Origin of the sequence: Paucibacter aquatile (genome assembly GCF_002885975.1) — a bacterium.
Classification (GTDB): Bacteria; Pseudomonadota; Gammaproteobacteria; order Burkholderiales; family Burkholderiaceae_C; genus Paucibacter_A; species Paucibacter_A aquatilis.
In genome coordinates this window covers 2,727,132-2,842,474 of record NZ_POSP01000003.1, presented here as the reverse complement: position 1 = coordinate 2,842,474, position 115,343 = coordinate 2,727,132, and the positions used below count along the sequence as shown (strand labels likewise).

Below are 115,343 nucleotides of genomic sequence, written 5' to 3'. Positions count from 1 at the left end.
AGCCAGGGCTTGCCGAGCACCGAGCTGATCAAGCTGCCGGTGCAGGAGGGCATCAGCACCCAGCTGGCCACCTACGCCTGCAGCCGCACGCCCGAAGGGCGCAAGCAGATCGAGGCCATCGACCAGGCGGTGCGCAAGATGGCAGCCGACCCGCAGCGCGAGGCCTGGATCCAGTCCTGGCGCGGCAGCAGCCTGGACGAGGGTGACCGCCAGCGCCTCAAGCGCTACCTCGACGAACGCGCCCGCGGCGGGCCGCAGATCGACTGAGGCGAGCCCGCCATGAGCCGCCCGCCCAAGCTGGCCCTGCCTTTGCGCGATGGCGTCGGGGCCAGCGTGCTGGCCTGTCCGGCAGGGCGCTGGGCCAGTCTGCTCGATTACCTGGTGGAGCGCCTGCCGCGCCTGAGCCGTGCGGAGTGGTGCGATCGCTTTGCCCAGGGCCTGGTGCTGGACGAGCGGGGTCAGGTCTTGCCCATCGATGCACCTTACCGGCCGGCCACGCGCATCTACTACTGGCGCCAGCTGGAGCGTGAACCGGAGGTGCCCTTCGAGGCGCAGATCCTGTTCCAGGACGAGTTGCTGCTGGTGGCCGACAAGCCGCATTTCCTGCCGGTGCTGCCCAGCGGCCGCTTTGTGCAGCAGACCCTGCTGACCCGGCTGCGCCGCGCCACCGGCCTGGCCGATCTCAGCCCCATCCACCGCATCGACCGCGAGACCGCCGGCCTGGTGGTCTTCAGCCTGCAGCCGGCCACGCGTGGCGCCTACCAGGCCCTGTTCCGCGAGCGCGCCGTGCACAAGGTCTACGAGGCCGTGGCCGGCCTGCCCGAGCCGCTGGGCCTGAGCCTGCCGCTGACCCGCCGCAGCCGCCTGCAGGAGCGCAGCGAGGCCTTCATGCAGATGGAAGAGGTGGCGGGCGAGCCCAATGCCGAGACGCAGGTCGAGCTGCTGCAGCGCCACCCCAGCCTGCCCCTGGCCCGCTACCGCCTGAGCCCCAGCACCGGCCAGAAGCACCAGCTGCGCGCCCATATGAACGCCCTGGGCCTGCCCTTGCTGGGCGATCGCATCTACCCGAGCTTGCTGCCGCCCGAGCCCATCGAGGCGCCGGACTACAGCCAGCCCCTGCAGCTGCTGGCGCGCAGCCTGGCCTTTCGCGACCCGATCAGCGGCGCGCAGCGCGAGTTCGAGAGTCAGCGGCAGTTGCTGGCCTTCTGAGGGCCGGGTGGCCTAGAAATCCAGGAGCAGCTGGGCGCTGAACATGTCGCCGCGCCGGCCGTAGGTGCGGCCCCAGAGGTAGGCGGCGTTGAAGCTCAGGCCCTGCTGGCCCTCGGGCACCCAGTGCAGCATGGGCCCGGCGCGCTGCGACTGCCGGGCGGCGGGCAGCCAGTGGTTCCAGCGCCCCAGCTCGCCAAAACCTTGCAGGCCCAGACGCAGGCCCGGCTGCAGCGGCCGCGATACCTGCCACTGCAGCTTGAGCTGGGTGCCCTCGCGGCGGGCCCAGTCGTGCTCCAGCAGCAGGTTGAGGTTGAGGCGGCTCAGGCCCCAATCGCCTTGCCAGCTCGGGCCGATCTCCAGCGCCGTGCCGGCGTGGCGGCCGCGGTTGTGGATCAGCTGGGTGTGCAGGGCCAGCTCATGCTCGCTGTCGGGGCTGCTGAGCAGCCACTGGTTCATCCAGTTCAGCGAGCTGAGCTTTTGCGAGCGCCAACCGGGGCCGATCCAGCTGAGCAGGATCTCGCTGGTCCAGCGCTCGCTGAAGCCGTGGCGCAGGCCCAGCTCGGGCCAGAGCAAGGCCGCCTCGCCCGGGGCCTGCACGCTCCAGTAGCGCAGGTCCAGCGAGCTCTTGCCGGCGGCGGCGTAGGGGCGCACCAGGTAATAGCCCGGATCGGCTTCAGCGCCAAAGACTGCTGAGGCGAGGCCGATGAGTAGCAGGGCCCGGCGTTTCAGCCCCGGCCAGGTCCGCTGTGGGCGATCAAAGAGGCGTGCCATGGTGAGGCGGGAGCATAGCGGCTTGTTTCCACAGATGGGGGGTGGCGCACGCCCGCTAATATCGGGCCCATGATCACTGCGCTCGACCTGGCCCTCATCTACCTGATTGCTGCCGTGCTGGGCGTGGTCGCTTGCCGCTTGCTGAAGCTGCCGCCCATGCTGGGCTATCTGGCCGTGGGCGTGCTGATCGGCCCCAATGCCCTGGCCCTGGCGGGCGACACGGTGGGCATCCGCTACCTGGCCGAGTTCGGCGTGGTCTTTCTGATGTTTGTGATCGGGCTGGAGTTCAACCTGCCCAAGCTGCGCAGCATGCGCCACCTGGTCTTCGGCCTCGGGCTCTTGCAGGTGCTGATCACCATCGTCGCCACCATCGCCGGCCACTACCTGCTGCGCGCCGGCTTGCAGCTGCTCGGCCTGCCCTGGGATCTGAGCTGGCAAGGCGCCCTGGTGCTGGGCGCGGCCATGGCCATGAGCAGCACGGCCATCGTCGTCAAGCTGATGGCCGAGCGCCTGGAGCTGGAGAGCGAACATGGCCGCCGCGTGGTGGGCGTGCTGCTGTTCCAGGATCTGGCTGTGGTGCCTCTGCTGGTGCTGATTCCGGCGCTCAACAGCGACGGCTCGGCCATGGCCCAGTCCCTGGGCTGGGCCTTGCTCAAGGCGGTTGCCCTGCTGGCCTTGCTGCTGGTGGGCGGCCAGAAGCTGATGCGCTGGTGGCTGACCCTGGTGGCGCGGCGCAAGAGCGACGAGCTTTTCATGCTCAATCTGCTGCTGGTCACCCTGGGCCTGGCCTGGTTGACCGAGCATGCCGGCCTGTCGCTGGCGCTGGGCGCATTTGTCGCCGGCATGCTGATCGCCGAGACCGAATACAAGCACCAGGTGGAGACCGACATCCGGCCCTTCCACGATGTGCTGCTGGGCCTGTTCTTCATCACCATCGGCATGAAGCTGGACTGGAGCACCCTGACCGAGCAATGGCTGCTGGTCATCGTGCTGAGCCTGCTGCCGGTGCTGGCCAAGTTCGCCCTGATTGCCGGCCTGGCCTGGTTGTTCAAGGCGCCCACCGGCGTGGCCTTGCGCACCGGCCTGTACCTGGCCCAAGCGGGTGAGTTTGGCTTTGTGTTGCTGACCCTGGGCGCCCAGCACCAGCTGATCGCGCCGCAGTGGGTCAGCGCGGTGCTGGCGAGCATGGTGCTGTCCATGCTGGCCACGCCGTTCTTGATCATGTACAGCAACCGCATCGTCATGAAGCTGTCCAGCAGCGACTGGATGATGCAGTCCCTGCAGCTGACCACGATTGCCAAGAAGTCCATCAAGGCGCAGGCCCATGTGATCATCTGCGGCTACGGCCGCAGCGGCCAGAACCTGGCCCGCTTGCTCGATGGCGAAAACATCCCCTATATGGCCCTGGACCTGGACCCCGACCGGGTGCGCCAGGCGGCCGCGGCCGGGCAGAGTGTGGTCTTCGGTGATGCCGCCCGCCTGCAAAGCCTGATGGCTGCCGGCCTGGCCCGCGCCAGCGCCGTGGTGGTCAGCTACCCGGACACGCCCTCGGCCCTGAAGATCCTGCATCTGGTGCATTCGCATGCGCCCCAGGTTCCGGTGGTGGTGCGCACCATCGACGACAGCGACCTCGAGCGCCTGCGTGCCGCCGGCGCCACGGAGGTGGTGCCCGAGGCCATCGAGGGCTCGCTGATGCTGGCCAGCCATGCGCTGGCTCTGGTGGGCGTGCCCATGCGCCGGGTGATCCGCCTGACCCGTGACGCGCGCGATGCGCGTTATGGGCTCTTGCGCGGCTATTTCCACGGCGCCGATGACGACACCGGCGAAGAACGCCAGCATGCCCGCCTGCGCTCCGTCACCCTGCCCACCGCCAGCCCCTATATGCACACGGCGCTGGGCCTGCTGGCCCTGCATGCGACCGGGGTGTCGGTGGTGTCGGTGCGGCGGGTCAACGGCGCGGTGGTGCCGGCCGATGAGCAGCTGCTGCTGCAGGGCGGAGACACCCTGGTGCTCTCGGGCGTGCCCGAGGCCCTGGCCCTGGCCGAGGAAAAGCTGCTGCGCAGCGATTGAAGCGACGGGCGGCTTGGCGGCTCAGCCGCGCAGCAGGGCCGCCAGGGCCTGCGCATCCAGCACGGTGGCCTCGTCCTGGCCTTCCAGAATGCCATCGGCCAGGCCGCGTTTGTCGCGGTGCAGGTCGATGATTCGTTCCTCCACCGAGCCGGCTGTCACCAGGCGGTAGACCGTGACCGGCCGCTGCTGGCCCATGCGGTGGGCGCGGCCGGTGGCCTGGTCCTCGGCGGCCGGGTTCCACCAGGGGTCGACGATCAGCACATAGTCGGCCATGGTCAGGTTGAGGCCGAAGCCGCCGGCCTTGAGGCTGATCAGGAACACCTCGCCCTCGCCGCGCTGGAAGGCGGCCACGCGCTGGCTGCGCTCGGCCGCCGGCGTGCTGCCATCGAGGTACTGGAAGGGCACGCCCATGGCCCGCAGTCGCTCGGACAGCAGGGCCAGGTAGTCGGTGAACTGGCTGAACACCAGGGCTTTGTGCGAGCCCTCGACCAGCTCGCGCACGATGCGTTCAAACTCACCGAGTTTGGCGCCGATCAGGCCCAGCTCCGGCGCCACCAGGCGCGGGTCGCAGGCGGCGCGGCGCAAACGCATCAGCTCGGCCAGCACCTGCATGGGCGCGGGCTGGCCGGCCTTGGCGGCGGCGGACACGGCCTCTTGCGCGTTGCGGCGCAGGGCTTCCAGAAAGGCTTTCTCCTCAGCGCTGGGCTGCACCAGATGGACAATCTCGGTGCGGGGCGGCAGGTCTTGCAGCACCTGCTGCTTGGTCCGGCGCAGCAGGAAGGGCGAGACCAGGCGGCGCAGGCGCTGGCGGGCGGCGCCGTCTTTCTGCTTCTCGATCGGCGTGGCGAAGCGTTCGTTGAACTGGCGCGTGCTGCCGAGCAGGCCGGGGTTGATCAGGTTCATGATGGACCAGAGATCGGTCAGGCGGTTCTCGACCGGCGTGCCCGAGAGCGCCAGGCGGAAGCCGGCCTGGAACTCAGCCACCGACTGCGCTCGCTTGGTGGCCGCGTTCTTGAGTGCCTGCGCCTCGTCCATCACCAGGGTGGCCCAGGGCTTGGCAGCCAGCAGCTCGCCATCGATCTGGGCCAGGGCATAACTGACAATCAGCACGTCACCGGCCGCGGCATCGCTGATCAGGCCGGCGCGGTCAGCGTCTTCGCCGTAGATGCTGCAGCGCAGGCTGGGCGCGAATTGGGCGGCCTCGGCCAGCCAGTTGCCGCAGACCGAGGTGGGCGCCAGCACCAGGGCCGGGCCGAGTGAGGCGCGTTCCAGCAGCAGGGCCAGGGTCTGCACCGTCTTGCCCAGGCCCATGTCATCGGCCAGGCAGGCGCCCAGACCGGCTGCGGCCAGGCGGCTCATCCACTGGAAGCCCTCCAGCTGGTAGCCACGCAGCTCGGCGCGCAAGGCCTTGGGCAGGGCCGGTGTTTGCTGTGCGGCCTGGGACAAGGCGTCCATGCGCGCGCGCCAGGGCGCGTCACCGGCCACGGCCATGCCGTCCAGCGTGTCCTCCAGCCAGGAGGCGGCCGCGGGCGGCAGCTGCAGCTGGTCTTTCTTGCTCTGCAGCACGGCATCGAGCTCGCGCAGCTGCTGGCGCAGCTGTTCGCTCAAGGCCAGATACTCGCCCTCGGCCAGGCGCACAAAGCGGCTGCGCGATTCGCGCGCCAGCTTCATCAGCTCTTGCAGGCCGAGCACGCGCGATTCATCGAGCTGGGCGCTGCCGCTCAAGCCCAGCCAATCGCGGCCGCTGCTCACCGAGACGCTCATCGCCGGGCTGGCCAGGGGCGTGACGCGCAGTGGCTTGCCTTTGGGCCAGTCGAGCGCGGCGATGCCGGGCAGGCTGGGCAGGCGCTCGACGGCGCGCAGCGCGTCCTCGGCATCGAGCAGCTGCCAGGGGGACTCGGGCGCCTGTTCGGGGTCGAGGAAGGGCAGAGCCTCCAGCACGGCCGCGCGCGCCTCGGCCTCGGCCTGCAGGTCGCGCTCGGTGGCCAGGCTCAGGCCTTCGTGCATGCACATCAGGCGCGCCCGGCCCTGGCCCGGCGTGACCGCCGGCCCGAAGTGGCCGAAGGGCTGGGCCACCAGCTGCAGCTGCAAGCCCTCGCCCAGGGGCTGAAGCCGGGCCCGCAAGCGGCTGTTGCCCGGCACCAGCTGGCCGGCGGCGGCATCGCTGTGCAGCTGGAAATGGGCGCTCAGCACCTGCAGCGCGGCGCCCAGCTCGGCGGTGGCGCTGACCGGCACGGTCCAGCCCTGGGCGACCAGCTCGGCGACGCGGCGCTGGGCATTGCTGATGCGGATCAGGCGCGCATGCTGCGGCCCGTCGCGCAACACGCGCAAGGCGTCGCGCTTGGCCAGCTCGGTGTCGTGGCTGTTGCCCAGCCAGCCGAACAGGCGCGGTGGCTCGCTGGCGATCAAGGGTGGGTGGATGTGGAACTCAAAGTGCTCGGCGCCGCTGGCCGCATCCCGGCGCCGGCGCACCTCCAGCTCGGGCTGCGCTTCGACCAGCTCCACCCATTGACCCGGCGCGTCGGCAAACATCAGGGCGGGGTGGCCGATCAGGGCGACCGCGGCTTGCGACACATCGAGCTGCCAGCTGTTGGCGCCGCCGTAGAGGCTGCGTTCGATGTGGCGCAGCACGGCGTTGTCACGCGCATGGGCGGCGCCGTTCTTTTTCAGCTTGCCCAGACTGATCTCCTTCAGCTTGAGCGCGGCGCGCGCGCCGATGCTGCGTTCGAAGGGCTCGACATCCTGCACACGGCCGTGGGCGTCCAGGCTCAGGGCCCAGGCCAGCTCGGGGCCGTCGGCGCTGGTCTTGCCACCCTTCTTCTCGTCACCCAGGGTGGCGATGGCGGCCAGGGCGTCTCGCCAGGGCTCGCGCGGGGCGCCGAGAAAACTCTGCGGCGGCGCCTGGCTTTGCAGGTCCAGTGCGATAGGCCCCAGCTCCAGGCGCTCGGCCGCGGCGGCCACCCAGGCCGCCAGCCAGAGCTGGCCGCTGCCGGCCAGGCGCTGCACCAGGGCCTGGGCCGCTGCCGGCGCCCATCCCGGGGCTTCGGTCTGCGCCCAGGCGGCCAGCAGCAGGCGGTCGGCCGCCTGGCCCAGGCTGTGCTCGCGCGCCTCCAGCGCGGGCAGATAGGCCAGGCAGCTGGGGTCCAGGCTGTCGGCCCCGAGGCGGCTGCCGATGACATGGGCCCAGCGGCCCCAGCCCTCGTGGGCTGAGGGCTTGCGCGAGCCCGATTCGGCGATGCAGAACTTGTGCGCCAGGGTCCAGGCCCCGGCATCGGCCTGGGCCAGCAAGCACATCACATAGACCCGCGACAGCTCGGGCGACAGGGCCTCGCGGCGTGCGCCGCTGGCCTTGCGCACGTCTCTCATGGTCTGTTCAAACAGCGCGGCGGCCTCGGCCCAGCGGCCCTGGGCTGCGGATTCGGCCGCATCGAAGCCGGGCCGGCTGGGGCCGTGCACGCCCTCCAGCAGGCTGCGCATGCCGCTGAAATCGAGCGCTTGGGCGCGGGCCTCGGCCAGCTGGCTGCGCAGCTCGGGCGTCAGCTCCCGGCTGCGCGAACTTCCCCCGTGGCCGTGGCTGTCGAGCAGCCAGGCTTGCATCTGCCGGGCGCGCGGGTCGGCGGCGGGCAGCAGGTCCAGGCAGAGGGCCAGCAGCTCGCTGCGCAGCGCGCTGTCCATGCGCGCCATGGCCTCGGGCAGCCAGGGTTCGCTGAGGACTTTGCAGATCAGCAGGGGCTGGTCGAGCAGCTCCAGGCTGCCTTGCAAGCCCTGGCGGAATGCCGCCTGGCTGAGGCCGGCGTGCAGGTAGAGGCGCAGCAGCACGGCTGCTTCTTCGTCGGTGCGCAGGGTCAGCCAGCTGATGGGGCGGGTCACCTCGCCGTAGGCGCCGCTGAGCATCCAGGCCAGACGCTGCCAGTAGGGCGGCTGGGCGGCGGGCGGGTGCCGCAGCAGCTCTTGCAGGCGCGCGGCATGCTGCTGCAGATCGGCACGGTAGCCCTGGCCGGGGCGCTGTTCGATCAGGCCTCGGGCCTTGAGCAGCTTCAAGGCTTCGCCGATTTCGACGGCATGCAGATCGGCCCCGCCCGCGGCCAGCCACTGCGCCAGCCCGGCCGCACCGCGCGTGCCACCGCTGAGCAGCAGCGCATCGAGCACGGCCTGCTCGATCTCGCCCAGGCCCGGCGTGGCAGTGGCGTCAAGGGGCAGGGCAGCGTTGGAGGTCATGGGGTGGGCCGGAGGGAGACATGCGAACAGCACGAGGGGCGCGCGAGGGGCGCGAGCGTGCAGCAGCACAGTATGCCAAGCGGCCCCAGTCACGCCTCGATGCCGCAGACCGGCCTATCGGTCCCGTGCAGCAAATCACGGCGCCGCGCTGCCCGGCAAGGGCCGGAGCACTTTCTCAGTCGCAAGCCGGTAATGCTCCCTTGTTTCGATGCCGGGGCTCAGTACATTGGAGGGCCCTGTCAACGGCACCGGTTTTTTCCCCTCCGGGATCGGCGCCAAGACGGCTTTCCCGCCCACTGATGCTCCCCATGAAAATTCGCGTCCTCGGCTGCTCGGGTGCCATTGCAGCCGGCTTCAAGACCACCGCTTTCTTGCTCGACGACGATGTGCTCATCGACGCCGGCACGGGCGTGGGCGACCTGGCGCTCGACGAGCTGGCGCGCATCGACCACATCCTGGTCACCCATTCCCATCTGGACCATGTGCTGTCCATCCCGCTGCTGGCCGATTCGGTGCTGCGCCTGCGCGCCGAGGCGGGCCGGCCGCCGATCCAGGTGCATGGCCTGCCTCAAACCCTGCAGGCGCTGCGCCAACACATCTTCAACGGCGTGATCTGGCCCGATTTCACCCGGCTGCCCAGCGCCGAGCGGCCGGTGCTGAGCCTGCATGCTTTTGAAGTGGGCGAGGTGCTGGAGCTGGGTGGCCGCCGCGTCGAAGTGCTGAGTGCCGCTCACACCGTGCCGGCCTGCGGTTTTGCCATTGCCGGCCTGCGCGGCCATTGGGTCTTCACCGGCGACACCGGCCCCAATCCGGCGCTCTGGGCCCGCCTGGCCCAGTTGCAGGTCAGCCATCTGGTGATCGAAACCGCCTTCAGCAACGACGAGCAAAGCCTGGCCGACCTCAGCCGCCACCTCAGCCCCGCCCGCCTGGGCGTGGAACTGGCCCAGCTCGCCGGCAGCGTGGCCGTGCAGATCACCCACATCAAACCCGGCGAAGGCCTGGCCGTCATGGAAGAAATCGCCGCTCTGGCCAGCCGCCACCGAATCGAGGCATTGGTGGCTGGGATGGTGATGGATCTGGATTGAGTGGAGTGCCCGCCGGCGTTCGCCGAGCGTGATCTCGGCGCCACTCCTTGGCCAAGCCTCAGCCAAACACGGCAACCTCCGGGTTGCCGTTTGCTTTGGCACTTCGTCTTCTGACCGACTGCGGGCAGTCAGCACAGGCCTGACAAAAATTGTCAGCTCACCTTTTGCGTCACCGGCCATCAGGTCTCAACTGACCAAAATTGTCAGTCGCACCGCTCGCCGGCCCTCTGTTCGTGCCAAATTTCACGCCAAGTCGCTCTGAGCATGCTGGCACGACCCCTGCATTCAGGGGGTGCGTTCCCTCTTCTTTGTTTCTTTCATTCGTTCCCTGTCCCGTTCAACCCCGTAGGAGTACCCATCATGAAGCGCGTTCAACAAGGTTTCACACTGATCGAACTGATGATCGTCGTGGCGATCGTTGGTATCTTGGCTGCGGTCGCTCTGCCCGCGTATCAAGACTACACAACCAAGGGCAAGGTGGCTGAAGCCCCGTCGCTGGCTGCGACGGCCATTCGAAATGCTCAAGTCCTGTTCAATGAAGGTACGTTGTCCAGCTCTGCGACGAATGCAACCTTCGGCTTGTCTGCCACGGCAACCGATATCAATGGCAAATACGTTGAAAAAGTCGAAGCGGCTGGTGTTTCTGCTACCCAGGCAACGGTCACCGTTACTTTCAGAGCTGGTGTGACCGGCAATTCGGACGTGGATGGAAAGACCGTGGTCTACACCATCAATTGCACGGCAGGCGGATCGTGCAAGACGACGGTTGGTGGTACGGTCGCAACCAAGTTCTTGCCGAAGACTTGATTGACCGAATAGTGAATGCCGAGCAACGGCAATAAAAAAGGGCGACCTCAGGGTCGCCCTTTTTTTGTGCATTTCTAGCTGCAGTTCGAATGTAATTTCTTGGTCTTTGCCCTACACTGCACCTAGTTTTTTCGAGTAAGGGTGGATATTGTGAGAGCTTCTTCAGACGGATTTACTCTGGTTGAGTTGCTGATTGGTATTTTGATAATTGGAGTGCTTGCAGCGGTTGCAGTGCCAATATATCGTGACTATGTGGATAGAGCGCGAATCAGTGAGGCAGTCACGATGGTGCAGCCGGTGTTTTTAGCTGCTTCAGAGATGTGCGTGATCAATGCGCTTGGCAGTGCGACGTCTGCCCAATTGGGCACAGATGCTCCAGCAGTCTTCGCGACGGAAAAGGTTGTTGCTTCGATTTCAACCACGGATGTCAGCAATGATGGCCTGCTTGTAACTGTAGTATTCAAGAGTTTTGGTGGAGTTTCTGCTGGGAGTACATTGGTTTACAAGGGTGTTTGCACCAATCGCTCAATGAATTGGTCTGTGGATCCGACGAGTACTTTGCCGACCAAGTTGCTGCCTAAGCAGGCGTGATTTTGGAAGCTGATGCTTTGATGCTTCTGATACCCGCTCGATAGTCATGCAGGCTCTGCAAGTACCTGTGCCAGAACGAAGGCACGCTCCGAATCTCTCCATACTTATGAGTATGGTGTGCGCCTGTGCGATTCCGCCCCTGATTGCATACAACCCAGTTTCAACGTCATCGGTTTTTTGTCAGCTACTCGCTATCGCAGGTTGGGGTCTGGTGATGATCTCCATGGGTGCGAGACCTTTGCGCTGGTCGGGGGAGGCCATGAACTGGGCCCTGCTCATTCTTGCGCTGGCCCCATGGGCATCTGTTGTGAACGCGGGATTCCCCGTTTCTCTTGCCTTGTCGAGCAGCGGGATTCTTGTCTTGGCACTGTTGATTTACCAGCTGGGACACGGCTTGGAGGTAAGAGCTGGCGCCTCCTTTTCACGGGCAGTGTGGTTTGAAGCTGTGAGTTGGGCTTTCTTCGTGGCGGCGTTCTTCTGCTCGCTGGTCGCCCTGATTCAAGTTTTTCTGCCTGCCTTGGCCGATGGTGATTTGATCGCCCGAACGAGTATTCCGGGTCGAGCCATCGGCAATATGCGGCAGCCCAATCATCTCGCCCTGTTTTTGATTTTGGGTGTCTCCGGCGGCGTTTACCTCGCCGATCGTGGGCGATTCCAATTTGTATTCGGGCGCGAACTTTTTGGTTTGCTGCAATTCGGATTCGTGCTTGGAGTGGCCTTGACAGCGTCTCGCGCTGCGCTTGCCTGCCTTTTGATGCTGAGCGCTTGGGGGTGGATAGACAAGCGTTTGGGGCGAAATACCCGCTGGGTCCTGAAGACCATACCCGTCGCGCTCTTTCTGTCCTGGGTCTTGATTGCGATTTGGGCTCAGAACAGCCAGGTGCAGTTTCACGCTGCGAGTCGCTTGAATGAAGGTTTGGGGTCTCCAAAGCGTTGGCTGGTTTTGAGTGATGCGTGGAGTCTTTTAAAGCAACATCCATGGGCGGGCATAGGTTGGGGCGAGTTTAATTTCGCCTGGACTATGGTTGAAAATAGCAGTCGCGTCACGCCAGTATTTGATCATACTCACAATTTGCTGATGCAATTGTTGTTGGAGCTGGGCTGGCCAGTGGGCGGGCTGGTTCTGTTTTTGGTGTTCAGAACGCTTTTTCAACTGTTCAAATCTTCAGTGAATGAATCAACTGAAGATGCCAGCTTGTATCGTTGCGCGCTTTTGATGGTCGGCTCGGCCTTGATATTTAGCATGGTGGAATTCCCACTTTGGTACGCGTATTTCTTGTTTCCGATGGTTTTTGTTCTCGGCATGACAGCGAGCGGCGCGCGCTGCGTTCGCCTTCGTGACCAAGCTTATGCTGTCATCCCGACAAAGTATCTGGGTGCTTTGGCCCTGGTCATCTCAGTTACTGCTTATTTGGACTATCTGCGCATCGTTGTCATTCGAGATGAATCGGGTCTCGATATACCGATTTGGGAGAACGTGGTCGAAGCGCAGCAGCGCTCGGTGCTATTTCCCGTGTACGCGGATCGATACGCGGCGCTGATGTTGTCACCAGGGCGAGACGCCTTGGTCGCCGCGCGCCGTGCCGCTCACCTGATTTGCGATGAGCCTCTTTTGATGTCGTGGTCCAGATCCCTGGCCGCAGAGGGTGATCTGGACCGGGCCCGTTATGTCGCTCAAAGACTGCGAGAGTTCAAGACCCCGCAAGTCAACGATTGGTTTGAGGTCTGCAACAAGCCACCGGGTACGGCGCAGGTCTTGCCATACCAATGCCAAGCTCCGGAGCGTCGCTACGACTTACATGAGATGCGCTGATCTGTAGCGTGGCTGTGTCTCAGTTCAGGCTGTCCACAAACCTCCACCCATCCCTCGTGAATGGATGCCGGATAAACCCCCTCACCCCTGCCTGACATAGATCCACCCGCAAGGGATGGTTGTGGGGCTGATAGGGCATGTAGCTGAGCAGCAGGCGGTTGAGTTGCTGGAGCAGTGCCCAGCGTTCAGGGCTGTTGGCCAGCAGGCGTTGGCGGGCGTAGAGCGCGTCGTAGGCGGGCAGGCGGAACTGGGCGTCGTTGCTTTGGCCGGCGTTGGGGCCGTAGCCCATGCCGAGGATGAAGTCGCCGTCAGGGTCGCCCACGCTCCAGATGTAGCCCCAGATCATCAACTGCTTGGCCAGCGCTTTCTTGATCAGTTCACCGAAAGTGGCGGATTCGAACTCGATGCGCAGGCCCAGCGCGTCCATCTGCTTCTTCCAGAGCTCGTCGATCATGCGCTGGCGTGAACTGCCCGCGGTACCGGCGCGGCGCAGGGTCAGGCGGCTGCCGTCCGGTTGCAGGCGGTAGCCTTCGGCATCGCGCTGGTCGTAGCCGTACAGATCCAGCAGGGCGCGCGCTCGCGCCATATCGTGGTGCCCGGCCTCGCTGCGCAGGGCCGGGTCGTGGCCATAGGCCATTTGCGGCAGCATCGTTTGCGCTGGCACCGCCTGGCCCTTGTAGACGATGCGGATCTCGGCCTCGTTGTCATAGCCCAGCACGATGGCGCGGCGCAGGGCCACGCGTTCCGGCGACAGGCCCCCGACCACCGGGTCTTCCATATTGAAGAAGCTGAAACCGATGTCGGCGCCATAGCTGGTGAAGGCCTGCACGCCGCGCTTGCGCAGATTGGGTGCCAGCTGCCCGCCCGGCAGGGCCAAAGGGGCCACCTCTGTGGGCATCTCCAGCAGGTCGAGCTCGCCGCCGTTGAAGGCCAGCCAGCGCGGCTGGGTCTCCACGATGATGCTGATCTGCACCTCGTCCAGGAGCGGCAGGCGCCGCCCTTTCAGCGCCTGGGCGATGGCCTGGCTCTGGGCATCGGGCGGTACCTCGCCGGGCGCGAAAATTTCCTCACGGAAGCCGGGGTTGCGTTCCAGCACGATCTGCGAGCTGCGCCGCCAGTGCTTGAGTCGGAAAGGGCCGGTGCCCACCGGATGCGCCAGAAGGTCCTCGGCATAGGCCTCCACCACCTCGCGCGCCACGGCGCCGGTGTAGCCGGCATTGGCAAACAGGTACACAAAGCGCGGGTCCGGCTCGGCCAGGCGCACCTCGAAGCGGTAGCGGTCCAGCGCCCGCAGGCCAGTCACTTCGCGGTCGTAGTCGAAGGCGGTCTTGCGCTCGATGGCGTGTTGGCGCAGCTCGCTCAAACCCAGGATCTTGGCGTTCTCGAACTGGTAGAGATGTTCGGTCTTGAGCCGCGGGTCGTAGAAGCGTTTGACGGTGTAGACGTAATCCTGCGCCACCAGCTCACGCCGCCGACCCTGGAACACCGGGTCGTCGGCGAAGAAGATGCCGGGCCGGATGGTGAAGACAAAACGCTTGAAATCGGCGGATACCTCGGGCAGGCCGGCCGCCGTCTGCGGCCGCAGCTGCACCGGCCGGGCCAGCAGGTCGTAAGTCAGTGGAGATTCAAAGATATGGGCGTTCACCGCGACCGAGGTGCGGTCGGAAACTTGGGGCGGGTCAAAGCCCACTTCGGCGGAGTTGAAGGCGGTGCGCAAAACCTTGCGCTTGGGTTTCGCCGCGCTGTCGGGCAGGGCCTGGGTCCAGGGGCTGGCCGCCAGCAGGCCGGCGGCGGCCATCAGCTCACGTCTTTGCATGGTCCTCGCTCCCTGGTTCCGGTTGCCTCAGCGTGCGGCCGGCTGGCGCGCCGTGTCAATGTCCAGGTACTGCCAGAAGTCGTAGCGGAACAGGGGCCGGCGATAGCCGATCAGCCAGGGCTGCGAGATGTCGGACACCAGGCGGTGGACATGCGTCTTCATGGGCATCAGGGCCGCCTGGATGCGCTTGGCCTGCAGGAACAAGGCTTCGCGTTCGGGGCCGTCGGGCATCAGCTGCAGCCGATCGTAGAGGGCATCGAATTCCTCATGCTTGAAGCGCGCCAGGTTCTGGTTGCCGGACTGCGGTCCGTAAAGCCGCTGCAGCGCGGGCAGGCCATCGGGGGCGGCGGCCACGGTGCCCAGGTACCAGAGCATGAGCTTGCCGGCCCGCGCCATCTTCAGCTGCTCGGGCCATTTGCCATGCATGAAGCGGGCCTTGATGCGCACGGCATTGAGGTTGCGCTGCCAGAGCTCGTCATACTGGCGCGACAAGGCATCGGGCTGATTGGCCACCTCGATCACCAGCGGGCTGCCATCGGGCATGTCGCGCCAGCCATCGCCATCGCGGTCGACATAGCCGTACAGATCCAGCAGGGCGTTGGCCCGCGCCGGGCTGTAGTCGCCCATGCTGCTCTTGTAGCTGGCCGAGTAGCCGCTGGTGTGCGGCAGCATCAGGGATTGGGCGATGATGGCTTGGCCCCGGCGCACGCGGCGGATCTCGCCCTCCACATCGATGGCCAGCGAGAGTGCGCGCCGCAGCGCCACCTTCTCGGCGCTGTAGCCGCCCACCGTGGGGTCTTCCATATTGAAGAAGGTGAAGGCGCTGTCGGCCGCCAGCACGCGGCTCAGCTGCATGCCCTGCTTGGCCAGGTTGGGGGCCAGCTTGCCATGGGGAATGGCCACGTTGACAAAATCCGGTGGCAGCCGCTCCAGGAAATCATGCTCGCGGTTCAGGAAGGACAACCAGCGCGGCTGGCTCTCCTCGATGATGGCGATCTCCACCCGGTCGATCATGGGAATGCGCCGCCCCTTGAAGCGGGCGGCCAGGGCCTGGCCCTCGGCGTCATCGGCATTCGGTTCGGCGTCGTAAAAACGTTCGCGGTAGCCGGGATTTTTCTCGAACACCATGCGCGAGCTGCGCCGCCATTCCTTCAGCACAAAAGGACCGGTGCCCACCGGGTGCTCCATGGTGTCGCGGCCGTACATCTCGGCCACTTCCCAGGCCACGGCACCGAACAGGTCGCTTCGCGCCAGCTGCTCCAGCAGGCGCGGGCGCGGCTGGTCCAGCTTGATCTGCAAGGTGTAGCGGTCCAACGCCCGCAGGCCCTCGATCGGCTGCTTGGCATTGAAGGCCCGCTTGCCATTGAGAGCGCTCAGGCGCAGGGCGGCCAGGCCGCTGACGCCCCACTCGTCCACGGTGTTCCACATCGGGCTCTTCAGCGCCGGGTCGGCAAAGCGCTTGAAGCTGTAGATGTAGTCGGCGGCCACCAGCTCCCGCTTCTGGCCCTTGAAGGCGGGGTGTTCGGTGAAGTAGATGCCGGGCTGGATCTTGATCGTCCAGGTCTTGAAGTCGGCCGACACCTCGGGCATGGCGGCCGCCGTCAGCGGTTTGGCCTTGACCGGGCGGGCCAGGTAGTCGTAGCTGTAGAGCGCCTCAAAAATGTGTGGCGTCACCGTCAGCGAATAGGTGTCGCTGATCTGCGCCGGGTCAAAGCCTGTTTCGGCCACCAGGAAGGCGTAGCGAAAGACCTTGCGCGCCGCCGGTTCCTCAGGAGCGGCTGTCGCAGCCGCACTCATGGCGCTGATGTGCAAGAAACCGAGGCACAGCAGGCTGCCAGCGGCACGCAGGAACTTCTGAATCGGGGTCATGGCGTCAAGGGCTCGGGGTCGAAAGGGGGCGACGTTCTGCGGCCGAAGGATCGATGTCCACATACTCCCACCAGTTCAGCCAGAACGGTGGGCGGCGATAGCCGATCAGCTGCGGCTGAGCCAGGTCGGTCAGCAGGCGGTGGCCGCGCGCGCGGTAGGGGGCATAGGCTGTCGCCACGCGTTTCGCCTCTGCGAACACCGCGCTGCGCTCGGGGCCGTCGGGCAGGCTGTTGGCCTTCTCGTACAGACGGTCCATCTCGGGCAGGCGGAAGCGCGCGTAGTTGCTGCCGCCGATGCGGGGGCTGTAGTACAGGCCCAATGAATCCTGACCGTCCGGCGAAGCGGCCGACATGGCCAGCGACCAGATCTGGAAGCGACCGGCCCGCATGGCCTTGAGGTTCTCCGGCCATTTGCCGGTCTTGAACTCGACGCGGATGCCGATCTGCGCCATGGCCTTCTGCCAGATCTCGTCGATCTGGCGCTGGAAGCTCTCCGGCGTGCTCAGGCTGACCAGCTGCAGCGGGCTGCCATCGGGCTGCTCGCGGAAGCCGTCGCCGTCGCGGTCGCGGTAGCCGTACAAGTCCAGCAGCGCGCGGGCGCGCGCCGGGTCGTGGTCGCCGCCCTCGCTCTTGAAACGCGGGTCGTAGCCGGTGGTGTGCGGCATCAGCAGCGATTGCGCGGCAATCGCCTGGCCGCGCCGCACCACGCGGATCTCGCGCTCGGAATCGGTGCCCAGGGCCATGGCGCGGCGCAGGGCGATGCGTTCGGGTTGGTTGCCGCCGATCACCGGGTCTTCGTGGTTGAAGACGGTGAACAGCACATCGGCCGTCAGCACCTGGTAGCCCTGGATGCCGCGTTTGGCCAAGCCTGGCGCCAGGCGGCCGCCCGGCATGGCCTGGTTGATGAAGTCCTCGGGCACGCGGTCGATCAGATCGAACTGGCCGTTCAGGAAGGACAGCCAGCGCGGCTGGTTCTCCTCGATGATGGAAATCTCCACCCGGTCGATCATGGGGATGCGCCGGCCCTTGAAGCGATTGAGCAAGGCCTGACCCTCGCTGTCATCGATGCGCGGCTGGGCGTCGTAGTAACGCTCCCGGTAAGCGGGGTTGCGCTCCAGCACGATCAGGGAGCTGCGCCGCCAGGCCGCCAGGCGGAAGGGCCCGGTGCCGACCGGGTGCTCCATGCTGCGATCCGGGTAGGCCTCGATCACCTCGCGCGCCACCGCGCCGAACAGGCTGCCATCGGCCAGGGTCTGGTCGAAGCGCGGGCGCGAACGCGCCAGGCGGATCTGCAAGGTGTAGCGGTCCAGGGCGCGCAGGCCCTCGATCGGGCGTTCGTAATCGAAAGGTTTCTTGCTGCGCTCCAGCTCGGCGCGGTACTCGTTCAGACCCAGCACATGGTTTTCTTCCAGCGTGTCCCAGGCGGGGCTGTTGGTCTGCGGGTCGGCAAAGCGCTTGAAGCTGTAGACATAGTCGGCCGCCACCAGCTCACGGCGCTGGCCTTTGAAGGCCGGGTCGTCGGCGAAGTAGATGCCGGGCTGCAGGCGAATGGTCCAGGTCTTGAAGTCCGCACTGACTTCGGGCAGCGCCGCCGCCGTCAGCGGCTTGAGCCGTACCGGGCGGGCCAGATGGTCGTAGGTGAAGAGCGACTCGAAGATGTGCTGGGTGATGGTGCGCGAATAGATGTCCTGCACCTTGGCCGGATCGAAGCCGGTCTCGGCGATGCGGAAGGCGTAGCGCAACACACGAGGCGGCTCTTCGCTCGGCGCGTCTGTTGCAGCCCGCAGCGGCCCGGCCGCAGCCAGAAGCAAGCTGGCGCCGAGCAGCCGCGCGGCCCAACGCCCAGCTACAGCGGCCAGGGCCTGCCGCCGCGTCGAGAGGCGATTCACGGTGCCCACCACCGTTTCAGGACTTCTTGCCGGCCGGCGGCTGGCTGTCCAGGAAGCGCCAGAAGCCTTGCAGGAAAGGATGGGGCAGATAGCCCTTCAGCCAGGGCTGGGCCAGGCGAAGGCGGATGCGGTGTACATGGGCCTTCATCGGCATGTAGGCGGTCAGCAGGCGCTCGGCTTCCTGGATGACCGCCTGGCGCTCCGGGCCGTCGGCCATGCTCTGGCTGCGCTGCACCAGGCGGTCGTACTCGGGCAGGCTGAAGCGGCTGAGGTTGTCTTCGCCCTTGGCCGGGCCGTAGGCGGTGGCCAGCAGGGAGTCGGCGTCCGGCATATCGGCCGTCCAGCTCAACATCCAGATCATGAGGCGGCCGGCCCGGGCGGCTTTCATATGGTCGGGCCAGTTGGCGACCTTGAACTCGATCTGGATCTGCAGCGCGGCCATGTGCTTGCGCCAGAGCTCGTTGAATGCGCGCGAGTTGCTGTCGGGCTGGGTGTGGTACTCCAGGCGCAGCGGGCTGCCGTCGGGCAGGTCGCGCCAGCCGTCGCCGTCCTTGTCGGTGTAGCCGTAGAGATCGAGCAGGGCCCGGGCCTTGGCCAGCTTGTACTCGCTCATCTCGGTCTTGAACTGCGCCTGGTAGCCGAAGGTGTTGGGCGTGACGATGCTCTGCGCCGGAATCGCCTGGCCGCGCCGCACCGAGCGGATTTCCTCTTCGTTGTCGTAGCCCAGGCCGATGGCGCGGCGCAGCGCCACTTTCTCCGGCGTGTAGCCGCCCACGACCGGATCCTCCATATTGAAGTAACTGAAGATCACATCGGAGAGCAGATTGCGGTGCAGGCGCATGCCCCGCTTGGCCAGGTGCGGGGCCAGTTGGCCTCCCGGAGCGGCCAAGGCTGCGTACTCATTCGGCACGACCAGGAAGTCGAAATCGCCCCCCAGGTAGGCCAGCCAGCGTGGCTGGTTCTCGGTGACGATGGACAGCTCGACCCGGTCCACCAGGGGCAGGCGCCGGCCCTTGAGCTCACGCGCCACGGCCTGGGCGGCGGCGTCATCGGGCGCCGGGCTCTCGTCGAAATAGGCCTCGCGGAAGCCCGGGTTGCGCTCCAGCACCAGGCGCGAGGCGCGCCGCCAGTCCTTGAGCACAAAGGGCCCGGTGCCCACCGGGTGCTCACCGATGTTGTCGCCGTAGGCTTCCACCACCTCGCGCGCCAGGGCCAGGCTCATGGGCTGGGCCAGGCGGTGGGCGAAGCGCGGGCTGGGCCGGCCCAGCTTGATGACCAGGGTGTAGCGGTCCGGTGTTTGCAGGCCCTCGACCGGGGCGTCGTAGTCGAAGGGCTTGCCGCTCTTGACGCTGCGCTCGCGCAGGGCCGCCAGACCCAGGATTTGCTCACTTTCCAGGTTGGCGAAATGCGGGCTGCGCAGGCGTGGGTCGAAATGGCGCTTCAGGGCATAGGCATAGTCGGCCGCCACCAGTTCGCGCTTTTCACCCGGTTTCAGGCCTTTGAAAGCCGGGTCGGCCGCGAAATGGATGCCGGGCTTGATGCGCAGGGTGAACTGCTTGAAATCGGCGCTGACCTCGGGCAGGGCGGCGGCCGTCAGCGGCTTGAGTTGAACCGGCCGGGCCAGGTAGTCGTAGACCAGGGGCGACTCGAAGATGTTGGAGACGATCTCGCTGGAGTACTCGTCGTTGATCTGGGCCGGGTCCAGGCTGGTCTCGGCGATCGGGAAGGCCATGCGCAGCACATGGGCCGGTCCCGTCTCGGGCGCGGCCAGTGCGGCACTGCATCCGAGCAGGCCGGCGGCCAGGGCCTGCACAAGCCGCCGCGTACTCGCGGGCAGGCGTTTCCACAACATTCGCGTCTCCTCAGTCCTCGCCGGTGTCGTCTCTTGGAATCGACCGCCTGCGGCGACGCGCGGGTCTCGGGGCTGGCCGGTCTCAACCGGTGTGCCCAGAATCCCGCATATGTCACCCAGCGCGGCGCGATGCGAACGCGTCTTCGGCAAACAAACGCGCCGGCAAGCTTGTGGCCGCGGCGCGTTCGGTGGGGTGAACGATGAAGCGAAACAGCAAGTCGCTTCATCGTCCTGGTCTGGGCGGGAGTCTAGTGCCAATAGCTGGGGGCGACCATGCAGTCGAACCCCAAGGCGGCGGGCCGGGCCTCGGTCCCGGGCGCATTCCCTGGCTTACTTGTTCTCGCGCTGGAAACGATCCAGATCGATGTCCACATAGTTCCAGAAGGTGCGGACGAAGACATTGCGTTCGTAGCCGATTACCCAGGGTTGGGCCAGGTCGGTGAAGATGCGGTGGATGTCCATCTTGTAGGGCATGTAGGCGATCAGCAGGCGCTGGGCCTCGCGCATCACGGCCTGGCGCTCGGGGCCGTCCGGCAGGGCCTTCTGCTTCTGGTAGAGCTCGTTGAAGGCTGGCAGATCGAAGCGCGCCTTGTTGGCCTTGCCCTTGGCGCGGCCGTCGCCGAGCGCCAGGAAGGTGTCGTTGTCCGGGGTCGAGGCGACCCAGCTGACGCCCCACATCTGCAGCTTGGCCGAGTTGGCCGATTTGAGGTTCTCGGGCCATTTGGCGGTCTTGAACGTCATCTTGATGTGCAGCGCGTCCATGCCCTTGTTCCAGAGCTCGACCAGCTGGCGGCTGGTGCCGTCGGGCTGGGTGGCGTACTCGATGCGCAGGGGCGAGCCATCGGGCATGTCGCGCCAGCCGTCGCCGTCCTTGTCGGTGTAGCCGTAGAGGTCGAGCAAGGCCTTGGCCTTGGCCAGGTTGTACTCGCTCATCTCGGACTTGAAGCTCGGGTCATAGCCGAACACGCCCGGGATGGACGGGCCCTGGGCCGGAATGCCCTGGCCGCGGCGCGCGATGCGGATCTGCTTGTTGACATCCATGCCCAGGGAGATGGCGCGGCGCAGCGCGATCTTCTCGGGCGTGTAGCCACCCACCACCGGGTCTTCCATATTGAAATAGGAAAACGCGATCTCGGGGTAGACGAAGCGCGTCATCTGCACGCCCTTCTTGGCCAGATTGGGCGCGAGCTTGTTGTTGGGGATGGCGATGCCTGCGAACTCGAAGGGCAGCTCGGGCAGGAGCTCGGCCTCATTGCCGAGGAAGGACAACCAGCGCGGCTGGTTCTCTTCGATGATGGCGATCTCCACCCGGTCGATCATGGGCAGGCGTCGGCCCTGCAAGGCACGCACTTGCGCGGCCAGCTCGGGCTTGTCGGCCGGCGGCTGCTCCTGGTAGAACTCTTCGCGGTAGTTGGGGTTCTTCTCGAGCACGATGCGCGAGCTGCGGCGCCACTCGGCCAGGCGCCAGGCGCCCGTGCCCACCGGGTGCTCCATGATCTTGTCTGCATAGGCCTCGACCACCTCTCGCGCCACGGCGCCGAGGAAGCCGCTGTCAGCGAACTGGTTGATGAAGCGCGGGTCGCCCACGCCCAGCTTGATCTGGAACTTGTAGCGGCTGAGCTGCTGCAGGCCTTCGACCGGGCGCTCGTAGTCAAAGGGCTTCTTGGCCGCCATCAGCTCCTTGCGAAGCTCCGAGAGGCCGAGGATCTTGACGTTCTCCAGCAAGTAGAGATTGGGGCTCTTCCACTGCGGGTCGTAGTGGCGCTTGATGGAGTAGATGTAGTCGGCCGCGGTCAGCTCGCGCTTGGCCCCCTTGAAGGCCGGGTCATCGTTGAAGTAGATGCCGGGCTTCACTTCAAAAGTCAGGGTCTTGAAGTCGGCCGAGATCTCGGGCATGGCCACCACGGTGTTGGGCACCAGCTTGGCCGGTTTGGCCAGGTACTCGAACTTCAGGGGCGCATCGAAGATGCCGGCGGCCACGGTCTTGGAATAGGTGTCGCTGATCTGGGCCGGATCGAAGCCGGTTTCGGCGATGCGGAAGGCGTAGCGCAGCACCTTGGGTGTGGCTGCCGCTTTGCCTTCAGCGGCGCCGGCATCTGGGGCGGCCCAGACGGGCAGGCCGGTGGCACCGGCCATGGCCAGGCTCAGGCCGATCAGGGCGCGACGGACGGCGGCGGGGCGGGCCAGGGGCGAGAAGGTCGGGCGTGGCAGGTGGCTCATGGTCATGCTCAGTAAAGGTCTCGGGGCGCCAGGGGATCACCCAGAGCGCCCAGGGGGCATCGTCGGGCGCGTCGCATGCCGGGATCGGGCAGGGTGACAGACGAGGGCGCGCGCAAAGTTGCGGAGTCTAGGGCCTGTGGGCGATCCGGCGTCACAGCGGGGTCATGCAGATCGTGCATCAGTTGCTGCAATTTTCGCCCAGCTCCCGCGGGCGCTGTGCGCGCGCGCCCTGAGACGGCTGACCAGCAAAAGCCCCAATCCATGGGGCGCTCAGGGCAAATGCCGTGAAAACCGGCCCTGGCTTCGCTTAGACTCGCGCAACTTTTCCCGCAAACCCCGTCCGCCACCCGCGTGCGGGGTTTCTTTTGTCCAACCGACGACGCGTTAACTGGAGCCCGACAGCAATGGCGGCATACCTGCTCAGGCGCTTGTGGCAAATGATTCCGACTCTGCTCGGCGTCGTGCTGCTGGTGTTCTTTCTCTTCAAGTACTTTGGCGGCGATCCCGCTGAAATCATGGGTGGCCTCAACGCCAGCCCCGAGCAGATCGACGCGATCCGCGAACAGCTGGGCCTGAACAAGCCGGTCTGGGAGCAGCTCTGGATCTTCATCAAGCAGATCGTCACCTTCGACTGGGGCAAGAGCTGGGCGACCAATGAATCGGTGGCCAATCTCTTCAGCAGCCGCCTGCCGGCCACGCTGACGGTGATGCTGCCCATCCTGATCCTGGAAGTCTCGCTGGCCATTCCCTTCGCCCTGGCCGTGGCCGCCGTGCGCGGCAGCCTGACCGACCGCACGGTCATGATCCTGAGCACGGTGGCGGTGTCGATCTCGCTGCTGGTTTACGTGATCGTGGGCCAGTATGTGTTCGCCTTCCGCCTGGGCTGGTTCCCGGTGCAGGGCTGGACCGACAGCGTCTGGACCAACCTCACCACCTACGCGCCCCTGCCCATCATGGTGGCCGTGGCGGTGGCGATTGCGCCCTACACCCGCCTCTATCGCACCTTCTTCCTCGACGAGATCGGCCATGACTATGTGCGCACCGCGCGCGCCAAGGGCATGACCGAGCGCACCATCCTGCTCAAGCATGTGCTGCGCAACGCCATGATCCCCATCATGACCAACATCTCGGTGGCCCTGCCGGGCGTGTTCGTCGGCAGCTTCCTGCTCGAGGTGTTCTTCTCCATCCCGGGGCTGGGCCGCGAGATCCTGCTGGCCGTGAACCGCAGCGACTACCCGGTCATCCAGGCCTTTGCCATCTACATCGCCTTCCTGACCATGGTGGTGAACCTGATCACCGACGTGCTGTACAAGCTGGTCGACCCGCGCGTGGTGCTGAAATGAGTGCAGTGATGTCTTCTCCGACCCCCGCCGCATCCGGCAACAACAAGGCGCAGAAATCTGAAGGCGTGTGGGCCGCTTCCTGGCGCCGCCTGAAGGCTGACAAGGTGGGCATGGTCTCCATGGCCATCGTCGCGGTCTTCCTCTTGATGGTGATCGCCTCGGCCAGCGGCTTGCTGGCCAAGAACTGGCAGAAGGAAGTGGGCGTGCCCAATGCGCCGCCGACCTTCATGGGCCCGGCCCCGGCCGAAGCCACTGGCGTGATCGCCCAGCCCAAGGGCCCCAATGTCGACCTCAGCGACATCGACCCCCTGGCGCCCAAGTACAAGGAATGGGAAGAGCGCGCCAGCCAGTTCAAGACCGAAGAGGTGGTCAAGGCCGAGACCCTGCCCCTGGGCGGCGACCGCCTGGGCCGCGATGTGCTGGCCAAGGTGATCAAGGGCGCGGAAGTGTCCATCCTGGTGGGCGTGCTGGCGGCCGTGGTGGCCACCATCATTGGCACCGTGCTGGGCGCGATCTCGGGCTTCTTCGGCGGCAAGATCGGCGACTTCCTCGAGTGGCTCTACAACGTCTTCACCGCCATCCCCAGCATCCTGCTGATCTTTGCCTTCGCCGTGATCTTCGGCAAGGGCGTGATGTCGGTGGTGATGATTCTGGGCCTGGCCGGCTGGCCCGGCATCTACCGCCTGATCCGCGCCGAGTTCATGAAGCACTCGGTGCGCGAGTACGTGCGCTCGGCCGAGGCCATCGGCGCCTCGCGCTACTCGCGCATGTTCAAGCACATCCTGCCCAATGTCTCGCACGTGGCCCTGGTGCAGCTGAGCCTGCATGTGGTGAGCTTCATCAAGAGCGAGGTCATCCTGTCCTATCTGGGCCTGGGTGTGGGCGTGGACCAGGTCTCCTGGGGCACCATGCTGAGCGAATCGCAGAGCGAGCTGATCCTCGGCTACTGGTGGCAGCTGGCGGCGGTGACCGCCCTGATGGCGGTGTTCGTGACGGCCTTCGCGCTGTTCACCGATGCCTTGCGCGATGCGCTGGATCCGAAGTTGCGAGGGCTAGAGTAATTGTGGGTTGGACCTTGCCGTACTCGGCAAGCTCCGACCCCAAGTGACTGTAGCTGTTAGGTATTTGTCGGTCGGTGTGAACGAAGTGAACACCGATCCTCCATGAAAGCATTTATGTTGCTGAGCATTCAAGACCTCAAGGTCGCCTTCCGCATGGGCAAGGTGAACGGCCAGATGCAACGCGCGCTGGCCGTCAAGGGCATCAGCTTCGACATTCCCGAGAACTCGACCGTGGCCCTGGTGGGCGAGTCGGGCTCGGGCAAGTCGGTGACGGCCATGTCCATCCTCAACCTGCTGCCCAGCAATGCCGAGCGTCAGGGCAAGATCCTGTTCCAGGGCCGTGACCTGCTGCAGACCTCGCTGCCCGAGCTGCAAGCCATCCGCGGCCGCGACATCGCCTGCGTGTTCCAGGACCCCATGACCTCGCTGAACCCGGTTTTCACCGTGGCCGACCAGATCATGGAGCCCCTGATCAAGCACATGGGCATGAGCAAGAAGCAGGCCCTGGCACGCGCCGAGGAGCTGCTCAATGAAGTGGGCATCCCCGAGCCCAAGCGCCGCCTGAAGGCCTACCCGCACGAGATGTCCGGCGGCCAGCAGCAGCGCGTGATGATTGCCGTGGCCCTGGCCTGCAGCCCCAAGCTCTTGATCGCCGACGAGCCGACCACGGCCCTGGACGTGACCATCCAGCGCCAGGTCATGGAGCTGATGGCCAAGCTCAAAGAGACGCACAAGATGAGCCTCTTGTTCATCTCGCACGATCTGGGCGTGGTGGGCGAAATCTCCGATCAGGTGGTGGTGATGCGCCATGGCGAGATCCGCGAGAAGGCCTCGGTGGCCGAGATCTTCAACGCCCCGCAAGACAGCTACACCAAGGCCTTGCTGGCCTGCCGCCCCTCGCTGAGCGAGAACCCGGCGCGCCTGATGGTCATCGACGACCACATCGCCGCGCAAAAGGGCGAGGTCCGCGCCCAGGCCGTGGGCAAGGCCAAGGACCCGAACGCCCCGGTCATCCTGGAAGCGCGCGGCCTGCAGAAGAGCTTCTATTTCAAGGCCGGCCTGTTCAGCAAGAAGGAGTTCAAGGCCGTCAAGCAGGTCAGCTTCAAGCTGCGCAAGGGTTACACCCTGGGCGTGGTGGGCGAGTCCGGCTCCGGCAAGACCACCATGGGCCTGACCCTGCTGCGCTTGCACGAGCCCACCGGCGGCGAGGTGCTGTTCGAGGGCAAGGATCTGCTCAAGATGAGCGGCAACGACTGGCAGAAGATGCGCCGCCGCATCCAGGTGGTGTTCCAGAACCCGTATGCCTCGCTGAACCCGCGCTTCACCATCGGCCAGACCCTGGTCGAACCGATGGAGATCCACAAGATCGGCAAGGACCACGAGGATCGCCTGGCCCGCGCCAGCGCCCTGCTCAAGAAGGTGGGCCTGGACGACACCGTGCTGAACAAGTACCCGCACGAGTTCTCGGGCGGCCAGCGTCAGCGCATTGCCATCGCCCGCTGCCTGACCCTCAACCCCGAGGTGCTGGTGCTGGACGAAGCCGTGTCGGCGCTGGACGTGTCGGTGCAGGCCCAGGTGCTCAATCTGCTCAAGGATCTGCAGGACGAGTTCGGTCTCAGCTATGTCTTCATCAGCCATGACCTGGCGGTGGTGAAGTTCATCTCCGACGAGGTGCTGGTGATGCAGAACGGCGATGTGGTCGAGCAGAATGAGACCCAGGCCCTGCTCGATGCGCCGCAGCAGGAGTACACCCGCCGCCTGCTCGGCGCGGTGCCGCGCGGCTACCAGGGCGAGGCCCCGGTCTCGGCCGCTGCCGCCGCCTGAGGAGGCGATGCAGCCCGGCACCGCCCCTTCGGCCGAGGCCGGCCCGGGGGCGGCCGCCAGCGATGCCCGCCCGCTCACCCGCTGCCGCAACTGCGGCGCCGAGGTCAGCGGGCTTTTTTGCGCCCAATGCGGCCAGGAGACCCGGGTCGAGCTGCCCACGCTGCGGGAGTTTGTCGGCGAAGCCACCGGCCGCCTGCTGGCCGTGGATGGCCGGCTCTGGCGCAGCTTGTTCCTGCTGGTGTTTCGCCCGGGCCAGCTGACGGTCGAGTACTTGAACGGCCGGCGCAAACACTATGTGCGCCCGGGCCGATTGTTTTTCGCGCTTTCGGTGCTGATGTTCGCGGCCCTGAAGTTCGGCTCGGAGCCGGTCTTGCTCCAGAGCCCTGCGGCCCGCTCGGCGCCGCAGACCCAGCCCCAGGCCGCCGGCAGCTCCGGGACGCACGATTGGACCCTCAGCCTGGTCGATCACCTCCAGCCCTGGCTGCTGCGTCACGCGGACCATCCGGTCCAGGCGCGGGCGCTGCAGCGGCTGGCGCATTTCCGCACCTTGCCCCAGGCCCAGCGTGCTCGCGTGCTGAGCGAGGGTTTGCTGCGTTATGGCTCCTACGCCCTGGTGGCCATGCTGCCGCTGTATGCCGCCCTCTTGCAGCTGGCGCATCGCCACTATCGGGTGCCCATGCCAGGACGGCCGCAGCGCTATATCGCCCATCTGGTCTATGCCACCCATGTGCACTGCATTGTTTTCTTGCTGGTGCCCCTGGCCTTGCTGATGCCCAGTGGCGGTGGTTCGCTCCTGGTGCTGCTGCCGCTGGCGTGGCACGGTGTGCAGGCCGAGCGCCGGGTTTACGGTGGCGCATTCTGGTCGCGCGCCTTGCGCAGTGCTTTCGTGGGCCTGGGCTACACCACCTGCCTGATCGGCGCGCTCGTCTTGATGTTGTACGGCTCCATGCTCACGGCGGCGTGAGCCTGCGACGCTCGACGCAGCACGGACCAGTCGCTGTCCGTGTTTGATGTCATGAGCGCATCGCCTCGGTCTGTGAAGCTGGGTTCAACCGTGCTTCGCCAGGCGATCCGCCGTGCCGGCCTTGGCAAAGCGCCGCACTGTGAACGTGACCAGGGGCCGGTACAGCCAGCGCAGAAGCCAGCCGGGCAGCCAGCGTCCGCGTTCTTCATGCGCCACCCGTGCGCGTGGATGGTCCATGAAGCGCCAGGCGCTGCTTCGGTAGCGGCTCAGGTCGCGGCAGAACTCCAGGCGCTCCAGATGTTTGACGCTTTTGTAGCCGTAGTGAGCCGGCGCCACCAGGCGCAGCGGTGCCCCATGGTCCAGGCCCAGGGCCTGCCCGTTCAGCTGGTCGGCGAGCAGCACATCTTCGGCCAGCAGATCGGCCAGCGGCAGGCAGGCACGAGCGCCATCGCTGCCCCTCATGAGGACGTAGGCGACCTGATCGTCCGGCTCAGCCTGCGCTTGGATCAGGGCTTGGTACACATCGCGCATGCGCACCCCGCTCCAGCTCAGCCCTGCGCTGGACCAGCCGGTGACGCAGTGGAAGTCGCATTGCAGCGTCACGCGCTGCAGGCCGGCCCAGGCGGCCGCGTCGAGCCACAGTTCTTTCCTGACGAGGCCGCAGACCCGCAGCCGCAGCGGCGGTGCCTGGGCAGGCATGCGCTGCGCGAAACGCAGCAGGCCGAAGCGGGGGAAGTCGAGCCGCCGATGCTGGCCCGGTGGCAAGGTCTGGGTCATCCGTGGATCCATGGGTTGCCGGTGCGCACCCGCGCGCCCAGCTGGCGCAGCAGTTGCAGCAGGCCCAGGTAGGCGCGGTCGAAGAAAGGCAGCTCGGGGGCCATCTGCCGCAGATAGCTCATGGCGATGCGCTGGTGCTCGGCGCTGGGTCGCGGTGGTGGCGGGTGCTGGCCGAAATCGAACTCGGCGTCACGGAAGGGCCTGACCTGCCAGTTCAGGACGGGCGCCAAGGCCGGCAGCAGCCGAGTGCCGAAATCGGCGGCATTCAGGCCCGGTGTGATCAAGCCCAGCGTCTCGTAGGCCCTCTGCAGGGCCGGCTTGTCACACGGTTGGCTCAGCAGGGCACACCAGGCGGCGGCCAGCGACACACTGAACTGCGGTCGCAGCTCCCGGGTGCAACCGAAGTCCAGCAAACCCAGGCGTCCGTCGGGCATGAAGAGATAGTTGCCGGCATGAGCGTCGGCCTGCAGCCTGTGCAGGCGGAAGCTGCTGTGCATGAACAGGTCGAACAAGGTCTGGCCGTGGCGATTGCGCTCCGCCTGGCTGGGCCCGGTGGCCAGCCATTCCTTCAAATGCAAGCCAGGCAGGCGTTCCATGCTCAGCACGCGGGCGCTGCACAAGGCGTTGATGGTTTGCGGCAGCACCAGGTCCGGCAGGTCTTGCAAGCGATCGCGGAACCACTCCAGCTGCTGGGCCTCGCGCCGGTAGTCGAGCTCCTCAATCAGGGTCTGCTCGATGCTGCCCAGCACCGTGTCCAAGACCTCGGGCCGAGGCGCCGTGACTGAGCCCATCCCGCCCACGCTGCGCAGCAGCAGGCGCAGCAGTGCCAGATCGCTGTGGACCGAGGCCGCCATGCCTGGGTATTGCAGTTTGACCGCCAGCGCCCGCCCGTCCTGCAGCGTGGCGCCATGCACCTGGCCCAGGCTGGCCGCAGCAAAAGCCTGCGCCTCGAAGCTGGCGAACAAGGACTCCGGCCCGGCACCGAACTCCTGGCGCAAGAGCTTGATCACCAGCGCCCGGTTCAAGGGCGAGACCTGGTACTGCGCGCGGCTCAACTCCTGGCGCAGCGCCTCGGGCAGCAAGTCCAGTTCCATGCTGAGCAACTGAGCGGCTTTCAGTGCCGTGCCCTTGAGCTGATTCAGCGCCCCGAACAGGATGCGGCCGAGCTCCGCCTCATGCGTCTGCTGTGCCAACTGGGCACGAGGGTCCGCGGCGCTGGTCGCTGGGACTCGAGGCTTCAGTTTGTGGCTCAGGTGGGCCACCCCTGCGCGCGCCACGGCGGTGCCGGCGATGGCGCTTCGGGCCAGCCGGCTGGTGCGAGGGGCTTTGGCCATCACGGCAGCTGATCCCAGACCTGGCGCAAGCCGATCAGGTGCACCACACCATACGCCAGACAGATGAGCGAGCTCCAAACCAGGAAGGGCGTGCTGTGCTCTGGGGCAAAGATGCGCAGGGGAATGATGGCGATCCCGCGCAGGCAGTAGATGGCGGTGATCAAGCTCAGTGCCAGCTTTGGCCACGGCAGCTGGAGGCTCAGCAGCCCACTGGCCGCCAGGGCGTAGAGCGCCCACAAACCCAGCACCATGGCAATGCCGCAGGTCAGGAGTGCCGGCCACCAACTCCCCGCTGCGCTCATGCGAGCCAGGTCTTCGCCGGCGCCGAAAAAGCGATACCAGGACGGGCCGCCCAACACGATCAGCACATGCAAAGCTGCGGCGATCGCGCTCAACAGGCCACCCAGCAGCAGCCAGCCGTTGCTGAGCCCGCTCATCGCGCTGCCACCCCGGCACTCAGGCCGCGCTTGGTCAGGGCCAGCAGTTCCAGCAATCCCCCCCCCGGCCCGTGTTGCAACAGCCTGGCCAACTGGCTGCGCAGCACAAAGCCGCCCAGATCGAGCAGCTTGTTGATCAGGCCGCTTTGCAAAGCCAGGACCAGCACGCCCAGGCTCAGGTCGACCAGCTGGTGGGTGTTGCCGAACTCCTCGGAGTCGTCGCGCAGCCAGTAGGCCACCAGGCCGTAGACGGCATCGGCCATCAAGCCAGCCAGGCTGTTCTTGAAGCCGCAGGGCGCGATCTCAGCGGAGACCTCCGCCTGCTCCAGCATCTCCACAAAGGCCTGGCGAAGCTTGGCCTTGCCGGGCAAGTCCTGGCTGAGCAGCAACAGCGGCGCGCCCTGGATCAGGCGGTGAGCGATGGCGACGAACTCGCGGTCGGCCAGCAACAGCTCCAACAGGCTGTCCAGCAGCAGCTGCAGGCGCTCCTGCAGGCTGAAGTCCTGCTGTCCCCGGGTCTTCTGCATCAGGGCAATCGCGTCGCCTGCCTGCTGTTCGAAGTACGCCAGCACCAGCTTTTCTTTGCTGGGGAAGTACTTGTAGATGGTGGCGTCACCGAGCTCGGCGGCACGGGCGATCTCTTTCATGGTCGTGCCATCAAAGCCCTGGCGACTCATCAGGTCCACGGCCACGCGCAGCAGCAGGCGCCGGGTTTTGTCTTGCTGGGTTTTGCTGGTTCGCATGTTTAATAAATACTGACTATCTTTTGATATGGAATTTACAGGAGTTTATTGTGTAGTACAAAACTTTAATCGGCTGAGAACGGGGGCTTGCGTCCGCGACCAGGCATGCCTGACGCGGACCTGTGCCGGTGGTCATGGGTGATTTGGCTGCTCAGCCCGAGGTCTGCGCCGTCGCGGTGCGTGGGCCTGCGCTTCGCCGAGTTCGGTGGCGGTGACGGCGACAAGTACGCACAGTGCGCCCTGCCGGTCGGCCAGCCCCAATGGGGCAGCGGTCCGGCACCGATCAACCCGAGCGAAGCTTCCGCCCACCATGAACCCAGTCAAGAACCATCATCTCAACCTCAAGGCCACGCTGGCCCTCGCCGTGCTGGCCTTGTCCGGCCTCGGCGCGCAGGCCGCCGAGTCGTCGTCGCCCAGCGAGGGCTTGCATGGCCTGATCGGCATCGGCGCCGTCTACAGCCCCACGTACGTCGGCGCCAAGGAAAGCCGCAGCCATGCCGTGCTGCTGCCCGATCTGCGCTATCGCAAGGGCGCCTTCGAAGCCTCCACCCTCGGTGGCCTGCGCTACTGGGCGGTGGAGAAGCCTGACTTTCAATTTGCGCTGACCCTGGGTGTCGACGCCGGCCGTGAGGACCACAAGGTCAAGGGCTTTCTGGGCCAGAGCGGCAGTGACCGCCTGCGCGGCATGGGCAAGATCAAGGCCAGTGGCGAGCTGGGCGTGGCTGGCAGCTGGAGCGGCCTGGGCCTGCCTTTGAACTTCGAGCTCAAGACGGCGCTGGGCAAGCAAGGCCATGGCGGCACCCTGGCCAGCATTGGCAGCAGCCTGCCCTTGCTGGCCAGCGGCCCGCTGGAGCTGGGCGCCGAGGTGTCGCTCGGTTTTGCCGACAAGCGCTATCTGCAGTCCTACTACGGCGTGAGCGCCGCCCAGGCGGCAGCCACCTCGTTCAAGGAGTTCCACCCCAAGGCCGGCCTCTACGGCGCCGACCTCGGCCTTTCGGCCCGCTACAAGCTCAGCGATTCCATGAGCCTGATGGCCAATGCCAGCTACCACCGCGTGCTCGCCGATGCGGCCAAGAGCCCGTTGGTCGAGCGCAAAGGCGCACCGACCGTGCTGGTCGGCCTGGGCTACACCTTCTGATGAGATGGGGCGTCAGCGATGGCCGCGCAGCAGGGCGCGTGTGGTCTGCTCCTGCTCGTTGTAACGCTGCTGGGCGCTCAGCGGCTTGATCTTGCCGGCCTGCAGGGCGGCCTGGTCGAGGTTGGCACCCCAGCTGCTGCCGGTGCGCAGGGCCAGCGGTGCGCCCAGGCCATCGGCGAAATCGGCCGGCAGCCAGGGCATGATCTCGGCCAGCACCAGCTTGAGCCGTGGTCGGATGGCCGCCTCACCGATGCGGCCACGCTGGCCCCAGGCGACGGTCAAATCAGCACTGTTTGCGCCGGATTGCAGTTTGTCCGTGATGGCGAAATCGCGCCAAACGTTGAAGCGCCGCTGCATCAGCGCTTCCTCGATCAGCATGGCCGTGTCCTCGCGTGAGAAGCTGGCGCCGCTGGCCACGGAGTAGCTGTAGTCGTCATTGACCCGGTCCTGGCTGAAGAAGCGCACCACGTCGAGCGGCTGGTAGGCGATCTGGGTGGCGGTGGGCGCATCGCCGTAGGACAGCACGCGCGCCAGGCCGCGCATCTCCAGCGAGAAGAAGGGGTAGCGCTGGTTCAACTGCTCCGAGGCAGTCAGCGCCGGGATGGCTTCGTAGACCCGGCTGCTGCTGCCCAGCAGGCTGGCATGCACGCGCGGCGGCAGGAAATCGCCGGCATGGCTGAGCTCGTGGTACAGCAGCGAGCCGAGCGCGTTCTGCACATCCTCCAGGCTGCGTGAGGCGCGCTTGGCCACGGCCAAGCTGGTGATGGCGTGGCGGTTGTCCTTCACATAACGCCAGGGGCTGGCGTAGTTGAGCAAGACACCGTTGTCGCTGCGCGGGTCCGGTGTCTCGCTGACCGTGTCGCGCTGCTCGGGTGTCAGCCAGAGGTTGGCGGCGTCCAGGTAGATGGCGCCGGTGGCACTCCAGTAGAACGCCGGGCGGACCCGGCCGCCGATCACCACGGCCGTCACCGAGGCCAGCATGCGGCGGAAATCGCCATGCACATCCTGCTCGCGCAGAAAGCGCTCGAAGTTGGCACCCATCCAGTCGTTGGAGACCAGCACGCGGTCCATGATCTCGTCCACGGTCGGCGTGCCGTTGCTGCTGGCACTGCCCAGCAGGGGCAGCTTGCTCAGGGTGCAGAGGTTGTTGGGGTTGCTGGAGCTGAGGCCCGGGTGGTAGATGCACTCGCTCAAGGCAGCGGCCCGGGGGCTGCTGGCTTTGTAGGGGTAGACGCGGCTGGGGGTCTCGTCGCTGCCGAACAGGGGGTTGGCCGGCAGCGGTGGCAGGGCCTGCACCAGCAGGCTGAACTCGCCGCTGGCGCTGCGGCCGTCGCCGAGATCGGCACTGGCGCGCAGGCGCAGCAGCGTGTCGCTGCCGGCGGCTGGCGCCGAGGCCACCAAGCGCGCGCCGCTGGCGCCGCTGAGGTTCAGTGTCGGCCCTTCCAGCTGTTCCCAGCGCCAGCTGGCGGCGGCCAGCTCTGTTTCACTCAAGCCGGGCAGCCAGGCGCGCAGCGAGAACTTGCCGCCGGCGTAAACGCTGGGCTCGCCGCGCAGCACCGCGCGCAAGGCCGCCGGGTTGGCGTCGGCCGCCACGGTCAGCGGCAGGCTGGCGCTGTGGCTGCGGCCCAGCTCATCCTGGTAGCTGAGATCGAAACGGTGGCTGCCGGCGGCGCCGGGTTCGAGCGTTAGCGCCTGCGAGCGCGCGGACAGGGTGGCCAGGGCCGCGCCCTCCTTTTGTTCCCAGCGCAGCTGGCTCAGGCGGTGGCCGGGGCAGGCCAGGAGGCTCAGCTCCTGGTTGCGCCCGGCCTGCAGCGTGGCCGGCTGGGCCAGGCGGGCGACCGAGTTGCTCTGGCACTGGCTGCTCAGCGGCGGCACCTCGGCCACCGGCGGCACCGGCTGCACTGGGGTAGGCGGGCTGTCACCGCCGCCGCCACCGCCGCCGCAGCCCGCCAGCAGGGCGGCCAGCGCCAGGGCCATGCCGCCCGTGGCGGCGAAGAAAGCGCGGCGGTGCGAATCCGTGTGAATCGGGCGTTGGGGCATGGCGTGGCGTGGTCCAAGTTGGCGGCCTCGGGGTCACGGCCGCGCCGGCCCCGCGTGTCAAACTGGCGCGATGTTACAAGCGACCGCCCGACGCCTGGCTGCCTTCAGCGGGCCCTTCCGCCTCTTGCTGATCAGCGACTCCCTGATGTTGTTGTCGCTGATGGTCGGGCGCGTGGCCACACCCTGGTGGGTGGCGCATGAGGGCGGTGCCGCGCACCTGGCCCTGTTTGCCGGCGGCCTGGCGTTGGGCTCTTGCCTGGCCCTGCCTTTGCTGTCACCGCTGGGCGACCGGCTGGACAAAAAGCTCCTGATCTCGGCAGGCCTTGCCTTGATGGCGCTCGAAGCCCTGCTGCTGGCCTCGCTGGCCCAAGCCGGGTTCTATCGGCTGCACTGGGTCATGGCGCTGGAATTGCTGTCGGTGGTGGCGATGGCGGCCATCATGCCGGCCTCCTTCAGCATCGTTGCGGAGCTGCTGCCGCCCAGCCAGCTGACCGAAGGCCTGGGCCTGCAGAAGAGCGCGCAGGCGATCGGCCGCTTGCTGGGCCCGGCCCTTGGTGGCGCGGTGTTGGCCCTGGCCGGCACGGCGGCAGCACTGTGGTTGCACGCCGTGCTGCTGGCGCTGGCTGCGGCCCTGGCCTGGCGCGTGCAGACACCGGCCCTGCGCCCTCAAGCGCACGCCCGCCACTGGCTGCGCGAGCTGCGCGCCGGCCTGGCGGCCAAATGGAAGATGCCGCTGGAGCGCGGCTGGACCACCGTGTCGTTTCTGGTGATGGTGTTCTTCGGCCCGGCCATCGGCATGCTGGTGCCTTTGAAGGTGCAGTCCCTGGGCTTGTCCGGGGCCTGGCTGGGCGCCTGCGAGGCGGGCCTGTCGGCCGGCATGTTGTTGGGCTCGCTTGGTGGGGCGGTTTGGCTGGCTGAGCGCATGGGTCGTTTCAGGGCCAGCCTAACGGCCATCTTGGTCGAGGGCTTGTGCATGGCCGTCATTGGAGTGAGCCACCAGGGGCTGGTGATCGTGCTCTGCTTTGCCGTGCTTGGGGCCTGCATTTCTACCGTGCAGTTGGTGGGTCACACCCACCGCATGTTGGCCATTCCACAGGCGTATCGATCACGGCTGATGGCGGTGAATCTCATGGTCATGCACATCGCTGGGGTGCTGGGGCCAGGTCTTGCCGGCCTGGGCTTGCTGCGCCTGGGCGTGGACTGGATCTACCTGCTGTTCGGCCTGGGCCTGTTCCTGGTCGGTCTGGCCTATCGCTGGGTGCCGGGCTACCGCGATTTCCTCAACCTGCCGCATGAGCAGGCCGAGGGCTGGTACGCGCGTCAGCACCCGCAGCTGTTTCGCTGAGATCAGCTCTTGGTCACGGGCAGCAGGCTCTGGCTGAGCTCGACGCTGCCGCTGACACGCAGCGACGGCTGACCTTGCTCTTGCTGCGCGGCCGGTTCGGCCTGGCTCAGGGCCAGCACCGCGGAGGCGGCGACGGCGCCCAGGGCGGTCAACAAGGTGGTCAGAAGGCTGGTGTTGCGGGTGTCCATGATGCAGATCTCCTTGGTGAGGGTGGGTCCTCTCAAGCACGTGAAGGGCCGCTCCCGAACTTGCTTGACCGCCCCCTCGGGGGGGGCTGACACGCAGTGGCAGCTTGGGGGCGCTGTGTATCGATGGTTGAAGTGTCGGCAATCTCGCCGGGCCTTTCCAGGCTCGGGCGACGAGCTGCAGGCCGGAGCGCGCGAATCGCCATCCAGGGCGACGAAAAGCGGGCTTGAACCCACCTCAGCCGGCCGCGAATCCCTAGAAATCCCGAGGACAGAACGGCGGCCAGCCACTATGGTCGGCGGCGCACCTCGGCCGTGGCTGTCATCACGCCGTCGTGTGCTGCGGGGACGCTGTGCCTCGCGACATATTCACCGAGGGAGCTTTCCAATATGCCAGCCAGCCGCCAAGACACCCAGTTGCAGGGCATCACCGATCTGTGCCTGCTCACGCCCATCAAGCCCGGTTTCGTCAACGCCTTCGAGACCATCACCCACCTAGAGCGCCTGCGCCGTGTGCTCAAGACGCTGAACGCCTTGCGCCAGTCGGCGCGCGAATCGAGCGAGACGCCCGAGCTGTTCACCGACGTGGTCAGCCGCTTCCGCATCGTCCATTCCTTCCGCTGGGCCATCGTCGAGCCGCGCCCGGGCATCGATGCCGAGGGCACGCCGCACAAATTCCTGCTCAATGTCTGTTTCGACGGCGGCTGGGAGCCGTATATGCGCGTCATCTGGGATGACTTGGGCAGCATGCTGGACCTGATGCTCTGCCACTGCGAGGGCTACCGCCTCTCGCGCGAGACTTCGTTCGAGCGCTATATCGAGTGGGTGCGCGCCAACGAGTTCTCGGCCGATTTCCTCTACCTGGAATCGGGCCGCAGCTGCGGCGACCACGACTACCTGGCCGAGCTGGAGCGCCAAAGCCGCCTGCATCCCGAGGGTGGCGATCTGGCCGTGACCCGGCTGCGCCGGCCGCTGCCAGGCGAGAGCAAGCCCCTGCCCAGCGAGCCGCGTGCGGCCTTCGACATGGCGGTGCGCGGCCTGCCGGCGCTGGCGGCGCTGTATTCGCTGGAGCGCTACTTCCTGCCCAGCGCGCCGGATGGCTATTGCCTGCTGCGTGCCACCCGCGATGTGCTGTTCGAACTGCGCGGCCTGGACACCCTCAAGCGCTTCCCCCTGCTGCCGCCCACGCCCGAGCAGGCGCAGGCCAACCCTCTGCTGGCCGCCGGCTATGCCCTGCGTGCCACGCATTACAAGATGCTGGCCTGGTTCGAGACCGTGCCGCCCCAGCCCGAGGTCAAGCCGCGCGCCCTGGCCTACCGTGATGCCGACATCCAGGGCGGCATGCTCAGCGCCTACCCCGATCTGGTCGGCGGCGCCCTGGTGCTGCTGCGCGTGGCCAATCGCAGCCAGGCCGTGGCCTGGCTCAGCCAGCAGTTCAAGCCCAGCAGCGAGGCCCAGACCCTGCTCGGTGACGCCCCGACCGATGGCTTCTACCGCAATGTCGCCCTGAGCCTGGCCGGCCTGCGTGCCCTGGGCGTGCCGGCCTCGCGCTTGGCGCGCTTTCCGCAGGCCTTCCAAGAGGGCATGGAGGCGCGTGCCGGCGTGCTCGGCGATCTGCGCCACAACCACCCGCGTTACTGGAAGTTGCCCGAGCGCAACTGGCCGCGCGGCGCGGCCGAGCGCAGCAGCCCGGCGGCGCGTGTGGACCTCAATGCCGTGCACCTGGTGGTGCAGCTGCGCTTCGGTGCCGGTGTGAACGCAGCCACGGTGGATGCCGAAATCGCCAGCCTGGAGCGCGACAGCGGCCTGCAGGTGCTGGCCGTGCAGGACATGCGCCGCAATATCGACCCGAGCAGCGGCGCCACGCGCGAGAACTTCGGCTTCATCGACGGCATCAGCCAACCCCAGGTGGACCCGCAGCGCGCCGGCGGCCCGCTGGCCAACCCGCCCACGGCCCCGGGCAAGCCCTGGTCCGACGCGGTGCCGCGCGGCGAGGTGGTGCTGGGCTTCCCAACCTCGCGCGACCGCCATGCCGTGCCCGAGAAGGCCGATGCCCTGCTCGACCTGGGCAGCTTCCTGGTCGTTCGCAAGCTGCGCCAGCATGTCGGCCGCCTGCAGCGCCGCGTGCAGGAGCAGGCCCAGATCCACGCCCTGGACCCGCAGCGCGTGTTGGCCAAGATGATGGGCCGCAGCCTGGATGGCGAGCCCCTGGCCGCGCCCGGCAGCGGCCCCAGCAATGCCTTCACCTACCAGCAGGATTCAGCGGGCAGTGCCTGCCCCTTCCACGCCCACATCCGCCGCGTCAACCCGCGTGAGGGGGCGGTGCCGCGCGTGCTGCGCCGGGGCATGTCCTACGGCCCGGCCTATACCGGCAGCCTGGCGCAGCCGGCCCGCGAGGACGATGAGAAGGACCAGGACCGCGGTCTGATCTTCATGGCCTACAACGCCCATCTGGCCGAGCAGTTCGAAACCCTGCAGCGCTGGATCGCCGGCGGCAATGCCAGCGGCGGCCTGGCCGAGCAGGCCGACCCCTTCCTGGCCGTGGCCACCCAGGGCAAGCCGCGCGTCTACCGCTTTGAGGAGCAGATCGAAGCCGGCCCGCGCAGCGTCCACCTGGACCTGGGCGACCAGCCTTTTGTCGAGCTGCAATGGGGCGCCTATTTCTTCGTGCCCTCCCTGCCCGCCTTGCGTCATCTGCCGGCCCTGGTCGAGCAGCCCTTGCCGGCCGCCGCGCCGGCGCCGCAGCGTGCGCCAGCCCTGGACAACGCTGCCGCCTGGCAGCAATGGTTGGAAGATTCCAGCAGCCGCGATGCTGCCTGGGCCTATGTGCGCGCCCAACCCGGTGGCGTGCTGCGCACGGCCTACGGCGTGCTGGTCGGGGAGGCCGCGGCCGTGCTCGAAGTCTTCCGCGACACGCAGCAACGCTACTCGGTGCGAGGCTACGGCGAGCGCATGCAGCGCTCCATCGGTCTGGGCTACCTCGGCATGGACGAGGACAGCGGCCACCGCGAGCAGGCGCCGGCCATCAACACGGCCATCGAAAGCATCAGCGAGCCCGAGGCCTTTGCCGCCAGCTACCGCGTGGCGCGCGCCTACCTGGCGGCGCTGAAAGAAGGCAACCAGAAGCTGGGCCAGCGCGAAGCCTTGCTGGACATCGAGAAGCTCTCCGAAGTGGTGCTGGACAAGCTCTGCACCGTCTGGTTCGGCCTGCCCAACGATCAGCAGATGCTGGGCACCGGCTATGTGCCCGGTGCGGCCAACAGCGCGCCGCGCTGCCCGCGCGACTTCTTCGCCGTGTCGCGCTACGTCTTCGGCCCGCAGCCCGGCCCGGTGGTTGAGCAGGTGGCCAGCGCCAAGGGCCAGGGTCTGCAGCGCGCCGTGCGCGAATGGCTGGAGACCAACCCCACTCTGCCGGCCATCAGCCAGGCCATCAAGGACTCGCTGAGCGAAGCCGCCAAGCTGGACCCCGACATCATCCCGCGCACCCTGGCCGGCATCATGCTCGGCTTCCCGCCCACCGTGCATGGCAACCAGGTCTCCAGCCTGGCCGCCTGGGTGGTCACCAAAAAACTCTGGGATCTGCAGCAGGATTGGCTGGGCGGCGCGCCAGCGGCCGCCGATCAGGCCTACGCCCGCGCCGTGGCCAATCTGCGGCCCACCCTGCTCGCCACCATGATGCGCCAGCCGGTGCCGGCCGCCGTCTGGCGCCGCGCCCGCGTGACGCACCGTCTGCGCGGTGTTGAGGTGCAGGAGGGCGACAAGATCATCGTCGGCATCGTCTCCTGCGCCGCCCAGAACCCCGGCGATCACACCATCATGTTCGGCGGCGACCGCTATGACGCCATCGACCCCGCGCCCCTGCACGCCTGCCCCGGCTACGCCATGGCCGTGGGCGTGATGCTGGGCGTGGCCGCCGGCCTGCTGGAAGCCGGCGTGCTGCGGGCGACGCCGTCACCGACGGTGTTGGCGGTGCAGTTGCGGTGAGGTGGGAGAAATGAGCTTGGCAGCTGCGGGGGCGTCAAGTCTGATGACCGGCGGCGCCGGCATGACTTGCGGATAAGTCATGCCAACACCTTCGCACTGCCGCGTAAATCCTCAGCTCTGGACGAGCACGGGCTGATTGGTCAATTGCTACTTTGTATTTTGGGTATGGTCGGCCCTACGTTCAGATAGGAGCTTGAACCGCACTTGCCATAGCACCCGGGCGCTGGAGAAACAGAGCCTCCTTGCCAACTGGAACTTGTGCCAACGGAACTGGCCCCCCCCACGTCTCCTGGTCCGCCTGAAATGGGTGGGGCTTTGTCGCATGAGTTGGATACGGCCTTGCGATTTGGGTCGGCTTCGTAAACGGTCGTGGCGTAATCGTGCCCGCCTTTTATTCGATCAGCATCTCCGGGGTTGTCGCCCAAGCCAGTTCTTGCTGCGTACAGAATTCCGCCGGTCATCGCTATGGCGTCGTTATGAGCTGGGTGATTTGGATTGGTGTAATTTTGGTATTGCTGAACTACGGCTCCAGCTTTTACCGCTTGTGATTGTGTGTAGCCGATTTGAGCCGCAGCTGCCCCGAAGAACCAGTTCCCGAACTGTTCTCCGGACAACATGCTCGGATTGTTATTCTTTTTTAGGTCGTATTTTTGACCCGGAGCGAAGAGTTTCGTCATAATCATGGCTCTAGTCGACTCCCGGAGTGAAGGTGGAAGGCGATCAATTGCCAGCCTACCAGTTTTGAATTTATCCAAGTGTGCATTTATGTCAAAATTTGGATTCTTGTCGCTCGGTGGGGCAGTGGAAGCAGAGCAATTGACCAAGGGCGACCTGTCAAGCTTGGGCAATGGCGATAACCTATCGCACTGTTTGCGTGGGTTGGTACATTCCTTTGGGGGCGGTACATTGCTGCCAACGACGTCCTCGATTCCAAAGTGGATGACTTGAAGGCCTTCATGTATGCCGGCAATGACGGAAACATTCTTCGATAAGCGATCATTGTTCGAGGGCCTGACTGAAAAGAAGACTCTCCCACTGTTAACTACTTCACTGACGACTATCGCGCTCGCATCGGACCAATTCTCCTTGACTGGAACGAGCTGCCCGTCAGCACTCATTGTCAGTTCGCGAAGATTGAACGCCGATAAATTGTAGGACTGTGCCACCACATGGCGGGCGGAAGCATTCGAAGGGATGTCGACGTAAAAGCAATTTAGAAATCCATTCTGCGGTTTTATTTGAACTTCCTTGATGGAGCCATTTTGCACATCAATACAGTCGGCGGAATTTGCTGATGCACTATTTATGGTGAGTTAGATAAATGACATCCCAACAATGAAACGTTGTAGGTGGCTTTTTAGTTTCATTTCAAGATCTCCTCAATGGTCACAGCAACAGCCGTTTTTCCTTCCAAAGTTTCTGCACTTATGTTAGCTTTGTAGTATGATCCATTTGCTTTAATCGGCTGGATAGCAAAGAATGTACTTTTCGCTCCTCTGATGGTATTGGAGGCGGTATTCCCGTCGCTGTCGGTCAGCATTTCATGTTCTATCTCGAGAACCCCGGGTTTGGTTTTTCTTAGAATTTGAAGTCTTAAGCCTGGCGGTGGCGACTGAGTTAGAAAATTCAGGATGACGTAATTGATGGTCTTCGGTGGTGTCTTGAAAATTACTTCAAAACAGTTTGTGGCTGTAGTTTCAGCTTTGATGATGACATGGTGGATGGCGCCCGATTTGATGGGCTGACAAGTGGCCGCTGGGGTGGACCAAGCTTGCGTGATTGCGAAGAGCAATGATGCAGTGGTGATGGATTTGAAGATGCTTTGGATTCGCATGAGGGATAGCCTGATCTTTACGGCGTGAGCCTTTTGAAATGAGCCAGGGGGGGGCTGCACGGCGGACTGTATGGGCCGCACGACTTGAGAGTTAGGCACTTTTCCCCGCCGGGGCGATCTGCGTTCGCTGCAAATCACGCGTCATGCCTATGCCAGAGCGGTCGGCCGCATCTGACCGATGCGCGGCCCGAGTTCGGCCCGCTACAGCAGTTCGATCAGAGCAGCTGCCGCAAGCCCCGCGCCTTCGCCAAATGCCAATCCATGCCCATGGCGAAGAAGGCGGCCTCCGCCTCGTCCAGCAGACCTCGGGCCGGCCCAGTTTCCCCGCGCTGCAGGGCCAGCTCGGCGGCGCAGAGTTCGGTGACGGCGCGTTCGTGCATGGAGCCGCGGCGCTGCGCCACGGCCTGGGCGGCGGCCAGGTAACGCATCACCCGCTCGGGCTGCCCCTGGCTTTGCGCCAGGCGGGCGGCGGCGCGGTAGGCCATGGCGACGCCGATCCAGTCGCTTTGCCGGGCGCGGCGCAGGGCCAGGGCCATGTGCTTGCGGGCCCGATCCGCCTCGCCTTGCTGCACCAGGATTTCGGCCAGCCAGCCATGGTTGAGTGAGCTGAACAGGCCACCGCCGCGCGGGGCCAGCCAGGCCACGGCTTCTTCCAGGGCCTGGCGCGCCAGCGGGCAGCCGCCGCCCATCCAGGCGCCGTAGGCCCCGGCCGCATGGCCCATGGCAAAGGTGAAGAGACTGCGCACCTGGGCGCCAACGCGGTGGGTCTCGGCCGCGCAGACCTGCGCCTCGGCCCAGCGCCCCTGCCAGAGCAGCACGGCCGCGCGCCAGCCCTGGATGGAGGCTTCGACGGCATGGTTGCTGCCTTGGACCAGGCTCAGCGCTTCTTCAAACGCGGCATCGGCCGCACCGAAATGGCCTTGGTCGCCCAGCACATAGGCCCGGCAGGCCAGGGAATACGCCAGGCCAATCGGTGGGCGGCGTGCACTGGAGGATGAGGCGCCGGCTTGCGGGCGCAGCTGGGCGATGGCCTGGTCGAGCAGCTGCAGGGCGGGCGTGTACTCGGCGGTGGCGGCGCGGATCTGGCCCAGGGTGCCGGGCATCTGGGCGAGCAGGGTCTGGTCCTGGGCGATCAGGGCTTGTTCCTGGCTGCGCAGGCACAGCTGCAGACCGGCCCGGGCCTCGCCCAGTGCGTAGCGCACATAGCCGAGCCAGTACTGGGCGCGTGCCATGGCCGTGGCGTCGCCGCTGAGGGCGGCCAGGCCGGTGGCATGCTGCAGCACGCGCAAATCGGCGCGCGAGGCGTCGAACACGCAGGCCATGCCGAAGCGGTGGGCGATGGCGATCCAGCGCCGGTGCACCTCTTCGCTGGGCGGCAGATGCTCGAGGGCGGCCAGGGCCGCGCGGTACTGCTTCTTGGCGCGGTCCAGGGCCGAGCTGGCCAGGGCCTGGTCACCAGCCTGCTCGGCATGGTGGGCGGCTTCCTGCCATTGACCGGCGGCGCCGCCGTGGTAGGCCAGCAGCTCGTGTGCGGGCTCCTGGCCACCCAGGGCCAGCTGGGCGCGCAGCTCGGCGGTGATGTGGCGGTGCAGGGCCTGGCGTTCGTGCAGGCCGGTGCTTTCGTAGATGACATCGCGGGTGATGCCGTGCTTGAACCGCAGCAGGCCCGGCTGCCCGGCCGGGAAGATGAAGTCCAGCTCGGACAGCTCCAGCACCACCGGGTCCTTCTCGCAACAGCCGCTGATGCGCTCGAACAGCCAGGTCGGGATGACCGCGCCGATCACCGCGGCCACGCGCAGCAGCTGGGCCTGGGCAGGCGGCAGGCGCGCCACCCGCGACTCGATCAGCGCGGCCAGCCAGGCATGGCCGCCGCTGGCCGGGTTCAGGGCGGGCGGCGCCTCCTCGGCGGCACGCAGCCCACCACTGCCGCGCTGGTGGGCCAAGGCGTGGCAGAGCTCTTCAATGAACAGCGGGTTGCCGCCGGCATGGCGCTGCACCTCGGCGCTGATGAAGGGATCGGTGCCCGGCAGCAGCTGGACGATGGCCTGGCGTGCCTCCTCTTCGCTGAGCGGCAGCAGCTCGTGGTGGTGCAGGGCCTCGTCGGCCTCGTGGCCGTGGTGGATGGGCAGCAGCAGGGCCGGGGTCTCGGTCACCACCGCAGGCCGGGTGGCGCTCAGCAGCATCAAGGGCAGGGCCCGGCGCTCGGCCTCGGCGCGCAGGCGGTGCAGCAAGGCCAGGCTGGCGTCATCGGCCCATTGCAGATCGTCGATCAGCAGCAGCAGCGGCCCCTGGCCGGCCAGTTGCAGCAGCAGCTGCAGCACGGCCTCCTGCCGCGCCTTGGCCGGGCCGCGCAGCACCGCATCGGCCTCGGCCGAGCCCTGGCGCTGCAGGGTGCGCAGCATCTGCAGATAGGGCTGCAGGGGTTCGGCACTGAGGTAGCTTTCGCAATAGCCGCGCAGCACGCGGCAGTCGCGGTCGGCGGCGCGGCGCAGGAACTCTTCGGTCAGCCGGGTCTTGCCCACGCCGGCGCTGGCGCGCAGGCTCAGCCACTGCGGCTGGCCGGCGCAGGCCTGATCGAGGCGCTGCTCCATCAGGGCCAGCTCGGCGACGCGGCCGACAAAAGGCGCCAGGCCGCGGCGCTTGCTGGCCTCAAAGCGCCGGCCGATGCTGACCTGGCCCAGGATGCTGTAGACCGCCAGCGGCGTTTGCCGGCCCTTGAGCGGGACCATCCGGCGTTCGCTGGTCTGGAAGAAGGGGTGCAGCGGGCCCAGGGTCTCGGCGCTGACCAGGATCTCGTCGGCACAGGCTTCGGCGGCCAGGCGAGCCGCGACATTGGGTGTGTTGCCGAGCAGCTCGAAGCGGCCGCGCATGGCGTCGCCCTCTTCGATCAGCACCATGCCGGCATGGATGCCGGTGTGCAGGCTCAGGCCCTGGCCGGCCGGCCAGGCGGCCGCGGCGGTCTGTGGCTTCATGCGCCGCACGGCCTGGTGCAGCTCCAGCGCAGCCTCGGTGGCGCGGCGGCCGTCGTCCTCACGGGCTTGCGGGTGGCCGAAGATGGCCAGCACGCCATCACCCTGGATGCGCACCACCGTGCCGCCGTGTTTGGCGATCAGGTTTTGGTAGAGGCCGCGCACCTCGGCCAGCATGGCGGCGTAATGCTCCGCCTCCATGGCATCGGACAGCCGGGTGGATTCCGACAGGTCTGAAAACAGGATGGTGAGATGGCGTCGCTGCCCGACGGCTTGTGGCACTGGGGCGCGATCGTGAGGGTCGGGCATGGCCTGGGCGCTTTGCGACTTCGCGTTGTCCGGCCATCCTACCGCTTGGGGATGGTTCGCAGTTAACAAACCGTAACAGGTGCAGGGAAAGCGGGCAGGTCTTCTTCGCGCAGACCCAGGTAGATCGGCTCCCCGGCACGCCGGTGGATGTTGATCTTGGCGTTGTAGACGCGGTGGGCGCGGCCGTGCTTGTCGAGGATCTCGAACTCGCTGATGCCGAACTCGCCCTGACCGTTCGGGCGGCCGGTCAGGTAGCAGGCGATCTCGTCGATCTCTGCGCCGGCCAGGCTCAGGCCGTTCAAGGCCTTGAGCGGGCGGCGGGTGCGCTCGACAAAATCGATGCTGGCCATGCGCTGCACCTCGCCGCTGTGCTCGTCGCGCATCAAGGTGTTGAACTTGCCCAGCAGGATCTGGCCCGGCAGGGCGCGTTCGATCATGCGCGCCAGCTCGATCGTGACCTGGCCGACCAAGTAGCTGAAGGAGGTCGGGTTCAGGCCCTCGGATTGGTAGAACTCGTAGTGCGAGCCGACATGGAAGGCTGCGCGCAGCAGGGGCACCGAGTTGGGCTGGCTGGCGCGTTCGCGGGCCAGGGCGTTGTCGGCCAGGATGAACTGCAGCAGCTGGTAGAGCTCGACATTGGCCTCGATGCCGCGCATGCGGTTCCAGATGTAGAAGCCATCGCCGGTGGTGGTGCGGGCGAAATTGATGTTGATCTCGCGATCCAGCAGCTTGGCATAAGCGGCATTGACGGAGCAGGACAGGCTGTTCAGCTGCACCACCTGCTGCAGCGGGCTGAGCAGGGAGAAGCCCACCGCGTCGAACAGGATCACCGCCCGGTCTTCCACCAGGCGGATGCCGTAGCGCGCAATGATGGCGGCCACCAGGTCCAGGCCCAGGCCGGCGTCGGGCGCGAAGGGCAGCTGGATGGTGTGCGGGCGCAGGCCCAGCTCGGCCGCGGTGCGCTCGAACTGATCGGCACTGAGATGGCTTTGGTGGGCCAGTAGCTCATCGAGCAGTTGGGCGCGGCGGCGCACTTCCTCGGGCGCCAGGCCCGGTGCCTGGGTGAACTCGGTCAGCAAGGGATGGGGGGCGACCAGCAGGTTCAGGCCCTGCGGCAGCGGGGTCCAGGCGAACACCAGGTTCTCGCCCAGGTTCCACAAGGCGTAGAGCAGCTGGTCCAGCACCACGATGTTGTGACGCACCTGGGCCTCGGCCAGCCCGGTGGGCAAGGCATAGGCCATGAAGCCGTCAAGCCATGATCTGCGCTTGCGGGATTCTTCCGTCACTCCAGCACCTCCAACGATTGTTGGCGGCATTGTCGGAGATGTGGCTCGCAAAATGGCCGAGCCGAGGCAGAGAAACACGGGGGTGCCTACGTCCATTCAGGGGGGACGGCAGCACCGGCCATGCGTCTATGGCTCGGCTCGGCAGGGTTCAGAGCGGTCGGTGGGGCAGCTGCCTCTGGCGGGGCATCGCTTCTGCATCACGTGGTCCCGTCTCAGCCGTTGCGACGTGCAGCCTTGGCATCGCTCTTGGCGGCAGCCAGCATCAGCTGCTGCATCTGGGTGTTGACGCTCAGGCCCGAGACCACGACGCGCGGCAGCTGCTGAACGACCGGGGCGGGGCCGGCGGACTTACCGGTTACGACGACGCGCGGCAGCTCGGTCTTGGTGGCGCTGCTGTCGGCGGCAGAGGCTGCCGTGGCGGCGAACATCAGGCTGGTGGCCAGGGCGGCGCTGGCGATGCGGATCAGGGTGGTGGTGGTCTTCATGATGAGTCCTGCTTTCTTTCTTGCGGTTGGCGAAGCGGCCCAGTGCTGCTTCGATGGACTCAGTATCGAAAACCCTAGGTCGCGCAGCCATGCCTGTGCGACGAACTGCGGCGGCAGGCGATTGAATCGCCGCCGGCGCCGACAAGGGGTTAACCCTAGGCGTGAACAACTGCCGTTCTGGCGCGATTTCCGGCCTGGAGCGGCCCGCCCAGGCCGCGGTGGGGCGCTGGGCGGCCGCCCGACCTATGATGGTGGGTTTTCCCGTACTGCGATTTGATTGCCGCCCACCATGACCCACGCACACGACCCTGCCGAGACCTTACGCCCCGCTGCCGAGGCCGGTGGCGTGCTGGACGGGCCGCTGATCCGCGTGCGCGGCGCCCGCACCCACAACCTCAAGAACATCGATGTCGACCTGCCGCGCAACAAGCTGGTGGTCATCACCGGCTTGAGCGGCTCGGGCAAGTCCAGCCTGGCTTTTGACACCCTGTACGCCGAAGGCCAGCGCCGCTATGTGGAAAGCCTGTCGGCCTATGCCCGGCAGTTCCTGCAGCTGATGGACAAGCCCGATGTCGATGTCATCGAAGGCCTGTCGCCGGCGATCTCCATCGAACAGAAGGCCACCAGCCACAACCCGCGCTCGACCGTGGGCACGGTGACCGAAATCCACGATTACCTGCGACTGCTCTACGCCCGCGCCGGCACTCCCTTCTGCCCCGACCATGATCTGCCGCTGGAAGCGCAAAGCATCGGCCAGATGGTGGACGCGGTGCTGGCCATGCCGGAAGACAGCAAGCTGATGCTGCTGGCACCGGTGGTGCGCGACCGCAAGGGCGAGTTCCTCGACCTCTTCGAGGCCATGCAGGCCCAGGGCTATATCCGCTTCCGTGTCGACGGTGTGACGGTCGACGCGCCCGACTTCCCGGCGCTGAAGAAGGCCGAGAAGCACGACATCGATGTGGTGATCGACCGCATCAAGATCCGCGCCGACAACGCCGACCAGCTGCGCCAGCGCCTGGCCGAGAGCTTCGAGGCCGCCCTGCGCCTGGCCGAGGGCCGCGCCCTGGTTGTGAACATGGACAGCGGTGCCGAGCAGATCTTCTCCAGCAAGTTCGCCTGCCCGATCTGCAGCTACTCCCTGCCCGAGCTGGAGCCGCGCCTGTTCTCTTTCAACTCGCCCGTGGGTGCCTGCCCGTCTTGCGAGGGCCTGGGCCAGATGACGGTGTTCGACCCCGAGCGCGTGGTCGCCTTCCCGACGCTGAGCCTGGCCAGCGGCGCCGTCAAGGGCTGGGACCGGCGCAATGCCTACACCTTCTCCATGCTGGAGGCGGTGGCGGCGCACTACAAGTTTGATATCGACCTGCCCTTTGAGGAACTGCCCGAGACGGCGCGTCAGGTGCTGCTGCATGGTTCGGGCACGGAAGAGATCCAGTTCGTCTACCAGGCCGAAAGTGCCTCGGCCGCCGGTGGCACGAAGAAGCGTTCGGTCAAGCGCTCGCATCCCTTTGAAGGCATCCTGCCCAATCTGCAGCGCCGCTTCAAGGAGACCGATTCCAGCGCGGTGCGCGAGGACCTGGCCCGTTACATGGCGCCCAAATGCTGCCCGCATTGCGAGGGCTCGCGCCTGCGCCGCGAGGCACGCCATGTGGTGCTGCAGCCGCACGACGCCGCGCCCGGTGCCAAGGGCCGACCGATTTACGAGGTGGAGCACTCCACCCTGCGCGACTGCCTGGACTACTTCGAAGGCCTCAAGCTCAAGGGCGCCAAGGCCGAGATCGGCGACAAGGTGATCCGTGAGATCAGCTCGCGCCTGCGCTTCCTCAACGATGTGGGCCTCAACTACCTGAGCCTGGATCGCAGCGCCGACACGCTTTCGGGCGGCGAGGCCCAGCGCATCCGCCTGGCCAGCCAGATCGGCTCGGGCCTGACCGGCGTGATGTATGTGCTGGACGAGCCCAGCATTGGCTTGCACCAGCGCGACAACGACCGCCTGATCGCCACCCTGCGCCGCCTGCGCGACCTGGGCAATACGGTGATCGTGGTCGAGCATGACGAAGACGCCATCCGCGCCGCCGACTATGTGCTGGACCTGGGCCCCGGCGCCGGCGTGCATGGCGGCCGCATCATGTCCCAGGGCACGCCCAACCAGGTGGCGGCCGATCCGGCCTCGCTGACGGGGCGCTATCTCTCGGGCGCCGCCTGCATCGAAGTGCCGCGCGAGCGCCACCGTGTGCCGGCGACGGCAGTTCATAAGAGCCTCAAGATAGTCAATGCGCGGGGCAACAACCTCAAGGGTGTGACGGTGGAGATCCCGGTCGGCCTCTTGACCTGCGTGACCGGTGTGTCCGGCTCGGGCAAGAGCACCTTGGTCAACGACACGCTGTACACAGCCGTGGCGAAGAAGCTGTACCAAAGCCATGCCGACCCGGCGCCGCATGACGAGATCGAGGGCCTCGACGCCTTCGACAAGGTCATCAATGTGGACCAGTCGCCGATCGGCCGCACGCCGCGCTCCAACCCGGCCACCTACACCGGCTTGTTCACGCCCATCCGCGAGCTCTTCGCCGAGATGAACACCGCCAAGGAACGCGGTTACGGCCCGGGCCGCTTCAGCTTCAATGTGGCCGGCGGCCGCTGCGAGGCCTGCCAGGGCGACGGCGTGCTCAAGGTCGAGATGCACTTTCTGCCGGACGTCTACGTGCCTTGCGACACCTGCCAGGGCAAGCGCTACAACCGCGAAACCCTGGATGTGCTCTACAAGGGCAAGAACATCACCGAAGTGCTGGCCATGACGGTGGAGGACGCCCATCCCTTCTTCAGCGCCGTGCCCTCCCTGGCGCGCAAGCTGCAGACCCTGCTCGATGTGGGCCTGGGCTACGTCAAGCTGGGCCAGAGCGCCACCACGCTCTCGGGCGGCGAGGCGCAGCGGGTCAAGCTGGCGCTGGAGCTGAGCAAGCGCGACACCGGCCGCACGCTCTACATCCTGGATGAGCCGACCACCGGCCTGCACTTTGCCGACATTGCGTTGCTGCTCAAGGTGCTGCACCAGCTGCGCGACGCGGGCAATACCATCGTCGTCATCGAGCACAACCTCGACGTCATCAAGACGGCCGACTGGCTGGTGGACATGGGCCCCGAGGGCGGCTCCGGCGGTGGGCAGCTGCTGCTGGCGGGCACGCCCGAGGAACTGGCTGCGCACGAGGGCAGCCACACCGGGCGCTATCTGAAAGCCTTGTTGCCCAAGAAGCGCGCCTGAGCGTGGTGTTGGCGCTGCCGGCTGACGGCGGCGCCGACGGATGAACTCAGGATCAGCGCTGGCGGCGCTTGGCCAGGAAGGCCAGGGCCAGCAGTCCGCCGGCAAACAGGGCCCAGCTTTCGGGCTCCGGCACGGCTGGGGTGGTCACCACGATGCTGGGCGGCAGCGAGGGCACGTTGAAGCCTCCCACCGACGGGCCGGGGTTGTTGCCACTGAAGGTCGGCGGATTGCTGGGCACCAGGGCACCGGGCGTGGCGCCACTGCCGCCATCGAAGCCGGTGTTGGCGCCGCTGGCCAGCTGGGCAAAGCTGTTGCGGCCGCTGTCCGGCGCGCCGCCCCCGAGGGCACCGGCCGCTGGCGGGTCCATCTCCAACTGGCTTTGCGGGTCATCGATCTCCTGCGCGGCCGAGGCGACATTGGTGGCCGCCGCCGGCGCCGAGGCACGCGGTGTCATGCGCTGGATGCGGCTGACATTGCGGCAGACCGTGGGCACCAGAATGCACTGGCCCTCTTCGCAATAGACCAGGCCACGTTCTTCGTACTTCTGCGTCCACTTGGCGCGGCTGACCGTCTTGCAGACGTTGTTGGCGCCGAAGTGCATCTCGCTGATGGTGCTGCCGTAGATGGCCTTGCTGCCCTTGATTTCGTCGCGCTGGATGCTGACGATCTCGTCGTAATCGCGCTGGGCCATGCGCGCCTTGAGTTTGGCGCGCACCGGGGCGGGGATGTCCCGGTAGCGGTCCACGGCCGCGACCACATCACCCATGAAGGGGTTCACGCCGGGCCGATCCCACGAGCAGTGGGGCAGCGTGGCGCCGGATGCAGCAAGAGCGAGCGTGGCAAGCAAGGGCATGGAGAAAGGTCCGTTGAGCGGGGCTGGGCCGGGGTCAAGCGTGAAAAAATGCCGCGGAGGTCGCGACTGCGATTCACTGTCAAGAGTGTAGTAACCCTAGGTTGCCCGAGCGGGCGGGGAACCCCCTTGACTGGTGGGTGCCGCTGCCGCGGATTTCACGAATCCATGCCACTTGTGGGCTGCGCTCCACGTTGAGCTGCCCTGGCCCCGGTTTTTTCACCGGGCTGCAGGGCGCTGGCGGGTCAGGGCCGGTTTCGCTGCTATCGTTCGTGGCGCAACGCTGTTTCTTGCATTCCCAGCTTTCCTGCCATGTCTCCAGCCGCCAGCCTCCAGGTGCTTTACGTCGAGGACGATCGCATCAACATCGTCCTGATGGAAGAGGTGTTCCGGCGCCTGCCTGGTTGGAATCTGCACTGTGCCGAGGACGGTGAGCAAGCCCTGGCCCTGCTGGCCGAGCGTGCACCCGAGGCCTTGCCCGATCTGCTGTTGATCGACATGAACCTGCCCGATATGAGCGGCCTGAGCCTGATCGAGGCCTTGCGGGCTGACCAGCGCCTGGCGCCCCTGCCCTGCGTGGCCCTGTCGGCCGATGACCATGCCAGCCAGGTCGAGGCCGCGCGTGCCGCTGGCTTCAGCGATTACTGGGTCAAGCCCATCGATGTGCTGCGCCTGAGCGAGGCCTTGCAGGCCACGGCAGCGCGCCTGTCTCGCTGAAGCAAGCGTTCGGCGCACAGACGCCAGCGCCCCTCGGTCGGCCAGACGAAAAAAAGCCCGGCATGCCGGGCTTGTTCATGTCTGCAGCATCGAGGTGGTGGCCGCTTGAGCCGGCCGCCACCGCAGGCGCATCACTTCAGGTGGCTGTTGATCAGCTTGGTCATCTCGAACATATCGGCCTTGGCCTTGCCGAAGATTTCCTTCAGCTTGGCATCGGCGACGATGATGCGCTTCTGCACTTCGTCCTGCAGCTTGTTGGCCTTGATGTATTCCCAGACCTTCTTGGTCACATCGGTGCGCGGCAGCGGAGCTGCGCCGACGATGGCGGCCAGGGCGGCGCTGGGGGTCAGGGCTTTCATGAAGGCTGCATTCGGAGTGCGCTTCTTGGCGGGCGCGGCTGCCTTCTTGGCAGCAGGCGCCTTCTTGGCCGGAGCAGCTTTCTTTGCAGGAGCTGCCTTCTTCGCCGGCGCAGCAGCCTTTTTGGCGGCGGGCGCCGCGGCTGCTTTCTTTGCCGGAGCGGCCTTGGTTGCCGGAGCCGCCTTCTTTGCGGGTGCGGCCTTCTTCGCAGTTGCCATTTCAATTCTCTCCATCAAAAGTTGTTGATGTGCCGGGTCCGGGTGAAGGCCGCATAAGCCTTCATTTCTCTCTAGCACCGAGCAAGGATGATGGTACTGCGCACCTATGGCATTGAGAAGGCTTTGCCAGGGGGAGAAGTGCTGATCTCACGCGGAAAAGACGCTTGTTTACCCTCGGTGTCGCGGGCTTGCGTCATTCAGGGCCCGCCACTGCGCGTAAACCCGGCGTCTGCATCGGCGCGCCAGAGCTGCGAAGGGCCGATGTCATCGAGGGTCTTGCAGCCGCACAAGGCCATCGCGATCTCGAATTCATCGCGCAGCAAACGCAGCGCGCGGGCCACGCCGAGCGCGCCCGCGGTGGCCAGGGCATGGATGTAAGGCCGGCCTAGCAGCACGGCATCCGCCCCCAGGGCCAGTGCTTTCAGCACATCGCTGCCGCGGCGGATGCCGCCGTCGACCAGCAGCGGCAGCTCAGGGCCAACGGCCGCACGCACGCGTGGCAGCAGCGCGGCGGTGGGCGGCAGCGTGTCCAGCGTGCGGCCGCCGTGGTTGGAGACGATCAGGCCGGCCACGCCGCGCGCCACCGCTTCTCGCGCATCCTCGGGGTGGTTGGCGCCCTTGAGCAGCAGGGGCAGATGGCTGTGCGCGCGCAGCCAGTCGATCTCGGCCCAGGTGGCGGCGCGTGGCATCAGGCCGTCGAACAGCTCGCTCTGGCCCGGCTGCAGGTTCAAGGGCTTCTTGATACCGCCGAGATTGACCGCTCGGATGTCGGCCGGCAGCGCGAAGCCGGCACGCCGCTCGCGGTCGCGTGCGCCATGCACGGGCGCATCGACGGTCAGCACCAGGGCCTGGAAGCCCGCCGCTTCGACCCGGCGCAGCAGCTGCAGCATGAAGTCGCGGTCGTCGCGCCAGTAGAGCTGGAACCAAAGCGGGCCGCTGCTCGGTTCGTCGTGAAAGGCTTGGGCAATCGCCTCCATCGGCATGCTGGACTGGGCGCTCAGCACCATGCCCGCTTGCTGCGCGGCCGCGGCGTAGGCGCTGGCCAGCTCGCCATCGGCATGGGCCAGGCGCTGGTAGGCGATGGGGGCCAGCAGGATGGGGTGGGCCAGCGTGCGGCCCAGCAGCTCGCTGCGCGTGTGGCCACCGGCCAGATCGCGCAGCACGCGCGGCTGCAGCTGGAGGGCGTCCCAGGCGCTGCGGTTGCCGCGCAGCGTGATCTCGTCGCCGGCGCCGCCGTTCAGATAGGCCCAATGCTCGGGCGCGACGGCGGCCTGGCCATGGGCTTCGAAGTCGGCGAGGTTGGCGATGCCGGCCGGGATTTCTTGCAGCGGCGAGAGCTTCGGCTTGGCGTCGCTCCTCATGTGTCGGCCCACATGCGCAAGAGGTTGTGGTACGTGCCAGTCAGCTGGACGGCGGCGTCACTCTCGCCATGCTCGCCGCGCAGCTGCATCAAGGCCTGGTCCATCTCGAACAGCAGGCGGCGCTGCTCGTCGCTGCGCACCATGCTCTCGATCCAAAAGAAGCTGGCCAGGCGGGCGCCGCGCGTGACCGGCTCGACGCGGTGCACGCTGGTGCCGGGGTAGAGCACGGCATCACCCGCGGCCAGCTTGACGCGCTGTTCGCCGTAGGTGTCGGCAATCACCAGCTCGCCGCCCTCGTACTCCTCGGGTTCGCTGAGGAACACCGTGCAGGAGATGTCGGTGCGCACCCGCTGGCCCGTGCCGGGCACATAGCGGATGGCCTGGTCGATGTGTTTGCCGTAGGTGTTGGCCTCGCCGGCATAGCGGTTGAACATGGGCGGCAGCAGGCGCTTGGGCAGGGCGGCAGAGAAGAAGGTCGCGTGGCCCTCCAGCGCCTTCAGCAGCAGGGTTTGCAGCGCACGCGCCGATTCGCTGCCGACCGGCAGCTGCTGGTTGTTCTTGACCTGTGCGGCCTGCGCGCCGGCGGTGAGGCGGCCGTCTTGCCAGTCGGCCTGGTCCAGCAGATCGCGGGCCTGCTTCAAGTCAGCAGGGCTGAGGAGCGCGGCGATTTTCAACAGCATGGTGATCGGGGTGAAAAAGAAAAGGCCCGAGCGAACCCGGGCCTGTCAGATCAGACACTGACCATGGGTCAGAACTTGTAGCTGCCGGTCAGGGCAAACGTGCGGCCCTTGCCCGGCACATAGTGTCCGGTGTAAACCGTTTCGGCGTAGAGCTTGTCGGTGACATTGTTGACGTTGGCGCGCAGCGTCAGTTTGTCCTTGAGCAACTCGTACTCAGCCAGCAGACCCAAAGTGGCGAACTTCGGCACATAGAAGCCCGGGTTGCGGTTGGGCTGGTAGCCGCTGCGTGCGGTCACACCACCGCCGACACGGATCTGAGGGGTGATCTTGTAGGTCGTGAACACGGTGCCCGAGTGGCGCGGCGTCATCGAAGGACGGGTGCCCTGGCCTTCGGCGCCGGGTGCGCCGATGTCGATGTTGGCGTTCGGGATGTAGGTGTAGGACGCGAAGATCTCCCAATCGTTGTTGATGCGGCCCATCACGTCGTACTCAAAACCTGAGGCATGGCGCTTGCCCGACAGCGTGACCAGATTGGTCAGCGGGTCGGTGTTGCGCTCATGGGTCTTGGTGCTGCGGAACAGGGCGAAGCGATGGCTGAGCTTGCCGTCGTTGGTTTCGATCTTGGCACCCAGTTCGATGTTGACGGCCTTCTCCGGCGGGATGCTCGCGTTCTGTGCGCTCAGCGAGTAGGTGTCACCCGAGGTGTTGAAGGAGGTGGCTCCGCCGAAGTGGAAGGACATGGTCTCGGTGGGTTGGAACAGCACGGCCGCACGCTTGCTCCACTGGCTGATGTTCATGCGGTAGCTGCTCACCGTCTCCGGGCCGGCCGCCTGGCCGGGGATGGCGAAGGTTTCGTAGTCGCCACGCACCTTGTCGTAGCGCAGGCCGGTCAGGAGCTTCCATTGCGGGGTCAGCGCCAGCAGGTCCTGGGCGTACACACCGTAGGCACGCGAGGTGTACTCACTGGCCTTGCGCATGACGCGCTGGGATTCATCGATCCAGGCGCCGTCGTTGGGGCGGCCGATGGTGGTGGTGGGCTTGCTCAGATTGACGCCGCCCTGCGCAGCGCTGCGCGCGGCAAAGACCTGCTTCTTCTCTTCCGAAGCGTCGGCACCTGCTTGCACCTTGTGCTCCAGGCCCAGCCATTTGAACTTGCTGTCCAGATCGCTCTGCACGCTCAGGGTTTGCATGTCCTGGGTCTTGAGGTGAGTGCCGCGGCTCAAGACGGTGTTGGGGCCAAAGGTTTCCAGTGTGACGGCCTTGCCGCCGGGTTGCAGGCTGGCGCCAGCAAAGCGCACCGTGCCCGAGCGTTGGTCGCGGGTGTAGTCGGCCTTGCGCACGGTGGTCACCAGCTCGGTGTTCTGGTCGAAGCGATGGATGTGCTTGAGCACGGCCCAGCCGGCGCTGCCCTTGTTCTTGTCGCTGGCCATGCCGTAGTGGTTGCTGGGGTCGATGGGCAGCAAGGTGATGTCGGCGGTCGGCGACGTGGCCGTCGGGCGGATCCAGGGCATGCCGTAGTTCATGCCGTTCTCGTTGTTCAGGTAATAGGCGCTGAAGGAGAACTCGTCGCGTTCGCCGATGCCCATGCGGTAGTTGCCGGCAATGCCTTGCTTGTCGATCTTGGCACCGGCGCCGTCGTTGTCGGCGGCGTTGAACATCACGCCGACACGCGCGGCCGAGGAGTCTCCGAGGCGCACATTGAAATCACCCACCGTGCGCACCATGCTGTCGCTGCCGACGCTGGCGCTGATTTCGTTGGCGTCGATCAGGCGTGCTTCCTTGCTGACTTGATTGACCGCACCGCCGGTGGAACCACGGCCGAACAGGAGCGAAGCCGAGCCGCGCAGCAGCTCCACGCGGTCTTGGAAGAACACGTCGCGCTCGTAGAAGGCCGGATCGCGCATGCCGTCGATGAACACATCGCCGCTGGCCTGCAGCGAGAAGCCGCGCAGCTTGATGTCCTCTTCGCCACCTTCGGCGGCCATGAAGGTGATGCCCGCGGTGTTCTTCAGCACGTCCTTCAGATTGTCCAGATTGCGGTCGTTCATCAGCTTCTCGGTCACCACGGTGACGGATTGCGGAATGTCACGCAGCTCCTGTTTGCCTTTGCCGATGCGGCTGTCAGTGGCTTGGTAGGCGTCCTTGCCGGTCGGCTCGGCGCTGGCCTTGGTGCGCACGATGGGCAGGGCGTTCTCGGTCTTGGCCGCTTCGGCTGCGGGCGCGGGGGTCTGGGCCAGGCTGGCGCTGGCCAGGCCGAAGCCGGCGGCCAGGGCGCCCAGGGGCAGCAGGGCTTGACGGTGCGCGGGGCGCGACTTGGTGCGGGACATGAATGAACTCCTGACGAACTAAGGATGGATGTGGAACATGGCGCAGCCCGACCCGGGGCCAGGTGGGCCTCGGGAGCGCTGCGAATCTGTGTTGCGTGGCGGGCTGGCTCGCGGCTGCGAGCTGGCTGGCTGGAGGATGAGGAAACGATGGGTGAGCCATGGCCCGCAGCCTGCGGCTTGGAGCTCAGGGCAGGTGCAGGCGGCTAACGCTCCAGCTCATAGGACAGCAGGGCGGTGGTTTCCCACTCGACCGGCTGGCCCTGCAGCAGATAGGGCGAGAAGCGGGCGCTACGGATGTCTTCCAGCGCGGCCCGATCAAGGCGCTCGAAGCCGGAACTCTTCTTCACCGCGGCTTCCTTCAAGCGGCCCTGGGCATCGACCAGGATGCGCAGGTGCACGATGCCTTGCTCGCCCGCACGGCGCGACAGCAGCGGCATGTTCAGACGCGGTTCGGCCAGATAGCGCACGGCATTGGGCGGAATCTGGTGCACGGCAGGCGGCGCCGGTGGTGTCACCACGGCCTGTGCAGGCGCGGGGTTGGGTGCGGCGGCAGGCGCTTGGGCCGGAGCGCGGGCGGCCGGCGGCTCGCTGCTGATGACCTGGGCGGCCATGGGGGCCGGGGCGGTGATGGGTGGCGTCACTAGCGGCGGGATCACCGGGGCCGGCATGGGCGCCAGCTTGGGCAGCTGGGGGGCTGGCGGCGTCGGCAGCGGCGTTGGCGCCGAGTGCTTGGGGGTGATCAGGCTGACCTGGATCGGCGCGGGCTTCTCTTGCACAGGCAAGGTTCGACGCACCATCAGCCCGGCGCCGAACAGCACATGCAGGCCCAGCACCGCCAGCAAAAAGCCGCGCTTGCGGCGCGCGGCTTGCGGGTCCACCGGCAAGCCACCGGACCCGGGCGCGAAGGCCCGCCTCGAGTTCTCGTTCAGAGTCTCGGCCGCTGGGCTGATGGCCGAGGCCGCCGCCTTGTGGCCCGCCACAAAGCCGGCCTGACCGGCCGACGCGGAGGCGCCGAGGGAGATGGGGCTGAGGAGTGCGGAGGTCACGGGGCGGTGAGGCTGAACGAAAACAGTGAAGAGCGAACTGGTGACGGGGTGTCCGTCGATCTGGCAAGAATCTTAACACTAATGAGAACAATTCTTATTTGATTCGAAGGCTATGAGCCATACGGCGGCCCGCGAGTGTTGGGAAATGGGCACGCGCTGTGGCCAGGGCGAACGCGCCTCGGGTCGGGCGTTCGGCCATAAAAAGACCCCGGGCGCGGGCAGCGGCCGGGGTTTCGGGGGGAGGCGCCGCCTGCGTGGCAGCGGCGCCCTTGCGCCGGTGGCGCTTCTGGGTTTACTCGGTCTTGGTTTCGATCCGCGGTGCGGTCCGCAGGCTCAAGACCATGGTCACGGCCAGGATGGCCACCACCACACCCAGGGAGACCAAGACCGGGATCTTGAACACATCGATCAGCATCATCTTGGTGCCGATGAAGGCCAGCACCACGGCCAAGCCGTAGCTCAGCAGGTGGAACTTGGTCGCCATCGCTGCCAGCAGGAAGTACATCGCACGCAGACCGAGGATGGCGAAGATGTTGGAGGTCAGGACGATGAAGGGGTCGCTGGTGATGGCGAAGATGGCCGGGATCGAGTCCACCGCAAAGATCACGTCCGTCATGCCGACCAGGGCGATCACCAGCAGCAGGGGCGTGGCCAGGCGTTTGCCGTTCTGCACGGTGAAGAAGCGTTCGCCATCAAAGTTGGCGCTGACCGGCATGGTGCGACGCAGCAGCTTGAGGGCGGGGTTGGCTTCCAGGTCCGGCTCCTGGCCGGCGGCCCACCACATCTTGATGCCGGTGATCAGCAGGAAGGCACCGAAGACATAGAGCACCCAGTGGAACTCGGCGATCAGCCAGCCACCGACCAGAATCATGACTGTGCGCAACACGATGGCGCCGATGATGCCGTACATCAGCACCCGCTTCTGGTAAGCCGGCGGCACCGAGAAGTAGGTGAAGATCATCAGGAAGACAAAGATGTTGTCGACCGCCAGTGATTTCTCGATCAGGTAACCGGTCAGGAATTCCAGGGCCTTGGTGTTGGCCAGCGCGACATCACCGGAGGTGTCTTTGACGGCCCACCAGAACAAGCCGTTGAAAGCCATGCTCAAGGCCACCCAGACCAGGGACCAGTTGATGGCTTCCTTGACCGAGACCTCATGGGCGCCCTGCTTGCGCAGCACCACAAAGTCGACGAAAAGGGCGACCAGGACGGACCCGCCGAAAAAGATCCACAGCCACAGGGGCGCAATCGTGCTCATGAAGAAGAGACTCCCGCAAGAAGTGTTGAACTCAGCCGAACACCGCTCCAGACCGACCCAAGAATAGGGCCAAACCAGGGCAGGAACAGCGCGTGTTGCACCGAAAGGTCTTGCGGGACGGGAGGTGTTGTCGGACCCGGACGGTCTCACCTTCCAGCTGCGGGGCCCGGGTGTGTGTTTTCAACTTCCGCTGAAAGACACACCGTATTGACGGACCGTCGCCACGGCATGGCGCCGTGTAGCTACTCCCCTTTCGGATGGCCGCGATTCTGCCCGAGTTTGGCAAGACCTGACACATCACTCGGATTCTCCGGTGCACAAAGTCATGATTCCTGCGCGCCATTGGGTTTAATCTCGCCCCGAGTCCGCCGTCTCGCGGCGGGCCACCTGCGACGAGCCCACCCACCACCTTCGACCATGTTCAAAACCCTGATCCGCTGGCTTTTGCTTGCCGCCGCCTTGCTGCTGGTGGCTCACCTCTACCCCGGCGTCACCGTCACCAGCTTCACCTCGGCCTTGATCGCGGCTTTTGTGCTGGGCCTGTTCAACACGCTCTTGCGGCCCATCCTGGTGCTGCTGACCCTGCCGGTCACCGTGATCAGCCTGGGCCTCTTCCTCTTCGTCATCAACGCCCTGATGTTCTGGGCCGCCGCGCGCCTGCTCGAAGGCTTTGCGGTGGATGGCTTTTTCGCCGCCCTGGTGGGTTCGCTGATCTACAGCCTTTGCGGTATGGGTGTGGATGTGCTGATGGAGCGCATCTTCCCGCCGCAGGATTGAGAGCTTGTGAATTTTTTGCTGCGCGACTGCCATGCGTCGTTGGTCCGGTGCTCGGAATCCTAACGTACAGAGGGTACGTTCCGGTTCCTGCGCTCCGTCCGCCTAGCCTGACAGCCGCTCGCTACAAAAATTCTCAATCTCTTCGGCGCTCAGGGCAGCTCGGCCCCCGGCGGAATGCCGCGCGGGTACATGTCCGACAGGCGCTGGCGGCGCTCGTAGAGCATGGTGCGCAGGCGCGCATCGATGACCGAGGCCTCGACCGGATCGGCATCACGCTCGCGCGACTGGCGCAGGCCCGAGCGCATGCGGTCGATGGCGCCGCGCAGATCGCCCATGGCATAGCGCGCTTCGCCCTGGGCACGCACAGCGCGCAGGGGCTGGGCCAACTTCTCCCACAGCAAGCCCAGCTGGGTCCAGGCCAGCACATCCTTGGGGTTGAGGCTGACCCAGGTTTGCAGCTCATCGGCCACTTCGCGGGCCGAAGCCGGCCCGCTCTTGTCCACCAGGGCCAGTTGCGAGCGCTCCATCAGCTGCGGCCTGCTTTTCTCCTTGGCGCTGGCCAGCACGGCAAAGCCGTCGGCCGATTGACCTTGGGCCTGCGCCAGCTCGGCACGCAGGAAGCGCAGCAGGCGCGCGGCCTTGGGGTCGTTGCCCAACACTTGCAGCTGTTGTTCGGCGCTGGCGAGTGCGCGCGCGGCGCGCGGGAAATCGCGCATCTTGATCGAGGCCAGGCAGCTGGCATAGCGCGCGCTCAGCTGCTCAAAGCCGCGCCCGACGGTGGGGCCGCGCGGCTCGCGGGCACCGGCATCGAGGTTCTGCAGCTGGGTCCAGATTTCGGCGCGCGGGTCCATCAGCACGCGTGAGCGTGCGGCCATCAGCGCATGCTCGGCCTGGTTGATTGGGCGCTGGAACTCGCCCGTGCCCAGGCGGGTGCGGGCGTCGCCAATGCGTTCGCTGGTCAAGGGGTGGGTGCGCAGATAAGGGTAGCTGCCCGAATCCATCAGGTGGTGGGCCTGCTCCATCTTCTCGAACATGCTGAACATGCCCGAGGGCGCAAAGCCCGCTTCGCTGAGCACGTTGAAGCCCACCCGATCGGCCTCGCGCTCCATATCGCGCGAGAAATTGAGCGAGGCCTGTGCGGCCAGGGCCTGCGGGCCGACGATGGCGGCATTGGCCGCGTCGATGCTGCCGCTGCGCGAGGCTGCGATCAGGCCGGCCAGCATGGCCGCCATGGCCAGCATGCTGTTGCGCGAATCGCCGGCGATGCGGCGGGCGATGTGGCGCTGAGTCACATGTGAAAGCTCATGCGCCAGCACCGAGGCCAGCTCGTCGCGCGAGTGGGTCATGGCAATCAAACCCAAGTGCACACCGACAAAACCACCGGGCAGGGCGAAGGCATTGACCGAGCGGTCGCGCACCAGAAAGATCTCCCAGGCGAAGCGGTCCACCGTCTCGTCGCTGATATGGCCCAGCAGTTTGGCCGTGGTCACCAGCGGGTTCCAGATGCCGAGCAAGTACTCCTGCAGCAGCGGGTCGTCGAGGTAATCGGGGTCGGGGCGGATCTGGCCCATGACCTGGTCGCCCAGATTGCGCTCCGCCCCCACATCGAGATCCTGCGACACCGAATCGCCCAGCGCCGGCAGCGCCACCTGGGCCTGCCCGGCCGGGCTGCTGGCCAGCAGGCAGCAGGCCGCCAGTGCCAGCAGGCTGCGGCGCCAACGCGGGGCAGCGCCCGGGCGAGACAGGGAAGCAAGCGACAGTTTGTTCTTCAGGATCATCATCGGGACAGCAATCTCCGGGGCCACCACCGTGCAGCGCGCGGCTCACTATGATGCCGCTTTATCGATGCCCCGCATTGCCCGATTGTTTCCGGTGCTGCGAGCTGCGCCCACTGGGGCCATCCTTCATGCCCTGCTTTTCGGTTTCTTCTCGACTGCGACCGCCCCTGCCATGAACTCTCCACTGACCCATTTCGACGCCCAAGGCCAGGCCCATATGGTGGATGTGGCGGCCAAGGATGTGACGCACCGCATTGCCCGCGCCCGCGGCCGCATCGTCATGCAGCCCGCCACCCTGGCCTTGATCACCAGCGGCAGCGCCAAGAAAGGTGATGTGCTGGGCATCGCCCGCATCGCCGCCATCCAGGCCGCCAAGCGCACGGCCGACCTGATCCCCCTGTGCCACCCCCTGCCCCTGACCCGCGTGGCCGTGGAGTTCGAGATCGACACCGCCGAGAACGCCGTCCACTGCAGCGCGCAGGTCGAAACCCTGGGCCGCACCGGTGTGGAGATGGAAGCCTTGACCGCCGTGCAAATCGGCCTGCTCACCATCTACGACATGTGCAAGGCCGCCGACCGCGGCATGGTCATGGGCCAGATCCGCGTGCTGGAGAAGCAGGGCGGCAAGAGTGGCGACTGGGTGGCGGCCTGAGCCCGATGCCAGGCCCAAGCTTGATCAAAGCCTTGAACGCACGCCACTGATTCAGGCGGCTCAGCCGTCATGTGAACGCAAAAAGCAGCGCGGCACGCTGCACCTCAGCGCATCTCCCGCCAATCGATGACGCGGCTCGGAGGGCTGCACTGGAAGGGCGCTTCGGCCGGGTCGAAGCCGGGCTGATCGCATTCGCCCAGCCAGTCGTCGGCGGCGCTGTTGCGGAACTCGCGCAGGCGCTGCACCACATGGCGGGCACGCTCATCGTCGCCGACGGCGTGCAGGGACTTGGCCCAGGCCATCATCAGGCGCACATCGATCAGGTTGTGGGCCGTCTGCCGGGCGGCGGCCAGGGCGGCGGCGCTGGGCGGGGCGCTGGTGGCGGCGGCGTAATCAGCCTGCGTGGCGAAGAAGACCGAGGCGCGGCCGTCCTCGATGCGCTGGCTCAGCGGTTTGGCATCGGCCGGCGGCACATAGATGGCCACCACGCGCAGATAGTCCCAGACCGCGAACAGGCTGCCCGCCAGCAACAGGGCGCCGATCAGGCCGACGCCGCGCAGGCGCGGGGCGGTGTCCCTCGCATCGGCACGGTCCGCCGCCTCTGGCGCATCGCGGCCCACGGCCAGGCCCAGCATGAAGGCCGTGGGCAGCAGGAAGTAGGCGTACCAGAGCGGGTACTCGAGCAGGCTGTGCAGGCCGATCATCAGCACGCCCATGAAGGCGCAGCGGCGCGCCACACCCTCGGCGCCCAGGCGCTGCCAGCTCAGGGCCAGGGCGCGCCACAGCGCCCAAGCGAGCAGGCCCAGGATCAGGGTTGCCGCCGGCAGGCCCAGGTCCACGGCCAGCTGCATGGCGATGTTGTGCGTGTGGTCGAAGAAGGCCACCGGGCGCTTGGGGAACTCGCTCATGCTCCAGGCCAGGTTGAACTCGCCCCAGCCCACGCCCGTCAGCGGGTTGAGCTTGAGCAGCTCCCAGGCATTGAGCAGGATGGCGATGCGCGAGGGCGAGCCCGCGCCCTCGGCCAGCCGTGACTCGGCGCCGAAGGCATGGGCGCCGTGGCTGGCCCAGACCGACATCAGCCACCAGCTCAGGCCCAGCATCAGCGGCGTGGCCAGCAGGCTGAGCTTGCTGGCGCGGCTGAGCTTGCGGTCCAGCGCGCCCCACAGGGCCAGGATCAGCACGCCGATCATGCCGGTGCGCGAGGCCGTCAAGACCACGGCGAACACAAAGGCAAACAGCAGCACCGGCAGCACGGCGCGGCGCGCCGCCGTGTTGCGGAACAGAAAGCTGAAGCGATCCTGGTTGCCCAGGTAGACGGCCGCCACGCAGGCCCACATCAAGAGGCTGGCCAGATGGTTGGGCTGGCGCATATTGCCCACCGCGCGGCCGGGGATGCCCGAGCGCGCGATCACATGGCCATCGGCCAGCTGGGGCGCAAACACCTGCACCAGGCTGACCCCCAGGCTCAGCAGACCGGCGGCCAGCAGGCCCCAGCACAAGGCTTCAAACCAATCGGCGCGCTGCCCATCGCGCAGGCCTTGCGCCACCCAGACCAGGCCCAGCGCCGCGGCCAGCATGCCGCTGTTGGCCAGGGTCAGTGAGAGTGGCAGGCCGGCCCAGGCCCAGCTCACCCAGGGCGCTGCCACCAGCAACAGCAGGGCCCAGACGGCCGGCCCCTGCTGCCGGCTCAAAGCGCCTGCGCCCAGCTCGGCCCGCAGGGCCAGCAGCACCAGGCCCCAGCCGCCCAGGGCAGCCAGCTGGTTGAACAAGGTGGCCGAGGGCGTGAGGCTGTAGGCCAGCAGGGGCGGCAGTGCATTGGCCAGCAGCAAGGCCAGCACGCTGTAGGGGCCGATCAAGGCGGTGGGCGTTGCGCTCGGCACAGCGTGGCTGGCGGAGGTGTGGGCAGAGGCGGTCGACATGGGGCCGAATCATCACATGAGTGCGCGTGGCCGCAAGCCGGGCCGCCCCCAAGGAGCTACTAAGATCCAAAGACGCTGGCGCTGCCAGCCCCCCGCTGGAGCGCAACTCGCCTCTCCTTGGTTTCTGGCTACTCTTTGCTTGCCCTCATGCAGATCGCCTGGTCTCAGTTCACCCCGCTCCATGCCTTGATCGGCGGCCTGCTGATCGGCCTGGCCGCGGCCTTGTTCCTGCTCGGCAATGGGCGCATCGCCGGCATTGCCGGCATCGTCGCCAGCCCCTGGCGGGCGCTGCGGCAGCGCGGCTGGGCGGGCCTGAGCGGCGCGCCGGAGCGCTCGCGGCTGATGTTTCTGGCTGGCCTGCTGCTGGCGCCCTGGGCCTGGCGCGTGTTCGCGCCTTGGCCGGGCCTGACGGTCGATGTGGGCCCGCTGGGCCTGGTGGCGGCCGGCCTGCTGGTGGGGGTGGGCGTGCGCATGGCCAATGGCTGCACCAGCGGGCATGGGGTTTGCGGGCTGAGCCGGCTCTCGCTGCGCTCTTTGCTCAATGTGCTGGTCTTCATGGCCGCCGGCTTCGCCACGGTGTGGCTGATGCGCCATGGCCTGGCTTGATTTATCGATGGATCGGCTGTTCTCGGAGCGACGCGTATGTCTGCATTGATTCGCCACCTCCTGGCTTTGGCCAGCGGCCTGCTCTTCGGCCTGGGCCTGATCGTCGGCGGCATGAGCGACCCGGCCAAGGTCAAAGGCTTTCTCGATCTGTTCGGCGCCTGGGACCCCAGCCTGGCCCTGGTCATGGGCGGGGCGGTGGCCGTGGGCCTCATCCCTTTTGCCTGCGCGGCCCGGCGCGAGCGCGCCTGGACGGGCGAAGCCATGGAGCTGCCGCCGCCCGGCCGCATCGATGGCCGGCTGCTGCTGGGCGGCCTACTCTTCGGCGTGGGCTGGGGCATCGCGGGCTTTTGCCCGGGGCCGGCCCTGGTCGCCCTGGGAGCTTTTGGCTCAGGCAGTGAAGCCGCCTTGATCTTTGTCGCCTCGATGCTTGCCGGCATGTGGTTTCATGATCGCTTTCTTGCGAGAGCAGCCTGAGCGATCGGCCGATTCCTCGCTGCATTCTCTTGAATCGCGCTTTCCACCAAGCCACACCTGGGGGTGTTTCCATGCTTGTCTTCCGTCAGCTTTTTGACCCTGTCTCGTCCACCTACACCTACCTGCTCGGCGATGCCGAGGCCGGCGAGGCGGTCTTGATCGACCCGGTGTTCGAGCACCACCGCCGCGACAGCGCCCTGCTGCGCGAGCTGGGCCTCCGCCTGCTGGCCACGCTGGACACGCATGTCCATGCCGACCATGTCACCGGCGCCTGGTTGATGAAGCAGAGCTGCGGCAGCCAGATCCTGTTGTCCGAGCATGCCGGCGCCAGCCCGGTGGACCGGCCGCTGCGCCATGGCGACCGCGTTGCCTTTGGCCGCCGCTACCTGGAAGTGCGCGCCACGCCCGGCCACACCAATGGTTGCCTGAGCTATGTGCTGGACGACTTGAGCATGGCCTTCACCGGCGACAGCCTTTTGATCCGCGGCTGCGGCCGCACGGATTTCCAACAAGGCAGCCCCGGCCAGCTGTTCCGCTCGGTACGAGAGCAGATCTTGAGCCTGCCCCAGACCTGCCTGCTCTACCCCGGCCATGACTACCGCGGTCTCACCGTCACCAGCGTGGCCGAAGAGCTGCGCTACAACCCGCGCCTGGGTGGCGACGCCAACGAGGGCGATTTCGCCGGGTACATGAACCACCTGGGCCTGCCCCACCCCAAGCAGATGGACATCGCCGTGCCGGCGAACTTGCGCTGCGGCCAGCCCGGCGCGCATGGCGCCGAAGGCCAGGACAGCAGCTGGGCACCACTGACCTTCAGTTTCAGCGGCATCTGGGAGATCCAGGCCGCCAGCCTGGCCGAGCGCCTGGCCGAGGCCCGCAGCGGCGCGTTGCAGCTGATTGATGTGCGCGAAGCCCCCGAGTTCACCGATGCCCTGGGCCACATCCCCGGCGCCCGCCTGCTTCCCTTGTCCGAACTCAGCGCCCGCATGGCCGCCGAGATCGACCCCGCGCGCCCCGTCGTCGCCGTCTGCCGCTCCGGCACCCGCTCGGCCCAGGCCACGGTGCTGCTGCAGAAATCGGGCTGCAAGCGTGTGGCCAATCTGGCGGGGGGGATGCTGCGCTGGCGGGCGGAGCGGCTGCCGGTGGAGGGTGGGGTGGATTGAGTTGCGGCAGTTAAGGTGGGGGCGACCTTTAAGTGACCCTCTGCCGCTTCGCACAAAGACGAGCACAGAACCTCAGCAGGCCCAACGACGGCACCTGATGCCGAGGAGGATCAGGAGCGAAACTTCTTTCTGCCCAGCATCACTGCAGCGGTGGCGCCAAGCATGCACGCAAGTGCGAGCAATGCGGCCATCGACGGCTGCCGACAGCGCGGGTTCTCAGCAAACAAGCCGTAGGCCCCCGCGCATTCCGAGAACGCCATGCTCCAAGACGAAACCACCCAGAGCAGGCACCATATCGAGCACGCCGCCATCAAGATGGCAAATAAGTAGCAGGCGTAGCGGAGGGGCGTTCGGTATCGCATTTGGCTGTGTGGAGCTTCAAATCAGCTCGGCTGTAGCGCTCACGCATCGCACTCATATTGAGACTGCTCCACCACAGGCGCACCGAGCTTGCCCAAAGGGATGCTTCCGCCACAAGTCGAGCGCGCAGCAAAAGCAGCGATTGCCCACGCAATGATCAGCAGGTAGCCAAGCGTGAAACGAACCGGCAAATAGCGCTCGGGAAGGCTGAGCAGCCAGATTGAAAGGCCTGTTGATGCGACAAACGCGGCTGAACTGAGGTCCTGGTAGGTCGAGACCTCCATTGTGTCCGCAAAGTGGCCGCCCAGACTTGTCACCAGGCTCAGCAGCCAAAACGGCAGCGTGAGCGAGAGCGCGAGGAAAACCCACCACGCAGCCAGGCGGACGACAGCCTGCATGCGCCGCATGACGAAAGACCTCGACGGATGAACATCCCTGCTCTGTGATTGGCTCATGGCTACCCTTCAAGCCCTTTCGCCGGCTCCGTCCGAAAAAAGACGGCGACAGGGGGCGGTCTCGAGTCCTAAGGGCTTTCAATCGGACGGCGCTTGCTCTCAAGCGCATCAGCGAACCCCTCAGAACGCCCCTCGCTCCGGCGCCTTCCCCCACGCCTCCGGCCTCGGCGACCACGATGCATCCGGCTCCCGCTCCAGAATCGCGCACACCGCCGCCCCCAGATCGATGCCGAGGTGAAGTTGAGCGGCTGCCGCGCCACCATCCGCCACGTCAGCGGCCAGCGCGAACTGGCGGAAGGTTTGCCAATCGGCGGCGAACTGCGACACCAGCACTTTGGCCAGGTCGTAGGACAGCTCGTTCCCCTCGTCGTTCCGGAGGAAGGACTTGCCGGACCAGAACTCTTGAATCTCCGCAGCCCCCCAGAACTTCAGATGGCGGGCATGCAAGTCCCAAGGGTTGCTTGGGGCTTGTGGTGGTGGGCACAGCCGCAGTTCCGTGTTGACGGCCAGGCCTTCGTTCAGCCACGCGGGGATGGACAAGTGGCTCAGGCAGGCGTGGGTCAGCTCATGTGCGATGACCGGCTCCACCGCGCGAAGGTCAGCTTTCACCGTCACAAAGTGGCCGCAGCCTCCGTCGATGTACATGCCGCTGCTGGCCGCAAACTCTCCGGCCTCGGGGTAGTAGTGCGCGACATAACGGTAGTAGCTGTCGTCATCATCGAAGACGATCAGGATGTCATGACCCCACTCTGGCGCTGCAGCCAGCCCCTGCAGCAGATGGACGATGCGCTGCACGGTCTTGTTCACGAAGCTCAGCGTCGCTGCCGCCACATGCTCGGGCAGGGTGGAGATCAGCAGGGCCGAGCCTTTTGATCGCAAGCGGTAGGCCGGCCCCAGGGCGCGGCAGAGGTTCTGCAGCCAAGCCTGTTCGCAAGCGGCCCATGCCTGCGCCTTGGCGGCCTCGGTGGGCACGTTGGCAATCCAGCGATTCACCGCGTCCCAATCCGTGAGCGGGAAGCCCCCAGCATCGATCAGCGCTGCCGACAGATCGAAAGGTTCAGCGCCCGGTGCGTGGATCACAGCTGGCGGCGGCGCCTGCGCATCTGTCTCCGCATCGGAGACAGCTCGCACTGCAGCTTTGTCTTTCGTGGTGCCGATCAGGGATTTCAGAAGTTTGAGCATGGGTGCGAAAGCGCTGAGTGCCTCGGGCGCGGATCTTGCCTGCTTCGGAGCCTGCCCATCGCCGCTCTTTCTTTCTTCACACCCTCGCCGCCGGCCTCGTCCGATAGAAGGTCATGGGCTCGGCCTTCAGCTGCTTGAGCACGTTCTTGCGCATGGCGCCGACCACGTGCATCTCGCAGGGCTTGCAGTCGAAGCGCAGAGTGAGGCGGTCGTCGCCATGCTGCAGCACCAGGGGCTCGGCGCGCACCGTGCCTTGCACGCCGGTCACGCCCTTGGCCTGCTTGGGGCAGAGGCTCAGGCTCCAGCGCACGCAGTGCTTGGTGATCATGAGGCTGACTTCGCCCAGTTCCTCGTGGCTCTCGTAGGCCGCGCCAACGAGCTTGACGCCATGCTTGGCGTAGAAGGCGGCGGCCTGGCCGTTGTAGACATTGGCCAGGTAGCTGAGCGTGTCCTCGGGGTAGGGCACGGGCGGCTCCACCGGCCTGGCGCGGGGCAGGCGCTCGAAGGCTTGGGCGCGGGCTTCTTCGAGCGCGCTGACGGCCTCGCGGCGCAGCTGATTGACCAGGGAGGCGGGCAAGAAGCAAGTGCTCTCGCGCCAGGCCAGGCGCACGCGCCGGGCTTCGAAGATGGTGGTGCCCAGTTTGCCCAGCTGGTCCTTGAGCGTGGCGTCGGCCTGCTTGGCATCGCGCGCGGGTTCGTGGGCATGCTGGACGCGGGCCACGCCGCGGTGACCGTCTTCGTCCTTGAGGCTGAGCTCGAAGCCGGGCTGGCCGTCCACCCAGGTCTGGGCCAGGCTCAGATCCACGGCGATGCGGCGTTCGGCCGAGGGCTTGGCGAGCAGGCGCTCCCAGGCCATGTCGCGGTTGCGGCTGAGGGCCAGGTCGCGGCGCAGATCCTTGAGGTCCGCCACGCTTTGGGCCTCCTGGTTGCCGTGCAGATTGGGCGTCACGCGCCAGCGGGTGCCACCCAGCGGCTCCACCGTGTTGATGGGCACGCCTTGCAGCTCGCCCTGGCGGTCCCACCAGGTGAGGGCATCGCCGTTGTTGAGCGCAAGGGTGGCGTCGCCGGTGTCCACATCGAAATGCTGCTCGGCCACGGCCACCACATGGCCCACCGGCAGGCCGGCGTGCTTGGGGCTGTCGAAGGCGCCGATGTCGATCTTGCGGCCGTTGACGAAGTAATCAGTGCCGCCGCGGTTGAAGCCCTGCTCGGGCTGCGGCGTGAAGGTGAAGCGGCAGCGCCCGCTGCTGCTGCGGCGGTAGTCGCTGCGGCGCTCCATCAGCCCGTCCAGCAGCAGGCGGTAGTGGGCGGTGACGTTCTTGACCGTGGCCATGTCCTTGTAGCGGCCTTCGATCTTGAAGCTGCGGATGCCGGCATCGGCCAGCAGCTCCAAGTTGGCGCTCTGGTCGTTGTCCTTGAGGCTGAGCACATGCTTGTCGTGCGCGATCACGCGGCCTTGCGCATCGGTCACGGTGTAGGGCAGGCGGCACTCTTGCGAGCAGTTGCCGCGGTTGGCGCTGCGGCCGCTGTGGGCATGGCTGATGAAGCACTGGCCGCTGTAGGCCACGCAGAGCGCGCCGTGGATGAAGAACTCCAGCGTGGCCTCTTGCACCTGGGCGCGGATGGCGCGGATCTGGCCCAGGTCCAGCTCGCGCGCCAGCACCATCTGCGAGAAGCCCACGTCTTGCAGAAAGCGCGCCTTCTCGGGCGTGCGGATGTCGGTCTGGGTGCTGGCGTGCAGCTGCAGCGGCGGCAGGTCCAGCTGCAGCAGGCCCATGTCCTGCACGATCAGCGCATCCACGCCGGCCTCATACAGCTGCCAGGCCTGGCGGCGCGCGCCTTCTAGCTCATCGTCGCGCAGGATGGTGTTCATGGTCACGAAGATGCGCGCGCCGAAGCGGTGGGCATGGCGACACAGGCGCTCGATGTCGGCCACGCTGTTGGGCGCCTTGTCGCGCGCGCCGAAACCGGGGCCGCCGATGTAGATGGCGTCGGCGCCATGGTTGATCGCTTCGATGCCGATGTCGGCATCACGGGCCGGAGCCAGGAGTTCGAGTGGGTGGCATTGCATGATGGGCGCGATTTTAGAGAGTCGGCTGCGGCTAAGCTGCGGGCTCAAACCCTGGCTGCCGCGACGAGAATGGCCTCATGACCCAGCACCCGAACCCCCCGCCCCGCGCCGAGCCTGGGTGCCCTGATGAGGTGAGCGTGCGCGAGCCCAGCCCTGGTTCGGGCCGGCTGCGCCTGTGGGTCTGGGAGCTCTGGGGCTTTGTGAGCAAGGAGGCGCAGGCCTGTCTGTTCGCCGGCCTGTTTTTCGCGGCGGTTTTTTGCGTCCCGCGGGCGGGCTTGTGGAGTCTGCCTCGCTATGACCTGCTCTTGCTGATTGCCTTGCTGATCCAGGCCGGCATGGTGATCAGCGGGCGCGAGTCACGCGATGAGCTCAAGGCCATCGGCCTGTTCCATGTGCTCGGCTTTGCGCTCGAGGTCTTCAAGACCTCGGCGGCGGTGAAGTCCTGGTCGTATCCCGACTTCGCCTACACCAAGCTCTTGGGCGTGCCCTTGTTCGCAGGCTTCATGTATGCAGCGGTGGGCAGCTACATCATCCAGGCCTGGCGTCTGTTGCAGCTGCGGGTGCTGCATCACCCGCCTTACTGGATGGCGGGTTTGATGGCCTTGGCGATTTACCTGAACTTCTTCACCCAGCATTTCTGGGTGGATGTGCGTTGGTACCTGGCCGCCGGTGCCCTGGGTTTGTATGCGCGCAGCCAGATCCTGTTCCGGCCGCAGCAGCGAGAGTTGCGCATGCCGCTGTGGCTGGGCCTGGTGCTGGTGGCATTTTTCATCTGGCTGGCCGAGAACCTGGGCACCTTCTTTGGGCTGTGGTCCTATCCGCACCAGCTCGGGGCTTGGGCGCGGGTGCATATGAGCAAGTGGAGCTCCTGGAGCCTGCTGGTCTTGATCAGCTTCACCTTGGTGGTGCAGCTCAAGCACATCCGTCAGCGGGTGCAGGTGCCCGACTGATTGGAGGCGGCGCTCCACCGCCGCGCGCCGCCAGCGCCGACAATCGCGGGCTTCGCCAGCGCGCGGTGGCTTGGGTATGCCCTGGCGCCGCGTGTCTCGGCCTGATCGATGTGTGCCTGTTTGTCTTTTTTGATTGATGTCTTCGTCGTCCCCGTATCTGATCCGCCCCATGCAGCCCGCCGACCTGGCCGAGGTGCTGCGCATCCAGGCCGCTTGTTTCACCGAGCTGGTGCCCGAGTCCGAGGCCTCTCTGGCGGCCAAGCTGCAGGCCGCGCCTGAGCATTGCTGGGTGGCGGAAGGCACCTCGACCGCAGGCTTGGTGGCCTATCTGTTCGCGCTGCCGTGGCGGGCCGAATCGCCGCCGCCGCTGGATGCCCTGGAGTGCGTGCTGCCCGAGCAGCCGGACTGCCTGTATCTGCATGACCTGTCGGTCGACCCCAGGGCGCGCGGCACCGGCCTGGCGCAAGCCTTGGTGCAACGATTCCTGGCGCGCCTGGAAGCCAGCGGCCTGGACCGCGCCTGCTTGATCGCGGTGCAGAACTCGGCGGCCTTCTGGGGGCGTTGGGGTTTTCTGCCCTCACCGCTGGGGCCGGATCTCGCGGCCAAGCTACGCAGCTACGGTCCGAATGTGGACTATCTCGAGCGCCGCATGGGCGTGGCGCTTTCCATTTGAGATTCCGCGGGGTGCAGATGTAACCGGGCGTTAGCCCGGCCTGCCGCGCCCGGCTCGCATGGCACACTTTGCCCGCCTCTTTGTGGAGGCGCTGCGGCGCTTGGCTGCGGCCTTTGCCCTGCAGCCATGGAGGAGGCAATCTTGGCTTCGAACCACCCCAAGCTGGCGCCACCGGCCACGCTCACGGATCCTGCCGAAGGCATGATGGATCTGACCACCCGCATCAATCAGATTGCGGCCAATGACCGCCAGGCCAACAGCTACGAGATTCGCAATGCGATCGTGCTGGCGGAGAACAAGCAGCGGGTGCGCTACCAGAATGGCGTGACCGAGCTGCCCATCTCCGCCCAGCAGTTGCTGGCCCATGCGCGGCGCACCGACTACAACCACCGCCGCCGCCTGGCGAGCAATCTGGTGACGCAGTCCGGCAGCCCGCGGCCGGCGCAGGCCTGCGCCCACCACATCGTCGCCCTGCGCGATGAGCAGGCCGAGCCCTCGCGCAAAAAGCTGTTCGATTGGTTCATCGCCATCAACGACGCCGACAACGGCGTGTTCCTGCCGCGCCGCGCGGGCCAGAGCTTGGCCGGCCATCCGGCCGCGCCGCAGCACGGCCCGATCCACACCGCGCTCTATCATGCGTCGGTGTATGCGCGGCTGCGCCTGGTGCCCAAGACCGAGGCCCAGACCGGCCGGTCGCGCCTGCGCGGCATCAAGGCCGATTTGCTGGCCGGTGTCTTTCCTTGGTGAGTTGGGGGCGCTGAGATGGCGATTTGGGAACTGCGTTGTGCCGCCGTGAATGAGTTCGCCGTGCTGGTCTCGCGCGATTACGACAACATCGAAGAACAGCTGTTCGACACCGACGGCACGGCCAAGGATTGGCAGGACCGGCCCCGGGTTGGCTATGTGGTCGAGCCGCGCAAGAAGCAGCAGAAGCCGCGCGCCGATGTGGGCCTGCTGGTGCCCGGGGCCTTGGTGCTCAATGCCCGCGCGCGTGAGGCCCTGGGGCCATTTCTGAGCCCCTTCGGGCAGATGCTCGAGCTCGATTGCGAGGGCGAGCCCCGCTGGTTCTTCAATGTGACGCAGCGCCTGGACTGCGTCGATCTGCAGCGTTCGCAGCGCTTTGACGATGGCGGCCTCCGGCTGGAGGCCTTCGACGAGAGCCGCCTGCCGGACACCGCCCTGGTGTTCAAGGACCCGTTGACCGCGCCGGTTCGCATCTACGTCAACGAGGCCGGCAAGCAGGCCCTGGAGGCCTTGGTGCGCGAGGCCGGCCTGAGCGGCCTCGAGTGCGGGGCACCGCGGCCCTTGTAAGTCTCTCTTCGGCTTCGGGTTTCTTCGCGGCTCCGACGCGGCGCCCCCGGCTGGTGAGCTGGCTGCATCGATGGCACTTGCACAAGTCCGCCTAGGTGTACTACGATACTAGTACACGCTGACAGCGAAACCTGCTGCGGCGTGTGTTCGACACGCCGGAGGTTCCTTGTCGCCCCCTGATCCCCACGATCCCGACCACAGCCCGTTCGCCTTCCGCATCAACACCGGATCGACCGAGCCCATTTACCGCCAGATGGTCGAGCAGCTGCGCCGTTGCGTGGCCAGCGGTCAGCTGGTGGCCGGGCAGGAGATGCCCTCGGTGCGCGAGGTGGCCTCGCAGCTGGCCGTGCATCCGATGACGGTGTCCAAGGCCTACAGCCTGCTGGAGGCCGAGGGCTTGCTGGAGCGCCGCCGCGGCCTGGCCATGCGGGTGGCGGCCCAGCACCAGAAAGCCCAGCCGCGGGCCGAGCGCATCGAGCTCTTGCGCCCGGTGCTGAGCGAAGCCGCGGCCCAGGCCCGCCAGCTGGAGCTGCCCGCCGCGGCCGCCCTGAAGTTGTTTGAATCCATTCTTCTCCAAGAGGGAGCGTCCTCATGAGCGCAGTTCTTGTGTCTACTTCTTCTTCCTCGTCGGCCTCGGCGCCTGTTTTGGCGGCGACCGATTCGCTGGATGGCTCCGCCAGCCTGACGGCCGATGTGCGCGACATCTCGCTGAGCTACGGCTCGAAGGCGGTGTTGCAGCAGCTGAGCTGGCAGCTGCAGCCCGGCCAGGTGGTGGGTCTGCTGGGCCGCAACGGCGCCGGCAAGACCAGCTTGCTGGAGGCGCTGCTGGGCCTGCGTGAAACCCAGTCTGGCCAGGTGCAGCTGTTCGGCCAAGCCGCCACCGCGCTGGACGATGCTGCCCGCGCCCGCATCGGCTATGTGCCGCAGCACAGCGATCTGTTCGAGGGCTTCACCGCGCGCCAGCTGCTGGCCTACTTCAAGAGCTTTTACCCGCGCTGGAACGAGACCAAGGTCGAGGGCCTGCTCTCGCGCTGGGACATTCCGCGCGACCAGATGATCTCGCGCCTCTCGGGTGGCCAGCAGCAGCGCCTGTCCATCATCCGCGCCTTGGCCCATGAGCCCGATCTGCTGGTGCTGGATGAGCCCGTGGCCAGCCTGGACCCGGTGGGCCGGCGCGACTTCCTGCGCGAGCTGGTCGATCAGGTGCTGGACCGCGGCACGACGGTGGTGTTCTCCACCCACATCCTGTCGGACCTGGAGCGCGTCGCCTTCAACCTGGCCTTTTTGCAGCAAGGCCGCATCGCGGTGCAGGCGCCGCTGGACAGCTTGCTGGAAGAGGTGCGCCTGGTGCTCGGCTCCAGCACGGCGATCCAGGCTGTGCTGGCCGGCGGCAGCGCCGAGTTGCTGCGCCGCCAGACCCAGGCCGATGGCCGCGAGCGCTGCCTGCTGCGCTTTGCGCCGGGCCAGGCGCCGCAGGACGGGCCGGGTTTGAGCGTGCAGGCCCTGAACCTCGAAGACCTGTTTGTGGAGCTGACCTGATCATGGGCGCGCTCTGGTCGCAATACCGTCCGCTGCTGCTGGCGCCGTGGCAGATGCAGCGCAATGCCTCGCTGCTGGCGTTCTACATCGGCTGGGGTTTGAGCGTGCTGGGTTTTGGCCTCGCCCTGGGCATCAGCTTCTGGCTGACACGCCCCGAGCTGGCCTGGCGTGTGGCCGTGGTGGTCGCGGCCTGCGTGGTGGCCGTGCCTTGGTATGTCGTTTTCAACGGCTTGCTGGTGCAGAACCACCCACATGCGGCGCGCCTCGTGCCCGGTCATGTGCGGCGGCTGAAATCCGTGGCCGTACTCAGTTACCTGCTCACCACAGCGATCTGCGCGGCCTTGTTGGCGAGTCAGTTTCCCGGCGGCGCGATTTGGCTCGCGGGGATGGCCTTGCTGCTCTTTCTGTTGGCTCTGTGTTCACGTTGGGTGCAACTCTGGTTCTGGGGCACTTTGGTGCTGTTTCTCATGCCTTGGTGGGGGAAGTTCATGCCCGTGATGATTGTTTGGAGCACGCTGCTGGACTGGCAACAGCAGGCGCCCTGGAGCTTGAACCTGCTCGCGCTCTTGCTGCTCCCCCTGGGCCTGGCCAGCCTGTTCCAGAGTGGTGGCTCGCAGCACAGCCGGCAATTCCAGGCGCGCCAGAAGTGGCGCCGCCTGTTCGAGTCGCAGTCCCTGGGCGTGGCCTCGCATGCCGAGATCAATGCGCCCCTTGACCACCTGGGTCAGGTCTTCCGCTGGATGCAGCCGCTGTGGACGCGCCGCTTGATGCGGCAGGCCCGGCCCACGCCGGCCAGCGTGATGGCGCGCATCGATCTGGTCAGCCTGGGTCAGGCGCACTGGACCTGCCAGCTCAGTTCGATCACGGTGATGCTGGGCTTGCTGATGCTGGTGTTTGCCACCATGGGCTGGGGTCAACCGGAGTTCTGGCAGGGGCTGACCCAGCACGGCACCATGGGCCTGTCCTTCGGTTTTGCCAGCATGTGCCTGGGCGTGCTGCTGACGGTGCCGGCCAATCTGCACCGCAGCCGGCGCGAGCAGGCCTTGTTGATTCTGCTGCCCGGCGCACCGCGTGGCCAGGTCTTGAACCGCATGTTGGCACGTCGCCTGCTGAGCCAGCTGATGTGGGCGGTGGGCATTGCCCTGCTGCTGTGCGCGGCCTTGCAGCAGTTCCCAGGGCCGCAGTCCTTGAGCTGGTTGGGTGTGCACCTGTGTTTGGCGTATCTGGTGTTTGGCTGCACCGTGGTGCTGCGCGATTGGTCGCGCGAGCGCCCGCCCAACAGTCACCGCGCCCTTCTGCCCTTCGGCGCGGCTTCCGTGATGGTGCTGGCGCTGCAGGGCCTGCAATGGCTGGGCCTGCCCATCCTGGCGCAGATTGGCCTGGTGCTGCTGCTGGTGCTGGCTCTTGCGCGCTACCGCTGGCAGCGCCTGGTGCTGGCTTCTGCGCCGGCCATGCCGGTGGGCCGTTGGGCCTGAGGGCCCCGGGAATGTGATTCAGCCGCGCTGCTGAATCCAGCCCAGGATCTGCGCGGCCGAGAGTGCGCCGCTGATGCGCTGCAGCTCCTGCCCGCCCTGCAGCTGGATCAGGGTGGGGATGCTGCGGATGCCAAAGCGCTGCGAGAGCTGGGGTGCCTCGTCGCTGTTGACCTTGACGAGCAAGGCCTGACCCTTGAGCTGGCGCGCGGCGGTGGCGAACTGCGGCGCCATCTGCCGGCAGGGGCCGCACCATGGCGCCCAGAAATCGACCAGCACCGGCAGCTCGCTGCCGCTGACGACGCGGTCGAAATTGGCCTCGCTCAGCGCCAGCACCTCGCCGCTGAGCAGGGCTTGGCCGCAGCGGCCGCAGACCGGGTCTTGGGCCGCGCGCTCGTCGGGCACGCGGTTCTTGCTCAGGCAGTGGGGGCAGGTGATCAGCATGATGCTCAGTGACGTGAGGCTGTGCGGGCTCATTTCAAGCCCCGCACAAGACGGTGTAAGAAATCCTGCCGACCGGGGACTGCCTGAATCGAAGGCGCTGGCGCGCCTCGTGTTCAACGCCCGAGCCTGGACCCTTGCATGAAGAACAACAACCCCGAGCCGCCGCCGCCCCTTCCGCCGTCCCTCCCGCTGCCACCCGCCAGCGCCGAGCTGCAGGCCGAGCGCTACCGCCAGGCCCTGGCCCTGCACGGCGCCGAGCTGGCCCGCTTCATGGTGGGCTACGAGCGTGACGAGGCCAAACGCCAGGAGCTGAACCAGGAGCTGCAGCTGGCCCTCTGGCAAAGCCTGGCGGCCTTTCAAGGCAACTGCAGCCTGCGCACCTGGGTTTACCGGGTGGCGCACAACGTCGGTGCCAGCCATGTGCAGGCCAGCCTGCGCCGCTTCGAGCGCCAGGGTCTGTGCCTGGATCTGGAGCAGCTGCAGGAGGCCGAATCCCAGATGCTCAGCGACCAGGGCGCCGCCGTGCACAACACCGATCGCCGCCTGGACCTGGACCGCATCCTGGCCTGGATCCACCGCCTGCGCATGCCCGACCGGCAGCTGATGCTGCTCTACCTCGAAGGCCTGGACGCCGCCGCCATCGGCGAGGTCACCGGACTCAGCGCACGCCATGTCGCCACCAAGATCCACCGCATCAAGGCCTTGCTTGCCGCCAAGCACCAGGCCGGGAGGACTGCTCCATGAACCATCCGCACAAGCCTGACGCCTTGCCCGCCTCGGGCGAGCCCTGGCAGCAGCTCTGGCACGCCCAGGCGCTGTCGCCCCTGGACTTGAGCGCCGACGAGTTGCGTCGCCGCTCCAGCGCCCTGCAGAGCCGCGTGGCACGGCGCAACCGTGTCGAGTACCTGGCCGGAGGCCTGTTCGTGATCCCCGTCTACGCCTTCTACATCTGGCTCTTCCCCTTCTGGCTGACCAAGCTGGGCGCCTTGCTGGTGGTGCTGGGCACCCTGGTCGTGCTGCAACAACTGCAACGCCGCGCCTCCTGCCGCGCGCTGCCGCCCGAGGCCCTGGGCCAGGACTGGGCTGCATTTCACCGCGCAGAGCTGCTGCGCCAGCGCGATGCGGTGCGCTCGGTCTGGCTCTGGTACATCGGCCCGCTGCTGCCCGGCTTCTGGCTGTTCCTTTGGGGCCGCGAAACCGAGCTGGCCGGCCGCGGCATGGAGACGATGTTCACGCTGACGCATGCCGCCGCCCTCTTGCTGTTCATCGCCATCGTGGCGTTGAACTTGCGTGCAGCGCGGCGCTACCAGCGCGAGATTGATGCCCTGGACCGGCAGTTCGCGCCGGCCCCTGCAGATGAAGCACCTCATCCCAAGGAGATGTCATGACTCAGGGTCCTTGGGCCACGCTGGCCCTTTCCAGCCTGCTGAGCCTCTTCCCTGGCCTGGCTCAGGCCGACAGCGGCGTTGCCGCGCCGCAGGATTTGCAAGCGCTGCTGGCGCAGCGTTTCACGCAAGACCGTACCGGCGTCTGCGTGGTGGCCGCCCGGGTCGAGAAGACACAGGTGCAGCGCGCCCGCTTGTGCGCCCAGCCACGCCGCGAGGGCATGGAGCCCGGTTTCGACAGCCGCTTCGAAATCGGCTCCATCAGCAAGACCATGGCAGCAGTGCTGGCCGCAGATCTGATCCGCAAGGGTCGCTGGAGCCTTGATGATCCGATCGCCAAGCATCTGCCCGCGGGTACCAAGCTACCGCGCCAAGGCGAGCGCCAGATTCTGCTGCGCGATTTGCTGACGCACAGCTCCGGCCTGCCGGCGCTGCCTCCCGGTTTCGCGCCGAGCCAGCCGGCCAATCCCTATGCCGATCTGAGCGAGGCGCAGCTGCTTACAGCGCTGGGCCGGGTGGAGCTGACGGTGCCCATCGGCAGCCGGGTCGAGTACTCGAATTTCGCCATGATGCTGCTGTCCCTGGCGCTGGCGCGCAGCCACGGGGGCGATTTTGAGCGCGCCCTGGCAGGCGGTTTGTTCGAACCCTTGCAGATGCACAGCGCCAGCATCAGCCGGCCTGGCCGACAGGAGGCGCCAGAAGCCCGCGGTCATCTGCCCTCGGGGGCTCAGACTGCGGCCTGGACCATCACTCCCAATCTAGCCGGGGTCGGCATGGTGCGAGCCAGCCTCGACGATATGGTGCGATATGCCCAGGCGCAGCTCGGGCTGCTCGCAGACGTGGCGCCCGAGCTGCAGGACAGCATGCGCCTGAGCCAGCAATCGCTGACGCCGCAGTTCGCCATGAGCTGGATGCGGATGCCAGTGCCGGGCCGGCCGATGCTGGTCCATGAGGGCGGCACCGGCGGCTTTTCCTCTTTGATCGCCCTGGAGCCCGAGGCGGGGCGCGCCGTGGTGCTGCTGGCGGACACCGCGCTCTCGGATCTCGGCGGCCTGGGCGATGTGGCGCAGGTCGCGCTGGGTTTGAGCGATCGCCCACTGCTGCCGCGCCGCGTGCAGGTTGCCGCCCCGGCGCTGCTCCAGGCCCTGGTCGGGGACTATGTGCTTGGCGGGCTGCCTTTGCGCATCTGGCGAGAGGGCACGCAGCTGATGGCACAGGCCCAGGGCCAAGCGGCGTTTGCGCTGGACCAAGACAGCCGGGGCGACTTTTTCCCGCGCACCTTTGGTGCCCTGCTGACCCCGGTGTGGGAAGCCGGCCGTGTGGACCGGGCTATCTGGCGGCAGGGAGGCGGAGCCATGGAGCTACACCGTCAGCCACGGGCCGTGCCGTAAAAGGTGCCGCTGCCGGCGGCTGTATCGCTGAGGGCACTGATACAGCGCAGCGCGGGTGGGCGCAGCTGTGTCTTGGCCGCGAGTGGCTCGCCCCCTACGCTGGCGCCAGGCCGTTGAGCCTGGCCCGAAACGTAAGAAAGCGAAGCCCCCGCCATGCTGTTGTCCCCCACCGAGCTGCTGCCCCTGGCCAGCTACTGCCTCCTCATGTCCAGCACACCCGGGCCCAACAATGTGATGCTGGCCACCGCAGCGGCCAATGCGGGCTACCGCCGTACCTTGCCGCAGATTCTGGGCAGCAACAGCGGTGTGGCCTTGCAGACCTGGCTGACTTGCATGGGACTGGGCAGCTTGTTCGCAGCCTACCCGGTGCTGCACCAGCTGCTGCGCGTGCTGGGCACGCTCTACCTGGTCTATCTCGCCTGGCAGCTCAGCGGCTTGCGCATCGGCGCGGCGCAGCAGGACGCGCGGCCCTTGAGCTTTGCCCAGGCCGCGCTGTTCCAGGCCGTCAATCCCAAGAGCTGGGTCAAGGCCATCACCCTGGCCACGGTGTTCATGCCCAGCGGCTTGGACACCTGGGCCGGCGCCAGCCTGGTGGCGGTGGTCGGCGTGCTGGTCGGACTGCCCAGCTCGACGATGTGGGCCTTGTTCGGCGTGGCGATCCGCCAGCTCTTGCAGGACCCGGCCAAACGCCGCGTGTTCAATCTCTTCATGGCGGGCTCTTTGGTCGTTCTGGCCTTGAGTCTGCTGCGCTAAGCTCGGCCGATGTTGATTCCTCTGGACCGGAACTCTCCCATCGCTCTGGGTGATCAGATCGAGCTGCGACTGCGCGAGCTGATCGCCGGGCGCCAGCTGCCGCCCGGTGCCCGTCTGATGTCCATCCGGCAGTTGGCCAGCAGCCTGGCCGTCAGCCCCAACACCGTGGTCGGTGCCTACGACCGTCTGGTCGCTTCGGGCCTGATCGATGCGCGTGGCACGTCCGGCTATTTCGTCTGCGAGCCGCGCGGCGGTATGAGCCAGCTGCCCGATGCGGCGGCCTTGGAGGCCGGCGAGGAGCAGGAAGGCGTCTGGCTGGCCCAGCAGGCCAATGACCAGCGCAGCGGCGTGCTGCTGGCCAGCAGCGGCGCCCTGCCGCCGAGCTGGCTGGCCGATGCCATGCCGGCCAGCGTGGTGCAGCGCGCCCTGGCCCGCAGCACGGCCGGCCTGGCCTCGCGCTGCCCGCCCCAGGGCCTGCCCGAGCTGCGCGAACAGATCGCCCTTTTGATGCGCGGCCAGGGCCTGGCCGTGGATGCCGGCCGCATCCTCACCACCTACGGTGGCACCCACGCCATCGACCTGATCTGCCGTGCCTTTTTGCGCCCGGGCGACACGGTGCTGGTCGAGGACCCGGGCTACTTTCTGATGTTCGAACGCCTGCGGCAAGAGGGCTTGCGGGTGGTACCGATCGCGCGCCGGCCCGATGGGCTGGACCTGGCCGAGCTGGAGGCGGCCTGCCGCCTGCACCGGCCCCGCCTGCTCTTCATCCAGACCGTGCTGCACAACCCGACCGGCTGGAGCAGCAGCGCCGCCAATCTGCACCAGGTGCTGGTGATCGCGCGCCAGCATGGGCTCTTGATCGCCGAGGACGATGTGCAAGGCCATTTCCACCCGGGCCATGCCACCCGCCTGGCGGCCCTCTCGGGCCTGGATGGCGTCATCTACTACTCGAGCTTCTGCAAGGCCTTGAGCCCCGCTTTGCGAACCGGTTATGTGGCGGCCGACCCGGCCCTGCTGAAAGCCCTGCTGCGCGAGAAGATCTACGCCGTGCTGACCGGCGCCGCGCTCAACGAGTGGGTGCTGCTGGAGATCCTGCTGGCCGGCCGCTTGCGCAAGCATCTGGAGCGTTTGCAGGCCCGCCTGCTCCAGGCCCGCACGCTGAGCGCACGCCAGTTGGGCGAGGCCGGCATCGCCATGGACCACCCCGGCGAGGGCGGCCTCTTCCTCTGGGGCCAGGTGCCCGAGGGTGTGGACATGAATCTGCTGCTGCAGGACGCCTACCGCAACAAGATCCTGCTGGTCGGCGGCCCCACCTTCTCCAGCACCGGCCAGGCGCCGCGCCATCTGCGCTTCAATGTGGTGTTCAGCCAGCAGCCGCGGCTGGCGGACTATTTGCGCGAACGCCTGCAGGCCGTGGCCGAAAGCAGCGCCCTCCTGCGGCGCTTGCCAGGCGGCTCAGCCAGCCCGGCTCAGAGCGGCAACTCGGTGTAATAGCGGCCGCCGTGGAAGATCAGCGGCTGGGCGCCTTCGCGCCAGCTGCAGCTTTCGACCTCGCCGACGAAGATGACGTGGTCGCCTTCCTCGTACTGGCTGCGGTTGGCGCACTCGAACACGGCGGCCACACCGTCCAGCACTGGCGCGCCGCCGGCGCCTTCGCGCCAGGCGACACCGGCAAAGCGGTCGATGTCACGGGTGGCGAAGCGCTGCGACAGCTCTTTCTGGTCAGCCGCCAGGATGTTGATGGCGTAATGTGAGCCGCGGCTGAACACCGGCATGGAGCCGGCCTTCTGGCCCAGGCTCCAGAGCACCAGGGGCGGGCTCAAGGAGACGGAATTGAAGGAGTTGGCGGTCAGGCCGACCAGGCTGCCGTCGGGCGCACGGGCAGTGACGATGGTCACGCCGGTGGCGAACATGCCCAGGGCGGAGCGAAATTGCTGGCTGTCAAAGCCCGGACCGGGCGGGACGACAAGAGGAGAAGTGGGGGTCGCGGGCATGCGGCATTGTCGGCCATCCCTGCTTGTGCCTTCTTGCACGGGGGCATTTGTCGCCGGACGGCCTCAGAATGGCGCCTGCCCTGCTTGTTTTTGCCAACTTTGGCCGCATTGTCCTGAGCACCATGTCCCACCTCACCGATCCTGGTTTTTTCGATCCCGCGGCCGATCCGCATCTGCCCAGCGCGCCGGCCTATGGCTTCGGCCGCTGCCCCGATTGCGCGGCTGGCCGCTGCAGGCCCGAAAAGGGCTCGCGCCGCCTGTTCACCGGCCTGCTGGGCGCTGCCGCCCTGTCGCCCGCCCTGAGCGGCACGGCCTGGGCGCGTGAAGGCGTGGAGGTGGGGGGCCCCAGCAAGCTGACCAAGCTGGTGCCGGCCGAGCAGGTGGAGCAGGCCGGTGCGCAGCAGTACCAGCAGATGATGCGCGAGGCAGCCAACCAGCGCGCCTTGCTGCCCAACAACCATCCGCAGCTGATCCGCCTGCGCGAGATTGCCAAGCGCATCATTCCCCAGTCCGAGCCCTGGAACGCCCGCGCCAAGCAGTGGCGCTGGGAGGTCAATGCCATCGTCAGCCCGCAGCTCAATGCCTTCTGCATGCCAGGCGGCAAGATCGCCTTCTATTACGGCATCCTGGAAAAGCTCAAGCTCTCGGACGACGAGGTGGCGGCCATCATGGGCCACGAGGTCGCCCATGCCTTGCGCGAGCATGCGCGCGAGCGCATGGCCAAGACGGCCGCCACGCGGCTGGGTGCCAATGTCCTGTCCAGCCTGCTGGGCTTGGGCAATGTCGGCGACACCTTGCTCAATATGGGCAGCCAGCTGCTGACCCTGACCTTCAGCCGCGAGGATGAGAGCGAGGCCGATCTGGTCGGCCTGGAGCTGGCCGCGCGCGCCGGCTATGACCCGAGCGCCGGTATCAGCCTGTGGGAAAAGATGGGCAAGGTCTCCAAGGGCGCACCGCCGCAGTGGCTGTCCACCCACCCGGCCGGCCCGACCCGCATCCGTGACATTCAGGCCAATCTGCCCAAGGTCGAGGGCTTGTACGCCCGGGCCGACAAGCCCGCGCAGCGCTTCGAGGTGGCGCCGCCGCTGCAGATGCGACCGGCCTCTTGAAGCAGCGCCCGCGGCGGCTTACCAACGCGCCGGCAGGGTCTTGAGGCGGCGGTAGCGGCCGTTGGCCACGCGTTCGAGATAACCGCCCAGTTCCAGATCCTTGACCAGCTTGGACACCATCTCGCGTGAGCAGCCCAGGCGTTGGGCCATGGCCTGGTGGGTCAGCAGGATCTCGTCGCTGGTGGCGGTGGTGGTCTCCAGCAAGGCCTTGAGCCGGCCGTAGACATCGTTGAGCGCCAGCTGCTTGGTCGACAGCGTGGCGGCGCGGGCGCGCCGGATCACCTTGGTCAGCAGCTCGAAGGCGAACTCGGGGTGCTCGGCGATATGGGCTTGCAGGCTGGCGCGGGTGAGCAGCACACAGCGCGAGGCCTGCTCGGTGATGACGCTGGCCGAGCGCGGTCCGCCGTCCAAACTCATTTCGCCCACGTACTCGCCGGGGCCGTAGATGCCGTAGGTGACCTCGCGGCCGCGCGCATCGCAGCCGTAGGCGCGCAGGCTGCCGCTGAGGATGAGGTAGAGGCTGTCGCCTTGCGAGCCTTCCTCGATCAGCACGGTGCCGCGCCGGTAGCTGCGTGCCATGCCACGGGCGGCCAGCAGGCGAAGGCTGGGCGGAAGGTCGGCGGTGACCGATTCAAGGGTGGGCGTGTCGATGCTGTCCATGCGGGCTTGCTCGTGGGCGACGGCCGCCAAGGCCGCCAGCAAGGCCGGATGTTACGAGAGACACTGCGCAGAACAGTGGCGTTCGAGCGACGCCCCTTTTAGGGGCTTGCCCCACTGAGATTTTTGTAGATCGTGCCTTGCAGGCGGGTGCGCCTCAGCGCAAAGGCGTGGCGATCAATTGATCTTGTCCATGCGCAGGGCCGAGACCAGGGGCGGCAGCACCGCCAGCTGGCGCAGCAGCTCGCCAATGCTGTCGGCGCCCGATTTGGCGCGGATGCTCTGGATCTGGGTGCGCACGGTGGAGATGGCCACACCCTGGCGCTCGGCCACCGAGCCGGGGCGTGCGCCTTGGCTCAAGGCTTTCAGCACTTCGGTTTCGGTGGGCGTCAGGCCGTAGCGCAGGGCGAACCACTGCGTGGCCAGCTCGCCGCAGAGCTGGCGCCGCTCCAGCACCAGCAGCACGGCGGCCTGCGTGACGTTGCGGTTCAGCGGCACCACCACCACATTGCTGCTCAGTTCGCCCTCGCCCAGGCGCAGCAGGCAGCGCCGGCCTTCGTTTTCCGCCGCCAGCAGGGCGTCGTTGAAGGGCGTGCTGTCCTTGGCGTCGCGGCAGCGCAGCTGGTTGCCGCTGAGCAGCAGCGGGTGTTCCTCATCGAGGCTGCGGCGCGCGGCCAAGTTGCAATGCAGCACACGGCCGGAGGCGTTGAGCAGCACCACGCCGTAGTCCAGCTCTTCCAGCACCAAGCTCAGCCAATGGCTGCTCAGCGATTCGGCCTGGCGCCGTTCGGTGCCGGGGTGGCGGCTTGGCGTGATCGCGGATGCGAGCGAGGCCATGGCTGCTGCTGAAGAAGAAGAGTCTGTCGACCACATGCCGATCTCCTGGCTTGGCTGCGTGCGCAGGGCTCGGAGGGGCCGCCACACGCCGGGCTTCCAGCTTAGGCAGAGTGCGGGCTTGCGGAGGGTGAATGGTGATCTGTGCCGATGTGAAAGATTCACGCATCGGGGTCACAAGTTCTTGAAAAACCAAAGAAAAAGGCCCCGCAATGCGGGGCCTTGAGCCGGGACCTCCCGGATGTCGAGGGGCGGGCTCAGTGCACGCCGTGCATCTTCTTCTTCATCCAGGGCGACAGCGCCATCAGCACCAGGCCGGCGGCGGCCGGGATCACGGTGAAGATCAGGAAGAAGGTGGACATCGAGTAGGTCGAGGAGATGTAGTCGATGTAGGCACCGGTCTTGCCGGCGATGAAGTTGGCGATGGCCGTGTTCAGGAACCAGACGCCGAACATCAGGCCCAGCAAGCGCGCGGGGGCCAGCTTGGAGATGTAGGACAGGCCCACGGGCGACACGCACAGCTCACCCATGGTGTGCAGCAAATAGGCCAGGCACAGGAAAAGCATGCTGACCTGGGCCGTCTTGGCGCCCGAGGGGATGCCTGACGCGCCAAATGCCAGGGCCGCAAAGCCCAGACCCAGCAGCACCAGACCGACGCCGAACTTGACCGGGCCGCTCGGGTTCCAGTGCTTTTCCCACATCTTGGAGAACGCGGGCGCCAGGATCACCAGGAAGAAGGAGTTCAGCACGCCGAACCAGGTGGCGGGCACTTCGCTCTGGTCCATGGCGAACTCGCGGCCCAGCATCCAGATCACCAGGCCCCAGATCACGGCAAAGGCCAGGACCAGCAGCAGATTGCCCAGCCACTGGCTCTTGCCCGTGGCACGGTGCAGCTGGAACAGCAGCCAGGTCAGGATGGCCGCCGGGATCACCGTCATCAGTGAGTTGATGACCTTGAAGACCAGGCCGCTGGTGCCGACCAGGGTGCGGTCGGTGTAGTCGGCCGCGAAGATGGTCATGGAGCCGCCGGCCTGCTCGAAAGCGAACCAGAAGAAGATGGTGAAGAAGGCGAACACGAAGATGGCCTTCAGGCGATCGGCCACCACATGGGCGGGCGTGTCATCGGCTGCCTTGGCGGCGGCGGTCTTTTCCTTGCTCGGCGCGGTGCCGATGTCACCAAAGATGGCCTGGCTGAAGAAGAACTGCAGGGCGCCCAGGATCATGAACACGCCGGCCAGACCGAAGCCCAGGTTCCAGGACACTTTTTCGCCGATGTAGCCACACAGCGAGATGCCGAAGAAGGCACCGGCGTTGACGCCCATATAGAACAGGGTGTAGCCACCGTCGCGGCTGCCTTCGTTGTCCTTGTTGTAGAGCTGGCCGACGATGGCCGAGATGTTCGGTTTGAACAGGCCTGTGCCCGCAATCACCAGGCCCAGGCCCAGGTAGAAGGAAGGGATGGTCTCGAAGAACAGCGAGACGTGACCGGCGGCGATGATGAAGCCGCCCAGCACCACGGCGCGGCGGGTGCCCAGGTAACGGTCGGCCAGATAGCCGCCCAGGATGGGGGTGAAGTACACCAGCATGGTGTACCAGCCATAGAGCGAGGTGGCGTCGGCGCGGCTCCAGCCCCAGCCGCCCTTGGCGGTTTCCGAGATCAGGAACAGCACCAGCAAGGCGCGCATGCCGTAGTAGGAGAAGCGTTCCCACATTTCTGTGAAGAACAGGACAAACAGGCTGTTGGGGTGGCCGAGGATGGTGTTGGGCCCCGCAGTTTGAATTTTGGTGTTCAAACGACTCTCCGTTCTTGGTCTTGATGGATGACGTGCCTCGTGCCGACCCATGTCCCTCAGGGGCCCACAAAAGGCAAACCGCCTGGAGGGTCTCTCCTGGCGGCTTGGGCCGCTATTGTCGCTGTGGCCTGTTGCCTGGCTTGTTCGGGTTCCCACCAGGGGGCAACGAACCGGGGGGTGTCTTTTGGCAGGGGCGGCAGGACATAGCCTGGAGTAGCTCCAGACAATCAGCGCTATGCTTGCTCTTTCAGCTCAGACCGCCCGAATCACGGGCCTGCGACCTCATGCGCATCGGCGAACTCAGCAAGGCCACCGGCGTGGACATCGAAACCATCCGCTTCTACGAAAAAAGCGGCCTGCTGCCCGGCCCGGCGCGCAGCGACAATGGCTACCGCGACTACGCCCATGCGCATCTGGAGCGGCTGGCCTTCATCCGCCACTGCCGGGCGCTGGACATGTCCCTGGCCGATGTGGCCCAGCTGCTGGCCAGCCTGGACACCGAGGACGCCGAGCAGCTGGCCCAGGTCGACGGCCTGGTCGAGGCACAGCTGGCACGGGTGCGCGCGCGCCTGGCTTCCATGCTGGCGCTGGAGCAGCAGTTGGTGGCCTTGAAGGCGCGCTGCGACGGGCGCCACCATCTGCATCCACACGCGGCGGGAAGCCAGGCCTGCGGCGTGCTGCAGGAGCTGGTGGCCGCGGCGCACGGCGAGGCCTGCGCCTGTCACGAGGCGTTGATGAAGCCATGACGAAGAAGAAGACCTTGCGCGGCCTGGCCCTGGTTCTGTCTGTTCTGGCAGGCGTTTCTCAGGCGGGCGAGATCTGGAAATGCCAGCAGGACGGCCAGGTCCGCTACTCCGACCGCCCCTGCCCGGCCCAGGGCGACACCTTGTCGCCGCGTGTGCTGCAGCCCAATGTGGTGGCGGCCGAGCGGGCGGCATCGGGCGCCGCTGCGCCACGCCTGGTAGGCAATGTCTGCCCGGATGACATCGAGATCGCCGCCATGGAAACCCGCGCCACGACCAGCAGCCTGGGGCCGGCCGAGCAGCGCTTTCTAAAGGATGAGATCGGCCGCGCCCGCCAGTGTCGCCAGGGCAGCGCCCGCTACTCGGCGGCCGACTGGGCACTCAGTCGCCAGGCTCAGAGTGATCAGTTTCGCCCTGGCGCTGAGCCCGCTGCACGCCAACGGGCCGAAGCCATGCATCAGGCTGCGGCGCGGGTTGGCGGGCTGCGCCCGGAGCCACCCATGGCCGGCGCCTCGGCCCCGAGGCGCTCCAGTCCTTGAGGCCCCACCCTCGCCTTGTCAAAGGCAGGGCCTGACGCGCCGCGTCCGAGATGAGCGTATCGCGCCACTGCAAGAGCGATGGTTTTCCCGAGTTTGATTATAAATATATCAAACATATACTCGGTCTCAATGCCGATCGAAGCCGGCTCCTGAGGTTCTTTCGAAGTGGCATTGCATCGGGCCCGGCCTCTGCAATGGAATCCGCTTCATCGGTTCTTGACCCTGGTGATGGCCAGCCATGCCTTGAGTTCAATGGTGAAGTCGCCATGCAAAACAATGCCCTTCGCCTGTGCGAGCTGAGCCTGGTCGAAGCCTTGTTCGACCCGCTGCCCGACGTGGTGTTCTTCGTCAAGGACCGCGATGGCCGCTATCTGCGCGTCAACCAGACCTTGGTGCGGCGCAGTGCACAACGCTCCAAGCAAGCCTTGCTGGGCCGCACCTCCAAAGAGATCTTTCCCGGCGCCATGGGCGAGGCCTTCTGGGTGCAAGACCGCAGCGTCATCAGCAGCGGCGCGGCCATGCAGCGCCATCTGGAGCTGCACCTCTATGCCGATGGCGGCGCCGGCTGGTGCCTGACCCACAAGCTGCCGCTGCGCGACGAGCCTTGTGGCGAGCGAGCCGGCGCGGTGCTGGGCGTGGTGGGCATCTCACGTGATCTGGGGCGGCCCGACCAAAGCCATCCGGTCTATGGCCAGATTGCCGAGCTGGCACAGCAGATTCGCAGCCATTACGACCAACCCCTGCATCTGGGAGACTGGGCGCGTGCTGCGGGGCTGACGCTGGACCGGGTGGAGCATCTGTTCCAGCGCATCTTTCACCTCAGCCCGCGCGAGATGCTGCTGCAAGCGCGCCTCGATGCCGCACGGCGCCTCTTGGTCGAAGCGCCCGATCTGAGTGTGGCGGCCATCGCCATGCAATGCGGCTACAGCGACCAAAGCGCCTTCACCCGCCAATTCAAGGCCACCACCAGCCTGACGCCTTCGCAGTACCGGCGCCTCCAACAAGGGCAACAGCCCAGCGGCGCGCCTTGGCGCGCCGCGGCCTGATGCCAGAAGCCCTAACTTTGTTTTTACGGTGATGCTGGGCCGGGCTTGGGGCCCATCAGCTGCTCACGCAAGAAGCCATAGCTGAGCGCCCAGAGCTGGGCTTGCTGCGCCGGCGTCGATGCGCCCGCATGGCCGCCTTCGCGGTTCTCCCAGTACAGCACCGGCTGGCCCAGCTCCTGCAGCCGCGCCACCATCTTGCGGGCATGGCCGGGGTGCACCCGGTCGTCCAGGGTGGAGCTGGTGTAGAGCACCTTGGGATAGGGCTTGGCGGCGCTGGCGTTCTGATAGGGTGAATAGCGCGAGATGGTGGCCCATTGCTCGGGGATGTCGGGGTTGCCGTACTCCTCGATCCAGGATGCGCCCGCCAGCATGCGGTGATAGCGCCGCATATCGGTCAGCGGCACCTGGCTGACCACCGCGCCAAACAGCTCGGGCCGCTGCACCATGGCCACCGAGGTCAGCAAGCCGCCCAGGCTGCCACCCATGATGCCCAGGCGCGCCGGGCGGGTGATGCCGCGCTGAATCAGGTCTTCGGCCACCGCGATGAAGTCATCGAAGCTGCGCTGGCGATGTTCGCGCTGGGCCGACTGATGCCAGCGTGGGCCGAACTCACCGCCGCCGCGCAGATTGGCCAGCACATAGACCCCGCCGTGCGACAACCAGGCACGACCCAGGATGCCGCTGTAGCTGGGCTTCATCGAGATCTCGAAGCCGCCGTAGCCGTAGAGCAGGGTGGGCGCGCCGTCCTTGGGCATGTCACCGCGCGGCTTGACGATGAAGTAGGGCACGGCGGTGCCGTCCTTCGAGCGCGCCTGCAGCTGCTGCACCTCGTGTGTGCCGGCATCAAAGAACTCGGGCAGGGCCTGCAAGAGCTGGCGCTCGGCGCGCCCCACTTCGCCCAACTCCAGCCGGGCCGGGGTGAGGAAATCGCTGCGGGTCAGCAGGTAGTGATCCGCCTGCTGGCCCGCCAAGGCGCTGACACTCAAGCTGCCCAGATCACCCGCCGGCAGCAGCGCTTCTTGCCACTGGCCCTTCTGGTAGCGCCACTGCACCAGCTGCTGGCGCGCGTCCTCCATGCGCACGCCCAGCACTGCGCTGCGGGTGGCCACATGGCTTTGCAGCGAGCTGCGCGGCGTGGGCTTGAACAAGGTGTGGAACTGCCGCTTGCCGGCCGCCCAGTCGGCCCGCGCAATCGCCAGCAAGGAGCCGGCGGCATGGGTCTTGTCACCTAACTTCCAATCGGAGCGCAGCTCGATCAGCCACTGGTCGGCAAAAGGGCTCATGCTGGCATCGGCCGGCTTGCTCAAGGCCTGCAGGCGACCGTCTTTTTGCAGGACATGCTGCTCGCCGGCAAAGAAGCTGGTGCGACGCTCGATCACATGCACCCGCTCCTGGCCGATTTGCTCGGCCCAGGTCCAAACGCTGACGTCCTGCGGTGCCGCTTCGAACAAGAGTCGGGCCTGCGCCAAGGGCTGGCCCCGCTTCCAGAGCTTGACCTGGCGCGGGTAGCCCGAATCCGTCATGCTGCCAGCACCGAAATCGGTGGCCACACTGAGGGTGTTGCGGTCCACCCAGCTGGCCGAGCCTTTGGCTTCAGGCAGGGCGAAGCCGCCTGAGGCCGGCGCAACAAAGCGACGCGTGCCGAGGTCAAACTCGCGCAGCACATGGGCGTCGCCACCGCCCCGGCTCAGGGTGAGCAGGCAGCGCTGGGTCTGGGGAAGCAGGCAGTTGGCCCCTCCCCAGACCCAGGGCGCACCCTCCTCCTGGCTCAAACGGTCCACATCCAGCACGGTTTCCCACTGCGGCGCCGCGCTGCGATACGAGGCCAGCGTGGTGCGCCGCCACAAGCCGCGGGGGTGGGCCGCATCGCGCCAGAAGTTGTAGAGGTAGCCGCCCATCTGCTGCGCATGGGCGAGGCGCTTGGGTGAGGCCAAGACCTCGGCCAGGCTCTGGCTCAGCGCTGAATGCTTCGAGGCTTGCGGGCCGCCCTGCAGCGCCGCCAAAGTCGCCTCGTTCTGGCCCTGCACCCAACTGAGCGCCCGCTCGCCCTGCACCTCTTCCAGCCAGAGGTAGGGGTCTTCCCCGTTCGCCTGCGCAGAGCACAGACCCGACAGCTGCAGCAGCAAGGCCGCAGCAAGCGCGCGCAGCGCGGGTTTGGTGTCGTTCATCAGAAACGCGCCTCCAGATTGACCTTCAAGACCCGGCCGCCCAGCGGCAATGAAGAGCCGGGACGCAGTTCCACCAAGGGCTTCTGATTCAAAGCGTTCAGCACATTGGCGGACAGGGTGAAGTTCTTGAAGCCGCTGTACTGCAGCCACAGATCGGTGCTCAGCCAGGGCTTGATGCGGCAATCGGCCTCGGCCACGTCGCGCTCGGCGCAGCCTTCGATGCTGTTGTCCGTGTCCCAGTCCGCGGCGCTCAAGCGGGTGCCGGAGTACTGGTGGAGTCGGGCACCCAGCTTCCAGTCGGACAGGCCCCAGTTGATCTTGTAGATCGCATGCAGTCGCGGCGTGCCGCGGTAGCCGACACGGTTCTCGGTGTAGTCCTGGGCGCTGTGGTCCCAGTAGCGCACATCGAGCTGGTAGTTGGCTTCAATGCCCGCATCCAGCTGGCCCCAAGCGCCCAGCTTCCAGCGGCTGCGCAGGTCCAGATCCAGGCCCGAGACTTGGGTCTTGTTCATGTTCTGGTACTGCAGGCCCAGCGAGCGCACCGAGCCAACGGCGAAGCCGATGTCCTTGCCTGAGAGCTCCTTGACCCGCATGGCCAGGTCCTTGTCACGCGCCGAGACCGGGTCGCGCGGCAGCAAGCCGGCATTGGCGTCTTCATTGGCCAGCACCTCGTTGACATCGCGCACGCCGATCTCGTCCTTGCGCTGGATCTTGTAGTAGTCCAGCGTGAAGCTGATGTTGTCGGTCGGTTGGGTCACGATGCCGAAGGAGACATTGTTCGAGGACTCCGGCTTCAAGTTTCCATTGGGCGTGATGGCTGAAGGGAAGCTGGCCGAGCAACCCGAGTTGTAGGCCTCGGTGGCATCGAGCTGGTCGCTGGCATTGCCGGTCTTGAGCACCGCCTGCATTTGCTTGGCGGTGTCGCAGCGTTTCGGGTCTAGATAGCCGTTGTTGAACCAAGAGGCGCCGCCATTGCCGGTCTCGGGCAGGCTGGGTGCACGGAAGCCTTGGGTGACGGTGCCGCGCAGCATCAGCTCGCGCATCGGTCGCCAGGCCAGCTGCATCTTGGGCGTGACCGCGCCAAAGCCCTTGAAGACCTTGTCGCCGCGCAGGGCCAGCGTGGCCTCGATCTGCTTGGTGAAGGGCAGGTTCACTTCGCCGAACAAGGCGCCCACATTGCGCTTGCCCGAGATGTCCACACCCGAGAAGCTGACGATGCGCGCCTGCAAGATGTTGTCCATGCTGCGGTGCTCGAATTTCTCACGGCGCAGCTCAGCCCCGAGCGCCAGCATGATGGGTCCGCCGGGCAGGCGGCCGATCTCGCGCGAGCCCTTGGCATCGGCGAACTGCTGGGTGTAGGTGCCCGAAGAGCCCATCTCGGGGAACATCTTCTCCAGCAGCTCGCGCGGGTTGGTCTGGCCGAACTTGTAGGTGCCGCTGGTGATGGCCTCTGCGTAGCCGAAGCGGTCTTTGTAGAGGTGCTGACGCTGGGTGGCTTTGGACTGCATCATGCCCAGCGCGCCATCAAAATCCCAGCCCCAGGCCGAGCCTTCCACACCAGCCAACAGGCGGAAGTCGCGCGAGGCGCCGATGTTCTTGAACATGTCCGGGTGGTCCACAAAGCGGTAGTTCAAACCGATGGGGAAGCCGTAGGGGTTGTTCGGATGGTCGGCCGGCAGACGCGGGTCGGTGAAGCTTTGCAGCTCGCCCTTGATGCTGTCGTACCAGGTGCTGACGCTGCCCGGATTGCTGCGCGGAATGTTGGTGTGATAGTCGGCCTGGATGTCGGCGCCTTGGAACTCGGCAAAGGCGCTCAGGTCCTTGTTGATCGTCATGCGCGCGCCGGCCAGCAAGGTGACGCGCCGGGTGGCCGGGCGGGCGTCGCTGTCCTTCCAGTAGTCGTACTGGCAGACGCCGCCCATCAGGTCTGCTGCAGCGCAGCCCGGGGCCGGGGTGTTGATGCGGGTACCGGCCAGGGCCGGGTCCTTGTAGTCGGCTGGATAGCTGCCGGTGTAGTTGCCGGGGAAGGCGCCGGCCGAACGCTGGCCGCGCGCGGGGTTCTGCTCCAGATACCAATCGGGCAGTAGATCACGCACCGCGCTGTCTTTGTAGCTGCCGCGCTTGTAGACCTCCAAATGCGCGTAGGCGTTGAAGCCCTGCGTGGCCAGATTGCCGTGGCCCACGGTGACCGAGGCCTGCTGGTCGGCATCCAGGAAGCTTTTCTTCAAGTTGCGCTGCGCGCTCAGCTGCAGACCCACTCCGCTGAAGTCCTTGACGGTGATGACGTTGATCACGCCACCAATCGCGTCCGAGCCATAAATGGCCGAGGCGCCGTCCTTGAGCACCTCGACGCGCTCAATGATGTTGGCGGGAATGGCGTCGATATTGGTGAAGTTCAGCTGCAAGCCATCGGCAAAGCCGTAGCTGGCCAGGCGGCGCCCATTCAGCAGCGTCAAGGTGCCGCCGGTGCCCAGATTGCGCAGCGACACGCCCGAGGCCCCGCTGGCCCAGGAATTGGCGCCGCCCAGGTCGCTGATGGCGCTGCGGTCGTTGTTGCTCAGATTGGCCAGCACATCGCCCACCGTCAGCGCACCCGAGGCCTGGATCTCGTCCTTGCGCAAGACCAGCAGAGGCTGCGAGCTTTCTTGATCGGTGCGCTTGATGTTGGAGCCGGTGACCGTCACGCGATTCAGGGTCTGCGGCTCGGCCGCTGCATCCTTGCCTTGGGCATGGGCGGCAGGGCTGTGGCTCAAGGCCCAGCAGGCCATGGCCGAGGCCAGGGCGATGGACTGGAGTTGGGGGCAGGCCTTCTTGTTCATGCGTCTCCTCATGGTTCTTTTGGGGATCCGCTCAGAATAGAAAAACCGCCCTCCCTCGTCTTGATGGCAAACGGCAGCGGGCCGACCGAATTCGGCACAAAGTACCTGGGCTGGGCTAGCCCCGATTCATGCGCCCGGCCTTGTCCAGTTCGGGCCAAGGAAAAAAAAGGGCAGGTGCCTTGCGGCCCTGCCCATCTGTCCCGTGCTGAAGCAGCGCTGCGGTGATCAGCGGCTGACTTTGAACTCGCCGAATGCCTTCAGCTGTTCGGCCACTGCGCTCGGGTCGCCGACCACGATCAGGCTTTGCGTTTCGGGCGAGAAGTACTTCTTGCCAATCTCGCGCACCTGCTCGGCCGTGACCTTCTGGATCAGCGGCACATACTCGCCCAGGTACTCGGCCGGGCGACCGACCAGCCAGTTGTTGGCCAGGGTCTGGGCCACCGCGCCCTGCAGCTGGGTGGTCAGCAGGTAGGTGCCGGCCACATAGCGCTTGCTCATTTCCATCTCGTCCGCGGGCACCAGATCGCTGCCGATGCGGCGGTACTCCTTGATGAACTCCTGCAGCGCAGCGCCGGTCACTTCGTTGCGCACATCGGCACCGCCGGTGATGGCACCGCCGACGCGGAAGGAGCGGCCACCGGCACTGGCGCCGTAGGTGTAGCCCTTCTCCTCGCGCAGGTTTTGGTTCACGCGGCTGGAAAAACCGCTGCCCAGGATGGTGCTGGTCAGGCGCAGCGGCACCTGTTCGGCGCTGGTGGCGGCGATGCCGGGGCGGCCCAGGCGGACCGTGCTCTGCACGCTGCCCGGGCGCTCCAGCAGCAGGCGTTGCGGCGCGGCGCTGGTGGGCGCAGCGGCGATCTCGGCCGGCGCCGGGCCCTGGGCTTGCCAGTCACCAAAGGCCGCTTGGGCCTGCTTCAGTGCCTCGGCCGCGCTGATCTGGCCGGTGATGACCAGCAGGGCACGATCGGGGCGGAAGCGTCGCGCATGCTCGGCACGCAGGGCTTCGGCCGTGGCCGCGTTGATGCTCTCGGCGGTTTCCTGGCTGCGGCCGTAGGGGTGCTCGCCATAGATGGCCTGGCTCAGCGCCTTCTCTGCGCGGAAGCCGGGCTGGGCGCTCGCCACTTTCAGGGCTTGCAGGGCATTGGCCTTGGCCAGGGCCACCTCGCCCTCGGGGAAGGAGGGCTGGCGAGCCACTTCGGCCAGCAGGCGCAGCATGTCGCTGGCGTGTGATTTCAGCGCATAGGCATTGAGGGTGATGCCGTCGTTCGAGGCGCCGGCACCGACACCGCCGCCCATGCCCTGGGCGGCCTCGGCGATGGCGCGCGAGTCGCGCTTGGCCGTGCCTTCGTTGAGCAGGCCGGCCAGCAGCTTGGCGCGGCCTGGGGCATCGGCAGCGTCGGCGCCATAGCCGGCACCGCGCAGGGCCAGCACGAAGTCCACGCGGGGCAGGCCCTGGCGCGGCAGCACCCAGACCTCCAGGCCGTTGGCCAGGGTCTTCTTGCTGATGTGGGGCACGGGGATGGGCTTGTCCTGGCCGTACTTGGGCAGGTCGGCCGGCATCTTGACAGCTTCGGCGGCGCTGGCAGCCAGGGGCGCGACAGCCAGCACGGCGGCGAGCATCAGGGGAGTGAGCTTGAGTTGTTTCATGATGATGAAGGGCTCCGGTCTCGCATTCAGGGCTTGGCGCTGCTGGCGGCATCGGCCGCAGCGGCCGGGGCGGCCAGCATGGCGGCCGGCTTGCGGTCAATCACCGAGCGGTTGGCCACGGTCAGGTAGGTCTTGGCCGCGCGTTGCACGTCGGCGGACTTGACGCCCTCGATCCAGCCGGGGATCTTGTTGACCACCTGGGCATCGCCCCACAGAGTCTGCAGCTTGGCCAGGGTGTCGGCGCGGCTCAGGAAGCTTTCCAGGCCGTTGTACCAATCGGCCAGCAGACGGGTCTTGACGCGCTTGAGCGTGGCCTCATCGACGCCGTCCTTGACCACCTTGGCGATCTCCTCGTCCATGGCGCTCAGCAAGGCATCGGCGCTGCTGTCGGGCTTGTAGAGGGCGAACACGGTGAAGATGGTCGGGCCGTCGTACTCCCAGATGCTGGTCAGGCCGTACAGCGATTCCAGGTTCAGCGCCAGCTCGCGGCCCTTGACCAGGCTTTGGTAGAAGCGCGAGGCATCGCCGCCGGCCAGCAGCTCGCCGAGCACGGCCATGGCCGGCTGGTCCTTGCTGCCGCGTTCGGGCATCTTCCAGGCCGCAGCAATCGCCGGCACCTGGGCCAGCTTGTCGCTCTGCACCAGGCGGCGCTCGGCGGTGTTCAGGCCTTCGCTGAAATTGCTGGGCGCCGGGGTCGGGCGCTTGGGAATGGCGGCGAAATACTTCTCCGCCAGGGCGAAGGCCTTGGCCGGGGTGATGTCGCCGGCGATCGACAGCACGGCATTGTTGGGGCCGTAGTAATCGCGGTGGAAGGCGCGCACATCGTCGAGGCTGGCGTTTTCCAGGTCCTTGAAGCTGCCGTAGCCGTCGTGGTTGTTCTCCCACTTGTCAAAGGCCAGGCCGCCGATGTCGATCCACATGAAGCCGCCGTAAGGCTGGTTCTGCACATTGACGCGGATCTCTTCCTTGACCACGTCCTGCTGGTTCTTCAGCGTGGCCGGGTTGAAGTCCAGGGTCTTCATGCGGTCGGCTTCCAGCCAGAGGATGGATTCCAGGGCCGAGACCGGGGCGGTTTCGATGTAGTTGGTGAAGTCGGGGCGGGTGGAGCCGTTGTTGTTGCCGCCGCCGCCGGTGATCACCTTGTCGAACACGCCCTTGGGCGCGTTCGGTGTGCCCTGGAACATCAGGTGTTCGAACAGGTGAGCAAAGCCGGTGCGGTTCTTGGGTTCCAGCCGCATGCCCACGTGATAGACGACGCTGACGCCGACCGTGGGGGAGCTGTGGTCGGGCGAGACCAGCACGGTCAGGCCATTGGCCAGCTTCTTGCTGGCGACTGGCACCTGCCAGCGGTCGGCGGCTTGCGCCGCCAACGACAGGGCCAGCCCTGCGAACAGGGCAATCAGGGAATGCTTGCGCATGGGCACCTCGTTGAAATCAGGGGTTAGGGTGGGTTCCGCGCTGAAGGCTCAGGGCAGAGGCATGTTGAAGGTGTGGGCGAAGAAGGCCAGCATGTCGGCACGCTCCTCGATGATCTTGGAGGTGGGCTTGCCGGCGCCATGGCCAGCCTGCGTCTCGATGCGGATCAGCTTGGGTGCCGGGCCGGTGTCGGCCGCCTGCAGGGCGGCGGTGTACTTGAAGCTGTGCGCTGGCACGACGCGGTCGTCGTGGTCGCCGGTGGTCACCATGATGGCCGGATACTTCACGCCCGACTTGATCGTGTGCAGGGGCGAGTAGGCCAGCAAGGCCTTGAACTCCTCGGGGTTCTCGGACGAACCGTAGTCCGGCACCCAGGCCCAGCCGATGGTGAACTTGTGGAAGCGCAGCATGTCCATCACGCCGACCGCCGGAACGGCCGCGCCGAACAGCTCGGGCCGCTGGTTGACCACCGCGCCGACCAGCAGGCCGCCGTTGGAGCCGCCGTTGATCGCCAGCTTGGCCGGCTGCGTGTACTTCTGCGCCACCAGCCATTCGCCGGCGGCGATGAAGTCGTCGAACACATTCTGCTTCTTCAGCTTGGTGCCGGCTTCATGCCAGGCCGCGCCGTACTCGCCGCCGCCGCGGATGGAGGCCAGCACGTAGACGCCGCCCATCTTCATCCATGCCGCCGAGGTGATGCCATAGCCCGGCGTCATCGAGGCATTGAAGCCGCCGTAGCCGTAGAGCAGGGTCGGGTTCGTGCCGTCCAGCTTCAGGCCCTTCTTGTGGGCGATGAAGATGGGGAAGCGCGTGCCGTCCTTGCTGGTGACGAACTCGCGGCGGGTTTCATACTGCTCGGCGTCGAAGGCGGTTTGCGGGCGCTTGAACAGGCTGAGCTTGTTGCTGGCCACGTCGTAGCGGTAGATGGAGCTGGGCGTCGTCAGGCTGGTGTAGCTGAAGAAGGTCTCGCGGTCCTGCACGCGGCCGCCAAAGCCGCTGGCGGTGCCCACGCCGGGCAGCTGCACCTCGCCCTGCGGCTTGCCGTCCAGGCCGTGGCGGCGCACCAGGGTGGAGGCGTCGCGCAGATAGCTCAGCAGCAGGCGGCCGCCCACGGCGGAGGCGCCGGTCATGGCGTCGGGGCCTTCGGCGACCAGGGTCTTCCAGGCTTCCTTGCCCGTGCCCTGCAGGTCGATGGCCACCAGGCGGCCGCGCGGCGCGTCCTTGTTGGTCTTGACGATCAGCTGTTGGCCGTTCACGCCGACCGCCTCGTAGGCCGCGTCGAAGGCCAGACTGATGGCCTTGGGCTCACCGCCGGCAAAGCCACCCTTGACCAGGGGCAGCACCATCAGGCCGTTCTTGGAGCCGCCCTTCCAGACATTGATCACCAGCAGCTTGCCGTCATCGGTGACGCTGCTGTTGAAGCCCCATTCTTTCTCCTGCGGGTTGGCGGCCACCAGCACATCGGCCGATTGCGGCGTGCCCAGGCGGTGGTAAAAGAGCTTCTGGAAGTAGTTGGCGCCGGTCAGCGCCGCGCCTTCAGCCGGGGCGTCGTAGCGCGAGTAGAAGAAGCCCTTGCCGTCCGGCGTCCAGGTGGCGCTGGAGAACTTCACCCATTCGATGGCATCGGGCAGGTCGCGGCCGGTGGCGAGGTCACGCACCTTCCAGGTCTGCCAGTCGGAGCCGGCCTTGGAGCTGCCGTAGGCCAGCAGTTTGCCGTTGGGCGAGGGGGCATAACCGCTCAGCGCCACGGTGCCGTCCTGGCTCAGGGTGTTGGGATCCAGGGCGATGCTGGGCTGGTCTTTCAGCGACTTGGCGGTGTAGAGCACCGATTGCTGCTGCAGGCCGTTGTTGCGGGTCCAGAAATAGCGGCCGCCTTCCTTGAAGGGCACGCCGAACTTCTCGAAGTTGTAGAGCTCGGTGTAGAGCTTGCGCACCGGCAGGCGCTGCGGCATGGCCGCGAGGTAGGCATCGGTGACCTGGTTCTGGGCCTTGACCCAGTCCTTGGTCTGGGCGCTGTTGTCGTCTTCCAGCCAGCGGTAGGGGTCGGCCACGGTGGTGCCGTGGTAGTTGTCGGTCTGCTCGACCCTGGCGGTCGCGGGGTAGCTCGGTGTGCTTGTTTGCGCGAAGCTGGCGCTGCTGCTCAGCAGGGCCAGGCAGGCGATCACCAGGGCCTTGCTCGCGGGTAGACGGGCGGGCCGGATCTTGTTCGTCATGGCGGGTATCTCTTTCCAGAACTCAGGGCTCGGCGCGGTCGGCGCGAGGCTGCGGCATTCTGGCAAGGATTGAAAACCATGACGAAAGGCATTCCCCGATTTGCTCTGCGGGGAAACCCGGGGGGGTGAACAGGCCTCAGCGCGCTTTCTGGCTCCAGAGCACGCCAGCGGCGATCAGTCCCATGCCGATCAAGGTCACGCCATCGGGCTGCTCGCCGAACAGCGGGATGGCCAGCAGCGTGGCCAGCACCGGGGTCAGGGCGCCCGCGGTGGCGCTGCGCTGCGCGCCCAGGCGGGCGACCGCCAGGCTGTAGCTCAGGGTCGAGATCAGGCCCACGCCGATGCTTTGCAGGCCCAGCTGCAGCAGAAGTTGCGAGCCGCTCAAGCTCGGCAAGGCCAGGCCGCCGCTCTGGGCCCAGTGCCAGGCCAGCAGGGGCAGCAGCAGGCCGAGCGACACGGTGGAGATCAGCGTGGCCGCCTCCAGCGGCGCCAGCTTCGCCTCACGCAGGGCCAGGGTGTAGGCCGACCACATCAGGCTGCCCAGCAGAAAGAAGGCATAGCCTTGCGCCAGATCGGCATGGCCGGCCTTCAGGGCCAGCAGGGTGGCCACGCCGGCGGCGATGCACAGCAGGGCCGGCCAGCGCGACAGCGCCGCGCGGCCGTGCAGGGCGGCGGCCAGCAGGGCGGTGAACAGGGGCAGGGTGCCGGGGATCAGGGTGGCACCGTCGGCTACCGGCGCATGGCGCATGCCCCAGCCGGCGATCAAGAAGTAAGGCAGGCCGGCGCCGGCCACGATCAGCAGCCACAGCCGCGCCGGTACGGCGGCAAAGCGGGCGCGGCGCTGCCAGAGCAGGGGCGCGAACAGCAGGCCGGCCGGGCCGAAGCGCAGCAGGGCCAGCTCCACCGGCGGCAGGGCCACGCGCGCGCCGGCACGCAGCGAGATGAAAAAGCCGGCCCAGATCACCAGGGTCAGCGCCAGCGCGGCCCAGCCCAAGGCTTCGCCCTGATACCAGGCTTGCGTCGGCCGGCGTGCACCGAAGGATTGCGAGGGCAGGCCGGCGGCGGCGAGATGGGGGCGGGGCGTGGGATTCATGGCGGGCGGCGAGCGGGATCGGTACTGCGAGGCCGTAAATTTTCGAGCGCCGACCGGGGTGACTTGGCGCCTTGCAAGCGACGGTTTTGATGGATTGAGCCGATTTCAGCCAATAATTCATTGAACTTTGATGGAAAAAAGCCATGGACAGAATCGACATCCAATTGCTGGAGCTGCTGCAGCGCGACGGTCGCCTCAGCATTGCCGAGCTGGCCGAGCGGGTGGCCTTGTCGGCCAGCCCCTGCGCGCGGCGGCTCAAGCGCCTGGAGGAAGAGGGCTTCATCGCCGGCTACCGCGCCGTGCTGGACCGCAAGGCGGTGCAGCTGGCGACCACGGTCTTCGTCAATGTGCGGCTGATGCACCACCGCGAGGATGCGGTGCAGCAGTTCGAGGCGGCCATGGAGGCCATGGCCGAGGTGGTGGCCTGCCATGTGGTCAGCGGCGCTCATGACTATCTGCTCGAGGTGGTGGTCGGCGAGCTCAGCGCCTACGAGCAGATCGTGCGCCGCCTGCAGGCCCTGCCCATGGTGCAGGACATCACCAGCAATTTCGCCATCCGCTGCGTCAAGAGCGGCGCGCCGCTGCCGCTGAAAAGCGTCTGAGCTGCGACCGAGGCTGCCGCCTCAGCCCCTGCCACAGCTTTGTCATGGCGGCGCCATCGCCCTGCCATGAAGTCTCCGGACACTTGGAACCCAAGTGGCCCGACCGGTTCTGTCGCCTGCGCCCGGCCCTGTGCCGCCGCCGGTTCAGCACCCTCGGGCCTTGTGCTTGCCTGATCGATCGATTGTGTTCCCGCTGTTTCGGAGAGTTCACCGCCATGCGCGTTCGCCTGCTTCCCCTCCTGCCCTTCGTGCTGCTGGCCGGTCTGGCCCAGCCGGCCTCGGCCCTCAACATCGTCCTGAGCAATGACGACGGCCTGACCAGCAATGTCAAAGCCCTGTACGAGGCGCTCAAGGCCAAGGGCCACGATGTGATCGTCTCGGTGCCCTGCACCGGCCAGAGCGGCATGGGCGGCGCGGTCAAGTTCCTGACCCCGCTGACGCCGCTGACAGCGCCCTGCCTGAACGGCGCTGCCGCTGCGGGCGCACCCGGCGCCGGCCCCATGAGCAAGGCCGGCTTCACCAACGGCGACTACCACTACGTCAACGGCACACCCATCATGGCCCTGCTCTACGGCCTCGATGTGCAGGCGCAAGCCCGCTGGGGCAAGGCGCCGGATCTGGTGCTGTCCGGCCCCAACGAAGGCCAGAACGTCGGCCACATCGTCAACAGCTCGGGCACCATCGGCAATGCCCAGAACGCGGCCTCGCGCGGCATTCCCTCGATCGCCTTGAGCGCCGATGCCGACACCACCGACAACGTCAACCTGGCCGCGCCCAAGTCGGCCACGGTGGCCAAGCTCAGCGTGGACCTGATCGCCGCCCTGCAGGCCAAGGCCGGCACCGGCCCGCTGCTGCCGGCCGGTCTGGCGCTGAATGTCAACTTCCCGCAGGTGCTGGACGGCGCCAAATGGAAGTTCGCCCGCATCGGCAGCTACAACGCCTACAAGGTCAAGTTCGTCAAGGACCTGGGCGCCGACCCGGTGGCCGCCAGCTACGGCCTGAGCCAGGTGCACCTGCCCGGCGTGACCCTGGAGATGAACACCGCCCCGGCCACCGAGGCGCAGGCCGAGGACGAATCCATCGTCTACAAAAAGGACATCGCCGTCACGGCCATGCAGGTGGCCTATGACCACCGCGCCGCCGGCCAGCAATGGCTGCGCCTGCGCCTGCGTGACCTGCTGAGCCAGTGAGGGCGGTCACCATGCAAGCCTCTCTCTTGTTGCGCGCCCGTCTCCTGTCCTTGCTGGCCACGCTGGCCTTGGCCGCCTGCAAGGGCGGCGGCGACGACACCCCCGTGGTCCAGGTGCCCGAGCTCTCGCCCGGGACCTATCTCGTCAACGCCGGCACGACCGAGGCCCCGGTGCTGGGCCGCTACTTCTCGGGCAGCGATGGCAGCCGCCTGCTGGTCTTGCACAACAGTGCCGAGCAGGCCGAGCGCCTCTACCGCCGCAGCGCGGCCGATGCCGCCTGGACGGCGGTGCCGGCCGCCACCGCCGATGTCAGCATCGCCCTGCAGTCCAGCTTCAAGCAGGCCCAAGCTTCGGCCGCGCCGACCCTGGCCGGCCTGGCCGGCCGCTATGTGGCCCAACTGGCCCCGGGCATCTGGGCCCAGTTCAGCATCGCCGCCGACGGCAGCCTCAGCGCCGGCAGCGCCAGCCCCTGCAAGCTCAGCGGTCGCCTGGATGCCAAGGCCGGCGCCGGTGGCCTGGCCGTGAGCCTGAACGCGAGCGGCTGCGGCAGCAGCGTGCCGGCCAGCAGCCAGGGCTTTGTGCTGTTGGATGCCGAGGAGCAGCCGGCCCGCTTCCGCCTGCTGGCCGACGACGGCCGCAGCCTGTTGGACCTGCGCGCATTTACCGAGTGAGCCGAGCGAGCCGACTGAGCTAAGGCCGGCCGCACGTCGCCGGTCGAAGCTGCCGAGCAGTTCAGTCGCTTCTTTCGGCACCTGGTCGCACGCCGGGCGTGTGCCCACAATGCCCCTGCTACATTCGCCACCGCCTCTAACACTACATTTTGGCGGGGAAGATTCCTGTGCAGAGCAACAAGAGCAGCAAGACCTCGGCGGCGCGTGGGCGCTGGTTGAAATCCTGGCGCGTGCGCGTGGCCGTGCTGGTGTTGATCGGCGGCGCCTATGCCGCCTACCGCCATTTCACACCGCCGCCGCCGCCGCCGGCGCCGCCCAGCGGCGAGGTCAGCCTGGCCGACATCACTCAGACGGTGCAGGCGGCCGGTGTGCTGCAGCCGCGGCTCAAGGTCGATGTCGGCGCCCAGGTCAGCGGCCAGGTGCGCCAGCTTCATGTGCAGCTGGGCCAGCAGGTCAAGAAGGGCGAGCTGCTGGTCAGCCTGGACCCCGAGCTGGCCCGCAGCGAAGTGGCCCAGGCCGAAGCCGCGGTGGCCCAGCAGGCCGCGCAGATCGAGGTGCGCCAGGCCGATCTGAAGATTGCCCGCCGCGAGGTGGAGCGCCAACGCCGCCTGCTGGCCGGCGAAGCCACGGCCGCCACCGAGGCCGAGCGCGCTGACACGGAGCTGGCCAAGCTGGACGCCGACCTGCGCGGCCAGAGCGCCAACCTCAAGCGCCTGCAGGCCGAGCTGGACAAACGCAAGCTCTCCCTGGGCTACACCTCCATCACCGCGCCCATGGACGGCACCGTGGTCAACCTGCCGGTGCAGGAGGGCCAGACCGTGATCGCCGCCCAGATCACGCCGGTGATGGTGACCCTGGCCAATCTGGACGAAATCACCGTGCGCGCCCGCGTGCCCGAGGCCGACATTGCCCAGATCAAGGTCGGCCAGCAGGCCCGCTTCATCACCCTGGCCGGTGAGGCGCAGCGTTACGAGGGCAAGGTGCGGGTGATCCAGCCGGTGCCCGAGCGGGCCGGCAATGCGGTCTTCTACAACGTGCTGTTCGAGGTGGACAACAAGGCGCGCAAGCTGCTGCCCGAGATGACGGTGCAGGTCAATGTCGAGACCGGCTCGGCCAAGAAGGTGCTCAGCGTGCCCATGGTGGCCCTGGGTGAGCGCAGCGAGGACGGCCGCTTTGCCGTGCAAGTGCTCGATGCGCAGAACAAGCAGCACCCGCGCCAGGTGCGCACCGGCCTGCAGGACGGCGCCCGCGTCCAGGTGCTCGATGGCCTGAAGGCCGGCGAGAAGGTGTTGCTGGCGCCGCCCTCGGCGGCCGAGCAGGCCGCCTCAGCGGCATCAGCCGCCTCGGCGCCGGCCTCGAAGTAAGCGGGCCGCAACGCCATGCATCCCCTGATTGAACTGCGCGGCGTCGGCCGCCACTACCGCCTGGGCGCCATCGACGTGCCGGCGCTCGATGAGGTCAACCTGAGCATCCAGGCCGGCGAGTTTGTGGCCGTGATCGGCCAGTCGGGCTCGGGCAAGAGCACGCTGATGAATGTGCTGGGCTGCCTGGACAACCCGACCGTCGGCCAGTTTCTGATCGATGGACAGGACGCCAGCCAGCTGGGGCCCGACGAACTGGCCGGCCTGCGGCGCGAGCGTTTTGGCTTCATCTTCCAGCGCTACCACCTGCTGCCGCATATGGATGCGCGCGCCAATGCCGCCCTGCCGGCCGTGTACGCCGGTGCCAGCGGCAGCGCGCGACGCGAGCGCGCCGAGGCCTTGCTGACGCGCCTGGGCCTGGGCGAGCGCATGCATCACAAGCCCAATGAGCTGTCGGGCGGCCAGCAGCAGCGCGTGTCTATCGCCCGCTCGCTGATGAACGGCGGCCAGATCATCCTGGCCGACGAGCCCACTGGCGCGCTCGACTCACAAAGCGGCACCGAAATGCTGGCCCTGCTGCGCGAGCTCAACGAGCGCGGCCACACCATCATCCTGGTCACCCACGACGCTCATGTCGCCAGCCATGCGCGCCGCATCATCGAGCTCAAAGACGGCAAGGTCTTGAAGGACAGCGGCACGCCGGCCGACCACCGCCTGCCCGGGCCCCTGGCTGGCGAAACGGCGGGCCTGGCGCGCGGCAGCTGGTGGGGTCGGCAGCAGATGCAGTGGCGCGAGGCGCTGCAGTCGGCCGTGCAGTCGCTGCAAGGCAACCGCCTGCGCACGGCGCTGTCCATGCTGGGCATCAGCATCGGCATTGCCGCGGTGGTGTCCATCCTGGCCCTGACCAGCGCAGCGCGCGGCAGCATCGAGAAAGACGTGGGCAGCTTCCTGTCCGGCCGCATCCCGGTGTTCCGCGGCAATGCCAATCTGCCGCCCGGCACCCAGGCCCAGGCCTTCCGGCCCAGCGAGATCGAAGCCATCCGTGCCCTGCCCGGCGTCAAGGCGGTGACGGTGGAGCGCGAGACCCAGCTGACCGCGCGCCATGGCTCGCGCGACGCCATGGTCAGCGTGCTCGGCGCCGAAGCGCAGACCCTGGCTTCGCGCAAGCTCAAGCTGGTCGAGGGCCGCTACCTCAATGCCATGGATTTCGCCGGTTCCGCCCAGGTGGCGGTGATCGACGAGAAGGCGCGCAAGTCCCTGTTCAAGCCCGGCGAGTCCGCGCTGGGTCGCACCCTGCTGGTGGCGCCGCAAGGCATGCCGTCTGACGGCGGCGCGGGCGGTGGCGGCATGGGTGGCGGGGCTGCGGCGGTGCCGGTGGGCGTGGCCCTGCCTCTGACCATCGTCGGCGTGGTCGCGCCCGACACCGGCGGCGCGGTCAACTTCGGCTCCTGGCTGGGCCAGGTGCTCATGCCCCACACCACCTTCGGCCGCAAGCTCGATGTGCGTGTCGATGCCGATCAGTTCAATGTGCTGCTGGATTTCACCGTGCCGCCGGCCGAGGTGCGCAAGCAGCTGACCTACCGGCTCAAGGCCTTGCACGGCATCGAGGATTTCGACTCCTGGAACGCCGACGAAGAGTTCCGCAAGTTCCAGCAGGTGACCGGGGCCATGGCCCTGCTGTTCGCCGGGGTCGGGGCGATCTCGCTGCTGGTCGGCGGGGTGGGCGTGATGAACATCATGCTGGTCTCGGTCAGCGAACGCACCCGCGAGATCGGCATCCGCATGGCGGTGGGCGCCCGCCAGGGCGATGTGCGCCTGCAGTTCCTGGTCGAGGCGGTGGTGCTGTGCTGTCTGGGCGGCACGGTCGGTGTGTTCCTGAGCTGGCTGGGCGCGCAAGGCATCAATGCCGCGCAGGATTCGCTGAAGGTGGAGGTCAGCTGGGCCGCCCTGGGCGTGGCCTTTGCCGTGTCCAGCTTTGTCGGCCTGGTCTTCGGCACCTTGCCGGCGCGGCGTGCGGCGGCCCTGAGCCCCGTTGATGCCCTGGCCCGCGAGTGACGGCCTCCCCAAGAACACCGCATGAAGAAGACAAAGAAAGAAGCAGACGCCATGACGCTGATGCGACGCTTGAACCCTCTGAAATCTGGCACCCAGCCCGCGCTGGCCCTGGGCCTGCTGGCCCTGCTGCTGACGGGTTGTGCCCACGGCCCCGACGGTACGGCCCCGCCGAACCTGGCGCGCCCGCACGCCTTGCCGGCGCAGTGGCAGCAGCTCGAATCGCGCGGCCCGGCCGAGGGCGTCGCCCCGGCCGATGCACAGCTGATCGCGCTGCAGGAGCAGGCCTTGCGGGCCAACCGCGACATCGCCCTGGCGCTCAAGCGCTGGGAGCGCGCTCAGCAGCAGCTGGGCCAGAGCCAGCTGGAGCGCGGCCTCAAGCCCAGCCTGAGCGGCAGCGCCTCGGGCAGCCGCGCGCTGGAGCAGGGGCCGCTGACGCGCAGCTATTCGCTCAACGCCAGCGTCAGCTACGAGGTCGATCTGTGGCAGCGCCTGGCCCATGGCGAGGCGGCGCAAGCCGCGCAGGTGGCCGGTCAACGGGCCGACTGGGCCGCGGCCCAGCTCTTGATCCGCAACCGTGTGGCCGAGAGCTACTGGAGCCTGGCCGCGCTGGCGCTGGAAGAACCCCTGATCCGCGAGCAGCTGCAAGGCGCCGAGGCGGTGCTGGCCCTGACCCGGTTGCGCGTGCGCGAAGGCAAGCTCTTGCCCATCGAGGTGGACAAGGCGGCCAGCAGCCTGCAAGGCCTGCACTCGCGCCTGGCCCAGCTGCAGCGCGAGCGGGTGCAGCAAGGCCTGAGCCTGGGCGTGCTGCTCGACGAACTGGCGCCGGCCCTGCCCGCGCAGCCTCAGCTGCCGGCCGGCCAGCCGGGCGACTGGCAGCCCGGCGCACCGGCCGAGGTGCTGGAACGCCGCCCCGATGTGCAGCGCGCCCGCGCCCAGGTGGACAGCGCCCTGTCGCAGTGGCGATCCAGTGAAGCGGCGCGTTATCCCAGCCTGAGCCTCAGCCTGGGCGTGGGCACGGGCGGCAGCCAGTGGCGCGATTGGCTGGAGCGGCCCCTGGCCACGCTCTCATCGAGCCTGATCGTGCCCCTGGTCGATTGGCGCCGGTTGGATCTCCAGCGCGCGCAGTCGGTCAACGAGGTGGAAAGCGCGGCCCTGAGCCTGCGCGACACGGTGCACAAGGCCCTGGTCGAGGTGGAACAGCTGGCGGCCGAACGCCGCGAGCTGCGCCAGCAGGCCCTGGCCAATGCCGCCCGCCTGGCCGAGGCCCAGCAAACCGAGAAGCTGGCCGCCCTGCGCTACGAGGTGGGCGTGATCGCCCGCGCCGACTGGCTGCAAGCCCGCAACGCCCGCCTGTCCGCCGAGCAGGAGGCCATCCAGCTGCGCCTGCGCCAATGGCTCAACCAGGCGGCCTTGCAGAAGGCGCTGGCCAGCGCCTGAATGTGCTGCATGGCATTTGTTGGCGCGGGGCGATTGGCGCACCTCGCTGAGCCGGTGAAGGCTCAAGTTAGGCTTTGAGCGGGTCGATACAGGGATTCGGGCCGGGGCTGTGCCGAGGTGTGGCAGGGCTGCGCCTCCGGCAGAACCGGCATGGTTCTCGCCTCCAGCCAGCCTTGTTACCTCTGCCGCCACTCCGCTCATGCGCGTTTGCTCCCTCGCTTCCGTCAAGAATCGCATCGTCCTGGGTGAACCCCTGGCGTTCAGCGTGCGCGACGAAGGCCAGCTGCTGCTTCTGGCGCGCGGCCAGGTGATTGCCGACGAGGCGCAGCTGGAAGAGCTGTTCCGGCGCGGTGCCCGGGTCGAGATTGCCGAGCTGGCGCAATCGGTGGCGCCACCGCGGCGCCGCGAGAGCGCCGAGCGCTCCCTGGAGCAGTTGGCGGAGGACTGGGAGCAGTCGCCCCATGCCTTGCGCCGCGCGCTCAGCGCGGCCCCGGAGCATCTGGCAGCGGCGGTGCATGCCGCGTCGGATCAGCTGCTGGGCCTGATCCAGCGCGCCCCCAATCTGGCCCTGGCCCAGGTGGTGCGGCATCCGAGCGCTGGTGCCGGACACTACGGCGTCAACCACTCCATCCACGCCGCCACCGCCTGCCGGGCCGCGGCCAATTTCCTGGGCTGGAGCGAGGCCGAGCAGCGCCGCGCCTTCCAGGCGGCGCTGACCATGAATCTGTCCATGGTCGAGCTGCAAGGCAAACTGGCCGATCAGGTCTCGCCCCTGACCAGCTTGCAGCGCGAGGCCATCCAGGACCATCCGCGGCGCAGCGCCGAGATGCTGGCCGCGGCCGGCATCGAGGACGGCGACTGGCTCGCTGCCGTGGCCCAACACCACGAGGTGCCCGATGGCTCGGGTTACCCGCAAGGCCTGACCGACATCGCCGAGCTGGCCCAGCTCTTGCGCTACGCCGATGTCTACACCGCGCGCTTGAGCAGCCGCGCCAACCGCCCGGCCATGAGCGCCCAGCAGGCCGGCCGCGAGCTGCACCAGATGGCGGCCGAGAGCCCGCTGGCCGGGGCGCTGATCAAGGCCTTTGGCATCTTCCCGCCGGGCAGCCTGGTGCGCCTGTCCTCGGGCGAGATGGGCCTGGTGGTGCGCAATGGCGACAAGGCCTACCACCCGCTGGTCTCGGCCTTGACCCATACCGATGGCGAGCCGCGCCGCAAGCCCCTGCTGCGCGACAGCGCCCGTGCCGACCACAGCGTGGTGGCCCTGCTCTCGGCCCAGAACCTGCCCATGCGCCTCAGCGACGAGCGGGTGGCGGCCTTGATCGGCGAGCATTGAGCCCGATCTGACCGCACGGGCCCAGTCGGCGCCCGCCACGCGCTGGGTTCGTGCGGGGCGACACCGTGCGAGATCGGCGCTAGCATCGGCGGCGCGAATGCCCCGGCTTCTTCGTCCTCCTCGTCTTTTGCCTCCTGGTCGCCGTCGGCCTGCCGGCCCCGGGCGCCCGCTCGCTCGATGCCCTGGCCCTGGCCTTGATGGTCGGAGCCGCTGCGGGTGTCTTTTCCTTTGCCCTGGGTTTTTTCCGGGGCGCTGGCTGGGCGATTGGCTTGGCAGGCGGCGCCGGGCCCCGCCCGATGAGGCCCGGGCCTCGCGATCCGCAAGACCCAGCGACTTTTCCTGATCCGCAACCTTGTCCCCGCCTGAACCGGAGATCCTGCCCATGAGCTCTGCCCTTGACCCTGCCGCGCTGATCGATGCGCGCATTTCCGAATTGGGCGGCTGGCGCGGCGAGCAGCTGGCGCGTGCGCGCGCCTGGATCCGCGAGGCTTTGCCCGAGGTGATCGAGGAGTGGAAATGGCAGGTACCGGTGTGGTCCAGCCAGGGCATTCTGTGCACCGGCGAAAGCTACAAAAAGGCGGTCAAGCTGACCTTTCCCAAGGGCGCATCCTTGCCCGATCCGGCCGGCTTGTTCAACGCCAGCCTCGAGGGCCAGACCCGCCGCGCCATCGACTGGGCCGAAGGGGCCGTGCTGGACGAGAAGGCGTTCAAGGCCTTGATCCGGGCAGCCGCGGCGTTCAATGCGGCGGCCCCGGCCCTGCGTCGCTAGGCCTGGGCCGGAGGCGCGAACCGGGCGCTGCGGATGCTGGAGCTCAAGCGAGCGCAAAGCCCGACGATAAGATTGGATGGGCACCGTCGGGCCGCTTGAGCCCGGGGTTCTCTGCTTCGATGCAAAGGAAGGCACAGTTTCGGATGCGCGCCATCGAGACCCAGACGCCCGGTGCCCCGGCGGCCGAGCCGGCGGCGCCGGCCGATCTGCCCTTGCAAATGTCCCTGCAGATGCCCTTGCGCTTGCTGCTGCGCTTCGCGGACCCGGCCTTCGAACAGCGCTTTGTTCAGCACTATGTGGCCTTCTACCTGCGCTATGCCCAGGCCAGCCTTCTGCTGGGGGCCTTGCTGGTCAGTGGCGACTGGTTGATCGATCAGCTGGCGCATGGCGGCGGCGCGGCCAATTTTCTGCGCTTGAGCCTGGCGGTGCCGGTGCTGTTGCTGGGCCTGGCCTGCTCCTTCTTGCCGCAGTCGCGGCGCCATTGGCAGGGGGCCATGGCGAGCTTCATCGTCGTGGTGGCTTTGTGCCTGTTCTTCATTCTGGTGCGCATCGATGCCGAGGGTGGGGCGGGCCTCAAGACCTGGGTGGGCGTGTTGAACTTCACCTTTCTGGAGTTCTATTGCTTCGTCATCCTGGGCGTGCAGTTCCGCCATGCCCTGGCCTCGGGCCTCTTGATCCTGGCCGCCTTCCTGTACGCGCTGTTTGCCCATGCCGGGTTGCTGGCTGGCGAGGCTGGCTACTGGACCTACCATGTGCTCACGGTCTTCATCCTGGCCGCCGGCATCGGCTGGTGGCGGGAGTTCGTGCTGCGCAAGGAGTTCCTGGCGCGCGCTGCGCTCGACGACGCCTTGCGCGCGGCCGAGCAGCGCGCCATGCGCCTGGCGCATTACGACGAAGTCACCGGCCTGCCCAACCGCCGCCTGCTCGCAGAGCTGAGCGCACCGGCCCTGGCCCAGGCCGGCGCGGGTGGGCCGGCCTGTGCGCTGCTGCATCTGGAGATCGATCGCTTTGGCGGCATGCACGATTTGTACGGCCATGGCCAGAGCGACTTGATGCTGGCCGGGATTGCGCAGCGCCTGCGCACCTGCTTGCGCGGCCAGGTGCCCGGTCTTGACTGGGGGCTGCTTCCCGGCAGTCTGTCGGCCAGTCTGGCGGCCGAGCCGGATCTGGTGCTGGCCCGCCTCGGCGACCAGGCGTTTGCCGTCTTCATCACCGGGCTGGAAGGGCAGGACCGCGCCTCCGGCCTGGCGCAGCGCTTGCTGGCGGCCGTGGCCGAGCCGGTGCCTGTGGACGGCCAGCAGATCCTGCTGACCGCCAGCATCGGCATCGCCATGTGCCCCGGTGATGCGCAGGATCTGCTCAACCTGACCCGCTGCGCCGAGCAGACCGCGCACGTCGCCGCCGAGGCCGGCGGCGCCCAGCACAAGTTCTTTGACGAAGCCCTCAATGCCCGGGCCAAGGACCGGGTGCTGCTCGAAGCCGAGCTGCGTCAGGCCCTGCTCAGTGGCCAGCTGCGCCTGCACTACCAGCCTAAGGTCGATGCCTGCAATGCGCGCCTGGTGGGCGCCGAGGCCTTGCTGCGCTGGCAGCATCCGCAGCGGGGCCTGATCGCGCCGGGCCTGTTCATCCCCCTGGCCGAGGACAGCGGTCTGATCGCCCCGCTGACCGATTGGGTCTTGCACGCCGCCTGCCAGAGTCTGCGCCGCTGGGCCGATCTGGGCCTGGCGATGCTGCCGCTCTCGGTCAATCTGCCGGCCTCCAGCCTAGCCGATGCCGGCCTGCCCGAGCAGCTGAGCGCCCTGGTGCAGCACTACGGCCTGCAGCCCGCCTGGCTGATGCTGGAGCTGACCGAAACCATGCTGATGCGCGAGATGGCCACCGCCGTGGCCGTGCTCGATCGCCTGCGGGCGTTGGGCTTCGGGCTGTCGCTCGATGATTTCGGCACCGGCTATTCCTCGCTCAGCCACCTCAAGCGCCTGCCCATGAGCGAGCTCAAGATCGACCGCGCCTTCATCACCGAGGTGGCGCGCGGCGGCCGCGATGCCGCCCTGGCCTCGGCCATCATCACCCTGGGTCGCGAGCTGGGCCTGCAGGTGGTGGCCGAAGGGGTGGAGACGCAGGAACAGTCCGAGTTCCTGATCGGCCGCGGTTGCCGCCTGCAGCAGGGTTACTGGTTCGCACGACCACTGCCGCCGGAGGCCTTCGAGGCCATGCTCAGGGCCGGTACGACGCGGGTGTGAACTCGCTGGGTTCTCGGGCTCTAGCCGGCCATGCGAGGGTCAGAGGCTGAAGTCGTAATCCACCGTCAGCGGTGCATGGTCGCTGAACTTCTGGTCTTTGTAGATGGCGGCGCGCTGGGCCAGGGCGGCCAGCTTCGGCGTCGCGAAGTGGTAGTCCAGGCGCCAGCCCACGTTCTTGGCATAGGCCTGGCCGCGGTTGCTCCACCAGGTGTAGCAAGCGTCGGTGGTGTCGGGGTGCAGCTGGCGGTAGACGTCGACCAGGCCGCCCTGGTCCTTGCCGCTGCCGAAGAGCTGGTCCAGCCAGGCGCGTTCCTCGGGCAGGAAACCGCTGTTCTTGAGGTTGCCCTTCCAGTTCTTCAGGTCGGCTTCCTTGTGGGCGATGTTGACGTCGGCCACCAGGATGAACTCGCGCTGGGACTTGAGTGCCATCAGGTGCGGGAACATGGCGTCGAGGAAACGGTACTTGGCTTCCTGGCGCTCGGGGCCGCTGCTGCCGCTGGGGAAGTAGCAGCTGATCAGGCTGAGCTTGCGGCCGGGCTTGTCGAAGCGCTTTTCGATGTAGCGGCCTTCGGCGTCGAACTCGGGGTTGCCGAAGCCGATCAAGACCTCGCTGGGTGTTTCGCGGGTGTAGAGGCCCACGCCGGAGTAACCCTTTTTCTCGGCGTAATGGAAATGGCCTTGCAGCTCACCGGAGCTGCAGTAGGTGCCGGCCACATGCTCGTCCTGTGCCTTCACTTCCTGCACGCCGAGGGCGTCGGCGTTCTGCGCTGGCAGCCAGTCGAAAAAGCCCTTGGTGGCGGCAGAGCGGATGCCGTTCAGATTGGCGGTGATGAAGCGCATGGGCGGGGTCTCTCAAGAAGGCGGCGAACAGGATGTGAAGGCTGCGCAGAGCGCGGCGCAGTATCGCAAATGGCGGGGCGAGCTTTGTCAGCAGCCTGGGTCGTCCCGAGCGACTGCGAGACGTATTGGTATCTCAATTGGTCTGCATGATTTTGGCAACAAGCGCAGCAAGTTCAGCCGGGTTCGCCGATTTCCGGCACGCGACTTGCTAGATTCCAACGTTTCGAGAAGCGGCCTCGGCGCAGGCTTTGAGCCTTGCTTCTCGCAGATTCATCTCAGTCGCCCTTTTGGGTTTTTTGGAGTTCCCCGCATGAAAGCGCAGTTCCCGGTTCAGTCTCCCTCTCGTTTGACCTTGGCGCTCGGCCTGGTGCTGGCCGCCTGGCCCCTGAGCTCTGCGCTGGCGCAGACCTCAGAGGACGCAGGCGCGGCCAAGTCCGACAAGAGCAAGCTGGAGACGGTGGTCATCACCGCCGAGCGCCGCACCGAGAACATCAAGGACGTGCCCAATGCCGTCTCCGCCATCAGCGGCGAGAAGCTCGATGTGCTGAACTCCAGCGGCCAGGACGTGCGCTTTCTGTCCGGCCGCGTGCCCAGCCTGAACATCGAGTCGTCCTTCGGCCGCGCCTTCCCCCGCTTCTACATCCGCGGCTACGGCAACACCGATTTCCGCCTCAATGCCTCGCAGCCCGTCTCGCTGATTTATGACGACGTGGTGCAGGAGAACCCCATCTTGAAGGGCTTCCCGGTCTTCGACGTCAAGAACGTGGAAGTGATCGCCGGCCCGCAAGGCACGCTGTTCGGCCGCAACACGCCGGCCGGCGTGGTCAAGTTCGATTCGGTCAAGCCGGGCAAGAAGCAGGAAGGCTATGCCAGCTTCTCCTACGGCACCTACGGCACCAGCAACCTCGAAGGTGCTTTCAACCTGCCGCTGAGCGGCGAGTGGGCCGCACGCATCTCGGCCCAGGTGCAGCACCGTGACGACTGGGTCAAGAACCAGGTGCCCAATGCCCAGACCCCGGCCACCGAAGGCTATGACGACCGCGCCGTGCGCATCCAGGCCCTGTACGAGCCGAGCAAGACCTTCAGCGCCCTGTTCAATGTGCACAACCGCGAGCTGGACGGCTCGCCACGCATGTTCCGCTCCAGCATCATCAAGCCGGGCAGCAACGAGCTGGTCGCCGGCTTCGACCCGGCCAAGATGTACATCGATGGCAAGAACGAGCAGCGCCTGCACGCCACCGGCGGCAGCGCCAAGCTCAAGTGGGTGATGGGCGACCTGACCCTGCACTCGATCACGGCCATCGAGACGGTGCAGCCCTTCAGCCGCGCCGACGTGGACGGCGGTTACATCTTGCGGGTCATCCCCAGCAACTTCAAGCTGCCGCCTTACGACAAGGAAGGCGAAGTGTTCTTCCCGGTCGAAACCTCGGACGCGCTGCGTGACCACCGCCAGCTGACCCAGGAATTGCGCCTGGAGTCGAACGCCGCCGGCCCGCTGCGCTGGCAGGGTGGCGCCTACTTCTTCGATGAGCGCTACACCATGGAGTCGTACGACTACACGGTGGCCGTGCCGCCTTTGGTCAGCACGCGCCAGACCAACAAAGCCTGGGCCTTGTTCGGTTCGGTCAACTACGAAGTCACGCCCGAGCTGAAACTGCGCGCCGGCCTTCGCTACACCAACGACAAGAAGACCCTGGCCACCACCGGCAAGGTCATCGACACCGCGGGCACCAGCGCCGAGACCGACGACAACAAGGTCAACTGGGACGTTTCCGGTACCTACAGCCTCAGCCGCGACACCAACCTTTATGCCCGCGTGGCCACCGGCTTCCGCGCGGCCTCGATCTACCCGGCCGACGGTTTCGGTGCGCAGAGCAAGGCACGCCCGGAGAACGTCACGTCCTTCGAACTGGGCATCAAGAGCGACTTCTGGCAGCGCCGCGCCCGTCTGTCGGCCAATGTCTTTTCCTACAAGGTCAAGGACCAGCAGCTGACGGCGGTGGGCTCGACCAGCAACACCAACACCCTGCTCAATGCCAGCAAGGCCACCGGCCAGGGCTTCGAGATCAACCTCGATCTTCTGCCCACCGAGAACCTGATGCTGACCCTGGGTGCCAGCTACAACGACACCAAGATCAAGGACGCCAGCCTTTCCGACCTGCGCCCTGGCAGCGGCGCCATCCCCATCGGCACGCCCGATGGCCAGGGCCGCTACAGCCTCTATGGCAATCCCCTGCCCAATGCCCCCAAGTGGATTGCCAACATGACCGCCCGCTACGGCGTTCCCCTGGCCGACGGCAGCGAGGTGTTTGTCTACACCGACTGGGCCTACCGCTCGAAGATCAACTTCTTCCTGCTGCCCTCGGTGGAGTTCACCGGCAAGTCCCTGCTGGAAGGTGGCGTGCGCGTCGGCTACATCTGGAACAACGGCAAGTACGAGGTGGCTGCGTTCGGTCGCAACATCACCAACAAGGTGGTGGTCAACGGCGCGATCGCCTTCAACAACCTGACCGGTTTCATCAACGACCCGCGCACCTACGGCCTGCAGTTCAAGGCCCTGTTCTGAAGCTGATTTCCGGTGCATGACGCCGGGAATTCGCACAGTCGGCAGCCCGTCCCTCTTAGGGGGGACGGGCTTTTTTGCGCCTCTACAATGTGTTGCACACCCTTGCATGAAGCCTCCATGAACGCCTCGACCTCTCCCGCCGCCCCCGCCACGCCCGACCTGCTGGCCCAGGAATTTGTTGCCTTCGCGGTCGAGTCCGGCGTGCTGCGCTTCGGTGAATTCAAAACGAAAGCCGGGCGCCTGAGCCCTTACTTTTTCAACGCCGGTCTGTTCGACGATGGCGCCAAGCTGGGCCGTCTGGTGCAGTTCTATGCCCAGCGCCTGATCGCCTCGGGCCTGCAGTTCGACATGATCTTCGGCCCCGCCTACAAGGGCATCACCCTGGCCGCGGCCCTGTCGGTGGAGTTGGCGCGTCTGGGCCACAACAAGCCCTACGCCTACAACCGCAAGGAAGCCAAGGACCACGGCGAAGGTGGCACCCTGGTCGGCGCGCCGGTGCGGGGTCGGGTCTTG

The 115,343-nt window shown here is 66.8% G+C and carries 90 protein-coding genes (2 of these 90 cut by a window edge); 48 read left to right on the top strand and 42 right to left on the bottom strand.

What is annotated here, in order from left to right; genetic code table 11:
• A protein-coding gene (locus C1O66_RS15315) for a TIGR02285 family protein (protein ID WP_102768674.1) crosses the window boundary here: on the top strand, window positions 1–267 show its 3' portion. 633 nt of this gene lie to the left of the window's left edge; only the last 267 of its 900 coding nucleotides appear in the window; its start codon lies off the left edge, out of view; it ends in the stop codon at window positions 265–267.
• A gap of 12 nt (window positions 268–279) precedes the next feature.
• A complete protein-coding gene (locus C1O66_RS15310) occupies window positions 280–1,209 on the top strand; it encodes a pseudouridine synthase (protein WP_102768673.1) in 930 nt (309 codons plus the stop codon).
• Between the two features lie 12 nt (window positions 1,210–1,221).
• On the opposite strand, the gene C1O66_RS15305 is transcribed toward C1O66_RS15310, so the two are convergent.
• Window positions 1,222–1,980: a hypothetical protein gene (locus C1O66_RS15305; RefSeq protein ID WP_102768672.1), complete on the bottom strand. Its 759-nt coding sequence runs from the start codon at window positions 1,978–1,980 to the stop codon at window positions 1,222–1,224.
• Window positions 1,981–2,049: 69 nt separating this feature from the next.
• On the opposite strand from C1O66_RS15305, the gene C1O66_RS15300 reads away from it, so the two are divergent.
• Window positions 2,050–4,050, top strand: a complete 2,001-nt coding sequence (locus C1O66_RS15300) for a cation:proton antiporter (protein WP_102768671.1) — start codon at window positions 2,050–2,052, stop codon at window positions 4,048–4,050.
• 21 nt (window positions 4,051–4,071) lie between these two features.
• On the opposite strand, the gene C1O66_RS24630 is transcribed toward C1O66_RS15300, so the two are convergent.
• Complete coding sequence (locus C1O66_RS24630; RefSeq protein ID WP_102768670.1) at window positions 4,072–8,268, bottom strand: DEAD/DEAH box helicase; 4,197 nt, start codon at window positions 8,266–8,268, stop codon at window positions 4,072–4,074.
• Window positions 8,269–8,576: 308 nt separating this feature from the next.
• On the opposite strand from C1O66_RS24630, the gene C1O66_RS15290 reads away from it, so the two are divergent.
• The 4 genes from C1O66_RS15290 (at window position 8,577) to C1O66_RS15275 (ending at window position 12,564) form a co-directional block, all read left to right on the top strand.
• Complete coding sequence (locus tag C1O66_RS15290; RefSeq protein WP_102768669.1) at window positions 8,577–9,353, top strand: MBL fold metallo-hydrolase; 777 nt, start codon at window positions 8,577–8,579, stop codon at window positions 9,351–9,353.
• 360 nt (window positions 9,354–9,713) lie between these two features.
• A complete protein-coding gene (locus C1O66_RS15285; protein ID WP_102768668.1) occupies window positions 9,714–10,160 on the top strand; it encodes a pilin in 447 nt (148 codons plus the stop codon).
• Window positions 10,161–10,301: 141 nt separating this feature from the next.
• Window positions 10,302–10,751: a pilin gene (locus C1O66_RS15280; RefSeq protein WP_102768667.1), complete on the top strand. Its 450-nt coding sequence runs from the start codon at window positions 10,302–10,304 to the stop codon at window positions 10,749–10,751.
• Between the two features lie 259 nt (window positions 10,752–11,010).
• Complete coding sequence (locus tag C1O66_RS15275; protein WP_165794630.1) at window positions 11,011–12,564, top strand: PglL family O-oligosaccharyltransferase; 1,554 nt, start codon at window positions 11,011–11,013, stop codon at window positions 12,562–12,564.
• 19 nt (window positions 12,565–12,583) lie between these two features.
• Here C1O66_RS15275 and C1O66_RS15270 read toward each other — a convergent pair whose 3' ends face one another.
• The 5 genes from C1O66_RS15270 to C1O66_RS15250 all read right to left on the bottom strand — a co-directional run bounded on the left by C1O66_RS15270 (window position 12,584) and on the right by C1O66_RS15250 (window position 22,209).
• Window positions 12,584–14,380 carry an ABC transporter substrate-binding protein gene (locus C1O66_RS15270; RefSeq protein ID WP_102768665.1) on the bottom strand — a complete coding sequence of 599 codons (1,797 nt, stop codon included), beginning with the start codon at window positions 14,378–14,380 and terminating at the stop codon, window positions 12,584–12,586.
• 27 nt (window positions 14,381–14,407) lie between these two features.
• Window positions 14,408–16,249: an ABC transporter substrate-binding protein gene (locus C1O66_RS15265; protein ID WP_243392815.1), complete on the bottom strand. Its 1,842-nt coding sequence runs from the start codon at window positions 16,247–16,249 to the stop codon at window positions 14,408–14,410.
• Window positions 16,250–16,253: 4 nt separating this feature from the next.
• Window positions 16,254–18,137 carry an ABC transporter substrate-binding protein gene (locus C1O66_RS15260; RefSeq protein WP_243392814.1) on the bottom strand — a complete coding sequence of 628 codons (1,884 nt, stop codon included), beginning with the start codon at window positions 18,135–18,137 and terminating at the stop codon, window positions 16,254–16,256.
• A 16-nt stretch (window positions 18,138–18,153) separates the two neighbouring features.
• Window positions 18,154–19,989: an ABC transporter substrate-binding protein gene (locus C1O66_RS15255; protein ID WP_102768664.1), complete on the bottom strand. Its 1,836-nt coding sequence runs from the start codon at window positions 19,987–19,989 to the stop codon at window positions 18,154–18,156.
• A 330-nt stretch (window positions 19,990–20,319) separates the two neighbouring features.
• Complete coding sequence (locus C1O66_RS15250) at window positions 20,320–22,209, bottom strand: ABC transporter substrate-binding protein (protein WP_243392813.1); 1,890 nt, start codon at window positions 22,207–22,209, stop codon at window positions 20,320–20,322.
• Window positions 22,210–22,613: 404 nt separating this feature from the next.
• Between C1O66_RS15250 and C1O66_RS15245 the strand changes: the two genes are divergently transcribed.
• The 4 genes from C1O66_RS15245 (at window position 22,614) to C1O66_RS15230 (ending at window position 27,401) form a co-directional block, all read left to right on the top strand.
• Entirely contained in the window at window positions 22,614–23,552 is a 939-nt protein-coding gene (locus C1O66_RS15245) for an ABC transporter permease (protein WP_102768663.1), read from the top strand.
• A gap of 8 nt (window positions 23,553–23,560) precedes the next feature.
• On the top strand, window positions 23,561–24,613 hold the full coding sequence (locus C1O66_RS15240) for an ABC transporter permease (protein WP_102768662.1): 1,053 nt from the start codon (window positions 23,561–23,563) through the stop codon (window positions 24,611–24,613).
• Between the two features lie 102 nt (window positions 24,614–24,715).
• On the top strand, window positions 24,716–26,437 hold the full coding sequence (locus C1O66_RS15235; RefSeq protein ID WP_102768661.1) for an ABC transporter ATP-binding protein: 1,722 nt from the start codon (window positions 24,716–24,718) through the stop codon (window positions 26,435–26,437).
• 7 nt (window positions 26,438–26,444) lie between these two features.
• Window positions 26,445–27,401 carry a DUF3667 domain-containing protein gene (locus tag C1O66_RS15230; protein WP_102768660.1) on the top strand — a complete coding sequence of 319 codons (957 nt, stop codon included), beginning with the start codon at window positions 26,445–26,447 and terminating at the stop codon, window positions 27,399–27,401.
• Window positions 27,402–27,485: 84 nt separating this feature from the next.
• Here C1O66_RS15230 and C1O66_RS15225 read toward each other — a convergent pair whose 3' ends face one another.
• Genes C1O66_RS15225 through C1O66_RS15210 form a run of 4 tightly spaced genes read right to left on the bottom strand, consistent with a single transcriptional unit; the run spans window position 27,486 to window position 30,692 of the window.
• Window positions 27,486–28,178 (bottom strand): molybdopterin-dependent oxidoreductase, encoded by a 693-nt coding sequence (locus C1O66_RS15225; protein ID WP_207795961.1) that lies wholly within the window; start codon window positions 28,176–28,178, stop codon window positions 27,486–27,488.
• The gene (locus C1O66_RS15220) at window positions 28,175–29,512 is read right to left on the bottom strand and encodes an ABC1 kinase family protein (RefSeq protein ID WP_102768658.1); all 1,338 of its coding nucleotides are present in this window, start codon (window positions 29,510–29,512) and stop codon (window positions 28,175–28,177) included. The genes C1O66_RS15225 and C1O66_RS15220 overlap by 4 nt, the downstream gene beginning before the upstream one ends.
• Window positions 29,512–29,949 (bottom strand): hypothetical protein, encoded by a 438-nt coding sequence (locus C1O66_RS15215; RefSeq protein ID WP_102768657.1) that lies wholly within the window; start codon window positions 29,947–29,949, stop codon window positions 29,512–29,514. Before C1O66_RS15215 ends, C1O66_RS15220 begins: the two co-directional genes overlap by 1 nt.
• Entirely contained in the window at window positions 29,946–30,692 is a 747-nt protein-coding gene (locus tag C1O66_RS15210) for a TetR/AcrR family transcriptional regulator (protein ID WP_102768656.1), read from the bottom strand. Before C1O66_RS15210 ends, C1O66_RS15215 begins: the two co-directional genes overlap by 4 nt.
• Before the next feature lie 310 nt (window positions 30,693–31,002).
• Between C1O66_RS15210 and C1O66_RS15205 the strand changes: the two genes are divergently transcribed.
• Window positions 31,003–31,830, top strand: coding sequence for a MipA/OmpV family protein (locus C1O66_RS15205; protein ID WP_102768655.1), 828 nt, complete (start codon window positions 31,003–31,005; stop codon window positions 31,828–31,830).
• A gap of 12 nt (window positions 31,831–31,842) precedes the next feature.
• On the opposite strand, the gene C1O66_RS15200 is transcribed toward C1O66_RS15205, so the two are convergent.
• Entirely contained in the window at window positions 31,843–33,870 is a 2,028-nt protein-coding gene (locus C1O66_RS15200; protein ID WP_102768654.1) for a hypothetical protein, read from the bottom strand.
• 70 nt (window positions 33,871–33,940) lie between these two features.
• Here C1O66_RS15200 and C1O66_RS15195 point away from each other — a divergent pair, with 70 nt between their 5' ends.
• A complete protein-coding gene (locus C1O66_RS15195) occupies window positions 33,941–35,215 on the top strand; it encodes an MFS transporter (RefSeq protein ID WP_165794629.1) in 1,275 nt (424 codons plus the stop codon).
• 2 nt (window positions 35,216–35,217) lie between these two features.
• Here C1O66_RS15195 and C1O66_RS15190 read toward each other — a convergent pair whose 3' ends face one another.
• Window positions 35,218–35,403, bottom strand: coding sequence for a hypothetical protein (locus C1O66_RS15190; RefSeq protein ID WP_102768652.1), 186 nt, complete (start codon window positions 35,401–35,403; stop codon window positions 35,218–35,220).
• Between the two features lie 387 nt (window positions 35,404–35,790).
• On the opposite strand from C1O66_RS15190, the gene C1O66_RS15185 reads away from it, so the two are divergent.
• Window positions 35,791–39,384, top strand: coding sequence for a Dyp-type peroxidase (locus tag C1O66_RS15185; RefSeq protein ID WP_102768651.1), 3,594 nt, complete (start codon window positions 35,791–35,793; stop codon window positions 39,382–39,384).
• A gap of 140 nt (window positions 39,385–39,524) precedes the next feature.
• Here the strand turns inward: C1O66_RS15185 and C1O66_RS23735 are convergent, their stop codons facing one another.
• The 5 genes from C1O66_RS23735 to C1O66_RS15170 all read right to left on the bottom strand — a co-directional run bounded on the left by C1O66_RS23735 (window position 39,525) and on the right by C1O66_RS15170 (window position 46,267).
• Window positions 39,525–40,652, bottom strand: coding sequence for a hypothetical protein (locus C1O66_RS23735; protein ID WP_133155237.1), 1,128 nt, complete (start codon window positions 40,650–40,652; stop codon window positions 39,525–39,527).
• A 95-nt stretch (window positions 40,653–40,747) separates the two neighbouring features.
• The gene (locus C1O66_RS23730; RefSeq protein WP_133155236.1) at window positions 40,748–41,218 is read right to left on the bottom strand and encodes a hypothetical protein; all 471 of its coding nucleotides are present in this window, start codon (window positions 41,216–41,218) and stop codon (window positions 40,748–40,750) included.
• 215 nt (window positions 41,219–41,433) lie between these two features.
• Complete coding sequence (locus C1O66_RS15180) at window positions 41,434–44,496, bottom strand: ATP-binding protein (protein ID WP_102768650.1); 3,063 nt, start codon at window positions 44,494–44,496, stop codon at window positions 41,434–41,436.
• Window positions 44,497–44,558: 62 nt separating this feature from the next.
• Window positions 44,559–45,782: a hypothetical protein gene (locus tag C1O66_RS15175; RefSeq protein ID WP_133155235.1), complete on the bottom strand. Its 1,224-nt coding sequence runs from the start codon at window positions 45,780–45,782 to the stop codon at window positions 44,559–44,561.
• 212 nt (window positions 45,783–45,994) lie between these two features.
• Window positions 45,995–46,267 carry a hypothetical protein gene (locus C1O66_RS15170; protein WP_102768648.1) on the bottom strand — a complete coding sequence of 91 codons (273 nt, stop codon included), beginning with the start codon at window positions 46,265–46,267 and terminating at the stop codon, window positions 45,995–45,997.
• Window positions 46,268–46,556: 289 nt separating this feature from the next.
• Between C1O66_RS15170 and uvrA the strand changes: the two genes are divergently transcribed.
• On the top strand, window positions 46,557–49,523 hold the full coding sequence (gene uvrA, locus C1O66_RS15165; RefSeq protein WP_102768647.1) for an excinuclease ABC subunit UvrA: 2,967 nt from the start codon (window positions 46,557–46,559) through the stop codon (window positions 49,521–49,523).
• Between the two features lie 52 nt (window positions 49,524–49,575).
• Here uvrA and C1O66_RS24110 read toward each other — a convergent pair whose 3' ends face one another.
• Window positions 49,576–50,376, bottom strand: coding sequence for an MHFG family PEP-CTERM protein (locus C1O66_RS24110; protein ID WP_207795960.1), 801 nt, complete (start codon window positions 50,374–50,376; stop codon window positions 49,576–49,578).
• Between the two features lie 309 nt (window positions 50,377–50,685).
• On the opposite strand from C1O66_RS24110, the gene C1O66_RS15155 reads away from it, so the two are divergent.
• A complete protein-coding gene (locus C1O66_RS15155) occupies window positions 50,686–51,090 on the top strand; it encodes a response regulator (protein WP_102768646.1) in 405 nt (134 codons plus the stop codon).
• A 131-nt stretch (window positions 51,091–51,221) separates the two neighbouring features.
• Here the strand turns inward: C1O66_RS15155 and C1O66_RS15150 are convergent, their stop codons facing one another.
• The 6 genes from C1O66_RS15150 to C1O66_RS15125 form a co-directional block, all read right to left on the bottom strand.
• Window positions 51,222–51,665: an SWIB/MDM2 domain-containing protein gene (locus C1O66_RS15150; RefSeq protein WP_102768645.1), complete on the bottom strand. Its 444-nt coding sequence runs from the start codon at window positions 51,663–51,665 to the stop codon at window positions 51,222–51,224.
• A 197-nt stretch (window positions 51,666–51,862) separates the two neighbouring features.
• Window positions 51,863–53,026 (bottom strand): alpha-hydroxy acid oxidase, encoded by a 1,164-nt coding sequence (locus tag C1O66_RS15145; RefSeq protein ID WP_102768644.1) that lies wholly within the window; start codon window positions 53,024–53,026, stop codon window positions 51,863–51,865.
• Window positions 53,023–53,706 carry a Fe2+-dependent dioxygenase gene (locus C1O66_RS15140; protein ID WP_102768643.1) on the bottom strand — a complete coding sequence of 228 codons (684 nt, stop codon included), beginning with the start codon at window positions 53,704–53,706 and terminating at the stop codon, window positions 53,023–53,025. The genes C1O66_RS15145 and C1O66_RS15140 overlap by 4 nt, the downstream gene beginning before the upstream one ends.
• Window positions 53,707–53,774: 68 nt before the next feature.
• Complete coding sequence (locus C1O66_RS15135; protein WP_102768642.1) at window positions 53,775–56,033, bottom strand: TonB-dependent receptor; 2,259 nt, start codon at window positions 56,031–56,033, stop codon at window positions 53,775–53,777.
• Between the two features lie 203 nt (window positions 56,034–56,236).
• Entirely contained in the window at window positions 56,237–57,079 is an 843-nt protein-coding gene (locus C1O66_RS15130; protein WP_102768641.1) for an energy transducer TonB, read from the bottom strand.
• 292 nt (window positions 57,080–57,371) lie between these two features.
• Entirely contained in the window at window positions 57,372–58,337 is a 966-nt protein-coding gene (locus tag C1O66_RS15125) for a TerC family protein (protein WP_102768640.1), read from the bottom strand.
• 417 nt (window positions 58,338–58,754) lie between these two features.
• Between C1O66_RS15125 and C1O66_RS15120 the strand changes: the two genes are divergently transcribed.
• Complete coding sequence (locus C1O66_RS15120; protein ID WP_102768639.1) at window positions 58,755–59,114, top strand: phage holin family protein; 360 nt, start codon at window positions 58,755–58,757, stop codon at window positions 59,112–59,114.
• A gap of 149 nt (window positions 59,115–59,263) precedes the next feature.
• Here the strand turns inward: C1O66_RS15120 and C1O66_RS15115 are convergent, their stop codons facing one another.
• Window positions 59,264–60,895, bottom strand: a complete 1,632-nt coding sequence (locus C1O66_RS15115) for a M48 family metalloprotease (RefSeq protein ID WP_102768638.1) — start codon at window positions 60,893–60,895, stop codon at window positions 59,264–59,266.
• A gap of 169 nt (window positions 60,896–61,064) precedes the next feature.
• Here C1O66_RS15115 and moaC point away from each other — a divergent pair, with 169 nt between their 5' ends.
• Entirely contained in the window at window positions 61,065–61,544 is a 480-nt protein-coding gene (gene moaC, locus C1O66_RS15110) for a cyclic pyranopterin monophosphate synthase MoaC (RefSeq protein ID WP_102768637.1), read from the top strand.
• 104 nt (window positions 61,545–61,648) lie between these two features.
• On the opposite strand, the gene C1O66_RS15105 is transcribed toward moaC, so the two are convergent.
• Window positions 61,649–63,463: a PglL family O-oligosaccharyltransferase gene (locus tag C1O66_RS15105; RefSeq protein ID WP_243392812.1), complete on the bottom strand. Its 1,815-nt coding sequence runs from the start codon at window positions 63,461–63,463 to the stop codon at window positions 61,649–61,651.
• 147 nt (window positions 63,464–63,610) lie between these two features.
• Between C1O66_RS15105 and C1O66_RS15100 the strand changes: the two genes are divergently transcribed.
• The 3 genes from C1O66_RS15100 to C1O66_RS15090 all read left to right on the top strand — a co-directional run bounded on the left by C1O66_RS15100 (window position 63,611) and on the right by C1O66_RS15090 (window position 65,706).
• A complete protein-coding gene (locus tag C1O66_RS15100; protein ID WP_102768636.1) occupies window positions 63,611–64,069 on the top strand; it encodes a YeeE/YedE family protein in 459 nt (152 codons plus the stop codon).
• A gap of 36 nt (window positions 64,070–64,105) precedes the next feature.
• Window positions 64,106–64,543, top strand: coding sequence for a DUF6691 family protein (locus tag C1O66_RS15095; RefSeq protein ID WP_207795959.1), 438 nt, complete (start codon window positions 64,106–64,108; stop codon window positions 64,541–64,543).
• Window positions 64,544–64,614: 71 nt separating this feature from the next.
• Complete coding sequence (locus tag C1O66_RS15090) at window positions 64,615–65,706, top strand: rhodanese-like domain-containing protein (RefSeq protein ID WP_102768635.1); 1,092 nt, start codon at window positions 64,615–64,617, stop codon at window positions 65,704–65,706.
• Window positions 65,707–66,107: 401 nt separating this feature from the next.
• Here C1O66_RS15090 and C1O66_RS15080 read toward each other — a convergent pair whose 3' ends face one another.
• The 3 genes from C1O66_RS15080 to C1O66_RS15070 form a co-directional block, all read right to left on the bottom strand.
• The gene (locus tag C1O66_RS15080; RefSeq protein WP_102768633.1) at window positions 66,108–66,521 is read right to left on the bottom strand and encodes a hypothetical protein; all 414 of its coding nucleotides are present in this window, start codon (window positions 66,519–66,521) and stop codon (window positions 66,108–66,110) included.
• A 120-nt stretch (window positions 66,522–66,641) separates the two neighbouring features.
• Window positions 66,642–67,703, bottom strand: a complete 1,062-nt coding sequence (locus C1O66_RS15075) for a hypothetical protein (protein ID WP_102768632.1) — start codon at window positions 67,701–67,703, stop codon at window positions 66,642–66,644.
• Between the two features lie 76 nt (window positions 67,704–67,779).
• A complete protein-coding gene (locus C1O66_RS15070) occupies window positions 67,780–69,774 on the bottom strand; it encodes a peptidase U32 family protein (protein WP_102768631.1) in 1,995 nt (664 codons plus the stop codon).
• Window positions 69,775–69,911: 137 nt separating this feature from the next.
• Between C1O66_RS15070 and C1O66_RS15065 the strand changes: the two genes are divergently transcribed.
• From C1O66_RS15065 to C1O66_RS15035, 7 genes are all read left to right on the top strand, one after another.
• On the top strand, window positions 69,912–70,724 hold the full coding sequence (locus C1O66_RS15065) for a DUF817 domain-containing protein (protein ID WP_243392811.1): 813 nt from the start codon (window positions 69,912–69,914) through the stop codon (window positions 70,722–70,724).
• Window positions 70,725–70,860: 136 nt separating this feature from the next.
• Window positions 70,861–71,397: a GNAT family N-acetyltransferase gene (locus tag C1O66_RS15060; protein ID WP_102768629.1), complete on the top strand. Its 537-nt coding sequence runs from the start codon at window positions 70,861–70,863 to the stop codon at window positions 71,395–71,397.
• Window positions 71,398–71,538: 141 nt separating this feature from the next.
• The gene (locus C1O66_RS15055; protein ID WP_165794628.1) at window positions 71,539–72,144 is read left to right on the top strand and encodes an AHH domain-containing protein; all 606 of its coding nucleotides are present in this window, start codon (window positions 71,539–71,541) and stop codon (window positions 72,142–72,144) included.
• A gap of 15 nt (window positions 72,145–72,159) precedes the next feature.
• Window positions 72,160–72,708 (top strand): hypothetical protein, encoded by a 549-nt coding sequence (locus C1O66_RS15050; protein WP_102768627.1) that lies wholly within the window; start codon window positions 72,160–72,162, stop codon window positions 72,706–72,708.
• 166 nt (window positions 72,709–72,874) lie between these two features.
• A complete protein-coding gene (locus tag C1O66_RS15045) occupies window positions 72,875–73,303 on the top strand; it encodes a GntR family transcriptional regulator (RefSeq protein ID WP_243392810.1) in 429 nt (142 codons plus the stop codon).
• The gene (locus tag C1O66_RS15040; protein ID WP_102768626.1) at window positions 73,300–74,247 is read left to right on the top strand and encodes an ABC transporter ATP-binding protein; all 948 of its coding nucleotides are present in this window, start codon (window positions 73,300–73,302) and stop codon (window positions 74,245–74,247) included. Before C1O66_RS15045 ends, C1O66_RS15040 begins: the two co-directional genes overlap by 4 nt.
• A gap of 2 nt (window positions 74,248–74,249) precedes the next feature.
• Complete coding sequence (locus C1O66_RS15035; RefSeq protein WP_102768625.1) at window positions 74,250–75,722, top strand: hypothetical protein; 1,473 nt, start codon at window positions 74,250–74,252, stop codon at window positions 75,720–75,722.
• 18 nt (window positions 75,723–75,740) lie between these two features.
• On the opposite strand, the gene trxC is transcribed toward C1O66_RS15035, so the two are convergent.
• On the bottom strand, window positions 75,741–76,163 hold the full coding sequence (gene trxC, locus C1O66_RS15030; RefSeq protein WP_102769670.1) for a thioredoxin TrxC: 423 nt from the start codon (window positions 76,161–76,163) through the stop codon (window positions 75,741–75,743).
• Between the two features lie 138 nt (window positions 76,164–76,301).
• On the opposite strand from trxC, the gene C1O66_RS15025 reads away from it, so the two are divergent.
• The 5 genes from C1O66_RS15025 (at window position 76,302) to C1O66_RS15005 (ending at window position 81,183) form a co-directional block, all read left to right on the top strand.
• A complete protein-coding gene (locus C1O66_RS15025) occupies window positions 76,302–76,907 on the top strand; it encodes an RNA polymerase sigma factor (RefSeq protein WP_102768624.1) in 606 nt (201 codons plus the stop codon).
• Window positions 76,904–77,551: a hypothetical protein gene (locus tag C1O66_RS15020; RefSeq protein ID WP_102768623.1), complete on the top strand. Its 648-nt coding sequence runs from the start codon at window positions 76,904–76,906 to the stop codon at window positions 77,549–77,551. Before C1O66_RS15025 ends, C1O66_RS15020 begins: the two co-directional genes overlap by 4 nt.
• Window positions 77,548–78,939 (top strand): serine hydrolase domain-containing protein, encoded by a 1,392-nt coding sequence (locus C1O66_RS15015; RefSeq protein WP_102768622.1) that lies wholly within the window; start codon window positions 77,548–77,550, stop codon window positions 78,937–78,939. The genes C1O66_RS15020 and C1O66_RS15015 overlap by 4 nt, the downstream gene beginning before the upstream one ends.
• Window positions 78,940–79,092: 153 nt before the next feature.
• Window positions 79,093–79,692 (top strand): LysE family translocator, encoded by a 600-nt coding sequence (locus tag C1O66_RS15010; RefSeq protein WP_102768621.1) that lies wholly within the window; start codon window positions 79,093–79,095, stop codon window positions 79,690–79,692.
• A gap of 9 nt (window positions 79,693–79,701) precedes the next feature.
• Window positions 79,702–81,183, top strand: coding sequence for an aminotransferase-like domain-containing protein (locus C1O66_RS15005; protein ID WP_243392809.1), 1,482 nt, complete (start codon window positions 79,702–79,704; stop codon window positions 81,181–81,183).
• Here the strand turns inward: C1O66_RS15005 and C1O66_RS15000 are convergent.
• Window positions 81,162–81,686 (bottom strand): flavin reductase family protein, encoded by a 525-nt coding sequence (locus C1O66_RS15000; protein WP_102768620.1) that lies wholly within the window; start codon window positions 81,684–81,686, stop codon window positions 81,162–81,164. The two genes, C1O66_RS15005 and C1O66_RS15000, sit on opposite strands and share 22 nt — an antisense overlap.
• A gap of 122 nt (window positions 81,687–81,808) precedes the next feature.
• Here C1O66_RS15000 and C1O66_RS14995 point away from each other — a divergent pair, with 122 nt between their 5' ends.
• Window positions 81,809–82,795, top strand: coding sequence for a M48 family metallopeptidase (locus C1O66_RS14995; protein WP_102769668.1), 987 nt, complete (start codon window positions 81,809–81,811; stop codon window positions 82,793–82,795).
• 18 nt (window positions 82,796–82,813) lie between these two features.
• On the opposite strand, the gene C1O66_RS14990 is transcribed toward C1O66_RS14995, so the two are convergent.
• From C1O66_RS14990 to C1O66_RS14980, 3 genes are all read right to left on the bottom strand, one after another.
• Window positions 82,814–83,455 (bottom strand): Crp/Fnr family transcriptional regulator, encoded by a 642-nt coding sequence (locus C1O66_RS14990; RefSeq protein WP_102769667.1) that lies wholly within the window; start codon window positions 83,453–83,455, stop codon window positions 82,814–82,816.
• 174 nt (window positions 83,456–83,629) lie between these two features.
• On the bottom strand, window positions 83,630–84,325 hold the full coding sequence (locus C1O66_RS14985; protein WP_108724348.1) for a helix-turn-helix transcriptional regulator: 696 nt from the start codon (window positions 84,323–84,325) through the stop codon (window positions 83,630–83,632).
• A 218-nt stretch (window positions 84,326–84,543) separates the two neighbouring features.
• A complete protein-coding gene (locus tag C1O66_RS14980; protein WP_207795958.1) occupies window positions 84,544–86,079 on the bottom strand; it encodes a peptide MFS transporter in 1,536 nt (511 codons plus the stop codon).
• Window positions 86,080–86,363: 284 nt separating this feature from the next.
• Here C1O66_RS14980 and C1O66_RS14975 point away from each other — a divergent pair, with 284 nt between their 5' ends.
• From C1O66_RS14975 to C1O66_RS14965, 3 genes are all read left to right on the top strand, one after another.
• Window positions 86,364–86,825 carry a Cd(II)/Pb(II)-responsive transcriptional regulator gene (locus tag C1O66_RS14975; protein ID WP_102768617.1) on the top strand — a complete coding sequence of 154 codons (462 nt, stop codon included), beginning with the start codon at window positions 86,364–86,366 and terminating at the stop codon, window positions 86,823–86,825.
• Window positions 86,822–87,361: a DUF4124 domain-containing protein gene (locus C1O66_RS14970; RefSeq protein WP_102768616.1), complete on the top strand. Its 540-nt coding sequence runs from the start codon at window positions 86,822–86,824 to the stop codon at window positions 87,359–87,361. The genes C1O66_RS14975 and C1O66_RS14970 overlap by 4 nt, the downstream gene beginning before the upstream one ends.
• Before the next feature lie 266 nt (window positions 87,362–87,627).
• Window positions 87,628–88,407 (top strand): AraC family transcriptional regulator, encoded by a 780-nt coding sequence (locus C1O66_RS14965; protein WP_102768615.1) that lies wholly within the window; start codon window positions 87,628–87,630, stop codon window positions 88,405–88,407.
• Between the two features lie 23 nt (window positions 88,408–88,430).
• On the opposite strand, the gene C1O66_RS14960 is transcribed toward C1O66_RS14965, so the two are convergent.
• From C1O66_RS14960 to C1O66_RS14935, 6 genes are all read right to left on the bottom strand, one after another.
• Window positions 88,431–90,575 (bottom strand): prolyl oligopeptidase family serine peptidase, encoded by a 2,145-nt coding sequence (locus tag C1O66_RS14960; RefSeq protein ID WP_207795957.1) that lies wholly within the window; start codon window positions 90,573–90,575, stop codon window positions 88,431–88,433.
• Entirely contained in the window at window positions 90,575–93,394 is a 2,820-nt protein-coding gene (locus C1O66_RS14955; RefSeq protein WP_165794627.1) for a TonB-dependent receptor plug domain-containing protein, read from the bottom strand. The genes C1O66_RS14960 and C1O66_RS14955 overlap by 1 nt, the downstream gene beginning before the upstream one ends.
• Window positions 93,395–93,619: 225 nt before the next feature.
• Complete coding sequence (locus C1O66_RS14950; protein ID WP_102768613.1) at window positions 93,620–95,041, bottom strand: M16 family metallopeptidase; 1,422 nt, start codon at window positions 95,039–95,041, stop codon at window positions 93,620–93,622.
• Between the two features lie 26 nt (window positions 95,042–95,067).
• Window positions 95,068–96,459 (bottom strand): M16 family metallopeptidase, encoded by a 1,392-nt coding sequence (locus C1O66_RS14945; RefSeq protein WP_102768612.1) that lies wholly within the window; start codon window positions 96,457–96,459, stop codon window positions 95,068–95,070.
• 48 nt (window positions 96,460–96,507) lie between these two features.
• Entirely contained in the window at window positions 96,508–98,670 is a 2,163-nt protein-coding gene (locus C1O66_RS14940; RefSeq protein ID WP_102768611.1) for a prolyl oligopeptidase family serine peptidase, read from the bottom strand.
• Between the two features lie 136 nt (window positions 98,671–98,806).
• On the bottom strand, window positions 98,807–99,763 hold the full coding sequence (locus C1O66_RS14935; protein ID WP_102768610.1) for a DMT family transporter: 957 nt from the start codon (window positions 99,761–99,763) through the stop codon (window positions 98,807–98,809).
• Between the two features lie 143 nt (window positions 99,764–99,906).
• Between C1O66_RS14935 and C1O66_RS14930 the strand changes: the two genes are divergently transcribed.
• From C1O66_RS14930 to C1O66_RS14890, 9 genes are all read left to right on the top strand, one after another.
• Window positions 99,907–100,365 carry an Lrp/AsnC family transcriptional regulator gene (locus C1O66_RS14930; RefSeq protein ID WP_102768609.1) on the top strand — a complete coding sequence of 153 codons (459 nt, stop codon included), beginning with the start codon at window positions 99,907–99,909 and terminating at the stop codon, window positions 100,363–100,365.
• Window positions 100,366–100,580: 215 nt separating this feature from the next.
• Window positions 100,581–101,555 carry a 5'/3'-nucleotidase SurE gene (locus tag C1O66_RS14925; protein ID WP_102768608.1) on the top strand — a complete coding sequence of 325 codons (975 nt, stop codon included), beginning with the start codon at window positions 100,581–100,583 and terminating at the stop codon, window positions 101,553–101,555.
• Window positions 101,556–101,566: 11 nt separating this feature from the next.
• Window positions 101,567–102,226 carry a hypothetical protein gene (locus C1O66_RS14920; RefSeq protein WP_133155234.1) on the top strand — a complete coding sequence of 220 codons (660 nt, stop codon included), beginning with the start codon at window positions 101,567–101,569 and terminating at the stop codon, window positions 102,224–102,226.
• Between the two features lie 167 nt (window positions 102,227–102,393).
• Window positions 102,394–103,590 (top strand): efflux RND transporter periplasmic adaptor subunit, encoded by a 1,197-nt coding sequence (locus tag C1O66_RS14915; RefSeq protein WP_165794626.1) that lies wholly within the window; start codon window positions 102,394–102,396, stop codon window positions 103,588–103,590.
• 15 nt (window positions 103,591–103,605) lie between these two features.
• Window positions 103,606–105,642 carry an ATP-binding cassette domain-containing protein gene (locus C1O66_RS14910; protein WP_102768605.1) on the top strand — a complete coding sequence of 679 codons (2,037 nt, stop codon included), beginning with the start codon at window positions 103,606–103,608 and terminating at the stop codon, window positions 105,640–105,642.
• A gap of 21 nt (window positions 105,643–105,663) precedes the next feature.
• Complete coding sequence (locus C1O66_RS14905; RefSeq protein WP_102768604.1) at window positions 105,664–107,079, top strand: TolC family protein; 1,416 nt, start codon at window positions 105,664–105,666, stop codon at window positions 107,077–107,079.
• A 199-nt stretch (window positions 107,080–107,278) separates the two neighbouring features.
• Window positions 107,279–108,415, top strand: a complete 1,137-nt coding sequence (locus C1O66_RS14900; protein ID WP_102768603.1) for an HD-GYP domain-containing protein — start codon at window positions 107,279–107,281, stop codon at window positions 108,413–108,415.
• A 382-nt stretch (window positions 108,416–108,797) separates the two neighbouring features.
• Entirely contained in the window at window positions 108,798–109,184 is a 387-nt protein-coding gene (locus C1O66_RS14895; RefSeq protein ID WP_102768602.1) for a DUF1801 domain-containing protein, read from the top strand.
• A gap of 143 nt (window positions 109,185–109,327) precedes the next feature.
• Window positions 109,328–111,424: a putative bifunctional diguanylate cyclase/phosphodiesterase gene (locus tag C1O66_RS14890; protein WP_243392808.1), complete on the top strand. Its 2,097-nt coding sequence runs from the start codon at window positions 109,328–109,330 to the stop codon at window positions 111,422–111,424.
• A gap of 39 nt (window positions 111,425–111,463) precedes the next feature.
• Here the strand turns inward: C1O66_RS14890 and C1O66_RS14885 are convergent, their stop codons facing one another.
• Window positions 111,464–112,264 (bottom strand): exodeoxyribonuclease III, encoded by an 801-nt coding sequence (locus C1O66_RS14885; RefSeq protein WP_102768601.1) that lies wholly within the window; start codon window positions 112,262–112,264, stop codon window positions 111,464–111,466.
• Window positions 112,265–112,574: 310 nt separating this feature from the next.
• Here C1O66_RS14885 and C1O66_RS14880 point away from each other — a divergent pair, with 310 nt between their 5' ends.
• Window positions 112,575–114,830 (top strand): TonB-dependent receptor, encoded by a 2,256-nt coding sequence (locus tag C1O66_RS14880; RefSeq protein WP_102768600.1) that lies wholly within the window; start codon window positions 112,575–112,577, stop codon window positions 114,828–114,830.
• Window positions 114,831–114,947: 117 nt separating this feature from the next.
• Window positions 114,948–115,343: the 5' portion of an orotate phosphoribosyltransferase gene (gene pyrE, locus C1O66_RS14875; protein WP_102769664.1), read on the top strand. 300 nt of this gene lie beyond the right edge of the window; only the first 396 of its 696 coding nucleotides appear in the window; it begins with the start codon at window positions 114,948–114,950; its stop codon lies off the right edge, out of view.

Coding starts and splice junctions, on each gene's coding strand:
- C1O66_RS15195 (WP_165794629.1), top strand. CDS start 33,941: ATGTTACAAGCGACCGCCCGACGCCTGGCTGCCTTCAGCGGGCCCTTC.
- C1O66_RS15205 (WP_102768655.1), top strand. CDS start 31,003: ATGAACCCAGTCAAGAACCATCATCTCAACCTCAAGGCCACGCTGGCC.
- C1O66_RS23730 (WP_133155236.1), bottom strand. CDS start 41,218: ATGCGAATCCAAAGCATCTTCAAATCCATCACCACTGCATCATTGCTC.
- C1O66_RS15075 (WP_102768632.1), bottom strand. CDS start 67,703: ATGCTCAAACTTCTGAAATCCCTGATCGGCACCACGAAAGACAAAGCT.
- C1O66_RS14985 (WP_108724348.1), bottom strand. CDS start 84,325: ATGTGGTCGACAGACTCTTCTTCTTCAGCAGCAGCCATGGCCTCGCTC.
- C1O66_RS15255 (WP_102768664.1), bottom strand. CDS start 19,989: ATGTTGTGGAAACGCCTGCCCGCGAGTACGCGGCGGCTTGTGCAGGCC.
- C1O66_RS14945 (WP_102768612.1), bottom strand. CDS start 96,459: ATGCGCAAGCATTCCCTGATTGCCCTGTTCGCAGGGCTGGCCCTGTCG.
- C1O66_RS15225 (WP_207795961.1), bottom strand. CDS start 28,178: ATGACCCAGACCTTGCCACCGGGCCAGCATCGGCGGCTCGACTTCCCC.
- C1O66_RS15010 (WP_102768621.1), top strand. CDS start 79,093: ATGCTGTTGTCCCCCACCGAGCTGCTGCCCCTGGCCAGCTACTGCCTC.
- C1O66_RS15170 (WP_102768648.1), bottom strand. CDS start 46,267: ATGAAGACCACCACCACCCTGATCCGCATCGCCAGCGCCGCCCTGGCC.
- C1O66_RS15015 (WP_102768622.1), top strand. CDS start 77,548: ATGACTCAGGGTCCTTGGGCCACGCTGGCCCTTTCCAGCCTGCTGAGC.
- C1O66_RS14965 (WP_102768615.1), top strand. CDS start 87,628: ATGCAAAACAATGCCCTTCGCCTGTGCGAGCTGAGCCTGGTCGAAGCC.
- C1O66_RS15305 (WP_102768672.1), bottom strand. CDS start 1,980: ATGGCACGCCTCTTTGATCGCCCACAGCGGACCTGGCCGGGGCTGAAA.
- C1O66_RS15230 (WP_102768660.1), top strand. CDS start 26,445: ATGCAGCCCGGCACCGCCCCTTCGGCCGAGGCCGGCCCGGGGGCGGCC.
- C1O66_RS14880 (WP_102768600.1), top strand. CDS start 112,575: ATGAAAGCGCAGTTCCCGGTTCAGTCTCCCTCTCGTTTGACCTTGGCG.
- C1O66_RS15240 (WP_102768662.1), top strand. CDS start 23,561: ATGTCTTCTCCGACCCCCGCCGCATCCGGCAACAACAAGGCGCAGAAA.
- C1O66_RS14990 (WP_102769667.1), bottom strand. CDS start 83,455: ATGGACAGCATCGACACGCCCACCCTTGAATCGGTCACCGCCGACCTT.
- C1O66_RS15035 (WP_102768625.1), top strand. CDS start 74,250: ATGGGCGCGCTCTGGTCGCAATACCGTCCGCTGCTGCTGGCGCCGTGG.
- C1O66_RS15300 (WP_102768671.1), top strand. CDS start 2,050: ATGATCACTGCGCTCGACCTGGCCCTCATCTACCTGATTGCTGCCGTG.
- C1O66_RS15050 (WP_102768627.1), top strand. CDS start 72,160: ATGGCGATTTGGGAACTGCGTTGTGCCGCCGTGAATGAGTTCGCCGTG.
- C1O66_RS14955 (WP_165794627.1), bottom strand. CDS start 93,394: ATGAACAAGAAGGCCTGCCCCCAACTCCAGTCCATCGCCCTGGCCTCG.
- C1O66_RS14925 (WP_102768608.1), top strand. CDS start 100,581: ATGCGCGTTCGCCTGCTTCCCCTCCTGCCCTTCGTGCTGCTGGCCGGT.
- C1O66_RS15245 (WP_102768663.1), top strand. CDS start 22,614: ATGGCGGCATACCTGCTCAGGCGCTTGTGGCAAATGATTCCGACTCTG.
- C1O66_RS15100 (WP_102768636.1), top strand. CDS start 63,611: ATGCAGATCGCCTGGTCTCAGTTCACCCCGCTCCATGCCTTGATCGGC.
- C1O66_RS15115 (WP_102768638.1), bottom strand. CDS start 60,895: ATGATGATCCTGAAGAACAAACTGTCGCTTGCTTCCCTGTCTCGCCCG.
- C1O66_RS15215 (WP_102768657.1), bottom strand. CDS start 29,949: ATGAGCGGGCTCAGCAACGGCTGGCTGCTGCTGGGTGGCCTGTTGAGC.
- C1O66_RS14935 (WP_102768610.1), bottom strand. CDS start 99,763: ATGAATCCCACGCCCCGCCCCCATCTCGCCGCCGCCGGCCTGCCCTCG.
- C1O66_RS15105 (WP_243392812.1), bottom strand. CDS start 63,463: ATGTCGACCGCCTCTGCCCACACCTCCGCCAGCCACGCTGTGCCGAGC.
- C1O66_RS15025 (WP_102768624.1), top strand. CDS start 76,302: ATGAAGAACAACAACCCCGAGCCGCCGCCGCCCCTTCCGCCGTCCCTC.
- C1O66_RS14905 (WP_102768604.1), top strand. CDS start 105,664: ATGAAGAAGACAAAGAAAGAAGCAGACGCCATGACGCTGATGCGACGC.
- trxC (WP_102769670.1), bottom strand. CDS start 76,163: ATGCTGATCACCTGCCCCCACTGCCTGAGCAAGAACCGCGTGCCCGAC.
- C1O66_RS14885 (WP_102768601.1), bottom strand. CDS start 112,264: ATGCGCTTCATCACCGCCAATCTGAACGGCATCCGCTCTGCCGCCACC.
- C1O66_RS15265 (WP_243392815.1), bottom strand. CDS start 16,249: ATGACCCCGATTCAGAAGTTCCTGCGTGCCGCTGGCAGCCTGCTGTGC.
- C1O66_RS15185 (WP_102768651.1), top strand. CDS start 35,791: ATGCCAGCCAGCCGCCAAGACACCCAGTTGCAGGGCATCACCGATCTG.
- C1O66_RS15090 (WP_102768635.1), top strand. CDS start 64,615: ATGCTTGTCTTCCGTCAGCTTTTTGACCCTGTCTCGTCCACCTACACC.
- C1O66_RS24110 (WP_207795960.1), bottom strand. CDS start 50,376: ATGCCCTTGCTTGCCACGCTCGCTCTTGCTGCATCCGGCGCCACGCTG.
- C1O66_RS14890 (WP_243392808.1), top strand. CDS start 109,328: ATGCGCGCCATCGAGACCCAGACGCCCGGTGCCCCGGCGGCCGAGCCG.
- C1O66_RS15095 (WP_207795959.1), top strand. CDS start 64,106: ATGTCTGCATTGATTCGCCACCTCCTGGCTTTGGCCAGCGGCCTGCTC.
- C1O66_RS15155 (WP_102768646.1), top strand. CDS start 50,686: ATGTCTCCAGCCGCCAGCCTCCAGGTGCTTTACGTCGAGGACGATCGC.
- C1O66_RS14995 (WP_102769668.1), top strand. CDS start 81,809: ATGTCCCACCTCACCGATCCTGGTTTTTTCGATCCCGCGGCCGATCCG.
- C1O66_RS14920 (WP_133155234.1), top strand. CDS start 101,567: ATGCAAGCCTCTCTCTTGTTGCGCGCCCGTCTCCTGTCCTTGCTGGCC.
- C1O66_RS14950 (WP_102768613.1), bottom strand. CDS start 95,041: ATGAAACAACTCAAGCTCACTCCCCTGATGCTCGCCGCCGTGCTGGCT.
- C1O66_RS15285 (WP_102768668.1), top strand. CDS start 9,714: ATGAAGCGCGTTCAACAAGGTTTCACACTGATCGAACTGATGATCGTC.
- C1O66_RS14910 (WP_102768605.1), top strand. CDS start 103,606: ATGCATCCCCTGATTGAACTGCGCGGCGTCGGCCGCCACTACCGCCTG.
- C1O66_RS24630 (WP_102768670.1), bottom strand. CDS start 8,268: ATGACCTCCAACGCTGCCCTGCCCCTTGACGCCACTGCCACGCCGGGC.
- C1O66_RS15180 (WP_102768650.1), bottom strand. CDS start 44,496: ATGCCCGACCCTCACGATCGCGCCCCAGTGCCACAAGCCGTCGGGCAG.
- C1O66_RS14930 (WP_102768609.1), top strand. CDS start 99,907: ATGGACAGAATCGACATCCAATTGCTGGAGCTGCTGCAGCGCGACGGT.
- C1O66_RS15070 (WP_102768631.1), bottom strand. CDS start 69,774: ATGCAATGCCACCCACTCGAACTCCTGGCTCCGGCCCGTGATGCCGAC.
- C1O66_RS15270 (WP_102768665.1), bottom strand. CDS start 14,380: ATGCAAAGACGTGAGCTGATGGCCGCCGCCGGCCTGCTGGCGGCCAGC.
- C1O66_RS15235 (WP_102768661.1), top strand. CDS start 24,716: ATGAAAGCATTTATGTTGCTGAGCATTCAAGACCTCAAGGTCGCCTTC.
- C1O66_RS15125 (WP_102768640.1), bottom strand. CDS start 58,337: ATGAGCACGATTGCGCCCCTGTGGCTGTGGATCTTTTTCGGCGGGTCC.
- C1O66_RS15290 (WP_102768669.1), top strand. CDS start 8,577: ATGAAAATTCGCGTCCTCGGCTGCTCGGGTGCCATTGCAGCCGGCTTC.
- C1O66_RS15210 (WP_102768656.1), bottom strand. CDS start 30,692: ATGCGAACCAGCAAAACCCAGCAAGACAAAACCCGGCGCCTGCTGCTG.
- C1O66_RS14970 (WP_102768616.1), top strand. CDS start 86,822: ATGACGAAGAAGAAGACCTTGCGCGGCCTGGCCCTGGTTCTGTCTGTT.
- C1O66_RS15250 (WP_243392813.1), bottom strand. CDS start 22,209: ATGAGCCACCTGCCACGCCCGACCTTCTCGCCCCTGGCCCGCCCCGCC.
- C1O66_RS14895 (WP_102768602.1), top strand. CDS start 108,798: ATGAGCTCTGCCCTTGACCCTGCCGCGCTGATCGATGCGCGCATTTCC.
- C1O66_RS15135 (WP_102768642.1), bottom strand. CDS start 56,033: ATGTCCCGCACCAAGTCGCGCCCCGCGCACCGTCAAGCCCTGCTGCCC.
- C1O66_RS15005 (WP_243392809.1), top strand. CDS start 79,702: ATGTTGATTCCTCTGGACCGGAACTCTCCCATCGCTCTGGGTGATCAG.
- C1O66_RS14975 (WP_102768617.1), top strand. CDS start 86,364: ATGCGCATCGGCGAACTCAGCAAGGCCACCGGCGTGGACATCGAAACC.
- C1O66_RS14960 (WP_207795957.1), bottom strand. CDS start 90,575: ATGAACGACACCAAACCCGCGCTGCGCGCGCTTGCTGCGGCCTTGCTG.
- C1O66_RS15200 (WP_102768654.1), bottom strand. CDS start 33,870: ATGCCCCAACGCCCGATTCACACGGATTCGCACCGCCGCGCTTTCTTC.
- C1O66_RS15000 (WP_102768620.1), bottom strand. CDS start 81,686: ATGCCCGCGACCCCCACTTCTCCTCTTGTCGTCCCGCCCGGTCCGGGC.
- C1O66_RS15080 (WP_102768633.1), bottom strand. CDS start 66,521: ATGAGCCAATCACAGAGCAGGGATGTTCATCCGTCGAGGTCTTTCGTC.
- C1O66_RS15220 (WP_102768658.1), bottom strand. CDS start 29,512: ATGGCCAAAGCCCCTCGCACCAGCCGGCTGGCCCGAAGCGCCATCGCC.
- C1O66_RS15060 (WP_102768629.1), top strand. CDS start 70,861: ATGTCTTCGTCGTCCCCGTATCTGATCCGCCCCATGCAGCCCGCCGAC.
- C1O66_RS15275 (WP_165794630.1), top strand. CDS start 11,011: ATGAACTGGGCCCTGCTCATTCTTGCGCTGGCCCCATGGGCATCTGTT.
- C1O66_RS15310 (WP_102768673.1), top strand. CDS start 280: ATGAGCCGCCCGCCCAAGCTGGCCCTGCCTTTGCGCGATGGCGTCGGG.
- C1O66_RS15120 (WP_102768639.1), top strand. CDS start 58,755: ATGTTCAAAACCCTGATCCGCTGGCTTTTGCTTGCCGCCGCCTTGCTG.
- C1O66_RS15040 (WP_102768626.1), top strand. CDS start 73,300: ATGAGCGCAGTTCTTGTGTCTACTTCTTCTTCCTCGTCGGCCTCGGCG.
- C1O66_RS15190 (WP_102768652.1), bottom strand. CDS start 35,403: ATGGACACCCGCAACACCAGCCTTCTGACCACCTTGTTGACCGCCCTG.
- C1O66_RS15140 (WP_102768643.1), bottom strand. CDS start 53,706: ATGCTGTTGAAAATCGCCGCGCTCCTCAGCCCTGCTGACTTGAAGCAG.
- C1O66_RS14940 (WP_102768611.1), bottom strand. CDS start 98,670: ATGACGAACAAGATCCGGCCCGCCCGTCTACCCGCGAGCAAGGCCCTG.
- C1O66_RS15150 (WP_102768645.1), bottom strand. CDS start 51,665: ATGGCAACTGCGAAGAAGGCCGCACCCGCAAAGAAGGCGGCTCCGGCA.
- moaC (WP_102768637.1), top strand. CDS start 61,065: ATGAACTCTCCACTGACCCATTTCGACGCCCAAGGCCAGGCCCATATG.
- uvrA (WP_102768647.1), top strand. CDS start 46,557: ATGACCCACGCACACGACCCTGCCGAGACCTTACGCCCCGCTGCCGAG.
- C1O66_RS15145 (WP_102768644.1), bottom strand. CDS start 53,026: ATGAGGAGCGACGCCAAGCCGAAGCTCTCGCCGCTGCAAGAAATCCCG.
- C1O66_RS15020 (WP_102768623.1), top strand. CDS start 76,904: ATGAACCATCCGCACAAGCCTGACGCCTTGCCCGCCTCGGGCGAGCCC.
- C1O66_RS14900 (WP_102768603.1), top strand. CDS start 107,279: ATGCGCGTTTGCTCCCTCGCTTCCGTCAAGAATCGCATCGTCCTGGGT.